General features: G+C 70.7%; 90 protein-coding genes and 4 pseudogenes. 53 read left to right on the top strand and 41 right to left on the bottom strand.

Translation table 11 applies throughout. The annotated features are described in order from the left end of the window. Window positions 1-100, top strand: a pseudogene (locus BM362_RS46670) (IS481 family transposase); the annotation flags it as partial. A 26-nt stretch (window positions 101-126) separates the two neighbouring features. After that, window positions 127-441, top strand: a complete 315-nt coding sequence (locus BM362_RS42985) for a hypothetical protein (RefSeq protein WP_093577053.1) — start codon at window positions 127-129, stop codon at window positions 439-441. A gap of 246 nt (window positions 442-687) precedes the next feature. Here the strand turns inward: BM362_RS42985 and BM362_RS42990 are convergent, their stop codons facing one another. The 6 genes from BM362_RS42990 to BM362_RS43010 form a co-directional block, all read right to left on the bottom strand. Then, window positions 688-3,036, bottom strand: coding sequence for an FtsK/SpoIIIE domain-containing protein (locus tag BM362_RS42990; protein WP_093577054.1), 2,349 nt, complete (start codon window positions 3,034-3,036; stop codon window positions 688-690). After that, on the bottom strand, window positions 3,033-3,833 hold the full coding sequence (locus tag BM362_RS42995; RefSeq protein WP_244287472.1) for a hypothetical protein: 801 nt from the start codon (window positions 3,831-3,833) through the stop codon (window positions 3,033-3,035). The genes BM362_RS42990 and BM362_RS42995 overlap by 4 nt, the downstream gene beginning before the upstream one ends. Then, window positions 3,830-4,162, bottom strand: coding sequence for a hypothetical protein (locus tag BM362_RS43000; protein ID WP_093577055.1), 333 nt, complete (start codon window positions 4,160-4,162; stop codon window positions 3,830-3,832). The genes BM362_RS42995 and BM362_RS43000 overlap by 4 nt, the downstream gene beginning before the upstream one ends. Next, window positions 4,159-4,503: a WhiB family transcriptional regulator gene (locus tag BM362_RS43005; RefSeq protein ID WP_093577056.1), complete on the bottom strand. Its 345-nt coding sequence runs from the start codon at window positions 4,501-4,503 to the stop codon at window positions 4,159-4,161. Before BM362_RS43005 ends, BM362_RS43000 begins: the two co-directional genes overlap by 4 nt. Continuing rightward, window positions 4,500-4,706 (bottom strand): helix-turn-helix domain-containing protein, encoded by a 207-nt coding sequence (locus tag BM362_RS46675; RefSeq protein WP_107309596.1) that lies wholly within the window; start codon window positions 4,704-4,706, stop codon window positions 4,500-4,502. Before BM362_RS46675 ends, BM362_RS43005 begins: the two co-directional genes overlap by 4 nt. A gap of 276 nt (window positions 4,707-4,982) precedes the next feature. Then, window positions 4,983-5,756, bottom strand: coding sequence for a hypothetical protein (locus BM362_RS43010; RefSeq protein ID WP_143132634.1), 774 nt, complete (start codon window positions 5,754-5,756; stop codon window positions 4,983-4,985). Between the two features lie 410 nt (window positions 5,757-6,166). On the opposite strand from BM362_RS43010, the gene BM362_RS43015 reads away from it, so the two are divergent. The 6 genes from BM362_RS43015 (at window position 6,167) to BM362_RS43030 (ending at window position 9,509) form a co-directional block, all read left to right on the top strand. Further along, window positions 6,167-6,607 (top strand): Imm1 family immunity protein, encoded by a 441-nt coding sequence (locus BM362_RS43015; RefSeq protein WP_167545662.1) that lies wholly within the window; start codon window positions 6,167-6,169, stop codon window positions 6,605-6,607. Window positions 6,608-6,693: 86 nt separating this feature from the next. Continuing rightward, complete coding sequence (locus BM362_RS43020) at window positions 6,694-7,017, top strand: recombinase family protein (protein ID WP_208865513.1); 324 nt, start codon at window positions 6,694-6,696, stop codon at window positions 7,015-7,017. Beyond that, complete coding sequence (locus BM362_RS47150) at window positions 7,010-7,231, top strand: hypothetical protein (protein WP_143132636.1); 222 nt, start codon at window positions 7,010-7,012, stop codon at window positions 7,229-7,231. Before BM362_RS43020 ends, BM362_RS47150 begins: the two co-directional genes overlap by 8 nt. A gap of 10 nt (window positions 7,232-7,241) precedes the next feature. Further along, complete coding sequence (locus tag BM362_RS47155) at window positions 7,242-7,478, top strand: hypothetical protein (RefSeq protein WP_143132637.1); 237 nt, start codon at window positions 7,242-7,244, stop codon at window positions 7,476-7,478. A 361-nt stretch (window positions 7,479-7,839) separates the two neighbouring features. After that, window positions 7,840-8,511 carry a LytTR family DNA-binding domain-containing protein gene (locus BM362_RS43025; RefSeq protein ID WP_093577059.1) on the top strand — a complete coding sequence of 224 codons (672 nt, stop codon included), beginning with the start codon at window positions 7,840-7,842 and terminating at the stop codon, window positions 8,509-8,511. Window positions 8,512-8,558: 47 nt separating this feature from the next. Next, the gene (locus BM362_RS43030) at window positions 8,559-9,509 is read left to right on the top strand and encodes a phosphotransferase enzyme family protein (protein ID WP_093577060.1); all 951 of its coding nucleotides are present in this window, start codon (window positions 8,559-8,561) and stop codon (window positions 9,507-9,509) included. Here the strand turns inward: BM362_RS43030 and BM362_RS47160 are convergent. The 6 genes from BM362_RS47160 to bla all read right to left on the bottom strand — a co-directional run bounded on the left by BM362_RS47160 (window position 9,506) and on the right by bla (window position 14,379). After that, window positions 9,506-10,744 (bottom strand): helix-turn-helix domain-containing protein, encoded by a 1,239-nt coding sequence (locus tag BM362_RS47160; protein WP_143132638.1) that lies wholly within the window; start codon window positions 10,742-10,744, stop codon window positions 9,506-9,508. The two genes, BM362_RS43030 and BM362_RS47160, sit on opposite strands and share 4 nt — an antisense overlap. Before the next feature lie 340 nt (window positions 10,745-11,084). Then, complete coding sequence (locus BM362_RS43040; protein WP_167545663.1) at window positions 11,085-11,330, bottom strand: VOC family protein; 246 nt, start codon at window positions 11,328-11,330, stop codon at window positions 11,085-11,087. A 64-nt stretch (window positions 11,331-11,394) separates the two neighbouring features. Continuing rightward, window positions 11,395-12,120: a maleate cis-trans isomerase family protein gene (locus BM362_RS43045; RefSeq protein ID WP_093577062.1), complete on the bottom strand. Its 726-nt coding sequence runs from the start codon at window positions 12,118-12,120 to the stop codon at window positions 11,395-11,397. Further along, window positions 12,117-12,617 carry a hypothetical protein gene (locus BM362_RS43050; protein WP_208865514.1) on the bottom strand — a complete coding sequence of 167 codons (501 nt, stop codon included), beginning with the start codon at window positions 12,615-12,617 and terminating at the stop codon, window positions 12,117-12,119. Before BM362_RS43050 ends, BM362_RS43045 begins: the two co-directional genes overlap by 4 nt. 347 nt (window positions 12,618-12,964) lie before the next feature. Next, on the bottom strand, window positions 12,965-13,486 hold the full coding sequence (locus tag BM362_RS43055; RefSeq protein ID WP_067576371.1) for a D-alanyl-D-alanine carboxypeptidase family protein: 522 nt from the start codon (window positions 13,484-13,486) through the stop codon (window positions 12,965-12,967). Continuing rightward, complete coding sequence (gene bla / locus BM362_RS43060) at window positions 13,483-14,379, bottom strand: class A beta-lactamase (RefSeq protein WP_093577063.1); 897 nt, start codon at window positions 14,377-14,379, stop codon at window positions 13,483-13,485. Before bla ends, BM362_RS43055 begins: the two co-directional genes overlap by 4 nt. Window positions 14,380-14,484: 105 nt before the next feature. Between bla and BM362_RS43065 the strand changes: the two genes are divergently transcribed. Together BM362_RS43065 and BM362_RS43070 are read left to right on the top strand one after the other, a co-directional pair. After that, the gene (locus tag BM362_RS43065; protein WP_067576373.1) at window positions 14,485-15,369 is read left to right on the top strand and encodes a LysR family transcriptional regulator; all 885 of its coding nucleotides are present in this window, start codon (window positions 14,485-14,487) and stop codon (window positions 15,367-15,369) included. Between the two features lie 4 nt (window positions 15,370-15,373). Further along, complete coding sequence (locus BM362_RS43070; protein WP_093577107.1) at window positions 15,374-16,279, top strand: serine hydrolase; 906 nt, start codon at window positions 15,374-15,376, stop codon at window positions 16,277-16,279. A 363-nt stretch (window positions 16,280-16,642) separates the two neighbouring features. Here the strand turns inward: BM362_RS43070 and BM362_RS43075 are convergent, their stop codons facing one another. Then, window positions 16,643-17,596: an SEFIR domain-containing protein gene (locus BM362_RS43075; RefSeq protein ID WP_067576374.1), complete on the bottom strand. Its 954-nt coding sequence runs from the start codon at window positions 17,594-17,596 to the stop codon at window positions 16,643-16,645. Window positions 17,597-17,775: 179 nt separating this feature from the next. Here BM362_RS43075 and BM362_RS43080 point away from each other — a divergent pair, with 179 nt between their 5' ends. The 4 genes from BM362_RS43080 to BM362_RS43095 all read left to right on the top strand — a co-directional run bounded on the left by BM362_RS43080 (window position 17,776) and on the right by BM362_RS43095 (window position 23,859). Beyond that, window positions 17,776-18,351, top strand: coding sequence for a TIR domain-containing protein (locus BM362_RS43080; protein WP_093577065.1), 576 nt, complete (start codon window positions 17,776-17,778; stop codon window positions 18,349-18,351). Between the two features lie 3 nt (window positions 18,352-18,354). Next, window positions 18,355-19,962, top strand: a complete 1,608-nt coding sequence (locus tag BM362_RS43085) for a KGGVGR-motif variant AAA ATPase (RefSeq protein ID WP_067576376.1) — start codon at window positions 18,355-18,357, stop codon at window positions 19,960-19,962. A gap of 76 nt (window positions 19,963-20,038) precedes the next feature. Further along, window positions 20,039-20,665: a hypothetical protein gene (locus BM362_RS43090; RefSeq protein WP_067576377.1), complete on the top strand. Its 627-nt coding sequence runs from the start codon at window positions 20,039-20,041 to the stop codon at window positions 20,663-20,665. Further along, window positions 20,662-23,859, top strand: coding sequence for an ATP-binding protein (locus BM362_RS43095; RefSeq protein ID WP_093577066.1), 3,198 nt, complete (start codon window positions 20,662-20,664; stop codon window positions 23,857-23,859). The genes BM362_RS43090 and BM362_RS43095 overlap by 4 nt, the downstream gene beginning before the upstream one ends. A 47-nt stretch (window positions 23,860-23,906) precedes the next feature. Here BM362_RS43095 and BM362_RS43100 read toward each other — a convergent pair whose 3' ends face one another. Continuing rightward, window positions 23,907-24,614, bottom strand: a complete 708-nt coding sequence (locus BM362_RS43100) for a S1 family peptidase (protein WP_067576378.1) — start codon at window positions 24,612-24,614, stop codon at window positions 23,907-23,909. Between the two features lie 259 nt (window positions 24,615-24,873). Between BM362_RS43100 and BM362_RS43105 the strand changes: the two genes are divergently transcribed. Further along, window positions 24,874-25,290 (top strand): STAS domain-containing protein, encoded by a 417-nt coding sequence (locus tag BM362_RS43105; RefSeq protein ID WP_067576379.1) that lies wholly within the window; start codon window positions 24,874-24,876, stop codon window positions 25,288-25,290. Window positions 25,291-25,396: 106 nt separating this feature from the next. On the opposite strand, the gene shbA is transcribed toward BM362_RS43105, so the two are convergent. Together shbA and BM362_RS43115 are read right to left on the bottom strand one after the other, a co-directional pair. Continuing rightward, window positions 25,397-26,047, bottom strand: coding sequence for an RNA polymerase sigma factor ShbA (gene shbA / locus BM362_RS43110; RefSeq protein ID WP_067576380.1), 651 nt, complete (start codon window positions 26,045-26,047; stop codon window positions 25,397-25,399). Between the two features lie 283 nt (window positions 26,048-26,330). Further along, window positions 26,331-27,290, bottom strand: coding sequence for a hypothetical protein (locus tag BM362_RS43115; protein WP_093577067.1), 960 nt, complete (start codon window positions 27,288-27,290; stop codon window positions 26,331-26,333). Window positions 27,291-27,756: 466 nt separating this feature from the next. Here BM362_RS43115 and BM362_RS48605 point away from each other — a divergent pair, with 466 nt between their 5' ends. The 4 genes from BM362_RS48605 (at window position 27,757) to BM362_RS43130 (ending at window position 32,475) form a co-directional block, all read left to right on the top strand. Continuing rightward, window positions 27,757-27,900, top strand: a complete 144-nt coding sequence (locus tag BM362_RS48605) for a hypothetical protein (RefSeq protein ID WP_198545147.1) — start codon at window positions 27,757-27,759, stop codon at window positions 27,898-27,900. 62 nt (window positions 27,901-27,962) lie between these two features. Further along, window positions 27,963-30,125, top strand: coding sequence for a helix-turn-helix domain-containing protein (locus tag BM362_RS43120; protein ID WP_208865516.1), 2,163 nt, complete (start codon window positions 27,963-27,965; stop codon window positions 30,123-30,125). Between the two features lie 203 nt (window positions 30,126-30,328). Then, window positions 30,329-30,568, top strand: a complete 240-nt coding sequence (locus BM362_RS43125) for a hypothetical protein (RefSeq protein ID WP_093577069.1) — start codon at window positions 30,329-30,331, stop codon at window positions 30,566-30,568. A 311-nt stretch (window positions 30,569-30,879) separates the two neighbouring features. Then, window positions 30,880-32,475: an FUSC family protein gene (locus BM362_RS43130; RefSeq protein WP_093577070.1), complete on the top strand. Its 1,596-nt coding sequence runs from the start codon at window positions 30,880-30,882 to the stop codon at window positions 32,473-32,475. A 539-nt stretch (window positions 32,476-33,014) separates the two neighbouring features. On the opposite strand, the gene BM362_RS43135 is transcribed toward BM362_RS43130, so the two are convergent. The 3 genes from BM362_RS43135 to BM362_RS43145 all read right to left on the bottom strand — a co-directional run bounded on the left by BM362_RS43135 (window position 33,015) and on the right by BM362_RS43145 (window position 36,472). After that, on the bottom strand, window positions 33,015-33,419 hold the full coding sequence (locus BM362_RS43135; RefSeq protein WP_067576383.1) for a hypothetical protein: 405 nt from the start codon (window positions 33,417-33,419) through the stop codon (window positions 33,015-33,017). A gap of 5 nt (window positions 33,420-33,424) precedes the next feature. After that, window positions 33,425-34,867 carry an MDR family MFS transporter gene (locus tag BM362_RS43140; RefSeq protein WP_067576384.1) on the bottom strand — a complete coding sequence of 481 codons (1,443 nt, stop codon included), beginning with the start codon at window positions 34,865-34,867 and terminating at the stop codon, window positions 33,425-33,427. A gap of 510 nt (window positions 34,868-35,377) precedes the next feature. Then, the gene (locus tag BM362_RS43145) at window positions 35,378-36,472 is read right to left on the bottom strand and encodes a calcium:cation antiporter (protein ID WP_093577071.1); all 1,095 of its coding nucleotides are present in this window, start codon (window positions 36,470-36,472) and stop codon (window positions 35,378-35,380) included. A 344-nt stretch (window positions 36,473-36,816) separates the two neighbouring features. Here BM362_RS43145 and BM362_RS49740 point away from each other — a divergent pair. The 5 genes and pseudogenes from BM362_RS49740 to ctaD form a co-directional block, all read left to right on the top strand. After that, window positions 36,817-36,873 (top strand): annotated as a pseudogene (locus BM362_RS49740) (hypothetical protein); the annotation flags it as partial. A gap of 53 nt (window positions 36,874-36,926) precedes the next feature. Then, complete coding sequence (locus BM362_RS49745) at window positions 36,927-37,397, top strand: acetate uptake transporter family protein (RefSeq protein WP_244287475.1); 471 nt, start codon at window positions 36,927-36,929, stop codon at window positions 37,395-37,397. Beyond that, on the top strand, window positions 37,394-37,819 hold the full coding sequence (locus tag BM362_RS43155) for an SPW repeat domain-containing protein (protein ID WP_093577072.1): 426 nt from the start codon (window positions 37,394-37,396) through the stop codon (window positions 37,817-37,819). Before BM362_RS49745 ends, BM362_RS43155 begins: the two co-directional genes overlap by 4 nt. Window positions 37,820-37,824: 5 nt before the next feature. Next, window positions 37,825-38,076, top strand: coding sequence for a hypothetical protein (locus tag BM362_RS43160; RefSeq protein ID WP_067576388.1), 252 nt, complete (start codon window positions 37,825-37,827; stop codon window positions 38,074-38,076). A gap of 102 nt (window positions 38,077-38,178) precedes the next feature. Continuing rightward, window positions 38,179-39,882 (top strand): aa3-type cytochrome oxidase subunit I, encoded by a 1,704-nt coding sequence (ctaD, locus tag BM362_RS43165; RefSeq protein ID WP_093577073.1) that lies wholly within the window; start codon window positions 38,179-38,181, stop codon window positions 39,880-39,882. Window positions 39,883-39,900: 18 nt separating this feature from the next. Here the strand turns inward: ctaD and BM362_RS43170 are convergent, their stop codons facing one another. Further along, entirely contained in the window at window positions 39,901-40,266 is a 366-nt protein-coding gene (locus BM362_RS43170; RefSeq protein ID WP_009076800.1) for an RNA-binding S4 domain-containing protein, read from the bottom strand. Window positions 40,267-40,273: 7 nt separating this feature from the next. Beyond that, the gene (locus BM362_RS43175; protein WP_093577074.1) at window positions 40,274-41,203 is read right to left on the bottom strand and encodes a hypothetical protein; all 930 of its coding nucleotides are present in this window, start codon (window positions 41,201-41,203) and stop codon (window positions 40,274-40,276) included. 571 nt (window positions 41,204-41,774) lie between these two features. Here BM362_RS43175 and BM362_RS49750 point away from each other — a divergent pair. Further along, window positions 41,775-42,065: pseudogene (locus BM362_RS49750) on the top strand (WYL domain-containing protein); the annotation flags it as partial. Between the two features lie 481 nt (window positions 42,066-42,546). Then, complete coding sequence (locus tag BM362_RS43190) at window positions 42,547-43,299, top strand: alpha/beta fold hydrolase (protein ID WP_093577075.1); 753 nt, start codon at window positions 42,547-42,549, stop codon at window positions 43,297-43,299. Between the two features lie 9 nt (window positions 43,300-43,308). Here the strand turns inward: BM362_RS43190 and mftD are convergent, their stop codons facing one another. The 7 genes from mftD to mftA are packed head-to-tail and all read right to left on the bottom strand — an operon-like array spanning window position 43,309 to window position 48,952. Further along, window positions 43,309-44,481, bottom strand: coding sequence for a pre-mycofactocin synthase MftD (gene mftD, locus BM362_RS43195; RefSeq protein ID WP_067576393.1), 1,173 nt, complete (start codon window positions 44,479-44,481; stop codon window positions 43,309-43,311). Then, window positions 44,478-45,905 (bottom strand): mycofactocin biosynthesis glycosyltransferase MftF, encoded by a 1,428-nt coding sequence (mftF, locus tag BM362_RS43200; protein WP_093577076.1) that lies wholly within the window; start codon window positions 45,903-45,905, stop codon window positions 44,478-44,480. The genes mftD and mftF overlap by 4 nt, the downstream gene beginning before the upstream one ends. After that, window positions 45,902-46,690, bottom strand: coding sequence for a mycofactocin-coupled SDR family oxidoreductase (locus BM362_RS43205; protein ID WP_093577077.1), 789 nt, complete (start codon window positions 46,688-46,690; stop codon window positions 45,902-45,904). Before BM362_RS43205 ends, mftF begins: the two co-directional genes overlap by 4 nt. Next, on the bottom strand, window positions 46,687-47,376 hold the full coding sequence (gene mftE / locus BM362_RS43210; RefSeq protein ID WP_093577078.1) for a mycofactocin biosynthesis peptidyl-dipeptidase MftE: 690 nt from the start codon (window positions 47,374-47,376) through the stop codon (window positions 46,687-46,689). The genes BM362_RS43205 and mftE overlap by 4 nt, the downstream gene beginning before the upstream one ends. A 1-nt stretch (window position 47,377) precedes the next feature. Further along, window positions 47,378-48,565, bottom strand: a complete 1,188-nt coding sequence (gene mftC, locus BM362_RS43215) for a mycofactocin radical SAM maturase (RefSeq protein ID WP_093577079.1) — start codon at window positions 48,563-48,565, stop codon at window positions 47,378-47,380. Next, complete coding sequence (gene mftB / locus BM362_RS43220) at window positions 48,565-48,858, bottom strand: mycofactocin biosynthesis chaperone MftB (protein WP_067576398.1); 294 nt, start codon at window positions 48,856-48,858, stop codon at window positions 48,565-48,567. The genes mftC and mftB overlap by 1 nt, the downstream gene beginning before the upstream one ends. Next, window positions 48,848-48,952, bottom strand: coding sequence for a mycofactocin precursor MftA (gene mftA, locus BM362_RS43225; RefSeq protein WP_067576399.1), 105 nt, complete (start codon window positions 48,950-48,952; stop codon window positions 48,848-48,850). Before mftA ends, mftB begins: the two co-directional genes overlap by 11 nt. Before the next feature lie 191 nt (window positions 48,953-49,143). On the opposite strand from mftA, the gene BM362_RS43230 reads away from it, so the two are divergent. Both BM362_RS43230 and BM362_RS43235 read left to right on the top strand, forming a co-directional pair. After that, window positions 49,144-50,457 carry a PepSY-associated TM helix domain-containing protein gene (locus BM362_RS43230; RefSeq protein ID WP_093577080.1) on the top strand — a complete coding sequence of 438 codons (1,314 nt, stop codon included), beginning with the start codon at window positions 49,144-49,146 and terminating at the stop codon, window positions 50,455-50,457. Next, on the top strand, window positions 50,454-51,062 hold the full coding sequence (locus BM362_RS43235) for a DUF5134 domain-containing protein (protein ID WP_093577081.1): 609 nt from the start codon (window positions 50,454-50,456) through the stop codon (window positions 51,060-51,062). Before BM362_RS43230 ends, BM362_RS43235 begins: the two co-directional genes overlap by 4 nt. A gap of 726 nt (window positions 51,063-51,788) precedes the next feature. On the opposite strand, the gene BM362_RS43245 is transcribed toward BM362_RS43235, so the two are convergent. Beyond that, a complete protein-coding gene (locus tag BM362_RS43245; RefSeq protein ID WP_093577083.1) occupies window positions 51,789-52,529 on the bottom strand; it encodes a zf-HC2 domain-containing protein in 741 nt (246 codons plus the stop codon). Window positions 52,530-52,629: 100 nt separating this feature from the next. Between BM362_RS43245 and sigC the strand changes: the two genes are divergently transcribed. Both sigC and BM362_RS43260 read left to right on the top strand, forming a co-directional pair. Further along, on the top strand, window positions 52,630-53,199 hold the full coding sequence (gene sigC / locus BM362_RS43250; protein WP_093577110.1) for an RNA polymerase sigma factor SigC: 570 nt from the start codon (window positions 52,630-52,632) through the stop codon (window positions 53,197-53,199). 207 nt (window positions 53,200-53,406) lie between these two features. Then, complete coding sequence (locus BM362_RS43260) at window positions 53,407-55,617, top strand: bifunctional copper resistance protein CopD/cytochrome c oxidase assembly protein (RefSeq protein WP_342029842.1); 2,211 nt, start codon at window positions 53,407-53,409, stop codon at window positions 55,615-55,617. Window positions 55,618-55,775: 158 nt separating this feature from the next. Here BM362_RS43260 and BM362_RS43265 read toward each other — a convergent pair whose 3' ends face one another. Further along, complete coding sequence (locus BM362_RS43265) at window positions 55,776-55,970, bottom strand: hypothetical protein (protein ID WP_342029843.1); 195 nt, start codon at window positions 55,968-55,970, stop codon at window positions 55,776-55,778. A 229-nt stretch (window positions 55,971-56,199) separates the two neighbouring features. Here BM362_RS43265 and BM362_RS43270 point away from each other — a divergent pair, with 229 nt between their 5' ends. The 15 genes and pseudogenes from BM362_RS43270 to BM362_RS43340 all read left to right on the top strand — a co-directional run bounded on the left by BM362_RS43270 (window position 56,200) and on the right by BM362_RS43340 (window position 80,633). After that, window positions 56,200-58,434 carry a heavy metal translocating P-type ATPase gene (locus BM362_RS43270; protein WP_093577085.1) on the top strand — a complete coding sequence of 745 codons (2,235 nt, stop codon included), beginning with the start codon at window positions 56,200-56,202 and terminating at the stop codon, window positions 58,432-58,434. Between the two features lie 134 nt (window positions 58,435-58,568). Next, a pseudogene (locus BM362_RS43275) lies at window positions 58,569-58,670 on the top strand (2,3-dihydro-2,3-dihydroxybenzoate dehydrogenase); the annotation flags it as partial. Between the two features lie 198 nt (window positions 58,671-58,868). After that, on the top strand, window positions 58,869-59,708 hold the full coding sequence (locus BM362_RS43280) for a 2,3-dihydro-2,3-dihydroxybenzoate dehydrogenase (RefSeq protein WP_093577112.1): 840 nt from the start codon (window positions 58,869-58,871) through the stop codon (window positions 59,706-59,708). Window positions 59,709-59,860: 152 nt separating this feature from the next. Next, complete coding sequence (locus tag BM362_RS43285; RefSeq protein WP_093577086.1) at window positions 59,861-61,105, top strand: isochorismate synthase; 1,245 nt, start codon at window positions 59,861-59,863, stop codon at window positions 61,103-61,105. Window positions 61,106-61,196: 91 nt separating this feature from the next. Then, the gene (locus BM362_RS43290) at window positions 61,197-62,798 is read left to right on the top strand and encodes a (2,3-dihydroxybenzoyl)adenylate synthase (protein WP_093577087.1); all 1,602 of its coding nucleotides are present in this window, start codon (window positions 61,197-61,199) and stop codon (window positions 62,796-62,798) included. A gap of 3 nt (window positions 62,799-62,801) precedes the next feature. Further along, window positions 62,802-63,464 carry an isochorismatase family protein gene (locus tag BM362_RS43295; RefSeq protein WP_093577088.1) on the top strand — a complete coding sequence of 221 codons (663 nt, stop codon included), beginning with the start codon at window positions 62,802-62,804 and terminating at the stop codon, window positions 63,462-63,464. Further along, window positions 63,461-63,703 carry a phosphopantetheine-binding protein gene (locus BM362_RS43300; RefSeq protein ID WP_067576409.1) on the top strand — a complete coding sequence of 81 codons (243 nt, stop codon included), beginning with the start codon at window positions 63,461-63,463 and terminating at the stop codon, window positions 63,701-63,703. The genes BM362_RS43295 and BM362_RS43300 overlap by 4 nt, the downstream gene beginning before the upstream one ends. Further along, on the top strand, window positions 63,700-64,554 hold the full coding sequence (locus BM362_RS43305; RefSeq protein ID WP_067576410.1) for a siderophore-interacting protein: 855 nt from the start codon (window positions 63,700-63,702) through the stop codon (window positions 64,552-64,554). The genes BM362_RS43300 and BM362_RS43305 overlap by 4 nt, the downstream gene beginning before the upstream one ends. Before the next feature lie 92 nt (window positions 64,555-64,646). After that, entirely contained in the window at window positions 64,647-65,645 is a 999-nt protein-coding gene (locus BM362_RS43310; RefSeq protein WP_067576411.1) for an ABC transporter substrate-binding protein, read from the top strand. Next, complete coding sequence (locus BM362_RS43315) at window positions 65,642-66,625, top strand: FecCD family ABC transporter permease (protein WP_067576412.1); 984 nt, start codon at window positions 65,642-65,644, stop codon at window positions 66,623-66,625. The genes BM362_RS43310 and BM362_RS43315 overlap by 4 nt, the downstream gene beginning before the upstream one ends. Next, window positions 66,622-67,644 (top strand): FecCD family ABC transporter permease, encoded by a 1,023-nt coding sequence (locus BM362_RS43320; RefSeq protein WP_093577089.1) that lies wholly within the window; start codon window positions 66,622-66,624, stop codon window positions 67,642-67,644. Before BM362_RS43315 ends, BM362_RS43320 begins: the two co-directional genes overlap by 4 nt. Continuing rightward, on the top strand, window positions 67,641-68,417 hold the full coding sequence (locus tag BM362_RS43325) for an ABC transporter ATP-binding protein (RefSeq protein WP_067576414.1): 777 nt from the start codon (window positions 67,641-67,643) through the stop codon (window positions 68,415-68,417). The genes BM362_RS43320 and BM362_RS43325 overlap by 4 nt, the downstream gene beginning before the upstream one ends. Window positions 68,418-68,433: 16 nt before the next feature. Then, a complete protein-coding gene (locus BM362_RS43330; protein WP_093577090.1) occupies window positions 68,434-78,279 on the top strand; it encodes a non-ribosomal peptide synthetase in 9,846 nt (3,281 codons plus the stop codon). A 41-nt stretch (window positions 78,280-78,320) separates the two neighbouring features. Continuing rightward, on the top strand, window positions 78,321-79,631 hold the full coding sequence (locus tag BM362_RS43335; RefSeq protein WP_093577113.1) for a DHA2 family efflux MFS transporter permease subunit: 1,311 nt from the start codon (window positions 78,321-78,323) through the stop codon (window positions 79,629-79,631). Next, window positions 79,632-80,633 (top strand): 3-deoxy-7-phosphoheptulonate synthase, encoded by a 1,002-nt coding sequence (locus BM362_RS43340; protein WP_067576417.1) that lies wholly within the window; start codon window positions 79,632-79,634, stop codon window positions 80,631-80,633. Between the two features lie 74 nt (window positions 80,634-80,707). On the opposite strand, the gene BM362_RS43345 is transcribed toward BM362_RS43340, so the two are convergent. Further along, a complete protein-coding gene (locus tag BM362_RS43345; protein ID WP_067576418.1) occupies window positions 80,708-81,538 on the bottom strand; it encodes a helix-turn-helix transcriptional regulator in 831 nt (276 codons plus the stop codon). Window positions 81,539-81,589: 51 nt separating this feature from the next. Further along, window positions 81,590-82,678: an Lrp/AsnC family transcriptional regulator gene (locus BM362_RS43350; protein ID WP_093577092.1), complete on the bottom strand. Its 1,089-nt coding sequence runs from the start codon at window positions 82,676-82,678 to the stop codon at window positions 81,590-81,592. 101 nt (window positions 82,679-82,779) lie between these two features. On the opposite strand from BM362_RS43350, the gene BM362_RS43355 reads away from it, so the two are divergent. From BM362_RS43355 to BM362_RS43365, 3 genes are all read left to right on the top strand, one after another. Beyond that, window positions 82,780-83,982 carry a M20 metallopeptidase family protein gene (locus BM362_RS43355; protein WP_067576631.1) on the top strand — a complete coding sequence of 401 codons (1,203 nt, stop codon included), beginning with the start codon at window positions 82,780-82,782 and terminating at the stop codon, window positions 83,980-83,982. After that, entirely contained in the window at window positions 83,979-85,292 is a 1,314-nt protein-coding gene (locus BM362_RS43360) for an MFS transporter (RefSeq protein ID WP_067576633.1), read from the top strand. The genes BM362_RS43355 and BM362_RS43360 overlap by 4 nt, the downstream gene beginning before the upstream one ends. Before the next feature lie 96 nt (window positions 85,293-85,388). Beyond that, the gene (locus BM362_RS43365; protein ID WP_208865517.1) at window positions 85,389-87,020 is read left to right on the top strand and encodes an AMP-binding protein; all 1,632 of its coding nucleotides are present in this window, start codon (window positions 85,389-85,391) and stop codon (window positions 87,018-87,020) included. A 64-nt stretch (window positions 87,021-87,084) separates the two neighbouring features. On the opposite strand, the gene BM362_RS43370 is transcribed toward BM362_RS43365, so the two are convergent. After that, window positions 87,085-87,663, bottom strand: a complete 579-nt coding sequence (locus BM362_RS43370; protein ID WP_093577094.1) for a PadR family transcriptional regulator — start codon at window positions 87,661-87,663, stop codon at window positions 87,085-87,087. A gap of 47 nt (window positions 87,664-87,710) precedes the next feature. Between BM362_RS43370 and BM362_RS43375 the strand changes: the two genes are divergently transcribed. After that, the gene (locus tag BM362_RS43375; RefSeq protein WP_093577095.1) at window positions 87,711-88,367 is read left to right on the top strand and encodes a VC0807 family protein; all 657 of its coding nucleotides are present in this window, start codon (window positions 87,711-87,713) and stop codon (window positions 88,365-88,367) included. A gap of 15 nt (window positions 88,368-88,382) precedes the next feature. On the opposite strand, the gene BM362_RS48035 is transcribed toward BM362_RS43375, so the two are convergent. After that, complete coding sequence (locus BM362_RS48035) at window positions 88,383-88,544, bottom strand: DUF3060 domain-containing protein (RefSeq protein ID WP_244287473.1); 162 nt, start codon at window positions 88,542-88,544, stop codon at window positions 88,383-88,385. On the opposite strand from BM362_RS48035, the gene BM362_RS48040 reads away from it, so the two are divergent. Continuing rightward, window positions 88,528-88,806, top strand: coding sequence for a hypothetical protein (locus tag BM362_RS48040; protein WP_167545661.1), 279 nt, complete (start codon window positions 88,528-88,530; stop codon window positions 88,804-88,806). The genes BM362_RS48035 and BM362_RS48040 overlap by 17 nt on opposite strands. A 154-nt stretch (window positions 88,807-88,960) precedes the next feature. Here the strand turns inward: BM362_RS48040 and BM362_RS43385 are convergent, their stop codons facing one another. The 7 genes from BM362_RS43385 to BM362_RS43415 all read right to left on the bottom strand — a co-directional run bounded on the left by BM362_RS43385 (window position 88,961) and on the right by BM362_RS43415 (window position 95,623). Next, window positions 88,961-89,926, bottom strand: a complete 966-nt coding sequence (locus BM362_RS43385) for an NAD(P)H-dependent flavin oxidoreductase (protein ID WP_093577097.1) — start codon at window positions 89,924-89,926, stop codon at window positions 88,961-88,963. Next, window positions 89,923-91,494 carry an AMP-binding protein gene (locus BM362_RS43390; RefSeq protein ID WP_093577098.1) on the bottom strand — a complete coding sequence of 524 codons (1,572 nt, stop codon included), beginning with the start codon at window positions 91,492-91,494 and terminating at the stop codon, window positions 89,923-89,925. The genes BM362_RS43385 and BM362_RS43390 overlap by 4 nt, the downstream gene beginning before the upstream one ends. After that, window positions 91,491-92,231 carry an enoyl-CoA hydratase/isomerase family protein gene (locus BM362_RS43395; protein ID WP_093577099.1) on the bottom strand — a complete coding sequence of 247 codons (741 nt, stop codon included), beginning with the start codon at window positions 92,229-92,231 and terminating at the stop codon, window positions 91,491-91,493. Before BM362_RS43395 ends, BM362_RS43390 begins: the two co-directional genes overlap by 4 nt. A 3-nt stretch (window positions 92,232-92,234) precedes the next feature. After that, window positions 92,235-93,425, bottom strand: coding sequence for a CaiB/BaiF CoA transferase family protein (locus tag BM362_RS43400; RefSeq protein WP_093577100.1), 1,191 nt, complete (start codon window positions 93,423-93,425; stop codon window positions 92,235-92,237). Next, window positions 93,422-94,138 (bottom strand): enoyl-CoA hydratase/isomerase family protein, encoded by a 717-nt coding sequence (locus BM362_RS43405; protein WP_244287474.1) that lies wholly within the window; start codon window positions 94,136-94,138, stop codon window positions 93,422-93,424. Before BM362_RS43405 ends, BM362_RS43400 begins: the two co-directional genes overlap by 4 nt. Window positions 94,139-94,155: 17 nt before the next feature. Continuing rightward, on the bottom strand, window positions 94,156-95,076 hold the full coding sequence (locus BM362_RS43410; RefSeq protein ID WP_093577101.1) for a hydroxymethylglutaryl-CoA lyase: 921 nt from the start codon (window positions 95,074-95,076) through the stop codon (window positions 94,156-94,158). 61 nt (window positions 95,077-95,137) lie between these two features. After that, window positions 95,138-95,623 carry a MarR family winged helix-turn-helix transcriptional regulator gene (locus BM362_RS43415; RefSeq protein ID WP_093577102.1) on the bottom strand — a complete coding sequence of 162 codons (486 nt, stop codon included), beginning with the start codon at window positions 95,621-95,623 and terminating at the stop codon, window positions 95,138-95,140. A 97-nt stretch (window positions 95,624-95,720) separates the two neighbouring features. On the opposite strand from BM362_RS43415, the gene BM362_RS43420 reads away from it, so the two are divergent. From BM362_RS43420 to BM362_RS43430, 3 genes are all read left to right on the top strand, one after another. Beyond that, window positions 95,721-97,058 (top strand): MFS transporter, encoded by a 1,338-nt coding sequence (locus BM362_RS43420; RefSeq protein ID WP_067576427.1) that lies wholly within the window; start codon window positions 95,721-95,723, stop codon window positions 97,056-97,058. 182 nt (window positions 97,059-97,240) lie between these two features. Next, window positions 97,241-98,674, top strand: a complete 1,434-nt coding sequence (locus BM362_RS43425; RefSeq protein WP_093577103.1) for an LCP family protein — start codon at window positions 97,241-97,243, stop codon at window positions 98,672-98,674. A gap of 271 nt (window positions 98,675-98,945) precedes the next feature. Next, complete coding sequence (locus BM362_RS43430; protein ID WP_093577104.1) at window positions 98,946-102,860, top strand: Pls/PosA family non-ribosomal peptide synthetase; 3,915 nt, start codon at window positions 98,946-98,948, stop codon at window positions 102,858-102,860. Window positions 102,861-102,956: the final 96 nt, after the last annotated feature.

Raw genomic sequence — 102,956 nt, forward strand, 5'->3', positions numbered from 1 at the left:
CCACTACAACTACCATCGACCACACACTGCCGCCGGAAACCAACCACCAGTCACCCGGCTCCATGCCGGCGTCACCAACGTCATGGCCTCATACACCTAGAGCGTCAACGCCGCGAGTTGGCAGCGATGTGGGGCACGCCGGGCACGTTGACGTCGGGTGAGTGGCAGGAAGCGCGGGACGCGATCGCGGCGAATGAGCAGCGTTTGCGCACGGAGCATGCGACGTTGCCGCCCAAAGCGGTGGACGTGGACATTGAGGCTGTGCGCCGGGCGTGGCCGGACATGACGTTGGACGAACAGCGGGAGTTTCTGCGGATGTTCATCGAGAAGGTGACGGTGGTTCCTGCGCTCCCTGGTCGGCCTCGCGTCTATGACTCGGACCGGGTGAAAATCAAGTGGCGGAACTTGCGGCAGACCACGGCGGCGGAAGACTCCGATTGAGCCGCCAGCGGTGCAGACCAGACGACAGAGCCCCGGCAACCCATGGGTTGCCGGGGCTCTGCTGTGTTCAGGGTTGCTTGTCGGGCGTGGGGGTAGCTGCCTTGCCTGTCTGGTCATGGGGCCGTCCGGTCTGACGTGCTAGGGCTAGCCGCACGATGCGCGCAGCTCGCCCGAGCGTGATGGGATCGTCAAGGGCGCGGGTCGAGGGGGTCTGTCCGGGGGCGACCGTGCGGGCTGGCTTGTCCGTCATCGGCGCTTTGCCTCCGTCCTCCCGTCATCGGGGAGGGAGTACGAGCGCGCGGTCTCTCCGCTCTGTTTCTCGGGTTTTTGGGGGGTGTTCCGGCGGGTGCTCTCGCGCCTCCCTGGACTGGGTTTGCGCTGGTCAGCCCGGGGAGTTTTACTCAGGGAGGGGTCAGGGAGAACTCCCTGACTCCCTGATGGCTCCCTGCCTGCCTCCCTGTCCCCGGCAGCGAGCGCGGCGGCGGCGGCGACGTCGGCGGCCCGGATGACCATCACTCCGTCGGACTTGCCTGGCGCGATGCCGTGTCCAGCCAACGCGGCGGTAAGGTCAGACAGGGTCCATCCGTCGTACTCGTCCGGGTCGCGGGCGATGAGCCGCGCCAGCACGGTTTGTGTCCGGACTCGTTTCTCTCCGCCGATCACGTCGGCGATGTCGGCGATGTGATTGGCCGGTTCCGGCGGTTCGTTCTCCTGTGCTGCGGTGAGGGCGACCGGCCGCCCGTGTTCGGCGAGCAAAGCCATGGCGCGGGCGATGACCGGGGTCACCAGGTCGGTTCCGTCCTCAAAGGTGATGTAGAAGGTGCGGACCAGTTCCCATGCCGCGTCGGTGATGCCGACCGCGACGCAGGTTCCCCGGTCGGTTTTCATCCGCAGTTCGGTTGCGCGGATGCCCGCGCGGTACCGGCCCGCGCCCAAGAGCCCGTCATTGGCGATGTGGTCGGCCACGGCGAACGCGACTCCGCAGGAGACGTTGCGGGTGATCTCCTTGGGAATGCTGTCTTTCGTCGGCGATTGGGTGGCCAGCAGGAGAATGATTCCGTACTTTCGGCCGCGTTTGATCAACCGCACGGCTAGTTCTTCGGCTTGCTTCCCGTGTTTCTTGTGCTGGAACAGTTCGTGACACTCGTCGATGGCGAGGATGAGCGGATGCAGGCCCAACGCGGCGCGGTCGGCGAGTTTGCGGGAGACCTTCGGCGGCTGCCCCGGCTGGGCGCCGAGTGTCCGGCCGCGCCGTTCCATCTCCTCTGTGAGGTCTCTCAGCGCCGCCACGGCGTCGGCGGCCACTGAGTCGTCCATTCCCATCCGGTAGCGGCTCAGGCGCGGTTTCAGGGGCTCGAAATCGGGACTCTCGCCCATCACGAACACCCACAGTTCGGCGGTGGGGTCCAGCGCGGCGCCGAGCAGCAGTGTCCGCATCGCCGAGGTCTTGCCCTGACCGGGCCGTCCGCCGATGAGCCAGTTGGCTTCCAGCAAGGGCGCGTTCACGATCAGGCCGCGCTGAGTGAGCCCGAACGGCACACCCTCGAACACGTCCACGCTGCCCTCGTGCAACAGCGGCCAGTCGCCCGCGCCGCCTTGCAACGTGCCCTTGTCGGCGACCCACAGGTCAAGCACTCCGTCTTCGTCGCCTTTGGTGGGCCAGGTTTCCAGCGACGCACGGCCGAGGTTCGCCGCCAGCGTGGGGCGGCGGTCGGCGACCATGTCGGCGGTCACCCCGAGCGGCAGGCGGATGCGGGCGGCGGTGCCGTCCCCGTCCTTGCGCGCCGGGGTGAGGTAGACTAGTTCCCCGCCGTTCTTGAAGAACGCGTTCATCGGGGCGATACCGAGATGCGCCAGCGCCCGGGAGATCATCCGTTCGTCCACCCAGGAATCCGCGTCGTCCCGGTCCGGCTGGGTAAGCCAGCCCGCGCCGGGGGCGCGGTCGCGTCCTTCCCACACCGCCGCCACGGCCCAGCCGAGTGGGCCGAGCACCGCCAACCATCGCGCGGCAGTCACGAGGACCGTGCCGCACACGTCGCGCACGTCGTACACCGTGGCCAGCCATCGGGGCATGGCCGCCCGGTCGAACAACATGTTCGTCAGGGCCAGCAGGACCAGGACCACGGTGAGCGCGGCCGAACCGATCAGGACCCGGCGCAGGCCGATGCCGAGTTTCGTCCATCGTGCTTTGGCGTCGGCGCGGATGGTTTCCTGCGCTTCCCGCCGCGCTTGCGCGTCTCCGGACATCCGGGCTTGGCGCGCGTCGCTGCGGAGATCGGCGTAGGTCGCCCATGTCCAGACTTTGGCGATCCATCGGCCGTGGCCGCGCAGCAGGAACCACAACAGCCGCGCCAGATCACGCGGGAGCTTCCGCGCCCGGTAGGCCAGCAGGCCCCGCCAGCGCGCCACCCGGCCGGACTGCCGGACCCGGCCGATGAGGCGCCCGGTGCACTCGATGAACACCCGCCGCACCACCGCAACCGGCCGCCGGTCCGCCGTCGCTCCGTTCTGATCGGCACCGGTCACGATCTCGCCGTCGTACACCTTCGGCACCAGCTCGCCCCCGCGCTTGCGCGGATCCTCGGGCGTGCTCATCGCGCACCCCCGTCCTCGTCGGCAGTGAGGGCGGCGGCCAGCCGGGAGGACAGGCCGCGCGAACACCCGGTGACCTCCCGCACCCACGCGGGGGTGACGGGCGTCTCCGGCGACCCGGCCGCGCGTGCCTCGCGGGCTACGGCGAGGTATTCGGCGAACGAGGTCCGGCGCCGACGGCCGGACGCGGCGCCCGCCGAAACGCCCTGGTCAGAGGCGGGTTTTTCCGGCCCGTCCGCGGCCGGCGACCGCACCGCGGAACTCGCCGGCATTGGTCCGATCGTGGCCGGTTCCGGCTGGCCAGCGGCCCCGGCGAACGCCGCCGGTTCCGGTGCCGACAAGCGCCCCGCCGACACCGCCGACATGGCCGCCGCCGACTGGGCCGCGCCGAGCTTGTCGCGGAGGTCGGTCACCGCTTCGGCGGCGACAAACACCACCAGCGGCGGCACCGAGTGCAGCACCACCCCGGCCGGACTCCCGGCCGTGAACGCCTCCCAGGTGTTCATGACGTAGGTGGCGGTGAGCGTGAACCACTTCGCCGCCCGCACCCACCGGCCCGTCCGGACTCCGTGCCGTGCGGTCACCTGTTCCGCCCGCAGGATCGACAGCAGCACCACCGACACCATCGGATCGAGCAGCCACGCCGTGCACCACGGCAGCGACCACACCGCCGCACCGTTCGCGGCGAACTGCTGAACGTTGGTCATCGTGAACGCCAACCCCAGCAGCACCCCCGCCCAGCACAACCGATCCACCTGCACGGCAACCCGTTCGACCGATTCAGCACCGTGGACAGTCATCGGCGACCACCCCGCCGTGCCTCCCGCCGGAAGTCCACAGTGGTCACCGTGAGCGCCCGGACCAGCGTGTAGGAGCTGAAAAGCGCGGGCAGGCCCAGCGCCGCGACCCGCAGCAGCCACGGCGCCCCGGGATAGGTGAACGCCAGCCACTGCACACCGGTCAGCACCACCGCACCGGCCACGACACGGCCCGTCAAGGACAGCAGCCGGGCACTGGCCCGCGCCGCGTCCGCCGCCCGGCGGGCACGCCGCGCCGAAGCACGCCACACCCACAACACCAGCAGCGCCACCCCGAGCGCCGCGAACAACACGTTCGGCGAGACGTTCATGAACGGCCCCCGTCCCGCCGTTCACACCACGCGAGGCAGGCCGCGCGCCGGTCGTCTTCGGCCAGCCCGCCCCACACCCCGAGCGTTGCGAATCCGGCCGTACGGAATTCCAGTTCCAGGCAGGCATCCTGAACTGGGCAGCCCACGCAGATCTGCGCGGCGGCTGAGCGGTCAGGCGAATCCGTGCCGATGACTTCCGGTTCCGCCGGATCACCGGAGGGCCACATGCACGCCCCGTCACGAGTGACCAGAGTGGACAGAACTTCGGTCGGCACAGCCTCCAAGTAGTCGAGCCGAGCGGCAATGACCGCATAAAAATCGTTGACAGGATTGGCGTTCATCGCTGCCCCCCGTCGCCAGGGGCGGGCAGCAGCAGAGCAACGGCATGAGCGGGCACGACCAGCCGACCGCGACGGCGAACCGCAGGCAGCACGCCCACCCGGATCAACCGGCACACCTCGGCCTCGCCGACACCCAGAACCCAGCCGACCTCGCGGATAGAGAAGAAGCCCGTAGAAACCGGGCGGGAAACATGTTCAGACATAGTTTTGGTTCCTTTGACTTGGGTTTCCGGCCCGCTTCTGCGAGCCGTGAAACCAGTAAGCCGCCGAACCAAAAAAACAACTATGCGCGCACCGGAATACGGCTATGCGGATTCCGGAATAACCCCAGTTCCAGCCGCATATCCGCGCAGTTCCATATTCCCAGAAAGAATATTTTCCGCGCGATATTCCCCGCCGGAATGTTGATCTTCTCCGAGGTCGCCGCGGACAGGCCGCGGTGGCCCCGGATCATGACCTTGACATGCTGATATGCGGTGTCACGGGCACTTGCTGAACGCGACCACCTGACTGCCCTGCCCGCCGATCTGCTGCATGGTGAACACCCCGAACCGCGACGGCCCGGCGGTCGGCGGGTCGACGTTCACGCGGCACGCGTCGACGACCTTTCGCCCGCCCCCGATATCCGTCGTCGCCGACGCGTCGAGCACATATGCGCCGGTCGCATTCTGATACGCGATACCGCCGCGCACCCCGCCCGGCACCTGCCGCGAGAGAACGTCGATCGCGTGTTCGCACGTGTCCGCGCCGACCGACGCCGCGAAATCCCTGCCCGCCTGAGGCGCGAAGAAAAAGCACCCCCGTTCCGGGTGCGCGGTCGCGATCGCGCCCACCAGCGCGTGCACCAGATCCGCCCCGCTGCGCGGCAAGATCCCCGGATACGCGGCATCGTGCGCCGCGTCGAGGTCGCGCTGCTGCTGCTCCGCCCGCTGCGCCGCGTCCACGCGCCAGCCGACCACCCCGGCCGCGACCAACCCCAGCCCGGCCGCCAGCGCCGCCGCCGCCTGCCAGCCGCGCATCGGCCGCCCCAGCCCCGGCACAGGCAGCCTCCCTGCCCGGACCCGGCGAATAGGCGCGGTCACCTCCGCCGGACCTTCCGGCGGCACCACCGCCGCCTGAGAAGCCCTCAGCGCGGGCGAGCGCCACGCCGGGCCGGTCGGTGCCGCCCGATGCGTCCGCAGCGTCCATAGCCACCACACGCCCACCGCGAGAACGATCCCGCCGACCGCCAGCGCCCACCCCCACAACGGCACCGCCGACAACCACCACACATCCGCCGCCGCCAGTCCGGCCGCCAGCGCCCCCGGGACGCCGCGCCCCGATCATCGCGGCCACCACCAGCACCCCCGCCGCCAGCAGCCACGGCCACCAATCGCCGCTCGCACGCCACAGAACGAGCGCCGCCGCACCCGCGACCGCCAGCGCGGCCCACTCGCCCCTGCTGGGTTTCCGACCCTGCCCCCGCCGTGTGATCGTCATGAAACCCACGGTAACCCTTACCGGCCTTGACCTGCCGTTATGCGGGGCCGCGCATGCTCCATGCGAGATCCGACATAGACGCCTCGCGTCCTCGCGCCCGACTGTTGCCACTGACCCCGCACTGGCAACCAGGAAAGGCAGGATCTCCGATGACCTACCGCGCCCGCCGCACGGTGATTCCCGCGTGATCCTCACCGCAGCGTTGGCCACTGGAATAGCGGTTGCCGCAGAAGGAAAGAACGCCGCCGCCGCATTGGTGGACCAAATCCTCGACATCGACCACACCGAGCAGGAAAGCGTGTTGTGCGTCGGTGAACAGGAATTCTACACCTCGAAGAAGAACGGACCCTTTCCCAATCACCAATTCCTGGTCAGCGTCTCCACCGTGTACGCACTTGCCGCGCTGACCTACCGGGACCACGACGACCCGGTGATGCCCATCGCCAATTCCTACAATTCAGAGCGACCACTCCCCGAGTTGGACCTTATCTGCGACGGCGAAACCGGCGCGGTGTTTCCCCGGACCGCGCTGATCCCTGTGTCGCTCGCACGGATGGGACTTCTCGAATGGCTTGACACCTGGAAGCGTCCCGCGTGCATCGAATGGAGACCTTGCAAGGTTTAGCGACGGGAAACAGAAGCGAGCGGAGCGGAATCATGAACGAGACTGGATCGGCGGCGGTTCTCGACAGTCCACGGACTGTGCGGACTGTGCCGCACGCCTACGGCTACATGCGAGTACCGCGCGACGTGGAGGACGAGAAAGTCAAGCTGCTCGAAGACCAGACAGTCGCATACGCCGAACGATCCGGACTGCACTTCGTCCGATTCTTTTTCGAATTCCATTGCGGCTCCCACGAAGCTTTCGAGGAACTGATCGCCGAACTGATCCGCGCCGACGCGCACCACGTGGTAGTGCCGAGCCTTCGCCACCTCGCCCAAAACGGCCTCCTGCAAGACCAGATGCTGGAACGCCTGGAATTTTCCGCCCGCGCACAAGTTCTCGCAATGCGGCTAAGGACAGCAATTGAGTGACAAGAACCAGCCCAAGCCCGACCCGGAATCAGCCAAACCCGCACCGCCCAAAGCGGCCAAAGCACCCGCACGACCGCCGACCAAAGCGGAATCGCAAGCGGCCGCAGCGGCCATGCACGCCCTCCACGAAGGAAATATCCAGCAAGCGAAGCTTCTCGGAAAAATCCTGAAGATGACGCAAGAAGACAACGACAACGACGCGCAGAAAGAATAGACGAGCGGCCATGGACAACGAAACCAAGGCGCTCATCGAATCGCTTCGCGCGGTGAGCGCCCACGCGGAACCTGTAGCCAATGATTTGATGCTCGGCACAATGACGCCCGAGAGGCAACGCGATTACGCAGGCATGCTCGGGGAGCTTTCCCAACTTCTCCAAGACCATGCCGAATTTCGGGAAAGGTCCGAGAGTGCGGTTCAGGCTCGCCCGCCGTCCCGGCGACATCCGCCCGAAATCCAATGAATGGCTGGGGGTTGTTCTCGCTGGCAGTGATAGCGGTGCCCCTGGTCGCTTTCGGCACCTGGATGCTCAGCGAACATGCAAGCGGCCGCAGGCGACGCAAATTCCTCCGGCGCTACAGCTCTCGTTCCGTAGCAGGAATCCACAATCGAATCGACCAGGAAACCGCCAGCGAGACAACCCGGCCCATCCCCAAAATCCGACCCGGGACATTAACACCCGACCCGCTTCAGAACGGCACTCTCTCCGGCCGACTTCCTCTCCCGATTACCACGCGACGCTTCGCGCGTCGACACACACCTGGAGCACCGTTGCGCTAAAGCTTGCGCACATGACGGTCCCGTGAACCTGAAAATAAAGCCGAATGCATGAACTGGACTCCGACCTCAATCCACTTTTGCTCGTGCGGCCGCGCCTCCTGATGCTCTGCGGTTTGAGTGACGGCGAATGGCGCGGCGCAACCGAGTTGGCACGACTTGCCGACGTGCCCATCTCCACCATTGCGATGCATGCCCGCACATTAAAGGACGTGGGATTCCTCTCCACAAATGTCAAATACATCCGCGCACATAATCTGACCGATCTCTATGTCCGCATCACAGCACCCGGTAACGAGGCTATGTGCGAACATATCGCGGCGCTCGAACGCCTACTGGGGGCGGCGACGTCTCTGACAATAGATATACGACAGGCGAAATCTTATTACGTCTTCAAGGTGCACAAAAGCGACGGGTCGGCGATCTTCATCGGACGCAAGCAGATAATTTATGCCGAAGCGTTCGAAAATACCACCCGAGTAGTGACACCTGACGGTACGCATGTCATGCCGGGGCGAGTGTCCTTGGCGACGCTTCAGGCACTGTACCCCGACTTAATCCGCGTGCACCGTCGCTACATTGTCGCCGTGGATGCAATTCGCGGGCTCTATCAAAACTCTGACAAGACCCATCGATTAGAGACGGATATGGGACCGGTTCCCGTAAGCCGACGGGGTGTAGCCGTGGCCCGTGAAGCCCTGGCGCGCGACCGCTCATAGCATGCGTGTGGCCGCTCATAGCGTCGGCCGAGTGCTAGCCTTAGAGCGTGGCTGATTCGACAGGTGACAATACTGCGGCAGCGGGCGAGAGCGAGTTCTCGCCCGCTGCAAGTCGTGCAACGCTGACCGCCGCTTGCCGTGAAGTTGGGTTCAATCCAGCCGACGCGGAACTTATCCGACTGGGTGAGAATGCCATATATCGTCTCTCAGATACCCCAGTAGTGGTTCGGATTGCTCGTACGATGGATTACTGGAGCCAAGTTCAGAACGAAGTACTTGTCTCGAAGTGGCTTAGCGATTTTGAATTTCCGGCTGCTCGCGTTATCGCTAATTTGCCGCAGCCGATCGAGGCTCAGGGGCATCCGGTGACGTTCTGGGAGTTCATACCCGGTCGCGTCGCGAACCCGAACGAGGTAGCGACACTTGGAACGCTCTTGCGTCGATTTCATGATTTGCCCGAGCCGCGGAATTTGCCAGATCCGTCCAATTTTGAGCTTCCTTCCGCTGGCATTGAAAGTCGACTTGAGCGCAGGCTGGAAACATCACCGGCACCCGAGGCTGACAAGTCTTACATCCTCGCCAAGTTCCGGGATTTGCGGGATGCGTTCAATGGTCTCGATTGGAAGTTTGACAAGGCGCCGGTTCACGGTGATGGCCACATCCAAAACCTTATGATCTCCACTGACGGCTCTCCGGTCTTAATTGACTTTGAGCGGACGGGATGGGGGCATCCGGAGCTTGACCTAGCAGTGACGGCGACCGAGTACACCACAGCGAAATGGTGGACCGACGAGCAGTACGCCGACTTTGCCGATGCATATGGATATGACATCACCAGGTGGAGTGGATTCGACGTCGTTAGGCAGCTTCAAGAAATCAAAATGACGACTTGGATCATGCAGAATATAGACCACTCCGAGGACATAAAGAGGGAGTTCGATGTCAGGATGCACACTATTCGCACCGGCGAAGTTGGGGATGCGTGGAGTCCGCGCTAGCCGAGTAGCTTCATGGCCGGATAGTGGCGGTTTAGCGCCTCGGATATCTGAGCACCCAGTTTCGCATCCGCCGCAGTCAATGCGCCGTAGAAGTCTGTGATGTACTTGACATAGCGGGCGGACTGCAAAGATACCCCGAGCGATATCGCTTCGGAGGCTAATGAGGCGGCCTGCTCCGCATCGCCGCCCGCCAGCACGCCAGACGCGGCCACGAGTCGCATAAAGCCGAGAGTCCTCGGAGGCGTGTACTCCGGGTCGAGGGCAATATTAGCGAATTCGCGGGCTTTCTCAGCATTCCCTAGGTCTCTAAAACCGTGCGCGGCCTCGCTGGCTATCTCCTGTTCGTTGAAGTATGAAGACCACGCTGGATCACTCTCGATGTTGCGGGATTCATGAAGCTGTTCCGCCCGATGCATTGCCTTGGCAAATCCCGGGGCATCGCCCTTGCTGGCTAGTGCACGAGCTTCCATGGAGACCAGCATTGCCATAACCGTGTTGCTTGCAGTGCCCGATGCGACGTTCTGAGCATCTCTGGCAAGCTTTAAAGCCGTGTCGAACTGTTCTAGGAAGTTCGCTTGATGGGAGAGGTTAGAAAGTAGCCGTCCCTGCATCGCAATATCTCCGGACTGTTTGGAAAGCTGCAAAGCCTTGATGAAGTAACGCTTCGCTTCTTCCTGTAGTCCAGCGTCGTATGCACTCCATCCAAGGAGTTGCAAGGTTTCTGCGGCAGCACCGAACACCTCACATTGCAGAGTTGAATCCGGATAGCTCCAACTCAGCAGCGGGGCAACTTCGTCCCTAAAGTAGTTCCGCAAGAGTCGCCGGACATGCCCGCCGCCGTGCTTGAAATCCATAGTCATGAGGTCGGACGTCATCTCGCGAATGGTGCCAGCCAGGGCGGAGAGTGGAACAGGCTCACGATCCTCGTAGAGGAATTCCTCGGCAAGGAGGTAGCTGTCAACCGTATCTAGCGCACTGAGGCCGGTTCCAATGAAATTCGCCGGTGCCGCTACAAGAAGATTATCTATCGTGCGCTGTGGTGATGTTCGGCGACTCTGGCCCGGAAAGTCCCACCAAAGCATGTGCTGCGGCAGGTGAAGCACCTGCGCATAGTGGGTCAGCGTCGTGATGTTCACCTCGCGCGGGCCGTTTTCAAGCCTGCTCACCTGGGCTTGGTTGATCCCGAGCCATTGGCCGATTATTTCTTGGTTGAGTGCCTTGCCGTAGAGCTTCAAGTGCTGCGGATGATGCCTATACGCCTTGAAGACTCTGCCGATGTGATGGCTATCAAATGCGGCACGAAGTTCTGGCGTTTCGAAAAAACTGTCATCAAGGTGAGGCGGCGTCCGCAGTCGGTCCCGCTGATCCCTGAGGCACCGCCCACATGTTTGAGCGGTGTTGTCCGCTGCCAGCGCAGAGCCACACCCCTGACAGCGTCGAACTGCGGAGTGCCCCCGTCGTGAACCCTGTGCACCCATCCTCTGCCCCTGAGTAGTGATCACCCTGCTGACCAGCGTACCTCTGTTAGCTGGGACATGTACGAGCCTTTACCGCGAGCCGCGTGCACAGTTGCGATCACGGCATGTGTGTGCGTCGCCTCTGGCTTCCTGTCGAGTCGGCTACGTCTTCATAACATCTGCCCTCGGGCACCGGCTGGAACAGCAGCGACGGCCGGTCCGGCGCTTTCAGCTCGACGTAGGTGAGTCCATGGCTGTCCCGCCACCGCTCGGCCCGCGGGTAGCCCAGCGCTTCCCGCCAGAATTCGGCGAGCGCGCCGGCGTCCCGGCAGTCGACGGTGACGGCGATCAGACGGCTGCTCATGCTCGGGGAGTTACCCGCGATCGGCCGCGGTTATGCCGGGACCTTGGCTGTCCAGAGCGGACAGTCAATGCGGATGGGCGAGCAGGGTGCCCAGACCCGGTCCGGCGGCCGGTCGGCCGAGAAGGGTGAGGCAGTGCCAGAGCGTCACCTGCGTCGCGGTCAGCACGGGTTTGCCCGCCCGGTTTTCGAGCTCGGCGAGCAGCGGCGCGGTGTGCAGCGCGGTCTCCGGGAGCAGCACGGCTTGGGCGTCCGAGGAGGCCGCGGAATCGACCAGGTCGCGGATGCGGGCGCTGTCCCACGTCGCCAGATCGCGGTCCGAACCGGCGTCGGCCGAGACGGCGTGCACGGTGGCGATGTCTTCCTCGGCAAGGAACGCCGAGAACGCGTCGGTGAGGTCGGGCGCGTACACCGAGGCGAGCGCGATCCGCTTGAGGCCGAGCCGGTGCGCGGCCGCGAGGAAGGCCAGCGACGTGCTGCTCGCCGGGACGTCCAGCGCGTCCGTCAGAGCGTCGGTCTGCGTCTTGGCCACGGCGACGCCGTCGATGAAACTGCAGCTCGTGCAGGCCCAGCTGACCACGCGCGGGGACGTCGTGAACTTCGCCGCCGTCCGGACCAGCCGGTCCGGCTCGCTCAGCTCGCGCACGGCGGTGTGGACGTTTTCCCGCTCGACCACGCGCCGGGCCCAGGGCACGTAGGCGAACTCCACGCCGGGCCGGGCGTCCAGGCATCCGGCCAGCGCGGTGAAGTCGTCTTCGGCGCAATCGCGAGTGGGATACAGCAGACCGATCATCTCGGGCAGTGTCGCATTCGTTCGCCCGGGCGGCAGAACTTCAGGAGCCGGGGCCGGAGCAGCTCTCGCCTGCGGGCGGGGCCTTGGCCGGGCGGGGCTCGCCCAAGTCGAGGTCCATCGCGCCGTCCTTCGGGGGACTCGTACCGCATCAGGGAGCAGGTCGTGCCGAAGCGCCCGAGGCAGATCGCCTTGCTGCCGTTCCGGTACCGCCCCGCCGGAGTGCCCGCCAGGTCGACGGGTTCGCCCGCATCGGCGGCGGTGCCCAGGAAGGCGTCGCAGTCCAGGAGGCTCTTCAACCTTGCGCCGCGACCGTGGAGCAGCGGAGCGTCCACCGACAGCCACCTGCCGTCCGTCGTCGACAGGGCTCCGGCGATCTTGGTCAGCGCGCGGGTGACGTTGATCCACATCCTGTCGCCGACGCGCACGAGCGACAGCGCCGCGCCGTCCTTCTCGATCGAGCCGCCTGCACTGTCGTGGTTGAGCCGCAGGTCGACCACGAGGCCGTCGGTGCTCGTGCCCTTGACGTGGACCGCCCTGGCCAGGCCCAGCTCGTTCGCGACGGTGTCGCCGACCGTCGCGGCGTCGGGCGGCGCGTCGAACTCGCGGCGGCGCTGACCGGCGGCAGGGCGGGACTGTCCCGGGGCCGGAACAGGCGGCGCACACGAGCGCGGCCGTGATGGCGCCGCAGCGCAGGAGGGGGCGGATCATGCGATTCCCGTTCGGACAGGCCCAGGACGCCCCCGGGCGCATCCGCTTATCGCCCGGCTCAGGGGTGCGTTACGGCTTGTCCGGTTTCGTCGCGTATCCGTGACTCGCGGCCTGGTCCACAGTGGACGAACCGGCCTCAGCTGGCCGCGCGCGTGGCGGCGAAACCGGGGTGCGGCAGCCGCTGCGGGCGGCCGTCCGGGTGATACTCGAAATGCCACCATTCGTTGTCGTACACGCGATACAGGCCGAACCGTCCACCGTGGACTTCGAGCCACTGCGCGCCTTCGCAGGGCCGCACGTCGAGCGCGACGCCTCGCACGTGCTGCGATTGCGCGGGCGGGAGCGTGAGGTGCAGGGCGAGTTCGTGCGACCCGGCGCGCTGGACCTCGGCGTGGAACAGGCCGGCCTGCGTCGCGGCGTCCCGGTGGCCGGACGTCAGGCCGAGCAGGATTCCGTGCCGCCACAAGGCTTCGGTGCGTGCCGCGGTGAACGCGGCGTACGTGCCGGGCGTGAGCCCGGCGAGGTTTTCGGCCGGATAGCGGGCCCCCAGCGCCCACTGGCACGCGACGTGCCGTGCCCGGCCCCGCGCGACCACCCACGCGACCGGCACGAAAAGCACCGCGAGCACGTGGGTGGCCACTCGGTAGATTCCGGTCACTGCAACGCCTTCACGACCGCGGCGGCGGCCCGCGCGATCAGCTTGTCGTCGGTCTTCGCGTCCTTCTGCCGGCGGTCGGACAGCACGGCGAGCACGATCGGCGCGCGGTGCGGCGGCCACAGCACGGCGATGTCGTTGCGCGTGGCGTAATCGGCGGATCCGGTCTTGTCCGCGACCTGCCAGTCCGCGGGCACGCCCGCGCGGATCACGTGCGCGCCGGTGGTGTTGGCGCGCATGATCTTGGTGAGCACGGCCTGCTTGTCCGCCGGGAGTCCCGAGTCGAGCGCGACGGCGCGCAGGTCCTTGGACCAGGCTCGCGGGGTGGTCGTGTCCCGGACGTCACCAGGGCTCGTCTCGTTGAGAGCGGGCTCGATGCGGTCCACGCGGGTGACCGTATCCCCCAGCCTGCGCAGCTCCGCGGCCAGCCCGGCGGGACCGCCGATCTCGCGGAACATGAGGTTATCCGCCGTGTTGTCGCTGTAACGCAGCGCAGCGTCGAGGACGCTCTGTAACGACATTTGCTCCCCGATGTGCTTCTCCGTAATCGGGGAATTGGGCACGAGATCGCTTTGCCGAATCGTGACCGTGCGGGTCAGATCATCCCCGCGGTGCAGGATCGCTGCCGCGTTGAACACCTTGTGCGTGGAGGCGTAGGCAAAGCGGTCGTCGGCGTGATAAGCGACCTCGCGGCCGTCGCCGGTGTCGATCGCGTAGACGCCGAGCCGGGCGTCGAAAGCCTTCTCCAGTGCGGCGAAATCCGGCTGCGCGACCGTCTTGGCCGCGACTGGCGCGGCGGACTGCGCGGAACTCGCCGGGGCGTCCGGTGGTGCTGGTGCGGCACACGAGGCCAGCGCGACCAATGCGAACGAGGCCAGGGTCAGCCTGCGGAACACGGGGTTCTCCCTCCGAAGTCGATCAACTCCCCAGCAGCGTGCCCCCGGCGGGTTCATGCGGTCCAAGACACTTCTGTGCGAGTTGATGCGGATCTGGCATAAGCTCTGGTCGTGGACTTGGTCGGCTGCTGCAAGGCGTTCGTGAGCGTGACCGAAGCGGGGAGCTTCACCGGCGGCGCGGCGGTCGCGCAGATCCCGCAGCCGGTGGCGAGCCGCCGGATCGCCGCGCTGGAGCGGCACCTGGGGGAGCGGCTGTTCGACCGGTCGACCCGGCGCGCGCGGCTCACGCCGTTCGGCCGGGACCTGCTGCCGTCCGCGCAACGCCTGGTGCGGCTCGCCGAGGCGATGGAATCGGACGCGCAGCGCGCGCGCCGGCGGCCGTTGCGGCTGGCGGTCCCGGACACGTCGACCACCCGCGATCTCGCCGAACTCGAAGCGCAGGCGCGGACGGTGGAGGTCTTTCTGGAGTTCCGCGTCGCCGGGCCTGCGGAGCGGGCCGAGCTGGTGCGGACGCAGGAGGTGCGGGCCGCGCTGGTCGCGGTGCCGCCGGAGGACGGGGTGTGGACAGTGCCGCTCGGGCTGGCCAGCGAGGCCGAGCCGGAGGAAGCCGTGGTGCACCTGGAGACCCTGCGCGCGGGCCGGTCGCCCGGTGCGCGGCGCCGGGTGTGGGTCCAGCCGGAGGACGACGTGCCGCACGTCCGCGACCGGGTGTTCCGCGCCCGCGACGCGGCCGGGTTGCTTCCCGCGCAGGTCGAGGTCGCCGGGACGTTGACGACGGCCGCGGCGAGCGTGATCGGGTCGGCGGATCTGCTGTTGTGCTCGGCGGATCAGGCGCGCGAACTGGGGCTGGCGTGGCGTCCGGTGGGCGGCGTCCGGCTCGCGCGGGGGTACGACGTGGCCGCGGGGCTCGGCGACGACGTCGGCCGGGTGCGGACGCCGTTGCGCGCGGCGATAGCGCGGTGTCTCGGCGCGGATGTTGCGGCAGACTGACGCCGTGAACACTGAGGCGCTGCTGGCGCGGTTGCGGGACGAACTCGACGAGGGCGGGCTGCGCGGCTCGTTCCTCGTGCGCGATCTCGGCTCCGGCCGCGAGCTCGGGATCGAGCCCGACCTGGAGTTCGCGACCGCGTCGCTGGTCAAGGTCCCGCTCGTGGCGGTCACCGAGGACCGGATCCGGCGCGGCGAACTGGACGGCGCGCAGCAGGTGGAGGTCGAACCCGGCCGGGCCGAGAGCGCGGGGCCGACCGGGCTGGCGCGGTTCCGGCATCCGGCGCGGGTTTCGGTGGCGGACCTGATGTACCTGGCTTCCGCGATCAGCGACAGCGCGGCGGCCGACGAACTGTTCGCCCTCACCTCGCCCGCGGAGGTCACGCGGACGGTGCGGGATTGGGGCATCACCGGCATCTCGGTGCGGCATTCGCTGAGCGAGCTGAGCGACACGCCGGTGGAGCGGTTCGCCGCGGCCGACGTGCACCTCGCGCATTCGCTGGCGATCGGCGCGGTGACCGAGGGGCAGGGGCATCCGGTGCGGCAGCTGGATGTTTCGCGCGCGAGTTCGGGTTCGGCGCGCGCGTTCGCCGACTTGCTGACCGCGTTGTGGACCCCGTCGAAGATCGACCCGGACGTGTCCGCGCGGGTGCGGCAGCTGATGGGCGAAAACCTGCTGCGCCAACGGCTGGCGCCGGATTTCGCGTCCGATTCCGCGAAGTGGTCCTCGAAAACCGGGACGCTGGTGAACCTGCGGCACGAGATCGGGGTGGTGGAGCACTCGGACGGGCAGGCGTTCGCGGTCGCCGCGCTCACCGAGTCCCGGGTGCCCGCGGCGATTCAGCCGGAAGCGGAGATCCTGATGGCGCGGGTCGCGCGGTCGCTGCGGGACCGCTTGCGCGCTCGCGGATAGCGGGCCGGCCGGATCCGCCCTCGCGGCGAATCCGGCCGGTTCCCTCCCCTCAGGCCAGGCCCAGCAGCGTGAGGATGAGAACGATTCCGTGCGTCTGCATTTTCCCGCACCTCCCTCCCGGATCCAGGCACGGAAAACCCCGTCGCGAAATAGCGGTATTTCGCGGCTGATCGGGTTTCCGTGCTTCTCGGCGAACCGCCCGGAACGAGCGGCGTGCACCCAGAATGCGATCCGGGAAGGAGGGCGGAAAGGGGTTTCCTGTTTCCTCGGCGAGGAGGAAACACCTGCGGAGAGGTTCGGGAGGGGAACCCTGAAAGACTCTGATTCCCTCCAGGGTTCCCCTCGCAGACGTGGCCGGGGCGGCTAGCGGAGGGTGGGGTTTCCCCAGGCCAGCGCCGCCGGACGGGTCGTGCGGGCGGCCGGGCCCGCCGCGGGGCGGCGGATCTCCAGCCGCAGCCGCCGGACGCCGGTGACGTCGAGTTCGGTGTGCCGCGGGCTGCCGGCCGCGGAATGGTCGAGGTGGCGGATCTCCCCGTCGAGCCGGACGCAGAACTGCCCGATCTGGAAATCCGCGTCCTCGGCGTCGTCGAGCACTCCGGCGACCGCGGTGAAATGCGCGTAGGAGCCGCCGAGGTCGATCTCCGCGAATGCCCACGCCCCGGAAGTGGGCCCGGCGGTGCGCAAAACGACGCTGTGCTCGTAGCTGATCCCGTCGATCCGCGCTGAGCCGGCGGTGACGTCCGCGCTCTTCTCGCGCCACGGCAGTTCGGTCGCCGGCACCGGACCCGGTGCGGAATCCGTCGCCCCGCGCCAGATCCCGCGCACCGGACGCTCGTTCCGGCTGCGCCCGGTGATCGCGGAGACCAGACCGGCGACGCCGTCTTCGGTGAAATCCGGAATCCGGAAATGCGTGGTGGAATACGGGGTGAGAAACGCCGGGACGTCTTCGACGGAGGCGCCGGGCAGCACCACCGGCAGGATGCGGGTGGTCTCGCGCTCCAGGTCGCGGGTGAGCGCGTCACGCATGATCCGCGCCTCGAACTGGGAGCCGCGGCCCTCGTCGAAGGGCGCCTCGCCGTCCGCGCGCCGCCGGTAGTTCGGCGAGGCGATCACCAGCACGAAATCGGCGGCGCGGATGTTCCGGATCGCCCAGGCCGACCAGTCGAGCCGGGAGGCGTCGTCCCATTGGTCCAGCCGGACGTCGAGCCCGATCCGGGCGCGCAGGAAGGTGGCGAAGGTCCCGACCTGCCGGTAGTGCTCGGCGGCGGTGTCGTGGGCGTAGCTGATGAAGATCCGGGGCGGGGCGGGGGCGGACATCGGGCTCCTCGAATTCCGGCGGCGGCGACCGGTCCAGTCTCGGGTCCGGCCGGCGGCAACGGGTTTTCGGCCACAAAGTGTCCAGAATCTGTCCCTTGCCGGGGTCTTTCCCAAAGGTATCGTCGTGGTCCGAGTCCCGGATCGCCAGGACGCGGAAATCGACGGGGAGCGCTGTCCAGGTGTATCACTACGACGTTTTCATCAGTTACCTGCGCACCGCCGACCCGATCGCCCGGTGGGTGCGTAACCATTTCCATCCGCGGCTGTGCGAACTGCTGGACGGCAACCTCGACCGGGAGGTCCGAGTGTTCTTCGACGGGTCGGTGCGAGTCGGCGACCGCTGGCCGGACGAACTGCGCAATGCGCTGCAGCGCACAAGGATTCTCGTCCCGGTGGCATCCGGCCAGTACTTCTACAATGAGTGGTGCCTCGCCGAATGGGCATCGATGGCGCACCGCGAGAACCTCGTCGGCGGCGCACGCCCGGCAACGCTGATATACCCGGTTATCTACGCTGATTCGAAGAATTTCCCGCCGTTCGCGCATCAGCGCCGTTGGCAGAACCTGACCGATTGGAACCACCCGTACGAACATTTCCAGATTTCGCCCAAGTACATCGGTTTCCACGACAAGATGAACGAGGTCGCGCAGGAGCTGGAGGAATTGATCAGCGCGGCTCCTCCGTGGCAGCCGGGCTGGCCTGTGCTCACCCCGGTGCCGGACGACCCGCCGACCTCCCGCGTTCCGAAGTTCTGACCGATGACCGGCACCGTGATCACGTTCTACTCGTTCAAGGGCGGCGTCGGTCGCAGTTTCGCGCTGGCCAACATCGCTGTGCTGCTGGCGCGCTGGGGCCATCGCGTGCTGTGCGTCGACTGGGACCTCGAAGCGCCCGGCCTGAGCGACTATTTCCGGCCGATGCTGGACCGCGAGCCCGACGGCGGCGTAGTAGACCTCGTGACCGACTTCCGTGCCGGAACCGTGCGGCCGGACCGGCACATCCTCCGGCTGGCCCCGGGCGGCAATTCGCCCGGCACGCTCGATTTCCTCGCCGCCGGCCGCGACAGTACCGATTATCCCGCGCAGGTGCAGGGAATCGACTGGGAAAGCCTGTACGACGACCGGTTCGGCGCGTATCTCGAAAAGTGCCGGGACCACTGGACCGCGAACTACGATTACGTTCTCCTCGACAGCCGCACCGGGATCTCCGATGTCGGCGGCATCTGCGCGGCGCACCTGCCGGACCGGCTGGTCGTCCTCTACACCGCGAACCGGCAAAGTGTTCGCGGCGCCGTCGACATCGCGAAACGGGCCAACGTCGCCCGGAACGCCCTGCCCTACGACCGTCCGCAGCTGCCGGTGCTCCCGGTGCTCTCGCGGTTCGACACGCGCGAAGAGTACGACCGCTCGGAGAAATGGCGGAAGTTCTGCGTCGAGGAGACCAAAAGCCTGTTCGAATCCTGGCTGGACCAGGACGTCCTGCCGGAAGTGATGGCCCGGCACCTCACCCTGCCGTACGTGTCGTACTGGACCTTCGGCGAGCAGCTTCCAGTGCTGCACGAGGAAAGTCCCGGCGCGGACCAGGTCGGCTTCGCACTCGAAACGGTCGCCGCGGTGATCGCGCACTCCTTCGACCGCACCGAGCTGCTGGAAGAAAACCGCGACGCTTACGTGGCCGCGGTGCGCCCGCAGAAGAAGGATTTCGCCTACGACATCCAGGTGAGCATGCCGCGCTCGAACCTGACGGCTTCCCGCGCGGTGGCCGACGAACTCGAAAGACTCGGGATCCGGGTGGGGAAGTCGCTGTCGGGCGACCGATCCCGGCTCGGCCGCGCGGAAGCCGAGGCCCGGCACCTGTGCCTGGTGATCGACGGCAAGGCGAGCCGATGGCAATCGGCGGAGGCGGAGCTGTTCCTGCACCGCACGCTGGGACACGACCGCAAGCTGATCCTGGTGCTCACCGAGGGCACCGACCCCCGGGACCTCTCCGGCTATCTCGGCAGCGTGCGGTATCTGCAACTCGGCCCGATGAACGGAGCGCTGAAGGTCGCCCGCAGCCTCGCCGACGAGATCGGTGCCGGGCGGGCCCTGGTCGACACCGGTCAGGCCGATCTGGTTTCCCTGCTGCGGCAAGCTGAACACGCCCGGCTGCGCCCGGAGCTGTGGGACCTCGTTGGCGAATTCGCCAGCGAGATGCCGGGCGCGGTCGGAGCCGGGGACAGCGTGCGCGCACAGGAGCTCGGCGCGGACCTTGCCGTGCTGCTGCGCCCGCGCCGCGACGACGGCGCGATGCCGCCGCCGCTCACCGTCCGCGAAGCCCTGGCCTGGGCTCAGCAAGTGCTTGATGTGCGGGTGAACGGCGGCTAGCCGCGTTTCGCCCGGCTCGACCCCCAGTACGCCCCGTCCGCGCCCGCGGCCGGGGTACCCCGAGGAAGGACGGCGGATGCACGAACGACTGAGCCACAAGCAGTCCGCGGCGATGATCGCGCTGATGGTGCACGGCCGGGAGATGTCGAACCCGGAGCTGCGCAAAGTCGCGGGCTTCTCGCTCGACGGGAGGGACCGGCTGAAGCTCAACGAAAAGTACGTCAGCAGCGAGAAATCCGGGCGTGCGTTCGTGCACCGGCTCACCGACCCCGGCTGGGACTGGTGCGAGGAGGAACTGGCGGCGCTGACCCCGCCGGAGCCGGTGCGGAGCACGCTGACCGTGGTGGCTTACTTGGCGTTGCACGGGTTCTTCGAGTATCTGCGGTTGCACAACGTTTCGCTGAGGGCGGTGTTCGCGGGGAGTGATGCTCCGCAGGCGGTGGACCTGGAAGAGCTGATCAGGACTGCGTACCGGAAGCTCGCGCACGAGCCGCGCGATTGGGTAGGGCTGGCCGACCTCCGGCCTTTGCTCGGCGGCGTCGCGACGGCTGAGGTCGACGCGGTGCTCAAACAGCTGAGTCGTACCGGGCAAGCGCACTTGGTGCCCGAGTCGAACCGGAAGGCGCTCACCCCGGCGGACCGGGAGGCGGCCGTGCGCATCGGCGGTGAGGACAATCATCTGCTCTCGATCGAGGCGTCATGATCGAACACCTGGCTGTCCTGGCGACGCTGCGGTTCGACTGGGCGGACACGCCCGACCACGTGTGGCGTGATTCGCCGTACCACGTCGACGGCTTGCACCCAGAGGTGATGGCCGCGATCGACGTGGGCATTCGCGATGCGGCGGCGAGCGACGCACCGAGCCCGATCGGTCTGGTGATGCAGGGGCACAAGGGCGTCGGCAAGACCCATCTGCTCGGGATGGTCCGGCGGGCGGTCCATCGCGCCGGAGGGTACTTCTTCCTCAACGACCTCACTTCGGGCGACGCGTTCTGGGAAGACACCGCCGACGCCCTGCGCCGCGGCCTCCTGCGCGCGGACGCTTCCGGAGAACCGCAGGTGCGAGGTTTCCTGCGGCGTGTGTGCGAGCGCGGCGATGTGCCATGGGAAAGTGCCTCGGCCTTGCTGAGCGGACGCGGGCTGAGCCGAGCACACCTCGACGCGTTCGTGCTGGGGCTGCGCAAGCTCGATCGGCAGGTCGGGGTCGAATGCGCGGACACAGCCCGCGCGCTCGCTTTGTACGCTGCGGAGGACCTGACTCAGAACGATATCGGCGACGAGTATCTCGGCCGCTTCGAGGAAGCAAGGTCTGGTACTCGGCGCAAGTGGGGCATCCGGGCGAAGCCGAAGGCGTCGTTGGAGCAGGTTCACGACATCACGCGTCTGCTTGCGCTTACCGGCCCGCTCGTGATCGGCGTCGACCAGCTCGACACACTAGTGGCCCGGTCCGCTTTGCTCGCGAGGGAAATGCGGCAAAGACGAGAGGACGACTTGCTCGTCGCCCAGATCGCTGACGGGTTGATGGAGCTCCGCGAGGTCACCCGGCGGACCGTGACCGTTCTCGCCTGCCTGCCCGCGACGTGGACGCAGATCAAAGTCAAGGCCGCCGACACCGTCGGCGACAGGTTTCGGGAAACGACCACCCTCGGCCGGGTTCTGGACGCCAGGGTCGGCAAGCAGCTGGTCGAGCGCCGACTCGGGTTCGCTTACGCCGCAATGGATTTCATTCCGCCGCATGCCACCTGGCCGGTGGCGCCCGCTGCGTTCGACGAACCGTGGGAGGAATGCACCCCGCGTGAGATGCTGAAGCGGATCGGAGCGCACATCGAGGCGTGCGTACGCGCCGAACAGGTGCAGGAAATGACTTCCTTCGATCCGGACGTCCGCGCGGTGCTGCCGGCGCGTCCGGAACCGAAACCCGATCGCTTCACCGAACTGGACGAGTGGTTCGACCAGCTCCGGGCGGAGGCGGACCCGTCGGCGCTGCTCGACCACAAGGTTGAGGACGAGGTGATGCCCCGGCTGCTCTCGGCCGCCTTGCGCGGCTGGATCACCGAGGTCGGCGACGACGAGATGGAGTGGGACACCCGCGTCAGCGAGGACGAACTGCACGCCTGGCTCACCCATACCCTCGACGAGGCCAAGGATCTGGAAGAACACTGGGCGTTCCGCGCGATCTCGGCGAAGAACCCGATCGCCGTGCTCAGCCGGTTCCGGAAGGCCCGGTCCGCGGCGGGGCTGCGGGCGGGCGCGGGGAACCGGCATCTGGTGCTGATCCGGAACTCCTCGTGGTCCAAAGGGGAAAAGACCCAGGCCGAGCTCCAGGCGTTCGAAGCGGCCGGAGGGAGGCGGCTCAAGATGTCCGAAGCGGACGTCCGCACGTTCTGGGCGCTGGACGAGATGTTCGTCAAGGGCGGCCCGGACGTCCACGAGTGGCTCATCGACCGCAGGCCGGCCCGGCGCTCCCAGCTGCTGTCCGGAGTCCTGCCCGACGCCGCCGTGCGTTCCGGAGGCCCTGCGAAGCCCGCACCGCCGAGCCCGCTGCCCGCAAACGCGACGCCCGCTGCCCAGCCCTCCCTCTTCACCCCCTCGCCGACCCCGCGCCCGCACCGCACCGGAACCGCTCAAGCCCCTCGTTCCGACGGAACCCACCCGCCGCCCGAGGACTCCCTCACCCTCGGCGCCGAAGCCGGATCCGGCGAACCGATCCGCATCGAACTGTCCGCCCTGCGCAAGCACGCCGCCGTCTTCGCCGGTTCCGGGTCGGGGAAAACCGTGCTCCTGCGCCGGATCATCGAGGAATGCGCGCTGCTCGGCGTGTCGTCCATCGTGCTCGACCCGAACAACGACCTCGCCCGCCTCGGCGACCCGTGGCCGAGTCCGCCGAACGGCTGGGGGCCCGAAGACGCCGAACTCGCCGAGCGCTACTTCGAGGGCACCGACGTCGTCGTCTGGACACCGGGCCGGGCCGCCGGGCGGCCGCTCGGGTTCGAGCCGTTGCCGGACTTCGCGGGGGTGCTCGACGAAGAGGACGAGTTCTCCGCGGCAGTCGAGGTGGCGGTCGCCGCTCTCGCGCCGCAGGCCCGGCTCACCGGCAGCACCGCGAAGGCGGACATCGGCCTGGCCGTGCTGCGGCAGACGATCGTGCACCACGCCCGCACCGGGTCGCGGAGTCTGCCGGAGCTGATCGACGTCCTCGAAGATCTGCCCGAGGGCGTCACGAATCTCAACGGCGGCCGGAAGATCGCCGCCGAGGTCGCGGAGCTGCTCAAGGCCGCGATGGTCAACGACCCGCTGTTCGCCGGAGCCGGAACCCCGGTCGACCCGGCGTTGCTGCTCGCTCCGGCGGACGGCAAGCGGGCGCGGGTTTCGGTGATCAGTTTCGCCGGGCTGCCGGCCGAGGCGCAGCGGCGGAGTTTCGTGAACCAGCTGCAGATGGAGCTGTTCGCGTGGATCAAGCGGAATCCGGCGGGGGACCGGCCGCTGGGCGCGCTGTTCGTGATGGACGAGGCGCAGACGCTCGCGGCGTCCGGTTCGCTCACCGCGAGCACGCGCAGCACGATCGTGCTCGCGGCGCAGGCCCGGAAGTACGGGCTGGGGCTGCTGTTCGCGACGCAGGCGCCGAAGGGCCTGCACAACCAGATCGCCGGCAACGCGATGACGCAGTTCTTCGGGCGGCTCAACAGCCCGGCGCAGATCGCCGCGGCGAACGAGATGGCGCGGGCGAAGGGGAGTCCGGTGGCCGACATCTCGCGGCTGGAGCGGGCCCAGTTCTACGTGTCCGGCGAGGCGTTCGGGTTCCGGCGGGTGTCGACGCCGCTGTGCCTGAGCCACCACCCGGCGAGCCCGCTGCGCCTCGAAGAGGTGCTCGCGCGGGCCAGGGGCGGGCAGGGGTGAAACAGCGGCCCGGGCCCGGGATCCGTCCGGACCCGGGCCGCTGCGGATCAGACGCCCGCGACCGACTGGATCCAGTCGCGGTACTGGGTGACGTTGATGTAGGCGGTGTAGGACTGGCGGTCGCTGGTGGAGGCGACGCCGACCTGCTTGCCTCCCGCGTACATCGGGCCGCCGGAGTCGCCGCCCGCGGTGATGCCGTCGCCGCGGTTGGCGCACACCGAGACACCGGCCGCGCCGTCCGGGCAGTCGACCGAGGTGACCTGGACGTTCGCCACCTTCAGCACCTGGGACTGGCAGTTGATCTCCGGCTGGTCGGTGCAGGTCGCGCCCCAGCCGTAGACCTGCGCGGTGTCGCCGACGTTGACGTCGCTCGCGGTGCCCAGCGGCGCGTACTCGGTCTGGACCTTCTGGTCGATCTGGACCAGCGAGATGTCGGCGTCGGGGGAGTCGTGCACCGACGTCGCCGAAACCTCGGTGCCCTGGGTCTGGTCGAGGCTGCCGACGTGGAAGGTGATCTGCTTGCCGCCCGCGCCCTGCGTGCAGTGCCGGGCGGTGAGGATCCAGTCGGGGGCGATGATCGTGGCCGAGCAGAGTTCCTCGCCGCCGGCGAACATCCGGGCGGCCGCGTGCAGGGAGTCGGCGGTGCCGCCGTCGATGATGGCGGGCTGAGCGGGGGCGGCGGTGGCCGGGGCCGCCGCGGCGACGGCGGCGAAGGCCAGGCCGGACAGGACTGCGGCGGTACGCGCGATTCGCACTGGTGATCATCTCCGGTGGGTACGGGGAGGTTCGGTCAGGTACTGACCCACCGTCGTGAATGTCGGTAAATGACGGAACCCGCCGAAGGTCGGGCCGAGTCAGTTCCCGACTTTCGTCGTAGGGCAAGCGGACCAGCCCGCGGTGACGAGGCGCCGACACCGACTGTGAGCGCGGTCACCATGCCGCGAGGTCCAGAATGGTGTCGGGTGAACGAGCGGGCGCGACGGGCCCCGCCTGGACAGGGAGCGCTGCACGCGGATGGAAGCCGGCTCACAGGGATCGGCACGGCTGAAGTCGTCGTACCGCTACGACGACCTCGACGTGCTCACGCTGCTGCTGGCGGGGGAACTCGACGCCGGCACCGCGCTGGTGGTGGTGCGGGCGGTGACGTTCGCGCTGGCCAAACGCCCGATGGCGCTGGTGCTGGACCTGACCGGGCTGAGCGAGCTGAGCGACGCGGGCGTCCACGTCCTGCGGGCCGCGCAGGACCGCGCGGCCGCCGAGGGCGTGGTGCTGCGGCTGCTCGCGCACCCCTCGGGCGCGGCGGGCCGCAGGCTGGCCGAAACCGGGATGACCGGGGTGTTCGACATCTACCCGGACCGCACGGCGGTCCGCGTGGAGACCGACCGGATCGCGTTCCTGCGCCGGATGAAACGGCGGCTCGACGCGGGCTGAGCCGGTCCGGATCCGGGCCCGCCCGCGCCGTCGAGGTGGCCCGAGCGGGTGAACTTCGGAGATTTTTCCGCCAGTGGCCCGGACCAGCTCCGGCGATGGTGCGAGTTCACGCCAGCAGCGCTTCGGCCAGTCCCTGCTGCTGGATCGAGTCGCGCAGTTTCGCCAGCGCGCGGCATTGCGTCACCCGGACGTTGCCCGGCGAGATCCCCAGCGCCTTCGCCGTTTCGGCCGACGTCAGGCCGACGACGACGCGCAGCGTCAGGATTTCCTGTTGCAGCTTCGGCATCCCGGCCAGCAGCCTGCCCAGCGAGGCGCCGAGGTCGGCGGTCAGCGTGTGCGATTCGGGACCGTCGCCGAGATCCGGGTTCTCCGGGACGTCGGACACCGGCCGCGAGCGGTCGCGCGCCACCGCGCGGAACGCGTCGGCCACCTTGTTCGCCGCGATCGCGCGCACCAGATGCAGGAACGACCCGCCGCGGTCCTCGTAGCCGCGCACGGCCTGAAGGACCGCGATGCACACCTCCTGCGCGACGTCGTCGGCCGACAGGTACGACAGGTCGCGTCCGCCGATGCGGGCGCGGCAGTAGCGCGCGATCACCGGTTTCAGCAGCGCCAGCAGTTCCGGAGCCGCGCCGGGGACGCCGTCGCGGGCCGCGCGGACCACGGTTTCCAGACGCTGCGCCAGCCCGGACGGGCGCGGCAGCGCGGCGAGCGGGACGTAGCCTTCGACGGGTTCGGGCACGGTGGCGGTGGGCATAGGGGGTCGGTCCTTTCCTACGGGCGGCCGCGGTGGTCTCGCCCGCTCGATCCGGGAGTCGCCCGCCCGGGCGCGGACGTTGCGCCCGCGCAGGTGTTGTCCAGCTTCTGTCCGTTGCGCGGCAACGGAATTCGCCCGGACTTGGACAGATCTTGGACAGGTTCTGCCCGCCGGTAGCGCGGCGCGGCGCGGCGGCGATCCCGGTGCGGTCGGAGGACTCCCGAGCGGGAAGGGGAATCGCGATGATCACGCACTGACCGGCTCCGGGCCCGGCCGGCGGGGTTCAGCCGGCCGGGCTCCACCGGATGCCGTAGGCGAAACCGGGCGCGAGACGGTCGAACCGCAGGTGCACCTCGCCCGAGCCGTCCGGGCTCACCACGTCGCCGCGTGCGCCCAGATCCCGTGCGTCGTCCTGGAACACGCGGTCCAGCCGCACGATTTCGGTCGGCGGCGCGGCCGGGAAGCGCACGTGCAGGTCGAACCGGTCCACCGGATGGCGCGGCACGCACACGTAGTGCGGATGCCGGAATTCCGCGCGGAACCGCAGCGCGAGGTCGTGCGTTTTCCCGCGCGGCAACGGTTCGGCCAGCTGCAGTGCCAGCCCGACCCGGTCGCTCGACTCCATCGCCCGGCGGACCAGCGTGCCGCCGTGGAAGACGTCGACGTCCAGATCGCTTTCCCGCACCGGGCCGGAGGTCGCGGACGTGGTGGTGAGGGTGAGCGCGAGGTCCAGTTCGGCGATCTCGTCGGCGTCGGCGACGATCCGCCGGAACTCGAACACCTCGGGCCGCTCCTGGTCCAGCGCAAGGGACACGCGCAGCAGTTCGGTGTGCCAGCTGCCCTCGGGCGCGGGCCGCCCGCCGCCCTCGCGCGGGCCGGCGAGCGCGAGGTGCGCGACGTGCTCGATGCCCTCGTCGATGCGCCGCCGGATCGTGCGGTCGTCGCGGTCGAGCTCGCGCGCGGCCCAGTGCACCCGCTCCTGGTAGAACGGCTTGCGCGCCGGCTCGAGCATCGCGAACGCCGCGAGCACGGCGATCCGGAGGTCGTCCGGGAGCGTCTTGGCCAGCGGCTCCAGCACGTGCGCGAGCCGATCGCGGATCTCGACGTTCTCCGCGTTGCCGGGAATCCCGCACACCTCGCGCAGGACCGGGCCGACCCGAATCCCGAGCGGAGTGGTGAATACGCCGCGCCCCTTCCGGAGAACTTTCAATTCCGCGACCAAGTCCGCCGCGTTCGGTTCCACCCGTTCCTCCCTCGCGTCTCCCCGCCCGCAGCCACTGTTGCGCAATGCGGGCGCCGATGTCCAGCCTCGTCCGCACCCGGCGCACCGACTGTGACCGGAATGATTTCCCATTCCGCATCCGGCTGGTGCGACCGGGTTTATCCGCGGCGGAAATTCGCTCGGATGGCGCCTTCCCGAAACGGCGGGTGACTGTTCTCGCCCATGCTGCCTGCGAACGGTCAGCTGCCCGGATCGCGATCTCGCAACCTGCGCCCGAGCCGGACCGGTGCGCGGGCTGGTCCCCGGCTTGCCGCGGCCGGACGTCTTTCGCCGCGGCGCGGGCGATCCCGCTCCGGCGTTGCCTCCGGTACGCCGTTCACGCGATTAAGGCGGAAACAGGAAACTCCTTCCCCGAATGCCGCGAGCTCCCGCATTCTCGGGACAAGCCGCTGATCAGGCAGGCGGAAATCCTCGGAAGGAGCTTGTCGTGAAGGTCGTCTGTTCGTTTTCCCTGCTGGTCCGCGCCGCGTTGTGGCTCGCCGGGGTCGCGCTCGTGTCCGGACTCGCCCTCGGCCAGCCGGGCGGACCGGCTCCGGCCGCGGTGCCGGTGCCGGTGCGGACCGCGCCGTGAGAAAACCGCGGCCCGGCGTCTGCCGGATCGTCATACTGGGAGCGAGAAGAAGGTGGGGGCGGATGACAGCGCGCGCGACGTTCGGAGCGGAACTGCGGCGGCAGCGCACCTCGGCTGGGCTGTCGCTCACCGAACTGGCCGGACGGGTGCATTACAGCAAGGGGTACCTGAGCAAGGTCGAAACCGGCCTCGCTGCCCCGAATTCCACACTTGCGGCATTGTGTGAATCCGAATTCGGTACTCCAGGTGCGCTTATCGCACTGGTTCCCGCGGAAACCGGAAAACGCCGGACCCGGCCGGACGTCCGCCCGTCCGGCCTTCCCCCGGTGACCGCCGAGTTCACCGGCCGCGATGCGGAATCCCGGGCGGTGCGCGAGATTCTCGAGTCCGACGGCGGAGTCTGCGTCATTTCGGGGATGGGCGGGGCAGGCAAGACGGCACTGGCGGTGCGGTGCGCGTACCGGCTCGAAGCCTCCTTCGCCGACGGCAGCCTCTTTCTCGATCTCCGCGGCACCTCCGGCGAACCGGTGACGCCGGCCGACGCGCACGACCGTCTGCTGCGGATCCTGGAGGTGCCCGCGGACCGGATCCCGGCCGATCCCGACGACCGCGCGGCGCTGTTCCGGACTTGCCTGCGCGGCCGGAGTTTCCTGCTGGTGCTGGACAACGCGGGCAGCACCGGGCAAGTGCGCCCGCTGCTGCCCGCGGAACCGAAATGCCGGGTCGTGATCACCAGCCGCAGCCGGCTGCCCGCATTGGACGAAGCCGAGCACGTCTCGCTGGGCGTCCTCCCTTCCGCCGCGGCCGCCGCCTTGGTCGCGGTGCTGACCGGCGCGACCTCCGACGCCGCTCGGCGGATCGCCGACCGCTGCGGCCGCCTCCCGCTGGCGATCCGGATCGCCGCGGCTCGCCTGCGCGCCCACCCGGCGTGGGACGTCGCGGAACTGGAACGCCGCCTGGCCGACGAGACCCGCCGCCTGGGCGAACTCGACGACGGCGAACGAAGCCTGGCTGCCGCCTTCCGGTTGTCAGTCCGCCAATTGGAGCAGCCGGAAGCACGGCTGTTCAGCTTGCTCGCCCTGCACCCCGGCCCGGACTTCGACGTCACCGCCGCGCAAGCGCTGGGCTGCCTGGACGCGGTGGAGGCCGAACGCCTGCTGGACCGCCTGCACCAGGCGTACCTGCTGACGCAGCCGGAACTGGGCCGGTTCGGTTTCCACGACCTGGTCAAGGTTTTCGCCGGCTCCGGCGTCGCAGGCGAGGACGCTTTCCGCCGCCTGGCCGATTTCTCGGTGGCGACCGCGGAACGCGCCGACCGGGCGATGAGCGGCCCGCGGTACCGCCCGGAAGTGACTTACCCGCCTGGGCTGCCGAAGGTGGAATTCCCGGACCAGGACAGCGCGATCGCCTGGTTCCGTGCGGAATGGCCGAACCTGGTCGCGCTCTGCCGCCGGACCGGGGAGACCGAGCGCTGCTGGCAGCTGGCGTTCTTCCTGCGCGGATTCTTCTACCTGACCAAACTGTGGGACCCGTGGATCGCGACGCACCGCTGGGCACGCGCCGCCGCCGAGGCCGTCGGCAACCGCTGGGCCGCCGCGACGACCGCCGCGAACCTGGGAATCGCCTACGTCGATCGCGGCGATCTGGACGAGGCGTCCCAGTGCTACCGTCAGGCCCTGCGGGAGTACCGGGAAATCGGCGACCGCCACGGCGAAGCGACCGCGCTGGCGCATGCCGCGTGGGCCGAGCACTACCGGGGCAACCACGAACAAGCCCTGCGCGATCTGCGCTCCGCGGCCGATTTCTACGAACTGACCGGCAACCGACGCAGCGGCGCCATCACGACGCGGGGTGTCGCCCTGGTCCTGACAGCGTTGGGACGGCCTGCCGAAGCCGCCCGTCTGGTCGAGGAAACGCTGTCGGTGTTCGAGGAGCTGGGGCTGGAACTGGACGTCGTGATGGGGTTGAACTGCCTTGGCTGGGCGAGGTTCCGTGCGGGGGATCATCCGGACGCGCAGTCGGCCTACCGAGAAGCGGCGGCCCGCGCGGAGGCCTGCGGCAGCACGCACGAGGCGGCACGGGCTTACCTGGGTTCGGGGAATGTCGCTGCGGCGCAAGGGATGGCGGAGGAGGCCGCTGCGCAATGGGAACGGGCCGACGCGGCCCATCCGGACCTGGACCCGGTGACAGTGGGGGAGGCGGCTGCGCGGGCTGAGTTTCGGTGAGGCCACTCGCCTTTCCTGTCCTGCTCTTCTGCGTGCGACCTGCTCGTCTGCGTGCGACGGACGGGCGCTGCCTTCCGCGGAGGGGCGCTGCCTTCTGCGGAGGCGACTGGGCCGAGGTCGGCGCGCCGGGTCTGTCGAGTTCGGACCCACCCAGGCGGGCGGGTGAACCGCCGGTCTGGCTCGTGAGATCCGCGGTTCCGGGCGTGCCGGTAGAAGCGACTGCCGCGCTGCGGACAGCGGGCGAGTACGGCGCCTCCATCGTCGACAGCCGAGTGCTCGCTGCGGCGATGCGCGAGGGCTGGGTGTTGCGGGGGGTTGGCGTGGCTGTGGTGTTCGGCGGGGTTGAGCGGCGGGCTGGCGTGGCTGCGGTGTTCGGCTGGGTGGGCGGTTCTCTGTCCGCAGGGTTAGCGAGCGGGCAGGAGGGCTGGGTGTTGCGGGGGTGAGCGGTTGTTCTCTGTCCACGAGGGTTAGTGGGCGGGGCACGGGGGGTTGGGTGTCGTGGGGATGGGCGGTGGTTGGCGTGGTCGGCGAGCTTGGCGGTTGTTCCCCGTCCGGAGGGGTGGTGATCGGGGCACGAGGGCTGGCCGTTGCGGGTATGAGCGGCGAGGCCGCGTCCGGCGGGCCTGGCAGCGCCTCTCCGTCCACCGGCCAGGCGTTTCGACTGCGGAGCGAACCCGCGCCGGGAGTGTGCTCGCGGTCTCTGCCTGGCGTGGCCGGGCTTTCGGGGCAGGTGGCGGCGTGTTGGGATGGGCGGATGGGATCGTCGCCCGAGCCGGTTGAGCAGTTGCCTCGCGTGGCGGGTTTCCGGGCGCTGATGTTCGCTTTGCCGCCGGTCGGGCGGAGGTGGTCGGCGGGGTTGCGGGCCGCGGCCGCGGTGGCCGTGCCGGGGATCGCGCTGGTGCTGGCGGGGGCCTCGGCCTCGGCGTTGTTCGTGACGCTGGGGACGTTCGCGGTCTTGTACGGCGAAGGGCGGCCGTACCGGGTCCGGGCGGGCGTCGTGGCTGCTGCTGGCGCCGGGTTGCTCGCAGCGGCCGCGTTGGGTGCTTCGGTGGGGACCGTGGTGCCGCCGGGGCCGGTGTCGGTGCTGGTGGTCTCCGTGGTCGCGGTGCTGGCGGCCTACGTCGTCGACGCGTTGCGGCTGGGACCGCCGGGGCCGTTGTTCTTCGCGCTCGTGTGCGCGGGTGCGCAGGCGGCGGTCGAGGCTGGAGCCCGGCCGTGGGTGGTGCTGGCGTGCGCTGCGGCGGGGGCCGGATCGTCGGTTGTGGTGTCGATGGCCGGGGTGCTGGCCGACCGGGCCAAACCGGAGCGGACGGCCGTCGAACGTGCGGTGCGGGCCGTCGACGCGTTCATCTCCGCCGAACGGAAGACGGCGGAGGCCCGGCACGCCGCCGGTGCCGCGGTGTCCGCGGCATGGACTGCGCTGCATGACGCGGGACATCCGCGCCGGGGCACGCGACCGGATCTGGTGGCGACCTTGCTTGCCGCCCACCGGCGGTTCGCGGACGCTTCTCCGGGCGAGTCCGTCGAGCTGCCGCCGGGGAAGCTCCCGTTGCCGCGACCGAACCTCGGGTACCGGCTGCGGCGGGCGGCTCCGTTGCGTTCGCATGCCGCGTTGACGGCGTTGCGCGTTGGCGTTGGTTGCGTGGTCGCAGGGGAACTGGCGGTGGCAGTCGGGTTTGGACGGCCGCATTGGGCGGTGCTGAGCGCGCTGGTGGTGCTGCAGCAGGGATTGGACCGGCGGCGGGCGAATGTCCGTGCGCTGCACCGGTTTGTCGGGACTGCGGCCGGGCTCGTGCTGTTCGGATTGGTGATGATGGTCGCGCCTTCCGGGGTCGTGCTGATCGCGATCCTGGCGGTGCTGCAGTTCTGCGTGGAGCTGGTGGTGCCGCGGAATTACGCGGTGGCGACAGTCGTCATCACGCCGCTCGCCCTGCTGGCCGCCGGGGTCGCCAGCCTGCCGGGCCCGGTGTGGCCCGCGGTGGCGGACCGTTTCGCGCAGACGGCGATCGGGGTCGCGGTGGCGGTGGTCGTGCAGTACGCGGTGGTGCCGCGTGCGCATCGGAAGACGTTGGACTGGACTGGATCTCGGGTTCGCGCCGCTGCCCGCGCGGTGCTGGCCGGCGCGCCGGTTCCGCGTGCGGCTGCGCGCCGGGACCTCCAGTTCGAGCTGGAAGGCGCGACCCGGGCAGGGGTGGATTCGGCGCACAACGAGCCCGGCTGGGCCGCCGAACGCTGGCCCGCCCACGCGGCCCTGGTCCACGACGGCTACGACCTGCTCCAGGCCTGCTGGTCCGCGCCGGACGGCGGATTGCGGGACGTCGAACGGTGGGAGCGTGCGTTCGGCCGGTGAGACCGGGACGCCTGCCCGCCGGATGGCGGCGCGGTAGGGCGAGATGGATTCTCCGGCGAGGGTGTCTGGTGTTGTGCGGGTGGTGGGCGGGATTGCCTGGTGGGTGTGGGGGTGTTCGCGAGGGTGTCTGGTGTTGTGCGGGTGGTGGGCGGGACTGCCTGGTAGGCGCGCGGGTGCTCGGCGGGATTGGCCGGTGGATGGGCTGATGCTTGCGAGGGCGCTCGGCGATCGCGCTGGTGCTCGGCGAGACTGCCGGTCGGCTCGTGGCCCGCGCGAGGCGGAGTGCTGGCCGGGGCGGCACAGATGCTCGGCGGACTCCTCCGGGGGAGGCCTGCGGTCATCGCCGCGGTTCGGCGGGCCCGTTCGCGGCTGTCTCGCGAACGGCGGGCGCTGGCCCGGCCTGGCGCACCGGGCGGAGTTTCTCCGTCGCTCGGTGGCAGATCGTCCGCCTCGGGCGGCTCGAAGCCGGCCGCGACCGGGCACCGGTCATCAGCGCAGGCTCCGAGCCGCTGGCTTCGTCCTGAATACCCCGCAGCCGGTCATCGAAGACGCAGGGCCGCCTCGATCTCCTCCTGCTCCGCCTCGCCGGGGACGATCGTCAGCGGGCCCGCGACGTCCAGCAATCCCGGATGCCGGACGGTCCAGCTCAGCACCGGCAGCGAGTCCTTCGTGAGGTCGTGTGCGGACGTCACGGTGACCCCGGGCGTCGGGCCGCAGGCGACGAGGTCTGCGGACGGGCCGCGGCCGTCGCTGTGGCAGAGGGCGGCTCGGCCGTCGGCGGACAGGGCGAGCAGCGCCGGGGCGCCGGCGGCGGTCCCGGCTGGCAGGACGTGGTCGTAGCCTGCCAGCCGGCGCATGATCAGCCGGTGGACGCGCCGGCCGCGGATGCTGGTCATGGACGCGGTGTAGGTGCGGGCGACGGCATCGAGCCGTTCTGGGTCCACCGGGGTCAGGCCTCCTCCTCCGTTCGTTCCGGGCGGGGCGACCGGACGAACCAGGCTCCGACCACCGCGGCCACGCCGATGCAGCCGGCGACGACGAACGCCGTCTGCAGGCCGTCGGAGTCGGGGCTCGCCGCGGCGTGTCCGGCGCTGCTCAGGGTCGCGACGCTGATGAACACCGCGGTGCCCAGCGCGCCGGCGACCTGTTGGAGCGTCGAGAGGATCGCGCTGCCGTGCGAGTAGAGGTGGTCGGGCAGCGCCGCCAGCGATTCGGTCATCAGCGGCGTCATCATCAGGCCCAGTCCGGCCATCAGGACGACGTGGATGCCGATCACCGCGATCAGCGGAGAACCCGGGCCCAGCAACGAGAACAGCCACAGCGAGACCGCCATCGCGAGCGCGCCGGGCAGCACCAGCGGACGCGCGCCGACCCGGTCGAACAGGGCACCGACCGGACGGCCGAGCAGGCCGAGCACCAAACCTCCGGGCAGGACGGCCAGGCCGCTGACGAACGTGGACTTGTGCAGGACGGTCTGCAGGTACAGCGGCAGCAGGATCGCGCCCGCGCCGATCAGGCACATGAACAGCAACGCGCTGAGCCCCAGCGCGACGACGAAACTGCGGTGGGTGAACGGCCGCAGATCGAGCAGGGCGCGGTCGCGCTGCTGCAGGCGAAGCTGCCGCCAGCCGAACACCGCCAGCGAAACCACTCCGACGACGATCGGCAGCCACGGCGGCACCAGCGCGGTCTCGGCGGATTCGCCCGCGGACGACAGGCCGTACAGGACTCCGCCGAAACCGACGGCGGACAGGACGACCGAGAGGACGTCGAGCGGAACCGCGCGGGTTTCGCTCTCGATCCGCAGTTGCAGCATCCCGGTGAGCAGCGCGGCCAGCGACAGCGGCAGCACGATGAAGAACATCCACCGCCAGCCGAGCGACGACAGCACCGCGCCGCCGATCGTCGGGCCGATCGCGGGCGCGACCGCGATGACGATGCTGATCGTGCCCATCGTCGCGCCGCGGCGCTGGGCGGGCACGAGCCGCATGACGGTGGTCATCAGCAGCGGGATCATCACCGCGGTGCCGCACGCCTGCACGACGCGGCCCGCCATCAGCAGGCCGAAGCCGGGCGCGACGCCGCACAGCAGCGTGCCGAGGCTGAACGAAGCGAGCGAGAAGGCGAACACCTGCCGCGGCGTGAACCGTTCGAGCAGGAATCCCGTCGTCGGGATCACCACCGCCATGGTGAGCAGGAAGCCGCTGGTGAGCCACTGGATCGTGGTGGTCGGGACGGAGAGGTCGACGGTGAGGTCGCGCAGCGCGACGCTCAGGATGGTCTCGTTGAGGATCATCACGAACGCCGACAGCACGAGCACGCTGATCAGCAGCCCGGGCTTGGCGGGCGGCCGTGCCGGAGCCTCGGTGACGGGGGAGGAGACGCCGGTCATGCGCGCACCTCGCGGCCGGAGGCACCGGCGAACTCAGGGGTCACGAGCCGGGCGGCGGCGCCTCGGACGCTCGCGAAAGCGACGGGCGCGCCGCCTGCGGCACGGACGAAACGGGTGCCGGCCGGGGCTGCCGGCCGGACGCCGGGGAAAGCTCTGCGCGCGGCTTCACCGGCCGCAGCGGACGGGTTCGGGGACTGCTGGATCTTCACCTGGCCAGGATACGGATGAGCACCGACAAAACCGGCGTCCTTTTCCTCCCGCGGCCCGCGCCGGCGGCCCGCCCAAAGCCTCGGGAAGCGGCGGAAAAAGCCGCTCGACCAGCGATCGGGCAGTGATCGCGGTAACGACAAGCGAATCAGGAATCTCGTTCGCGGGCTCGGGGCGATCAGCTGGGAGCACGGAGCACGACCGAGCTGTCCGTGAGGGGGACCCTGCGGGAATCAGATTCCCGCAGGGTTCCCCCCACGGACCTCCGCGGCACCGGCGGAGGCCGCCAGCACCACGGCGAACTCACGGATTCATCGCCAGCACCAGGAATCCCGCGAGCAACACCAGATGCACCCCGCCCTGAAGCCGCGTGGCCCGTCCCGGTACCACCGTCAGCACACTGACGACCACCGTGAGCGCGAGCAGCACGATGTGCGTCGGCCCGAGACCGAGCAGCAGCGGGCCCTTCAGCCACACCGAGGCGAGTGCGATGACCGGAATCGTCAGGCCGATGCTGGCGATCGCGGAGCCGTACGCGAGGTTGAGGCTGATCTGCATCCGGTCGCGCCGTGCCGCGCGGACCGCGGCGAGGGTTTCCGGGGCCAGGATCAGCAGGGCGATCACCACCCCCACGAAAGACTGCGGCAGCCCGGCCGCGCGCACGCCGGCTTCGATCGCCGGAGATTCGACCTTCGCCAGGCCGACGACGGTGACCAGGGCGATCAGCAGCAGAGCGAGGCTCACCAAGGTCTTCTGGGCGCTCGGCGGCTCCGCGTGCTCCTCCTCGCGAGTCTCGCCGTCGTGGTCGACGGGAAGGAAGAAATCGCGGTGGCGGACGGTCTGCGTCATCACGAAAGTGGCGTAGAGCACCAAGGACGCACCGGCCGCGAAAGCCAGCTGCGGCCCGGAAAACGCCGGTCCGGGCGTGCTGGCGGTGAAGGTCGGCAGCACGAGGCTCAGCGTCGCCAGCGTGCCGACCGTCGCCAGGGCCGCGCCGCTGCCTTCGGGGTGGAAGCGCGTTTCCCCGTACCGGCGCGCGCCCACGAGAAGCGACAGCCCGACGATGCCGTTGGTGGTGATCATCACCGCGGCGAACACCGTGTCGCGCGCCAGGGTTTCGGCCTTTTCGCCGCCGGAAACCATCATCGTGACGATCAGCGCGACTTCGATCACGGTCACCGCGACCGCGAGCACCAGCGAGCCGTAGGGTTCGCCGACCCGGTGCGCGACGACCTCGGCGTGGTGGACCGCGGCGAGAACCGTGCCCGCCAGCGCGATCGCCACCAGCGCGACCGGCACCGGGCCGAGGGTGCGGCCCCAGGTGAGCGCCAGCAGGACCAGGGCGACCAACGGCAGCAAAGTGGTCCAGGACAACAGATAACCGCGGACGCTCGCCATGCGCCCACCCTGGCATACCGGACCCCCGTCGCCGGGCATCCCGTCCGCGCGGGGGAGTGTCGCGTCCGAAGTGGACACTGCCCGTCGCCCGGCCAGCCATGAAATTCACTCGTTCGGCGTAGTGAATGCAGGGTTCCGCAGATCGGTGCCGGGGTACGCGCGGCGGGCAGGGGCCCTCGGCTGGGAAGGAGCCGGAGATGACCCGTGAGACGCGGATTCCCGGCCGCGCGGCCGGCGGCGACGGCGCGGAATATTCGTTCGGGCGCGAGCACCCGCACCTCAATCTGAGTCCGGTGGCGGCACCGTCGATCCTGGGGCTCGCCGGGTTCGCGGTGCCGACGTTCATGGTGGCGGCTGACCTGGCAGGCTGGTTCGGCGGCAGCACGACGACGCCCCTGTTGCTCGCCCCGTTCGCGTTCGCCTTCGGCGGCGTCGCGCAGTTTCTCGCCGGGATGTGGGTGACGCGCTCGCCACCGTGGTTCACGGGGCGTGGGGCGCGTTCTGGATCGGCTTCGGCGTCTACCAGTTGTTCGTCGGCCTCGGCAGGCCGCCTTCGACGACGACGGCGAGCCCGGCCGCGATCGGCTTCTGGTTCGTCGGGCTCGGGGCGATCACCAGGACCGGCGCGCTCGCCGCGCTGGCGGAAAGCCTCGTGCTCTGCATGCTCCTGGCGATCGGCCTGAGCGGCGACGTAGACGTCGTGCGCACCATCGCCGCCTGCTTCCTGCTCGCGTCCGCGGTACTGGCTCGGTACGCGTGCAGCGCGATGGTCCTCGAAGCGGCGCACCACCGCGTGGTCCTGCCGATCGGTCCGCGCCCGCCCGGACCACGACAGTGCCGTTGCGCCAGGCGATCCAGTTCGATCACGGCGAATCGGGAATCAAGGCCGGGCAGTGACCCCGGCGAGGAGGTGACCACGGAATGAAGATAAGCATGGCGCTCACCGCGTTCACGCCGCGGGACCGGAAGCTGCGGGAAAGCAGACTGCCGCTCACCGCCGAGTTCCTGGCCGGGGCGTGGCTGGTGTTCGCGGCTTTCGCGTACAGCTACTCGTTCACGTTGTCCGCGACGGCCGGGTTCTGGAACAGCCTGGCGTGCGGGATCGCCGTGGCGGCGGTCGCGCTGGTCCGGTTCGGCCTGCCGGAACGCGCGCGGTGGCTGGGACTGGTCAATGTCGCGATCGGCTTCTGGCTCATCGCCGCGCCTTTCGCGTTCGGCTACCCGGTCGACGGCCACCGCGACGCGATCCGCACGAATTCGCTGATCGTCGGCGTGCTGCTGGCGATTTTCTCAGTGATCTCGGTGACCGTCGCCTACCGCAGGCACAGCGGCGACTTCCGGGAGTAAGGAGAATGTACTGGCCGGTGCTGGCGGTGCTCGCGATCGGCGTGCTCGCTTTGGGCAGCGCGGGACTGCGTGCGCGCAAGGCGAGCACACCCGCCCGGAAGGAGGCGCTCGTCGGGGCCTGGCTGGTGGCCGCGTCGGGCGTGGTGTGGTGGGCGTCCGCGCCCGCCGCCGGGGCGGTGTTCCTGGTGATCGGCGCGGCCGTGGTGTTCGGTGCGGCGTTGACGAACGGTCAGCTGCCGTATCGCCGGGACAGCTGACAGAGCCTGGGTTTGCCGCGCGCAGCGGCCGGTTACCCGCCGTGCGTGAGGCCGGGCCGCCGTGGGCTGCCCGGCGATCGTCGGGTGCGCGGGAGGTCGGTCATGACGCAACTGGAGCCCCGGCCGGCGGTGATCGCCGCGGCACCGCACCGGGGCAAGAAAGGCTCGGTGCTGCTGGGCGTCCTGCGCACCACCGACCACAAGCGGATCGGGCTGCTCTACCTCGGCACGTCGTTCGCGTTTTTCCTGGTCGGCGGCGCGATGGCGCTGCTGATGCGCGGCGAACTGGCCCAGCCGGGGCTGCAATTCCTGTCGCAGGAGCAGTACAACCAGCTGTTCACCATGCACGGCACGATCATGTTGCTGCTGTACGCGACGCCGAACGTGTTCGGATTCGCCAATTTCGTGCTGCCGCTGCAGATCGGCTCGCCGGATGTCGCGTTTCCGCGCCTGAATGCGTTTTCCTACTGGCTGTACCTTTTCGGCGGGTTGATCGTGCTGAGCGCGTTCCTCACGCCCGCCGGGGCGCCGGATTTCGGCTGGACCGCCTACACGCCGCTGTCGGACGCCGTCCACAGTCCCGGAGCCGGCGGCGACCTGTGGATCATGGGTCTCATCGTGTCCGGCCTGGGAACCATTCTCGGCGCGGTCAACATGACCACGACGATCCTCTGCCTGCGGGCGCCGGGAATGACGATGTTCCGGATGCCGCTGTTCACCTGGAACATCTTTTTCACCGCGATTCTCGTGCTGATCGCGTTCCCGATCCTCACCGCCGCGCTGTTCGCGCTGGAGGCGGACCGAAGGCTCGGCGCGCACGTTTTCGATCCCGCGAACGGCGGGGCGATCCTCTGGCAGCACCTGTTCTGGTTCTTCGGCCATCCCGAGGTGTACATCGTCGCGCTGCCGTATTTCGGGATAGTCACCGAAATCATTCCGGTGTTCAGCCGGAAACCGCTCTACGGCTACCGGATGATGGTGTTCGCGACGGTCGGCATCACCGGATTGTCGGCGACCGTGTGGGCGCACCACATGTTCGCGACCGGCGCGGTGCTGCTGCCGTTCTTTTCGATCATGACGTTCCTCATCGCGGTGCCGACCGGGCTGAAGTTCTTCAACTGGATCGGCACGATGTGGAGGGGGACGCTGTCGTTCGAATCGCCGATGCTGTGGTCGGCCGGATTCCTCGTCACATTCCTGCTCGGCGGGCTGACCGGGGTGCTGCTGGCCGCGCCCGCGCTGGACTTCCACATCACCGACACCTATTTCGTGGTCGCGCACTTCCACTACGTGCTGTTCGGCACGATCGTGTTCGCGACGTTCGCCGGGATCTACTTCTGGTTCCCGAAGATGACCGGCCGGATGCTCGACGAATCGCTCGCCAAATGGCACTTCTGGACCACGTTCATCGGCTTCCACACGACGTTTCTGGTGCAGCACTGGCTCGGCGCGGAAGGAATGCCGCGGCGGTACGCGGACTACCTGGCCAGCGACGGGTTCACCGTGCTGAACACGATTTCGACCATCGGCGCATTCGTTCTCGGCGCTTCGGTGCTGCCGTTCATCTGGAACGTGGTGAAGAGCTACCGCTACGGCGAGAAGGTCAACGTGGACGATCCGTGGGGCTTCGGCAATTCCCTGGAATGGGCCACGTCGAGCCCGCCGCCGCGGCACAATTTCACCGAGCTGCCGCGGATCCGCTCCGAACGGCCCGCCTTCGAACTGCACTATCCGGACATGGTGGAGCGGATGCGGGAGGAACAGCACGTACGTCGGCGGCGGGACAAGGCGAAATCGGGCGCCTGACCAGGGCACCCGAGCGGGTCACCCCTGTTGGCGGCGGAATTCGTCCAGCACCCGGCGTTCCCGCTTCGTCGGACGGCCCGCGCCGCGCTCGCGGCGGGCGACCGGGATCGCCGCTTCCGGCGGCGGCTTCGGGGTGCGGTCGATGAGGCAGGTGGCCGCGACGGCCGCGCCGACCCGTTTCTGGATCACCTGCACGACCTCGACCACGCGGGTCGTCGTCCCGATCCGGGCCCGGACCTCGTCGCCGGGCACGACCGAGGTCGCGGGTTTCGCCGGGCGGTCGTTGACGCGCACGTGCCCGCCGCGGCAGGCGGCCGCGGCGTCGGCGCGCGTCTTGGTCAGCCGGACCGCCCAGAGCCAGCGGTCGATCCGCGTCGATTCCATGGGTCCATCATGGCGGGTCCCACTGCCAGCGCAGGCCGAGGATCCCCGGAGTGACCGCCGCCGACACGACGTGCGTGGGAAGGCCCTCGGTGATCGGCAGCTCGGCGACGGTCGTTTCCGGCCCGGCGGGGGAGTCGAGGCGGTAGGCGTGGCAGGCCCGCGGTTCGAAGCCGGGCGCGAAGTGCAGTTCGAGCAGGTGTTCGTGCACGGCGTTGCGGAACCGGCGCTCGTAGGACCAGTCCGGGCGGTCGTCGGTGAACTCGAATTCGTACTGCGCGATCGCGGTTTCGCCCCGGTCCAGTCCGCGGCCGAGGACGAGTTCGCACACCGTGAACCCTTCTTCGGCGAGGGTTTCCGTGCGCCCGGGCGAGCAGTAGCGGGTGCGCACCAGCCGCGGCGGGCAGCCGGGGCCGACGCCGTGCGCGGTGACCAGCCGGATGTGCGTGTCGTCCTCGGTCGCGCGGACGACCTCGCGCACTTCCAGCCGGTGCAGCCGCCGGTCCGGGCCCACGTGCACGGCCTCGTGAAGACTGACGACCACCAGCGAAGTCCGGTACGCCGTCTCGAACGAGTTCAGCACCCGCAGCACGGCGTTCCGGCGTCCCCACAGCCGCTCCCAGCGCACGACCGGGACCGGCGGCGGTTCCGGATCGCGCTCGATCAGCCCGGTCAGCGAGCCCGGCGGCAGGTCGAGCACACCCTCGAGGATCCGCACGGCGACGCGCGAACGGGCACGGGCGGGCACCGTGCGGCCGGTCCGCCAGTAGCTGAGAGTCGTGGTGCTGACCGCCGCGCCCGCCGCGGCGAGCCGGTCGCGGAGCCGGTCGAGGCCGAGCCCGCTGCGGTCGATGGCCAGGGTCAGGGCACGGCTGAACGGCCCGTCCGCCAGCGCGTCGGCGAGCCGGTCCGGCTGGGTGCCGGGACCTGTCGAGAACACCTGCGTCCTCCTCGGGTCGTCCCCACCCATTCGCCTCCGGAACGGACGGCGGCGCAACCCGTCGAAGGTCGGGTCTCGGCCGGTCAGCACGGTTGCCCGGGGCTGGAGGCCGCGGCGTCCCCGCCGGACCGGGAACGGGCCGGCCCCCTGCGCCGACCCGCCCCGGCGGTCCCCTCGTCCCCCGACGAACGAGGGGACCTCGCCGGTCCGCCGCCCTCACCCGGACGGACCGGCGCCGGTCGCGGCTCCCGCGAACGGAACAGCGCAGCTCCGCCTTCGTGACGGCGGTCGCCCGCAAAGCCACCCGATCGGGTGATGGTCCGCAGGTTCGTGGGCTGGCCGGGTGAATCGCGCGGACCGGCTGTACGCGCTTGTCGAGGAGCTTCGGCCGGTCACACCGCGCACCCGGACCGCGGCGTGGCTCGCGTCCCGGTTCGAGGGCGACCTCGGCGGTTTGTGCGAGGCCAGGCGTCCCGATCTGGACCGAACCCGGCCGGACTGGCGGCTAGGGGCTCAACCGCGAACGGACCCGCCACCGCTCGCGCCGGAGGAAGCCATCGCGATCACCGTCGTGCTGCGTTCGGCCGCCGGTTCGCCCTTCGCGGGCGCGGCGGAGCCGACAGCGGCGCGAGGTGCTCGCGCGGCTGCCGTCCGACGTCCGCGACGGGCGAACAGCACCTCGCCGCGGCTGCACCGGGTCGGCGAGCCCGAACCGCCCGCTGTCCACAGCGGACTGATCCTGACTGCTCTCGCCGCACGGCGCGTCCTCCGATTGTCGTATGCGGACGCGAAAGGCCAGAAGACAGAACGCGACGTCGAGCCGCTGGGCCTGTTTTGGGGCCCGGCGGGCTGGTACGTGCTCGGCTGGTGGCGCTTGCGCGACGCGGTGCGCGGCTTTCTGCTGGACCGGATCCGCGCCCTCGCGCTGACCGGCGGCCGCGTCGAGCGCCGCGAGGTCGAACTCGTGCGGATCCCCGCCCGCTCGGCGAGTGACCTGCGCCACACGGCGGGAAACGCCGACAGGTTCTCTCGACGGAACCGAACGGCTCGTCTCGCGGGACTGGACGATCGCTTCGCCGGACGGCCGGACGGCCCGCGCGAATGCGGCTTGGACCGCGAGGAATTGCGCGTGCTGGCCAAGGACCCGCATCCGTGGCACGGCGAGCCGGCGCTCGACCCGGAGCGGCAGCCCATCGCCGGAACCTGGTCGAACGGCTCGCGCGGCGGGATCGCGGTCGACGGCCGGGCGGACCGGGAGCGGGTGGTGCCGGGGACGCGTCCGCTTCCCCGATCCCGGGTGCCCGCGCGTGCGATCATAGGGTCCGGCCGGCCGGAAGGAGCCCATGATCGCCCTGCCCGTCCATCGGTTCCGCGCCCGCGACGGACTCGAACTGGCCTACCGCGAACTAGGCGAGGGCACACCGGTCGTGCTGCTGCACGGGTTCACCTCGTCCGGCCAAGCGTGGCTGCGCAGCGGCCTGGCCGAGCAGCTCGCCGAACGCGGATTCCGCGTGCTGCTGCCGGATTTCCGCGGGCACGGCGCGAGCCCGCGGCCCGGCGATCCGGCCGGGTACCCGCCGGACGTGCTCGTCGACGACGGGCTCGCGTTCGCCGAGCAGCTCGGCCTGACCGAATACGCGCTGGGCGGGTACTCCCTCGGCGCGCGAGTCGCGTTCCGCATGGTCGTGCGGGGCGCGCGACCGTCGCGGATTCTCCTTGGCGGGCAAGGACTCGCCGCCATGCGGCGAGGCGGCGGGGGCGGTCCGCTGCACCGGGTGCTCGCGGCGCTGACCGAAGGCAGGGCAGTGGAACCGGCCGGCGCCGGGACCGCGCACCGGATCGCCCGCCTCGGTGCCGACCCGCACGCGTTGATGCACGTCCTTCGTTCGGTCGTGCCTACGGACGACCTCACCGCGCTGACGATCCCGGCGCTCGTCGCGGTCGGCGGCGAGGACGCGGGGCACGCCGACGCCGAGCCGCTCGCCCGGCTGGTGAACGCGGAGTTCGCCCCGGTGCCCGGCGATCATCACGGTGCGCCGGCCTCGCCGGAGTTCACTGCCGCGGCGGTGCGGTTCTTCGGCGGCGGACGGCGCTAGCTGCGGAATTCAAGCCCCGATCCGGCGCTCGAACCCCTCCGGAACGATGAGATCCTCGCGGCTCAGGTCGTGCACGCTGCGGTGTCCCAGCGCGAGTAGCGTCGAGTCGATGCCGTTGCGCAGGACGTCCAGCACGTTCTCCACCCCGGCCTGTCCGCCCGCGGCGAGGCCCCACAGGTACGCGCGCCCGATCAGCACCGCACGCGCCCCGAGCGCGAGCGCCTTCACGACATCGCTGCCCCGCCGGATTCCGCCGTCCAGCAACACTTCCACCTCGTTCCCGACTGCGTCCGCGACCGCGGGCAGCGCGCGGATCGTGGCGGGGGTGCCGTCGAGGTTGTTTCCGCCGTGGTTGGACACCGAGATCGCGCTGACCCCGGCGTCGACCGCGCGGCGCGCCTCGTCGACGCGGTACACCCCCTTCAGCAGGAACGGCCCGTCCCACTGCTTCCGCAGCCAGCTCACGTCCTCCCAGGTCGGCGGCGCGGTCTGCATCCACTGGCCGTACGCGCCGAAGAACGTGGGAATCGGCGTGCCGGGCTCGGCCATGTTCGGGACGCTGAGGTCGGGCAGTTTCTTGGTGCGGGCGTAGGTCAGCAGCCAGCGCGGATGCATCATGCCCTCGGGCGCGAAGCGGATCAGCTCGCGCAGCGTCATCTTCTCCGGGATGTGCGGGCTGCCCCAGTCGCGGCTGTGCGAGAACGACCAGTCGAGCGTGAGGACGATCCCGGCCGCGCCCGCCGACCTGGCCCGGTCGAGCCGGCGCAGGATGTCGTCGCGACTGCCGGTCCAGTACACCTGGAAGTACGTGTTCGGGTTGGCGGCCACCACTTCCTCGACGGGTTTGCTTGCGAACGACGACAGCCCCATCGACGTCCCGCGTGCCGCGGCCGCGCGAGCCACCGCGACCTCGCCGTCGGGGTGCACGGCCTGCACGCCGGTCGGCGAGATCAGCACCGGCAGCGCGACGTCGCGGCCGAGCACGTTCGTGCTCAGATCGCGTTCGCCGGGCAGTCCGGCGGTGCGCGGGGCGAACCGCAGTTCGTCGTAGGCGACGAGATTGTCTTGCAGCGTCAGCCCTTTTTCCGAACCGGCGATCAGCGCCGAATAGACGGACGCGGGCAGGCGCTTCTTCGCCCGCCGCTGTGCTTCGGCGACGGATTCGAACCAGGTGGTGCTCATCGTTTTCCCTTCGGGTCGACGCGCAGAGGGCGCCAGGTGACGCGCGGCCGCAGCGGGACCGCGGTCCGGTGATTGAGGCAGCCCGCCCACACCCCGGCGCCGTACGCGAGGTCGTCGGCGACCGCGCCGGCGGTGTAGCGGAAGAGATCGAGATCGGGGCGTTGCCGCAGCCAGGCGGCCAGCGGCGGTCCGGCGAGCAGCGACGCGATCGCGGCCCGCCGCCCCCAGCGTTTCCGCCCGCCGGGCAGCAGGAGCGCGGCGAGCAGGGGAGCGGCGAATTGCGTGCTGTAACGGCCGGATCCGAGCCAGGTTTGGCCGACGGCGGTGGCCGTCGCGCGCTGGACGCCGTGGGTCGGCACTTCGCTTTGGCGCAGCACGCGGGCCATGCTCAGCACTGCGCCCGCGAACGCGGCGGCGGCCGGAAGCGGACGGCGGGCCAGGAGAGCGGCGACGGTCAGCGTCGGCCACGGGTGCAGGACGAGCGGAGCCATCGCGGCCGGGCGGCGGAGGGCGAGCGGCGCGGCGGAAGTGCCGTAGCTGGCGCGACGGCCGAGCAACGCGCGCCAGGTCGCCGGTTCGTGGTGGCCGACGTGCGCGGACGGGTCGTAGCGGATCCGGAAGCCGGCGTCGTGGAGCCGCCAGCCGAGGTCGACGTCCTCGCCGACGCGCATTGCCGGGTCGAAGACCGCACCGTCGCGGGCGACGGAGTCCAGCGCGGTCCGCCGGACCAGGAGTGCGGCAGTGGGCACATAGGACAGTCGCGTGCCGGGCGCGACGCGGGCGGCGGCGGCGCCGAGGTCGAGGCTGCTGGCGGCGCGGGTGTAGCGACCGGCCCAGGTGCCTGAGGCGAGGGGACGGACGCGCGGGGCGACGGCGGCGGCGAGCGGGTCGGCGAAATGCCCGGCCAGCCGGTCGATCCAGTCCGGCGACGGGACGCAATCGCTGTCCAGGAAGGCGATCAGATCGGTGGAAACGTGCTCCAGCGCGGTGTTTCGGGCTGCGCCTGGTCCGCCGTTGACGTCGCGGCGGACGAGTTTCGCGCCGTGCGCGGAGGCGACGGCGGCGATGGCAGCGGGGTCGGCGGATCCGTCGTCGACGACCAGCGCGGGGTAGCGGCCGTCGAGCCCGGCGAGGCAGCGGCCGAGCAGCTCGGCGCGGTCGCGGACCGGGATCACGACGGTTGCGTCGGCGGTTTTGGCCGGTGGCAACGGGTGTGCGAATCCGGCGTCGGTGAGCAGCCGGGCGAGGACGCCTTCGGCCGAGGTCTCGACCGGATTGTCCGCCAGGCGTGTCCACGCCGTCCGCCCGGCTTTCCTGAGCCGCAGGACACGAGCGGGGGAGCCGCCGAAGAGGAGGCCGTCGGAGAGTTGTTTGACGCTCGGGTCGATGGCGAGGCGGAATCCGGCGGGCAGCGGGGTGGTCACAACGCCAGCCCTCCGTCCACCGGGATGACCGCGCCGGTCGTCGCGCTGCTTTCCGGACCGGCGAGGAACGCCAGGACGGCGGCGACCTCGGCGGGGTCGAGCAATCGCTGCACAGGTTGTTGTGCGGCGAAGCTTTGTGCTGAAGGAAGGTCGTACAGCCGGGCGCTCTCGGCGAGGATGGGCGTGTCGGTCGACCCGGGGCTGACCGCGTTCGCGGTGACGCCGGAGTCTCCCAATTCCGTGCCCAGCGCGCGAATCAGCCCGGCGACACCGGCTTTCGCCGCGCAGTACGCGGCGAGCGTCGGCAACCCGCGCGCGGCGGCTGCGGACGCGACGGCCAGGAACCGGCCGGAGCGGGGTTTCGGACGGCGCAGCAACGCGGGAATCGCGACGTGGACGAGGTTGAGGACGCCGCGAAGGTTGACTTCGAGGACAGCGTCTTCTTGCTCGGGCGGCATTTCCCACAGCGGCACTCCGCCCGCGATCACCCCGGCCGCCGCGATGGCCGCGTCGAGGCCGCCCCAGCGTTGTTCCGCTTCTGCTGCCGCTGTGGCCAGTTGGGTGCGGTCGCGGACGTCTGCACGGAATTCCTCGGCGACGCCGCCGGTTTCCCGGATCTTGGAGACCACTGTGGACAGTTCTTCGCCGCTGCCCATGGGGTAGGGGAGTGCTGGGTCGTCTTCGGCGACGTCCACCGCGAGCACGGCCCAGCCTTGTGCGGCCAGCTTCATCGCGGTGGCTGCGCCGATGCCGCGCGCCGCGCCGGTTACGAGGGCGGCTTTCATCGCGTCCCCACGGAAGTCCAGTCGTGCACGTGCGCTCGCAACCGCGCCGTGAGGTCGTCGAGGAGATCCCGCCCTTCGTCCGCCGTCGCGCCGGTGGGGTCGCCGAGGATCCCGGTGCCGGTCACTGCTTTCAGGCCGCCCTTGCGCAGCGCGGGAAGCAGTTCGCTCAGCGGACGGCCGTCTCCCGGGACGGCTTTTCCCATCTGCACCGCGTCCGGCCGAAGAGCCAGCTGGAGAGCGGTTTCCGGCCGTCCGGCGTGCGGATCTCCTTGCCAGCGCGGCTCGAACATCGAGACGTCCCGCGATTCGGTCCGCAACGTCGCGACCGCGCGGGTCACCGAAGCCGCGTTTCCGCCGTGCGCGGACACGAAAAGCAGTCGCCGGAACGTTTCGCAGGCCGAGCGGCCCAGCTCCACGAGCAGGAGTTCCGTGGCCGCCTGCCCGATCGACAACGTCCCGGCGAAGCCCGCGTGTTCGCCGCTCGATCCGTACGGCACGGCTGGCGCGACCAGCACGTCCGGCCGCTCCGCGGCAAGCCGTTCGCACAACGCCGTCGCGATGTCGGTGTCCGTGCTCAACGGCAGATGCGGGCCGTGCTGCTCGGTGGCCCCGAGCGGCACGGCGAGGATCGCGCCGGACGCCGCGTGTTCGGCGACGTCCGGCGACGACAGATCGGCCAGGCGCATTTCAGCGGCCCGGAGTGAAGCCGGCGAGCGGGTTCTCGTCGCAGGCCCGGTCCGGCGGGCGGCGCATGCCGATGGTCACCGGCACCGGTTCGCGCTTGCGTGTGCGGTGCGAGTGGTCCAGCGACGGTTTCGGCGCGCTGCCCGCGGCGACCCCGGCCAGCGCGCGTTCGCCGTGGCCGCGCACGCATTCCGGGTCCGGACCGTCGAGCGGCAGCCCGGTGAAGAACTTCGCCGCCATGCACCCGCCGCGGCAGGCGTCGAACGCCGAACACGACGTGCAGGCCCCGCCGCTCTGCGGGCTGCGCAGTTCGGCGAACAGCTCGGATTCGCGCCACACGCGGGTGAATCCGCCTTCGCCGCGCGTGTTTCCGGCGAGGAAGGTGTCGTGGATGGCGAACGGGCACGCGTAGACGTCGCCGACCGGGTCGATCAGGCACACCACCCGGCCCGCGCCGCACAGGTTGAGCCCGGGCAGGCCGCCGTCGCCGTAGCCCGCGAGGTGGAAGAACGAGTCGCCGGTCAGCACGTTTTCGCCGCGGGCGACCAGCCAGTCGTACAGTTCCCGCTGCTGGGCGGCGGTGGGGTGCAGCTCGTCCCAGACGTCCGCGCCGCGGCCGGACGGGCGGAGCCGGGTGAGCCGCAGCTGGGCGCCGTAGCGGTCGGCGATGGCTTTGAAGTCGTCGAGCTGCCCCGCATTCTGCCGGGTCACCACGACAGAAATCTTGAAGTTCCCGAACCCTGCCGCGGCGAGGTTCTCCATCGCCCGGATCGCGGTGCGGTAGGAGCCGGGGCCGCGGACGTGGTCGTTGACCTCCTCGGTGGCGCCGTCGAGGGAGATCTGGACGTCGACGTAATCGCTGCCGGCGAGCCGTTGCGCGACGTCCTCGGTGATCTTGATGCCGTTGGTCGAGAACTTGACGCCGACGTGGTGCTCGGTCGCGTAGTCGACCAGCTCCCAGAAGTCGGGCCGGACGGTCGGTTCGCCGCCGCCGATGTTCACGTAGAACACCTGCATGCGCTCGAACTCGTCGATCAGCGCCTTGCACTCCTCGGTGCTCAGCTCGCGCGGATCGCGGCGGCCGGACGAGGAAAGGCAGTGCACGCAGGAGAGGTTGCAGGCGTAGGTGAGTTCCCAGGTGAGGCAGATCGGCGCGTCGAGCCCGAACTGGAATTCGTCGACAAGCGGCATCACACGCTCCTCGGTTGGATCATGTCCGACGCCGCGAGGGCGGCGAGGGCGGCGCGGTAGCGGGGCAGTTCCGCCTGCGCGACCCCGGCCTGCGCGCACGCGGCGCGGGCGGAGGGGTGGTCGGTCAGCGCCTGCACCGCGGCGAGCATGGTGCGGCTCTTGAGAAAGGACAGCCGGCGGGTGCCGAAGTGGTACAGCAGCGCGCCGAACCGCTCCGGCCGGATGGAGACCCGGCTGTCCAGTTCCCAAGCACCGTCCAGATCGAACGCCGCGGCGCCGCGATCAGTAGACACCGCACATTCCGTCGATGGAGACCTCCTCGACGAGCAACTCGTCGGCTACGACCTCTTCGGCCTTCGTCTCGGCGGCGGTTGTCGACTCGCTCATCGTGACTCCCTTGTCTCGTGACGGCGATATTTGACACTTGGTGTCGAATGTGAGGGCGACAATACTGTCACCGAGTGCCAGAAGCAATGCTTCGCCGGCGCGGGGCACCCGAACGGGCGTTCGCCGCCGCCGGGAACCGACTGGCCCGCCGGTCCGACTCCTCAGGAGGCGGACCACGCGAAGGGAGCAGGATGGCCATCGGCATCGACGACGCGCCACGCACGGAACCGGCACGAGCTGCGGGGTGGGCGGCAGTCCGGCCGTTAGTGCTGCGGCTGCACTTCTACGCCGGGGTGTTCGTCGGCCCGTTCCTTCTGGTCGCTGCGCTGACCGGGATCGCGTACGCGTGGACGCCGCAGCTGGAACAGGCCGTCTACGCGCACGAGTTGCACGTCCCGGCCGCGGCTGACGCCGTACCGCTCGACCAGCAGGTTCTCGTCGCTCGCAGTCAGGTGCCGGACGGGAAGGTCATCGGCGTCCGCCCGGCTCCGTCCGCGACCGACACCACCCAGGTGATCTTCGACCGTCCGGGGCTGGCGCCGAGCTACCGGTACACAGTGTTCGTCAACCCGCATGACGGCGAGGTCCGCGGCGCACTGGAGACCTACGGTTCCGGGCAGGCGCTGCCGGTCCGGGGCTGGATCGACACCCTCCACCGCAACCTCCATCTCGGCGACTTCGGCCGGCTCTACAGCGAGCTCGCGGCAAGCTGGCTGTGGGTGATCACCCTCGCCGGAGTGGCTTTGTGGCTGGGCCGCCGTCGACGGTTGCGTGCGGTGCTGCTGCCGTCGGCAGGCAAACCCGGACGGCGACGGCTGCGTTCCTGGCACGGCTCGACGGGCCTGTGGATCGCCGCGGGTTTGCTGTTTCTTTCCGCCACCGGGCTGACGTGGTCGCTGCACGCCGGTGCGAACATCACCGGCCTCCGGTCCTCTTTGGACTGGACGACGCCGTCGGTCTCGTCCGCCTCTCCGTCTCCCGGCGACGTCGGCTGGCAGGCCGTCCGCGACGCGACCGCGAGGGCCGGACTGTCCGACCCGGTGGAGATCCAGCCGCCTTCCGGCGGCGGTTACGTGGTGCAGCAGGTCGGCCGGAGCTGGCCGTCCAAACAGGACTCGATGTCGGTTGACCCCGGCACCGGGAAGATCACCGGGACGCTGAAGTTCGCCGATTACCCGCTGGCCGCGAAGCTGAGCCGGTGGGGGATCGACGCGCATATGGGGTTGTTGTTCGGAGTGGCGAACCAGGTGGCGCTGACGGTGCTCGGGGCGGCGTTGGCGTGCGTTGTGGGGTGGGGGTATCGGATGTGGTGGCTGCGGGGCCGGAGTCGTTTCGGCAGGCTGCCGGTGCGGGGCGCGTGGCGGCGGATCCCCGGGCGAGTGCTGGCCCCGGTGCTCGTCGGACTGGCGGTGGCAGGCTGGTTCCTGCCGGTGTTCGGGGTGTCGTTGCTGGGATTCCTGGCGGTGGACTGCCTGCTGGGCCTGCGCCGGGAGACCGCCCGATGATCGCCGAACCGGGTCTGCGCTGGATCCTCACGCTGCTGTTCGCGGCCGCGGGGATGTTCTGCCTGTACCGATGCGCGCGGCGTCCCGGCTTGAGCGGGCGAGTGGCCGACGCGCTCCACACGGCGATGTGCGTCGGGATGGTCACGATGGCTTGGCCTGCGACGATGAGTTTCGCGCGAATGCCGCAGGTCGTGCTGTTCGCAGTGGCCGCCGGATGGTTCGCGGTGAGCACGGCACTGGGATCCGGGCACGGACGTCTGCCCGGAGCACACCACGCGCTGATGATGGCCGGGATGGCGTGGATGGCGTTCGTGATGCCGTCGGCGATGGCGGGAATGACGATGTCCGCGACCGCGATGGGCGGCGAGCACGCCGGGATGGACATGGGCGACGCTGGCATGACGATGACCGGGCACGCGCCTGCGCGGGTAGTGGTGGTCGCGGTGGTGCTGGCGGTGGTCTTTCTCGCGGCGGGGATCGCGTGGCTGGCCAGGGCGATCGATCACGCCCGGACAGTCGCCCGCCCCGGACGGCGGGAGGCCGGGCTGGTGATGGAAGGCGTGATGAGCTTGGGGATGGCGGTGATGGCGGTAGCGATGATCTGAGCGTGTCCGGCGCGTGGTTCGGTGCGCCGCTTCTCAGTACTGAAGGGGGTTTGGCTGGCTGGTGTCGTGGCCGGGCATGCTGCGGCGGGCCTCTTGTTTTGGGCCGCGTGCCAGAGGTTGCGGGCCCGTCGTTGGGCGGGTCCCGTTGGCGAGGCCGACGGGTTCGAGCTGGCGGGTTTGGCTTGGGCGGCGGGCATCTTGGAGCGTGCGGGCAAGAGTCCGCAGTTCCCGCTCTTGGGCGGGCGGATCGGTTTCGCGGGATTTGCTCGCGCGGGGGCTGTCGGGGTCGCGTGGCCAGGCTCTGCGAAGCACTCGGAGCGTGCTTCGCAGAGCCTGGTGTTCGGGCGGGCTTGGCTGGGTTGAGCAGGCGCTTGCTCGTGCCGTCAGTGCCAGGATCCGCGGTTCCTGTTGTCTGGGCTGAGCGGATCAGTCTTCGCCGATTGGTTATCTCGGAGAGCGCGGTTGTCTCGCGGTCAGGCCAGGCCCGCGAGTAAGAGAGCTTCGCGGGTTGACTCGGGTTGCGTCTTAGATTGTCCGCCTAAGAAGACTTTCGGGCAGTTCAAGGCTGACCCTCGCGCTCGGGCAGCGGCGGCTCCGGACGGCGCGGCCGCCTCTCCGGGTTGCGGTTCAGGTCGTTCGCAGGCCCTGCGATGGCGGCGCGGATTCCGTGCTCGCGGGTTTCCGGCTGGGCGAGCTTTCCCGGCCGGGCTCCCGCGCGAGCGCGCGTCAGGCGGCGCGGTGCCGTCCGGTCGGGCGTTGGGAGTCGCGGCCGCGCTTCGGGTGCGGGCGGACCAGGGCGAGCGCACCGTGGGCCGGCACGGTGGCGTGGTCCGGGTCGTCGGCGGTGCCGGCGAGGTCGGGGCCGGGCTGGTGCCGGAGCCGGTGCTGCCGGTGGACGGCGTAGAGCAGTGCCAGTCCGACGACGAGGAAGACGTGCGACAGCACCCGCGCGACGGTCACCCGGTCGCCGATCAGGTCGCTGGTCGTGAGCACCGCGAGGACGATCACGAACCCGGTGATCATCGGCAGCTGCCCGGCTGCCGCGCGGGTGCGCAGTGCCGCCCACAGCAGTCCGACGCCGACCGCGAGGTTCCAGGCCGCGCTTTCGTTGATCAGGTGGCCTTCCATGAAACCGCCGCCGCCGTGGGCGTTGTCCATGCCGAGCAGTTGCGCGAACGCCAGCCCGCACTGGACCAGCCCGACCAGTCCCAGCGCGACCCGCAGCCCCCATTTCTCCCGCGGCGGGGCCGGGGTTTCGGCGAGGATCCGGCCGGTGAGGTCGGGCACCTCGGGCGCGCTGCGGACGAGCAGGGCACGGCGCAGCGTCGCACTCCGCTCGTACCAGCTCCGGCACGCCCCGCAGGTCTCGAGATGCCGGTCGACCTGCGGTTCGGGCAACGGGCCCGCTTCGCCGTCGAGTCGCGCGGACAGCGCTTCGCGGAAGATTTCACAGCTCACGTCTGTCATAGTCGCTCGGACGCGCGCCCCGGTTCCCGGCGGGTTCGGCGATTTTTCTCCGGCCTGGTCAGGCGACTGTCCCGGACGGGCATGGACTACCGTGATGTCCGTGTCCACCGGCCGCGACAACGACGACGAGCGGATCACCGCGCTGGCCCTCGCCGCCGGCCGCGGCGACCGGACCGCATTGGAAGCCTGGGTCCGCGCGACGCAAGCCGACGCGTGGCGGTTCCTGGCCCACCGCGCGAGCCCGGCCGAAGCGGACGACCTGACCCAGGAAACGTACCTGCGCGCGTTCGGCTCGCTGCCGAGGTTCGCGGGCCGGTCGTCCTCGCGGACCTGGCTGCTGTCCATCGCCCGCCGGGTCGTCGTGGACCGCATCCGCGCGCGTTCGGTCCGCCCCCGCGAATCCACGACGGCCGACTGGCAGCGTGCGGCCGAAGAACAGTCCGCCCGGACACACACGGCGGGCTTCGAGGACCTGATCGAACTGGGCCTGCTGCTGGACACCCTCGACGAGGATCGCCGCGAAGCCCTGGTGCTGACCCAGTTCCTGGGCCTGTCGTACGCGGAGGCGGCCGAGGTGTGCGGCTGCCCGGTCGGCACGGTGCGGTCCCGGGTGTCCCGCGCCCGGGACGATCTGCTGCGCGCCCAAGAGGAGAACGACACCGCGATGTGACGCGGGGAGTTCTGGTCTTCGTCGGATCGCGCGGTTGCCGGCTGGGGAGCGGGTCGTTCGGCGAGCATGCGGTTCGCTTGGTGCCTGGGCAGGATGCTGCTCGCGCCAGGGAGCCGGCGGGCGGGTGGGTTTCGCCGGACGGTGGCCGCTGGCCGCTCGCTCGACGGCGATCGTCTGGCGCGGGCGGTGACCTGATCGCGGGGCTGGGTGCTTCGCTCGCGTCTGGAGCTGGAGCTGGAGCTGGAGCTGGAGCTGGAGCTGGAGCTGGAGCTGGAGCTGGAGCTGGAGCTGGAGCTGGAGCTGGAGCTGGAGCTGGAGCCGGAGCCGGAGCCGGAGCCGGAGCCGGAACCGGAACCGGAACCGGAACCAGAACCAGAGCCGTCAACCGGTCCGGCAGGGTCGTTCGTGCCGCGAGAACTGGATCATGACCGTGATCCGCGTCGCGGGAACTCGCCGCCATCTCCGCCCGACCACTCTGCTGTGCGCACTATTCCAGCCCCGCACCGGCGGGGTTTGCTTGCCGCGGCAGGGGTTGCCGCGGTGGTCGTGGTGGCGGTGGTCGCCGCGGCGGGCGATGTCTATGCCGCTCTCGGCAACCCGGTCCCTGGTCCGCTGACGTCCTTGGGCTCCTCCTTGCTCCGGTTGGTCGCCGACGCGGCCGGGGTGGTCTGCGTCGGCGGGCTGGTGTTCGCGGCGTTTCTGAGCCCGCCGGGCGAAGCGGGCCGGCTCTCCCCGGACGGTTACGCGGCGACTCGCACCGCCGCGGGTGCTGCGGGCGTTTGGGCGCTCGCCGCCGCCGTGCTGGTGCCGTTCGACGCCGCTGACGCATCAGGGCGGCCGGTTTCCGAGGCGTTGCATCTGGCGAAGCTCGCCGTCCTCGTCGACGCCATGGAGGAACCCAAGGCGTGGCTCTGCGTCCTGGCGGTGGCCGCGGTGGTGGCGATCGGCGTTTGGCGCACGTTGACCTGGCGCACCACGGTGCTGTGGCTCGGCCTCGCTCTCGTCGGGTTGCCGCCGAGGGCGATCGCCGGGCACGTCTCCATCGGCGCGTGGCACGACCTGGCCACGAATGCGTTGGTGTGGCACGTGATCGCGGCGGCATTGTGGACCGGGGCGCTGGTCGCGCTGCTGGTCCACCGCGGTTCAGGCGCGGCAGGAGAGGTCGCGCTCCGCCGGTATCGACGGGTGGCGACGTGGTGTCTCGTCGTGCTCGCCGCATCCGGGATCGTCGACGGTCTGGCGCTTGCCCGTCCGGCTGGATTGGTTACTGGCTATGGCTTGCTCCTCGGGGTGAAGGTCGTGATCACGATGGTGTTGGCGGCGTTGATCGCCGTAACGCGCCGTCGTTCGAGTGGCGGCACGGCGGCTCTCGTGGCGGAGGTCGTGGTGCTGGCCGGGGCGATGGGCGTCTCGGCCGGGCTGGCGCATCTGGTGCCGCCGGCGTTCGTGGACGATCCGGCGACCGTCGGCGAGACCGTGCTCGGGTACGACCTGCCGGACCCTCCCGCGTTCGCGCGTCTCTTCCTCGATTGGCGTCCGGACTTGCTCCTCGGTGTTGTCGCGGTGCTCGCGGTCGCGGGCTACGCAGCCGGAGCACGTCGCCTCCGCAATCGCGGCGACGACTGGCCTCGCGGCCGGTTCTGGGCGTGGACCTGCGGCTGGGCGACGGTGCTGATCGCGACGTCGTCCGGCCTGGGCACGTACTCGTCCGGAACCTTCAGCCTGCACATGGTCATCCACATGACGCTGGCCATGCTCGCCCCGGTGCTGCTCGTGCTCGGTGGACCGGTGACCCTCGCGCTGCGCGCGTTGCCGGTGGCGGGCAAGGGGCCGGACGGTCCGCGCGAGTGGCTCGTGGCGCTCCTGCACTCGCGGTTCACGCGCCTGGTCGCGCACCCGCTGGTGGCGTCGGTGGTGTTCGTCGGCTCGTACTACGCGCTGTACTTTTCGGGTCTCTTCGGCGAGGCGATGCGCTACCACTGGGCGCACCAGCTGATGAACCTCCATTTCCTCGTGTCCGGCTACGTTTTCTTCTGGCTGGTGATCGGCGTCGACCGTCCGCCGCGTTCGATGCCGCATCTCGCACGGCTCGGCATGATGTTCGCGGTGATGCCGTTCCACGCGTTCTTCGGCGTGATCCTGATGAACAAGCAGGCGGTGATCGCCGAGACGTTCTACCGCTACCTCTCTCTGCCGTGGATGCCTGACCTCCTTTCCGATCAACGCCTCGGCGGCGGCATCGCCTGGGCCACCGGGGAAATCCCGATGATCGTGGTCGTCGTGGCGCTGCTGGTGCAGTGGGGCCGCCACGACGACCGCGAGGCCGCCCGGCTGGACCGCCGCTTCGACCAAGGCGAGGACGACGATTTCGCCGCCTACAACGCGATGCTCGCCAACCTGGCGGCCAGAAGGCAGTAGCCGCGGCCCGATGCCCGCCGGCGCGGATCGGGTTCGGTCACCCCCGAGTTCCGCACGACCGGCATCGGCCCGTCGCCTGCCGAATCCGGCTGCCCGCAGATCGCGTTCCCGCGCGCCACCCGCGGCGGCGATCTCGGTGCACCGAGCCAATTCTGTGCCTAGACCACGGCGGTCACCACCTTGTCCAAGGCTCCGTCTTTGACGTCGTCGACGAGAACTTTCAGCTGTGCCAAGATCATCCGCACTCGCTGCCCGAAGTCGTCGGTCAGCACGACTCGCCGCTCCGGCGGGGCGGCGTCGTCGAGGAACAGCTCCGGGCAGCCGCAGTCGCAGGTGCCGCAGAACGTGATCACGTGTCGAAGGTTTCCTGCTGAGGCAAGGGTTTTGGACATTGTCGCTCCGGTCTGGTCGGGGTCGGGTCGGGCACTGCCACCATCCGGATAGTCGTCGGGGAGAGCCGAAAGGTTCCCAAGTCACCCGAAGGAGTGGCGACGGAAAAGCAGGCGTACGATGGAAATCGGTCCGCCTTCCCGGCGCCGGCACTGCCACCGACTTTGTGCCCGTCCTGGAATCCGGAGAATCATGTCCACGCAGACCGCCGCCCCCGCGGCGACCCCGACCCGTCAACTCGATCTCGCCGTCGGCGGAATGACCTGTGCCGCCTGCGCGGCGCGCGTCGAGCGTTCCCTCGGCAAGCTCGACGGCGTCCGCGCCACGGTGAACTACGCGACCGAACGCGCGACTGTCCACTGTCCGCCTGAGCTCGACCCGGCCTTGCTGGTCGCGACGATCGAGCGCGCGGGCTACACCGCGACTGTCCGCGGCGAATCGAGTCCGGAGAACCGCGACGCGCGGGTTCGCGACTTGCGCCGCCGGTTGATCGTGGCCGCGGTGCTGGCCGTCCCGCTCGGCAATCTGTCGATCACGCTCGCGCTCGTGCCGTCGCTGCGATTCCCGTTGTGGGAGCTGGTGTGCCTGCTGCTCGCGACCCCGGTCGTGTTCTGGTCGGCGGCGCCGTTCCACCGTGCCGCGCTGCGCAATCTGCGGCACCGATCGTCCAGTATGGACACGCTCGTTTCCTTGGGCGTGCTGGCGTCCTACCTGTGGTCGGCGGCTTCGGTGCTGATCGGATCGGGCGGCGAGGCGGGTTACTGGATCGGGTTCGGTGCGACCGCACCGGGTGCGGATTCGGTGTACCTCGACGTCGCGGCCGGAGTGACGACGTTCTTGCTCGCCGGCCGGTATTTCGAGGCGCGGTCCCGGCGCGGTGCGGCGGATCTGCTCGGCGCGCTGGACGCGCTGGCGGCGAAGGACGTGCGGATTCTGCGTGCGGACGGCGAAGTGCTGGTCGGGATCGGCGAACTGGCGGCAGGCGACCGGTTCGTGGTGCGACCGGGGGAGAAGATCGCCGCCGACGGAAGCGTCGACAGTGGTCTGTCCACAGTGGATGTCAGCGCTATCACGGGCGAACCCGTTCCGGCGGAGGTCGGGCCGGAAAACCGGGTGATCGGCGGGAGCATCAACCTGAACGGCCGGCTGGTGGTGCGCGCGGAGGCGGTCGGAGCGCGGTCGCAGCTGGCGCAGATGAGTGCGCTGGCCGAGCGGGCGCAGGAGCGGAAGGCGGCGGTGCAGCGGCTGGCCGACCGGGTGTGCGCGGTGTTCGTCCCGGTGGTTTCGGCGTTGGCGCTGCTCACCCTGGCGGGGTGGTCGCTCACCGGGAATCCGGTGCGGGACGCGTTCGGCGCGGCGGTGTCCGTGCTGATCATCGCGTGCCCGTGCGCGCTGGGGCTCGCGACGCCGACCGCGTTGATGGTCGGCGTCGGGCGAGGTGCGCAGCTCGGGATTCTCGTGAAGGGGCCGGATGCGCTCGAGGCGAGTCGTAATGTCGACACCGTGGTGCTGGACAAGACCGGCACCGTGACACAGGGGCGGATGACCCTCGCCGAGACCCGGGCGTTCGGGGCGTTCTCGTCGACCGAGGTGCTTCGTCTCGCAGCCGCGGTGGAAGCGTCGTCAGAACACCCGATTGCCGCAGCGATTGTCGCTGGTGGGCCGGAGGTGGTTCCGGCTGCTGAGTTCGAGGCACTGCCCGGGCTGGGCGCCCGCGGTGTGGTCGAGGGAACGGCTGTGGCCGTCGGGCGGCCGAGGTTGCTGGTGGACGCAGGGATTTCGGTCGGCCCGGAGGTCGAGGCCGTGGTGGCGTCGGCGGAGGCTGGCGGGGCGACGGTGGTGCTCGTGTCGGCGGCTGGCGAGGTCGCGGGCATGCTCGCCGTGCGGGACGAGGTGAAGCCTTCCGCTCGGGAGGCGGTCGCGCGGCTGCATCGGCTGGGATTGAAAACGGTGCTGCTGACCGGAGACAACGAGGTGACGGCCCATGCGGTCGCCGCGGAGGTCGGGATTCCCGAGGTGCTCGCCGGGGTTTTGCCGAGCGAGAAGGCGGCCGCGGTGTCGGCGTTGCAGGGCAAAGGGCATCGGGTGGCGATGGTCGGCGATGGAGTGAACGACGCTCCGGCGCTGGCGACCGCTGACCTCGGGTTGGCAGTCGCCGAGGGGACCGATCTCGCCTTACGGTCGGCCGACATCATCCTCGTCCGCGACGACCTGTCGGTGCTGCCGGACGCGATCCGCCTCGCGCAACGGACCTTGCGCACCATTCGGGGGAATCTCGGCTGGGCGTTCGGGTACAACGTGGCCGCGCTGCCGCTCGCCGCGTGCGGGCTGCTGAACCCGCTGATCGCGGGGGCGGCGATGTCGCTGTCGTCGGTGCTGGTGGTGGCCAACAGCCTGCGGTTGCGGAACTTCGCGCCGGGCCGCTGAACCCGGGGTGGGCGGGATCACCCTGGCCGACGCTCACTCGATTAGGTTAGGTTTGCCTAATCAGTCGGCGACGGAGGGTGAGGTGCGCGGTGACGCGGGACGCGGGAGCCGGGATCGAGGGGCGGATCGCGCTGGTGACCGGCGGTGCGCGCGGCATCGGGGCGGCCGTCGTGGAGGCGCTCGCCCGGGCCGGTGCCGTGGTGGCCGCGGTGGACATCGACGAGGAGGGGTTGCGGGAGGTCGCAGCGCGGGACTATGGCGCGGGGCTGGCGCGGGCCGAGCCGGCGGGGGCGCTCGCGAGCCGTGGTGTCGCGCTGGCAGGTGGCGGTGCTGGCGCGGCTCGGGTTGGCGCGGCTGACGGTGCCGACGTGGCGGGAGCCAGCACGGTCGGCAGCGCTGGCGCGACGGGGGCTCGCACGGTTGACGGTGCCGACGTGGCGGGAGCCAGCACGGTTGATAGCGCTGGCGCGACGGGGGCTCGCACGGTTGACGGTGCTGATGCGACGCGGGTTGGCGGTGCTGCTGGGGCGCGGGCTCGCACGGTTGACGGCACCGGCGCGGCGCGGGTTGGCGCGGCTGACGGTGTTGCCGCGGCGCAGGCTCGCACTGTGGGCGACGCTGGTGTGCCGGTCGATGCGCAGCGTCCGGCCGGTGCCGGGCGGGTGGTGCCGTTTGTGGCGGATGTCGGGGATCCGGGGGCGGTCGCGCGGGTCGTGGCGGATGTCGAGCGGGAATTGGGGCCGATCGGGATCGGGGTGTCGGTCGCGGGGGTGCTGCGGCCCGGGTCGGTGGTGGAGACCAGCGACGAGGACTGGGCGGCGACCTTCGCGGTCAACGCGACCGGGGTTTTCGCCGTCCTGCGCGAGATCTCTCGGCGGATGCAGCCGCGGGGGAGCGGGGTGCTGGTCACCGTCGGGTCGAACGCGGCCGGTGTCCCGCGGGCTGGGATGGCTGCCTACGCGGCTTCGAAGGCGGCGGCGACCATGCTCACCCGCTGTCTCGGGCTCGAACTCGCCGGTGCGGGGATCCGGTGCAACATCGTCTCGCCGGGGTCGACGGACACCGAGATGCAACGTCTGTTGTGGACGGACGACTCCGGCGAAGCCCGGGTGGTCGCGGGGAATCCGGAGCAGTTCCGGGTCGGGATTCCGCTCGGGCGGATCGCCGACCCGGCGGACATCGCGGACGCGGTGCTGTTCCTCGCGTCCGACCGGGCGAGGCACATCACCATGCAGAACCTCTACGTCGACGGCGGCGCCACGCTTCGGGCGTGACCGGGTCGACCCGCCGGGCGGCTTTTTCTTTTCGTCCGGGTACGTTAGTGTCCATTAGGTTAGGCTAACCGAACGGTCAAGGTCCGGGCCTCGCACGAGGAACGGACAGGGCGGCTCGGCCGCCTGCGCGTGTGCGAAAGGGAATTCAGCTCGTGTCCTCACCTGCTCCGGCCCGTCCGCGGCCGGTCCACCGGGCGGCGGATCTCCTGGCCGCGTACCTGCCGGGGTCGTTCTACTACTCGTCGGCCCGCGGAGTGCTGCTCGCCGACGGAGTGCACTCGCATGTCCGCGGCACGAGCGGGAACCGGGCCGCGGCGGCGGCCGAGGCGTTGGAAGCCGCGGTGCTGGCGGGGGTCGCGAATCCGGTCGTGGTGGGAGCGATCGGGTTCCGGCCGGACTCCGGGAGCAGCTTGATCGTGCCCGCGGTGGTGCGGCGGGCCGGGATGCCGGGCGAGGGGGGCCCGCAGAGCGCGGCCCTCGCCGGATCCCCCGGCGGTTCAGGCTTCGAAGACCCCGAAGCGCCACGGCGAAACGACCCGGCCTCCTGGACCGTAGTCCCGCGGCCGGCACCCGAGGTTTACGCCGAAAGCGTCCGGCGGGCGGTCGACCTCATCGGTGCCGGGGAACTCCGCAAGGTCGTCCTCGCCCGGGCGCTGGATCTCGTGGGCGAGCACGGTGTTTCCGTGCGAAAACTCCTCCGCAACCTCGTCGTGGCGGACCCCGCGGCGCATGCTTTCGCCGTCGACGTCAGTGCGCCCGGGGATCCGGCGCCGCGGACGCTCGTGGGGGCGAGCCCGGAGTTGCTGGTGTCTCGCGAGGGAAACGTCGTGACCGCGAATCCGCTCGCCGGGTCGCGGCGGCGGACGGGGGATCCGGCGCAGGACGCGCAAGCGATTGCCGAACTGCGAGTGTCCGAAAAGGACCTCAACGAGCACGCTCTCGTCGCCGCGCAGGTCGCGGAGGTGCTGGGGCGCTACTGCACCGAGCTGGAAGTTCCGCGAGAGCCGGAAGTGATGGGCACGCCGACGATGTGGCACCTCTCGACCCGGATCACCGGGCGGGTGGGGCCGGGCGGGCCGTCGTCGCTGGAGTTGGCCGAGGCGTTGCATCCGACGCCTGCGGTGTGCGGGGTGCCGGTCGAGCTGGCGCGCGACACGATCGCGCGGCTCGAGCCGGAGGATCGCGGGTATTACGCGGGGCTGGTCGGCTGGACCGACCTCGCGGGCGACGGCGAATGGGTCGTCACGATCCGGTGCGCCGAGGTGTCCGACAAGACCGCGCGGCTGTTCGCGGGGGCGGGGGTCGTCGCCGGTTCTGATCCGGCTGCGGAACTGGCGGAGACCAGCGCGAAGTTCGGGACGCTGCTGCGTGCGCTGGGCGCGGAGGGCGCCGCATGAGCGTGGACTTGTGGCCGGCGGAGACCGCGGCTGGGCGCCGGGCGAGCGCGTGGTGGCGGGGGCCGATGGTGTCGGGTGCGGAGGGGGTCGCGTGAACCTGTGGCCGGAGGAGACCGCGGCGAGGTATCGGGCCAGCGGGTATTGGCGGGGGCAGACGTTCGGAGCGCTGCTGACCTCGCTCAAGGAGGCGTATGCGGACCGGACGGCGGTTGTCGGCGAGGGGCAGCGCTGGACGTTTGCCGAGGTGGACGAGCGGGCGCATCGGCTGGCGGCGGGGTTTTCCGCGGACGGGATCGGGCAGGGCGACCGGGTTGTCGTGCAGTTGCCGAACATTCCGGAGTTCGTGCCGGTCGTCTTCGGGCTGTGGCGGGCCGGTGCGGTGCCGGTGTTCGCGTTGCCTGCGCATCGCGACAGCGAGTTGCGGCACTTCGCGGAGCAGAGTGGCGCGAAAGCGATCCTCACCGTCGGCGGGCACGCTGGGCATGATCACGCGAAGATGGCGCGGGAAGTCGCGCAGCAGCACCGGAAAGTCTTCGTCGTGGGGGAGCCGGAGTTCGCGGAGCTGGCCGCGAGCGCGCCGCGCGAACTGCCGGAGCCGGATTCGGAGGGGATAGCGTTTCTGCAGCTGTCCGGCGGCAGTACGGGGCTGCCGAAGCTGATTCCGCGTACGCACGACGATTATCTGTACAGCGTGCGGGAGAGTGCGCGGATTTGCGGGCTCAAGAAAGAAAGCGTGTATCTCGCGGCTTTGCCGGTCGCGCACAACTTTCCGCTCAGCTCGCCTGGGTTGCTCGGCGCGTTGCACGCGGGGGCGGCCACGGTGATGGCGCCGCGGCCGGACGCGGACACCGCGTTCCGGCTGATCGAGGCTGAGGGGGTCACGATCAGCGGGGTCGTTCCGCCGCTGGCGGCGGCTTGGGTGCAGGCGGCGGCGCGGACCGGACGGGACCTGTCCTCTTTGGACGTTCTGCTGGTCGGCGGGGCCAAGTGCGGACGGGAGCTCGCCGAACGCGTCGGCCCGGCGCTGGGGTGCCGGCTGCAGCAGGTGTTCGGCATGGCGGAGGGGCTGGTCTGCTACACCCGGCTGGACGACCCGGAGGACCTCGTCCTCAGCACCCAGGGGCGGCCGATCTCGCCGGACGACGAGGTGCGCGTGGTGAATCCGGACGATCCGCTGGCGACGTCGGACGATCTTGTCGAGCCGGGCGGAATCGGTGCGCTGCTTACCCGCGGGCCGTACACGATCCGCGGGTACTACAACGCGGCCGAGCACAACAAGACCGCGTTCACCGAGGACGGGTTTTACCGCACTGGCGATTTGGTGCGGCAACGCGAATCCGGGCATCTCGAGGTCGTCGGGCGGGCGAAGGAGCAAATCAACCGCGGCGGCGAAAAGGTCGCGGCGGAAGAGGTCGAGAACCACCTGATGGCGCATCCGGGCGTGCTCGACGCCGCCGTCGTCGCGGTGCCGGACGAGTACCTCGGCGAGCGGACCTGCGCGTACGTCGTTCCGGCGGACGGGGAGCAGCCGAGTGCGGCGGAACTGCGCCGGTTCGTGCGCGGGCGCGGGGTGGCCGCGTTCAAGGTGCCGGATCTGGTGGAGGTGGTCGGGGAGTTCCCGGTCACCGGCGTGGGCAAGACCAGCAAACGCGAACTGCGGGCGGCGCTGGCCGCCCTGGCGAAGGAGAGGTGAGGCGTGTCCCTGCCGAAGATCCGGGCGTATCCGCTGCCGACGGCGGCGGATACGCCCCCGGGGCGGGTCGACTGGCGGCCCGACCCGGCGCGGGCGGCTCTGCTCGTGCACGACGTCCAGCGGTATTTCCTTGCCCCCTATGAGGGTTCGCCGATTCCGGAGATGCTCGCGAACATCGCGGAGCTGGCGGAAAAGGCGCGCGGCAGCGGCATGCCGGTGTTCTACACCGCGCAGCCGGGCAAGCAGCCCGCCGCCGATCGCGGGCTGCTCACCGAGTTCTGGGGCGACGGCATCGGCGCGGTGATCGACGACGATCCGCGCGCGGCGGACATCGTCGACGAGCTGGCCCCGCGGCCGGGCGACACCGTGCTGGACAAATGGCGCTACAGCGCCTTCCAGCGCAGCACTTTCCGCGAGCAGCTCGGCGATCGCGACCAGCTGCTGATCACCGGCGTCTACGCGCACATCGGCTGCCAGACCACGGCGGTCGAGGCGTTCATGCGCGATGTCCGGCCGTTCCTGATCAGCGACGCGGTCGCGGACTTCGACCGTTCCCGGCACGACCAGGCGTGCGAGTATGTCGCCCAACGCTGCGGCGTCGTCACCACCACTGCCGACGCGCTCGCCGCGCTGTCGGCGCCGATTCCCGCAGGAGCACCTCGATGAGCACCCCCGAACTGACTGCTGAGCAGGTCAACGCGGACGTCGCCGAACTGCTCGGCTGCGGACTCGACGAGCTGACCCCGGACACCGACCTCGCCGACCTCGGCCTCGATTCGATGCGGATCATGAGCCTGGTCGAGAAGTGGCGCGGCGCGGGCGCGGCGCAGCTGGAATTCGCCGACCTCGCCGAAGACCCGCGGCTCGGGCATTGGACGAAGCTGCTCACCGGCGGCGCGCAGTGAGCCGGGATACGCACCGGCACCGGCATACCGCCCGCATCGCGGAGGTCCGCGCGGGACGTCAGGCCGAGAAAGTGCCGTACCCCATCCGGATCCGGCGGGCGGAGGTCGTGCGGACCAGCGCGGTCGGCGCCGGGCTGCTGCGGGTCACCCTCGGCGGGCCGGGCACGAACGGGTTCGAGGCGCATTCGCCGGACGAGCACGTGAAGATCCTGTTCCCGGACGCCGACGGCCAGCTGCGGCTGCCCGAGGCGAACGGCGACATGCTCCGCTGGCCGAAGCCGTCGCCGATCTCGCGCGAGTACACCGTCCGCCGCTACGACCCGGCCTCCGGCGAGCTGGATCTCGACGTCGCCCTGCACGACGGCGGGCTCGGTTCGGACTGGGCGCGCGCGGTGCGGCCGGGCGAGACCGTGCACGTCGCCGGTCCGCCGGGCGGGCTGATCGTGCCGCACACCTACGACCGCTACCTGCTCGCCGGCGACATCACGGCGTTGCCCGCGCTCGCGCGCTGGCTGGAGGAACTGCCGCGGACCGCGGTGGGCTGGGCGTTCGCCGAGGTGGCCGACGCGAGCGAGGAGATCGACCTCGACGCGCCGGACGGTGTCGAAGTCCATTGGCTGCACCGCGGTGCGGCCGCGCCGGGCAGCGTCGAGCTTCTCGCCGGCGCCGTGCGTGAAGTCAAGGTGCCCGAAGGCGAACGGCTTTACGCGTGGATCGCCGGTGAAGCGGGCGCGATCAAGCCGCTGCGCCGCTGGCTGCGCGACGACCTCGGGCTCGCCCGCGAGGACTGCGACGTGACCGGCTACTGGAAACGCGGCGTCGCGGACTTCGACGACGAGCACGACCACTGACGCCTCGTGAGTGGTCATGCCGGTTAGAACCGGCACGACCACTCACGACACCCCCGCCCCCCGCACCGCTCTCCCTACCTGAGGACCCTCGCATGACCGTCACCAGAACGACCCGTCTCGCCGCCGCCGCGCTCGCGGTCGCCCTCACCGTCGTCGCCGGCTGCGGTTCCGGCGACGCGCAGAGCGGCGGGGGCGACGCCCCGACCCGCGTGTTCGCCGCCGACAACGGCGAGATCAAGATCCCGGTCAAGCCCAAGCGCGTGATCGCGACCGGCTACGCCGTCCCGGCGCTGCTTGAGGCGAAGGCTCCGCTCGTCGGGATCTCGACGTGGAAGCGCGGTCTTCCGATGATGACGACCGAGGACCGCAAGAAGTACGACGAGCTGCCGAAGGTCGCGGGCGAGCAGGCCGCCGAGACGAATTACGAGGCCATCGCGCAGGCCGATCCGGACCTGATCGTGATCGGCGTGCCGAAGCCGGTGCTCGCCGACATCGACGTCAAGCGGCTGCAGGAGATCGCGCCGGTCGTGGCGATCGGCCCGTCGGTGCCCTCGGCGTGGCGGGAGCTTTCGCGCAAGCAGTCCGACGCCGCCGGCGCGCTGGCCGGGTTCGACGCCGCGCGCCAGGAGTACGAGGCGAAGGCGAAGCAGCTCGCGGACAAGTACAAAGCCGTGCTGCCGCAGCTGAAACTCGGCCACGTCGGCGCGTACGGCGAGGTCGCGAAGGGCAACTTCCAGCGCGAGTTCGACAATTCCTGGGGCACCAACATCGCCCAGGACCTCGGCGCGAAGTACTACGGTCAGGTGAAGGTCAAGGGCGGCGGTTCGAAGGACGTCAGCGAGTACCCGTCGATCGAGGAGCTGCCGACCGCGTTCGCGCAGGCCGACGCGATCACCTATTCGGTGAAGCCGGACGGCTCGGTCCCGCCCGCGGTGAAGTACGTGCTCGATTCGCCGCTGTGGAAGAACCTTCCCGCGGTGAAGGCGGGCAAGACGTTCGCCTTCCGCTACACCGAAGCGGCCACCTACCGGGCGGCGATGAAGACGCTGGACGCGGTGGACCAGGCGTTCGCGCCGCTGCTGAAGAAGTGACCGCGCGCAGCCGGACCGCGCTGCTGGCCGCCGCCGTCGTCCTGCTGGCGGCGGTGGCCGTGGTCAGCGTGGGCATCGGCGCGCACGGCATCGCGCCGGCGGAGGTGCTCCGCGCCATTTTCGGGCACGGTGATCCGGCTGATCAGGCGGTAGTACGCGACGTCCGCGCGCCGCGCGCGCTGCTGGCGGTCGGCGTCGGCGCGGCGCTGGCGGTGGCCGGGGTGCTCGTCCAGGTGCTGTCGCGCAACCCGTTGGCCGAACCCGGCGTGCTCGGCGTGACGGCCGGGGCCGGGTTCGCCATCACGATCGGTTCCGCGCTCGGCATCGCGGTTTCCGCGTCGGGGGAGTTGCTGTTCGCGGTGCTCGGCGCGGTGCTGGCGACCCTGCTGGTGTACGCGGTCGGCCGGCGGTCGCCGTTGCGGATGGTCCTGACCGGCACCGCGCTGACGTTCGTGCTCAGCGGCGTTTCGCTCGGGCTGCGGTTGTTGCTGCCGGACACCTTCGACCGGTACCGGTTCTGGGCGGTCGGTTCGCTGGCCGGACGGGAACAGGCGCCGCTGACGGTTCCGTTGATCGTGATCGCGGTGAGCGTGGTCGCGGCGTTTCTGTTGAGCCGTCAGCTGAACGCGCTCGCGCTGGGCGACACCGTCGCGCACACTCTCGGCGCGCGCGTGGCGCGAATCCGTGCGGTGACGCTGTTGCTGATCACCCTGCTGGCCGGGGCGGCGACAGCGGTGGCCGGGCCGATTCTGTTCGTCGGATTGATCGTGCCGCATCTCGCGCGGCGCGCGGCGGGCGCGTCGGTGCCGTGGCTGACCGCGTTCGCGGTGGTGCTGGGCCCGATTCTGCTGCTGATCTCGGACATCGGCTCGCGCGTGCTGCTGCCGACCGGCGAGGTGCCGGTCGCGATCGTGACGGCGTTCGTCGGCGGCCCGGTGCTGATCTGGGCGGTCCGCAAGTACGGGACGGCCGCGCTGTGACCGCGTTCGTGTTCCGCCGCGGGCGGATTTCGCTGCGGGTCGAGCGCCGCACGGTCATTCTCGTCGCCGTGCTCGGCGTGGTTCTCGCCGGTCTCGCGTTGCTGGGGCTTTGCTACGGCGCGGCCTGGGCGAGTCCGGCGCGGGTGTTCGCCGCGCTCGGCGGGTCCGGCGGCGGCCCGGGCGTGGTGATCCGCGAATGGCGGCTGCCGCGGGTGGCGGCCGGGCTGGTGTTCGGCGCCGCGCTCGGGCTGGCCGGGGCGATTTTCCAGAATGTCACGCGGAATCCGCTCGGCAGCCCGGATGTGATCGGGCTCGACTCCGGCGCCTACACCGGCGCGCTGATCGCGATGACGGTGCTGTCCGGATCGCCCGCGCAGCTGACGTTCGCGTCGGTGGCCGGCGGGCTGCTCACCGCGGCCGCGGTCTATCTGCTTTCGATGGGCGGCAGCCGGTCCGGGTTGCGGCTGATCGTCATCGGGATCGCGATCAACGCGATGCTGACCGCGCTGAACTCGTGGATCGTGCTGCGGGCCGACCTGGAGGTCGCGATCGCCGCGGTCGGCTGGAGCGCCGGTTCGCTCAACGGCATCGGCTGGAGCGACGTCGCGGTGCCGTTCGGGGTGCTGGCCGTGCTGTTCGCGGTGCTGCTGACCCGGGCGCCCGCGCTGCACCAGTCGGCGCTCGGCACGGAACTCGCGGTGACGACCGGGGTCCGGCACGAATCCCTGCGGCTGCAGCTGGTGGTGATCGGCGTCGCCTGCACGGCGACGGTCACCGCGGTGGCCGGGCCGATCTCGTTCGTCGCGCTGGCCGCCCCGCAGATCGGCCGCAGGCTCGCCCGCGCGCCGGGCATCCCGTTGCTGCCCGCCGCGCTGACCGGCGCGCTGCTGCTCGCCGGAGCCGACCTCGTCGCGCAAATGCTGCTCGCCCCGGTCTCGCTGCCGGTCGGCGTGGTCAGCACGGCGATCGGCGGCTGCTACCTGATCTGGCTGCTCACCAAGGAGGTGCGGCGGAAGTGACTGCCCGCTTGACCGCGCGGGACCTCACCCTGCGCTACGGAGACCGCGTCGTGTCGACGCAGTTGCGGCTCGACGTGCCCGACCGTGCGTTCACCGCGGTGGTCGGCCCGAACGCGTGCGGCAAATCGACATTGCTGCGCGCGTTCGTCCGGCTGCTCCGCCCGTCCGAGGGCGGCGTGACCTTCGACGGCCGCGAGGTCGGGGCGTATCCGGCCAAGGCGCTGGCGCGGGAGCTCGGCTTCCTGCCGCAGGATCCGTCCGCGCCGGAGGACGTCCGCGTGCGGCAGCTGGTCGCTCGCGGGCGGTTCCCGCACCAGTCGCTGCTGTCGTCGTGGTCGGAGGAAGACGAGACCGCGGTGGTCAGTGCGATGACCGCGGCCGGGGTCGCCGGGCTGGCCGACCGTCCGGTGCAGGAGCTGTCCGGCGGGCAGCGGCAGCGGGTGTGGATCGCGGTCGTGCTCGCGCAGCGCACGCCGTACCTGCTGCTCGACGAGCCGACGTCGTTCCTGGACATCGCGCACCAGTACCAGGTGCTGGAGCTGCTGAAGCGGCTGCGCGACGAGGGCCGCACGGTGATCGCGGTGCTGCACGACATCAACCAGGCCTGCCGCTACGCCGACCATGTCGTCGCCATGCGCGAGGGCCGGGTCGTGGCCGAGGGCGAGCCCGGCGACGTCGTGGACGCCGCGCTGATCAAGGAAGTCTTCGACCTGCCGAGCGTCGTGGTGCCCGATCCGGTCACTGGCACGCCGATGGTCGTGCCGTCGCTCTGAACCCGGGAGTCACCAGTTGAGCACCGCACTCGCCACCCTGGAGCTGACCAGCGCCCAGCTGGGCATCTGGAACGCGCAGCGGCTGGAACCGGATTCGCCGTACTACCTGGTCGGCGACGTCATCGAGATCTCCGGGAGCTCCGGCGGCGCACCGGTCGACCTCGCGGCGCTGGCCGAGGCGGTCCGGGCGACCGCCGAGGAGGCCGAAAGCCTGCGGCTGCGGGTGTTCGACACTCCGGACGGGCCGCGGCAAGCCGTGTCCGCCGAGCCGGTGCCGTTGCCGGAAGTCGTTGATTTGCGAGGGGAACCGGATCCGCTGGCCGCGGCGCACGCGCGGGTCGCGGCGGAGCGGCGGCGGGTGGCCGAGGCGTGCCGCGGGATGCTGGACCGGGCGTTGTTCTCGCACCTGATCCTCCGGCTTTCCGATACCGAGGTGTGGTTCACGCAGCTCGGCCATCACCTGGTGTTCGACGGCTACACCGCGGCGATGCTCGCCCGGCGCACCGCCGCCCGGTACACCGCGGCGGTGCGAGGCGAACAGGTGCCGCCCTCGACGTTCGGCCGGTTCGCGGATCTCGTGGAAGCCGATCGCTCGTACCGGATGAGCGAACGGTTCACGCAGGACCGCGCGTACTGGTGTGATCGGTTCACGCCGATGCCGGAGCTGGCCGAGGACGCGAGCGCGGCCGGGCTGCCGGAAGCGACGTTCACCGCGCGCGCCGAACTCACCGCGGACGAGGTCGCCGGGCTTGGCGAACTGGGGAAGCGCGCGGGGACGACCTGGGGTGACGCGCTGATCGCGTGCTACGCGGCGTTCCTGCACCGCGTGCTCGGGACAGCGGACGTCGTGTTCGCGGTGCCGTTGATGTGCCGGGTGGGCGCGGCGTTGCGGACTCCCGCGATGGCGGTCAACGTGCTGCCGTTGCGGGTGCGCGTGCGGCCGGGCGATCGTCCGGAGGAGCTGACCGCGCGGGTCGCCCAGGCGTTGCGGGAGATGCGCGCGCACCAGCGGTACCGGGGCGAGAATCTGCCGCAGGACTTGGCGGTGCCCGGCGCGGGGGCGTTGCTGCACGGACGCGGGATCAACCTGAAGGCGTTCGACCTGGAGCTGGCGTTCGGCGAGGCGCGCGGGACGATGCGGAACGTCGCGGGCGGGCCGCCGGAGGACATGGGGCTCAGCGTGCTGCCGACGGCTGGCGGCGGGCTGCTGCTGGGTTTCGAGGTCGACGCGCGTTCGCAGGACCAGGATGGCGTTCATGCGCAGCTCACCGCGTTGAAGGCGGTGATCTCCGCGTTCACCGGTGCGGCCGCGCCGTCGGTCGGCGGGGTGGACCTGGTGCCGGACGTCGATGCCTTGCTCGCCGAATGGTCGGCTCCCGCGGTTTCTGCGACCGGAGAAGGGTTCCTGGACGGGCTCGGCGGGCAAACCGCGCTGGTCCGCGGGGACGAGCGGCTCACCGGCGACGAGGTGCGGGACCGGGTGCACCGGCTGGCGCGCGCGTTGCGGGCGCGGGGCGTGGGCGCGGACGACGTGGTGGCGCTGGCGTTGCCGCGGTCGGTCGATCTGGTCGTCGCGTTGCTGGCGGTTCTCGACGCCGGGGCCGCGTTCCTGCCGCTGGATCTGGCGCATCCGGCGGAACGGTTGCGCTCGCTGGTCGCCGAGGTGACCCCGAAGCTCGCCGTGACGGTCTCGGATCTGCTGCCGGGAGTGTCGCAGCTTCGGCTGGACGATCCGGCAGTACGGGAGGAGATCGCCGGGTATTCGGCGGTGCGGGAGCAGGGAGACCGGCACCCGGAAAGCCTCGCGTACGTCATCTTCACCTCGGGCTCCACCGGGCAGCCGAAGGGAGTGCTGGTCCGGTCCGGCGGACTGGAGACGTTGCTGCGGAACCACCGCGCGACCACGGTCGCCGAGACCGCGCAGGGGCGGCGGCTTCGCGTGGCGCACACCTACTCCTTCGCCTTCGACTCGGCGATCGAACAACTGCTGTGGATGCTGTGCGGGCACGAACTGCACGTCTACGACACGGAAACCGCGCGCGACGTCGACGCACTGCACGCCGCGTTCGTGCGGGACCGGATCGACGTCATCGACACGACCCCGTCGATGGCAGCTCCGTTGCTGGACGCGGGGTCGCTCGACCCGGCGTTGCTGGTGCTCGGCGGCGAGGCGACGGCACCGGCGTTGTGGCAGCGGGTCGCTTCGTCCGGCATCCGGGCGCGCAACATCTACGGCCCGACTGAGGCCACTGTGGACGGTGCCAGTGCGCCGATCACCGGGGACGAGCCGGTGATCGGGTTCGCGGTGCCGGGGACCCGGGTGTACGTGCTCGACGCCGCGCTGCGGCCGGTGCTGCCGGGCAGTCGCGGCGAGTTGTACCTCGCCGGACCGCATCTGGCACGTGGTTATCTCGGCCGGCCGGGCGGGACGGCCGAGCGGTTCGTCGCGGATCCGTTCGGGCCGCCGGGGGAGCGGATGTACCGCACCGGCGACATCGTGCGCTGGGTGCCGGGCCGGGGGCTGGAGTATCTGGGGCGGCGCGACGGCCAGGTCAAGATTCGCGGCCACCGCGTGGAATTGGGCGAGGTCGAGGGCGCGCTCGGTGCGGTGCCCGGCGTGCGGGCTGCCGCGGCGACGGTGCGCGGGCCCCGGCTGATCGGGTACGTCGTCGGCACTGGGCTGACGGCGGACGACGTTCGGGCGGCGCTCGCGGAGCGGTTGCCGGAGGCGATGGTCCCGGCCGCGGTCGTGGTGCTGGACGAACTTCCGGTGACCAGCAACGGAAAACTCGATCGTGCCGCGCTGCCCGCGCCCGCGGCGGCCGAGGGCGGACGGGAGCCGCGGACCGAGCGGGAGCGGTTGCTGTGCGCCGCGATCGCCGAGGTGATCGGCGTGGAGCGGGTCGCGGTCGACGACGATTTCTTCGCTCTCGGCGGCGACAGCATCACCGCGATCGGGGTGAGCAGCCGGTTGCGGGCGCACGGGCTGGACCTGCGGCCGCGGGATTTGCTGGCGCGGCGCAGTTTCGCGGCGTTGGCGGCGGCGAGCCGGGATCTGTCCGAACCGGACAGCGAACCGGACGAGCCGATCGGCGAGGTTCCGGCGCCGCCGATCGTGCGGACGTTGTTCGACCTGAATCCGGACCTGGACGCGATTACCGGCTATGCGCAGTGGACAGCGCTCCGGGTGGACGGCCCGGTGCCGGGGCTGCGCGAAGGCGTGCAGGCGGTTCTCGATCACCACGACGTGTTGCGGCTTCGGGTCGAATCCGATGGCTCGCTGGTGATCCGGCCGCGGGGAGCGGTCGCGGCGTCGGTCAGCGAGGCGACGGGGGATCCGGCCGAGGTGGCGGAACGGCTCGCGTCCGAATTGGACCCACGCGCCGGGGAGATGCTGCGCGTCGCGCTGGTGGGCGACCAGCTGGTGATTGTCGTGCACCACTTGGCGATCGACGGGGTTTCCTGGCGCATCTTGCTGCCTGATCTGCAGACGGCCTGCGAGGGTGGGGTGCTCGAACCCGTGCGCAATTCGTGGCGACGCCATGCCTTGGCGCTCGCCGAACAGGGGGCGAGCGGTGCGCGGCGCGGAGAGCTGGCGCACTGGCGGTCGGCGCGGAAAAGCAAGCTCGACCCGAAGCTGGATACCGTTGCCACCGCACACCGTTCGGTCACGCTCGCGGCTGAAGAAGAGAGCGCGGCGATCCTGACGACACTGCCCGCTGCCTATCGCGCAGGTGTCGATGAGGTGCTGCTCGCCGCGCTCGTGCTGACGCTGCGCGGCGACGAAGACGCTCTCACCGTCACGATGGAGGGCCACGGCCGCGAAGGGCTGGATCTCGCCCGGACCGTCGGCTGGTTCACCGCCGAATACCCCGTCCACATTGAACTGTCCGGTGTGGACACCCTCGACCGGTTGCTGCGCGCGGTCAAGGAAGCACGGCGCGCGGTGCCGGAGGGCGGGATCGGGTTCGGCGTCCTCCGGTACCTGGACCCGGGTGCCGAGTTCGCGCCGGAAATGCCGGACGTCCTGCTCAACTACCTCGGCCGGTTCACTCCGCTGTCGGGCGGCTGGCAGCTGCCGGACGAGGATCCGTTCGCCGTGATCGAGCCGCCCGCGAAGGCGTTGGAGCAGGTTCTGGCGCTGAACTGCTTCGTCCGCGAGGACGGCGTGCCGCGGATCGCGGTCGAATGGACCGCCGCGAGCCGGGTTCTGCCGCCGGAAGAGGTCGAACGCCTCCAGCAAGCGTGGGCCGCCGCGCTGGCCGCGTTGGCCGCGCATGCGCGGGAGAACACCGGCGGGCTCACTCCGTCGGACCTTCCGCTGGTCACGCTCACCCAGGACGACATCGACGCCCTCGAACAGCAGAGCCCGGTCGCCGACGTCCTGCCCGCAACGCCGTTGCAGGCCGGGCTGTCGTTCCACACGCTGACGCGGGGCGGACCGGACGTCTACACCGTGCAGGCGGTCACCCGGCTCGAAGGACAGCTCGATCCGGACCGGATGCGAGCCGCCGCCGAGGAGCTGCTGCGGCGGCATCCGGCGCTGCGCGTCCACCTGCACACGACAGCGGCGGGTGAGGTCGTGCAGGTCGTGCCTGCCGACGTGCGCCTGGACTGGCGGCACGTCGAGCACCCGGCGAGCGCCGACGGCGAATGCGCGGCCGAACTGGCCCGGCCGTTCGACCCGGCGGTACCGCCGTTGATCCGGTTCCTGCTGCTCACCCTCGGCCCGGCCGAACACCGGCTGGTGCTGACGATCCATCACGCGCTGCTCGACGGCTGGTCGATGCCGCTCGTCGGCCGCGCCCTGCTGGCCACTTACGCCGAGCTGGACGGCGGAGCGGCCGCTCCGGTGGCACCGCCGCTGGCCGAGTACCACCGGGTGCTGGCCGCCCGGGATCACGACGCGGCAGCCGAGGCCTGGCAGACCGCGTTGGCCGGGCTGGAAGAAGGAACCCGGCTCGCCCCGTCGACCACGGAGTCCGCTTCGGACCGTCCACAGCGGATCTGGGTGGGACTCGGCACGGAGTTCAGCGAGCAGTTGCGCGGCTTCGCCCGAGAACGCGGAGTGACGTCGACAGCGGTGTTCCAGACCGCGTGGGGCGTTCTGCTGGCACGGCTCACCGGACGCCAGGACGTCGTTTTCGGCTGCCCGGTGTCGGGCCGTCCGTCCGATGTTCCCGGCGTGGAGGCGATGATCGGCCAGCTCGGCACGACGATCCCGGTGCGCGTGGCGTTCGCGCCGTCCGATCCGGCCGAGCAGGTGCTGGCACGAGTGCAGGACGAGAACGCGCGGCTCACCGACCACCATCACCTCGGCCTGCCCGGCATCCAGCGCGCGGCGGGCGTCGGCGATCTGTTCGACACGATGCTGGTGATGGAGAACTTCCCGCTCTCCAGCCGGGAACGCGAACCGCTCGCGCCCGGGCTCGACCTCGCCGGCGTCGACATCACCGACGCGACGCACTACCCGCTGACCGTGATCGTGCTGCCCGGCGACGAGATCTCGATCGGCTTCGGCTACCAGCCGCAGGCCTTCGACGAGCCGACCGTGCGGGCTTACGCCCGGTGGCTGACGACGCTGCTGCGCGAACTCGTGGCCGGCCCGCGGCAACCGGTCGCCCGGCTGCGTTCTCTCCCCGAGGACGAGGAAGAAGCCCTGCTGCGTCAGGGAACCGGGCCCGAGCCGAAGCGGGAAGCCGGTACCTGCCTGGAGGAATTCGCCCGCTGGGTGCGGGAAACTCCGGACGCCGAAGCCGTCGTGTGCCGGAATCGCCGCCTGACCTACGCGGAACTAAACCGGAAGGCGAACCAGCTCGCGCACGCGTTGCGCGCGGCCGGGGTGCGGGAGCAGGACCCGGTCGCGGTGCTGCTGGAACGCGACATCGACCTGGTCGTCGCGCTGTTCGGCGTGCTCAAGGCCGGTGCGGTGCACGTGCCGATGGACCCGGCCTACCCAGCGGAACGCCTGGCGCATCTGGTGAAAGACAGCGCGCCCGCCGCGGTGGTGTCCACTTCGGATCCCGGCTTCGGCATCCCGGCCATCGACCCGGCGGTCCTGAGCGGACCGGCTGCCTGGGACGACGTCGTTCCGTCGCCGGACTCGCTGGCGTACGTGATCTACACCTCCGGCACCACCGGAAAGCCCAAGGGCGTCGCGATCACCCATCGCGGCATTCCGAGCCTGGTCGCGTTGCAGGAGGACATCGTCGGCATCCGCCGCGGCGAGCGGTACCTGCACTTCGCGTCCACGAGTTTCGACGTCTCCTACTGGCAGTTCTTCCTGCCGCTGCTGTCCGGCGGCACCTCGGTGATCGCGCCGGAGGAGGTCCGCGGCTCCGGCGACGACCTGCTCGCCTACGCCGCCGCGCACCACGTCACCGGGCTGAACCTGCTGCCGTCGTTTCTGTCCGCGATGCCGGACGACGCGACGGTGGACCCGGAGGTGTTCTTCGTGGTCGGCGCCGAACGGCTCGACCCGGAGCTGGCGCACCGCTGGGGCGAGCGGCGGGCGCTGTTCAACGCCTACGGCCCGACCGAGGTCACGATCAACTCCGTCACCTGGGTGTACTCCGCCGACGACCCCGGGCCGCTGCCGATCGGACGGCCGGACCCGCGGGTGCGGGCGTACGTGCTGGACGCGGGCCTGCGGCCGGTCGGGACCGGCGTCACCGGCGAGCTGTACCTCGCCGGGCCGAAGCTCGCGCGCGGCTACGTGAACCGGCCGGGGCAGACCGCGGAGCGGTTCGTGGCCGATCCGTTCGGCGCGCCCGGCGACCGGATGTACCGCACCGGAGACCTCGTGCGCTGGCGGCCGGACGGGCAGCTGGTGTTCCTCGGCCGCGCCGACCACCAGGTGAAGCTGCGCGGGTTCCGGATCGAGCCGGGCGAGATCGAGTCGGCGCTGGCGCGGCATCCGGACGTGCGGGCCGCGGTCGTGCTCGTGCGCGAGGACCGGCCGGGGGACCGGCGGCTGGTCGGTTACGTCGTGCCGGTCGACGGCGCGGACCCGGATCCCGCCGCGCTGCGCGAGTATCTGGCCGCCGAACTGCCTGCGCACATGGTGCCGTCGGCGGTGCTCTCGCTGGAACGGCTGCCGCTCGGGCCCAGCGGCAAGCTCGACCGGGCGGCGCTGCCCGCGCCCGGCCCGCGCACCGTCGCCGCGGCTCGGCAACCGGCGACGGAAGCGGAAACCGTGTTGCTGCAAGTGGTTCGGGAGCTGCTCGGCCCGGACGTCACGATCGACGACGGGTTCCTGGACGCCGGCGGCGACAGCATCGCTTCGCTCCGGCTGGTCGCGCGTGCTCGTCGCGAGGGCCTGCACCTGACCGCGCGGGATGTCTTCGAGGGCGGCACGATCGCGGGGATCGCGGCGCGGTGCAGCGACCGGACCGTAGTGGTCTCGCCGGACCTGACGCCTGCGGTCGGGGACGCGCCGCTGACGCCCGTCATGCGTGAACTGCTGGAACGCGCTGGTTCGGACGCCGACAGCTTCTGTCAGTGGGTAGAGGTGTGCGTGCCGTCCGGCGGTGACGTGCCGAAGTGGCGGGCGGTGTTCGACGTGCTCCTCGAACGGCACGATGTGCTGCGGTCGCGCCTGGCCGGTGACGTGCTGCGCGTCCCGGAACCGGGCACCGTGACCGGGGCGGACGTGCTGATGGTCGTCCCGGCGGGCGAGGACGCGGATCTGCGGGCGCTGCTGGACGACCAGATCGCGGCTGTCCGGGCCGCGATGGACCCGCGGACCGGCCCGATGCTGCGGGCGGTGTGGGTGGACGCCGGGCCCGCGCGACCGGGGCGGCTCGCGCTGGTCGCGCACCATCTCGTGGTGGACGCGGTGTCGTGGCGGATCCTCCTCGACGACCTTGAGCAGGCTTGTCTCGGCCACCAGCTGCCGGAGCGCGGGCCGTCGTTCCTCGGCTGGGCGCGCGCGTTGGCCGCGGCCAAGCCTGCGCGGCAAGTGGAAGGCCCGCACTGGCAACGGATGGCGGCAACGGCGCGTCCGGTCAGCGGGACCGCGCGGCACCACGAGATCGAGGTCTCGGAAGCAACCACGCAGGCGGTGCTGACGACGTTGCCGGGCGCGTACCGGACCGGCCCGGACGCCGTGCTGCTCACCGCGTTCGCGCGGGCTTACCGTGCCTGGTGCGGCTCGGAGCTGCTGGTCGCGTTGGAGAGCCACGGCCGGCCGGACCACACGCCGGACTTCGCCGGAACCGTCGATCTGTCCCGCACGGTCGGCTGGTTCACCGCGATGTACCCGGCACGGATCGCGCCGCCTTCTGACGAGACGGCTGTCGCCGCGGTCCGCGACCAGCTCCGTGCCGCGGGCGACGGGCTCGGGTTCGGCATCCTCGGCGGAACCTCGACCGGTGCGGACGTCAGCTGGAACTACCTCGGCCGGTTCGAGGCGGCGCCGCGGGCGGAGACGCCGTGGCAGCGCCCGCCGGACGCCGATCCGCTCGGCTCCGCCGGAGGACCGCTCGGGCACGCGCTGATGGTGAACGCGATGGTGCGCGACGACCGGCTGGCGGCGCGGTTCACCTGGCCGTCCTCGGAGTTCAGCGCGGACGAGATCGCGGCGCTGGGAGCGGCGTTCCAGGAAGAACTCGCCGCGCTGGCCGCCGAGGTGCCGGCCGGAGAGCTGCTGCCGTTGACTCCGCTGCAGGAGCTGATCCTGCGCGAATCGCGGGCCGCCGACGAGGATCCCTACCCGGTGCAGGCAGCGTTTTCGCTGGCCGGAGCACTGGATCTGGCGGCGCTGGCGGCTGCGGCGAACGCGCTGGTGCGGCGGCATCCGAACCTGGGCGCGGTCTTCCCCGCCGGGCACGAGGTGCAGGTGCTGCCGACGGAGCCGCAGATCGGCTTCCGGGTGCGCGAGGTGTCCGGGAACGTCGAGCAGGTGCTCGCGGAAGACCTCGCCGAGCGGTTCGATCTCGGTGCGGGGCCGTTGCTGCGGGTCACCGTGCTCCGGCACGGCCCGGATCGGCACGAACTCGTCCTCACCAGCCATCATGTGCTGTCGGACGGCTGGTCGGCGCCGCGAATCCTGGCCGAGTTGTTCGCCGGGTACTCGGGGGAGCCGCTGCCCGAAGCGGTGCCGGTGTCGCGGTACACGCGGTGGCTCGCGGCGCGTGACCACGCGGTCAGCGGGCATGCGTGGCGGAGGGAACTGGCTGGTCTGCCGTCTCGGAAACTCCTGGCCGGGCAGCCCGCGGCGGTCGAGCCGGAACTGTTCGCTGTGGACGCTCCGCTCGTCGCTTCGCTGACGCGGGCCGGTGCCGAACACGGGGTCACGGCGGGAACGTTGCTGCAGGGTGCGTGGGCCGCGGTGCTCGCGGCTCGGGCCGGGGTCGCCGATGTCGCTTTCGGCGCGATGGTTTCCGGCCGGACGTCCGAAGTGGACGGTGTCGAGGAGATCCTCGGGCTGCTCGCCACCACGGTTCCGGTGCGGGTGCGGTTCGCCGGAACCGTGGCGGAGACCCTGAGGCAAACCCAATCCCGGCACCAGGAACTGCTCGCGCACCAGCACGCCGGCCTGGCGGAACTGGCTGCCCTGACCGGGCGGGACCGGTTGTTCGACAGCCTCGTCGTGTTCGAGAACTACCCGGTGGACCCGGCGAAACTGCGGGAACCGGCTCCCGGGCTGGCGATCACCGGGACCCGGTTCCGCGAGCGCACGCACTATCCGATGACGGTCACCGTGGTGCCCGAACTCGCGGGCGGCTGGTCCGGCATTTTCGGTTATCAGGCGGGGATTCTCTCGGCTGCGGAGGCCCGGTCGCTGGTCGCGGACCTGCTGCGGTTCCTGGCCGAGCTTCCCTCGCGGCTGGACGAGGACGCGGGCGAGTGGTTGCGGTGAACCTGTGGCGGACCGCGTTCGTGCTCGTGCTGGGCACGTTCATGGCGACGCTGGACAGCACGATCGTCTCGGTCGGCGTGGAGACGCTGGCGGAGCGGTTCGACGCGTCCGTCACGGAGGTCCAGTGGGTCACCACGGCGTATCTGCTCGCGGTGGTGACCGCCGTGCCCGCGTCCGGCTGGCTGGCCGCGCGGTTCGGCGGGCGGCGGACGTGGCTGACGGCTGTGGTCGTGTTCGTGGCGGCGTCGCTGTTGTGCGGGCTGGCGAACTCGCTGCCGACGCTGGTCGCGTTCCGGGTGCTGCAAGGGCTGGCGGGCGGTTTGCTGCCGCCGACCGGGCAGGCGTTGCTGGCGCGCGCGGCGGGGCCGGAGCGGATCGGGCGGCTGATCAGCGTCGTCGGCGTGGTGCCGTTGCTGTCGCCGGTGCTGGGTCCGCTGGCCAGCGGGGCGATCCTCGCCGTCGCGGACTGGCCGTGGCTGTTTTACGTCAACCTTCCGGTCGGCGTCGTCGCGGTCCTGCTGGGGCTGCGGTATGTCGCGGCGGACCAGCCGGCAGCTCCGCGCGAGCCGTTCGATTTCCGTGGCGCGGCTTTGCTCTCGCCCGGGCTGGCCGCGGTGGTGTTCGGGCTCACCGGGTTCTCCGACGGGTATCCGAAATGGCTTTCCGGCACTGCGGTCGTGGCGGGTTTGCTGATGCTGGCCGCATTCGTCCGGCACGGATTGCGGGTGCGGGCGCCGTTGCTGGATCCGCGATTGTTCACCCGGCCGCCGTTCGGGGCCGCCGCGTTGGCGCTGGTCGTGCTGGGCGCTTCGGTGTTCGGCACGATGTTCTTGCTGCCGCTGTATCTGCGGCGCGGTGCCGGACTGGGCGCGTGGGACACCGGATTGCTGCTGGTGCCGCAGGGGATCGGGGCGGCCGCCGGGTCGGTGCTGGTGCATCGCCTGGTGGATCGGGCAGCGCCGCGGACGCTGGTGGTGTCCGGAATCGGCCTGGTGGCGCTCGGAACCGCGGCGTTCACTCAGCTGGGTCCGGAACTTCCGGATGTCGTGCTGGTCATTTCGCTGGTGCTGCGGGGGTTCGGGGCGGCGATGATCAGTGCGCCGGTGCTGGCGCTGGTGTATCGCAGCCTGGAGAAAACCCAGCTGCCGAAAGCGGCCGGTGCGTTGAATTTGCTGAACACTCTCGGCGGTTCGGTCGGGACCGCCGTGCTCGCGCTGGTGTTGCAGAACCGGCTGGCCGCACGGGGCGCGGACGTCGCGGCGGCCTTCGCGGACACGTTCTGGTGGGTGCTCGGACTGGTCGTGGTGGCGGCTGCCGGGGCGGCGAAGCTGCCTAAGGAAAGGAGCCGGTAGATGCAGGACACGTTGCCCAGCCCGGTGGAGGTGACGGCGGGAGCCGCGCCGGACATCGCCCGGCACCGCGAAACGGTCTCGGCGGTGCTGGCCCGGCGCGATCCGCGGTTGCTGGTGATCGTGGGTCCGTGCTCGGTGCACGATCCCTCGGCCGCGCTGGAGTACGCGGAGCTGCTGGCCGGTGCGGCGGCTCGGTACGCCGACGACCTCGTGGTGGTTTTGCGGGCATACCTGGAGAAACCGCGGTCGGTGACCGGGTGGACCGGCTTCCTGCCGGACCCGACGCTGGACGGCAAAGGCGATCTCGCCACCGGAGTACGGCTGGGCAGGCAGTTCTTGCTCGACGCGGCCGCGACCGGGCTGCCGCTGGCGTACGAGTTCGTGGATCCGGTGCTGGCGCCGTATGTCGCGGACACGGTGAGCTGGGGCGCGATCGGGGCGCGGACGGTGGCCAGCCAGCCGCACCGGCAGCTGGCGTCGTGGCTGCCGATGCCGATCGGGATGAAGAACTGCGTGTCCGGACGGCTGGGGCCGGCGGTGGACGCGATCCGCGCGGCCGGGGCGGCGCACGCGTTTCCGGGGCTCGGCGTGGACGGGCGGATGAAAACCTTGCGCAGCAGCGGGAATCCGGATGCGCACCTGGTCCTGCGCGGAGGTCCGGTGCCGAACTACGACGCGGCGTCGGTCGCGGAGGCGACGAAGGTGCTCGGGGAGGCGGGCCTGCCGCGAAGAGCGGTGGTCGACGCCTCGCACGGCAACAGCGGAAAGGACCACAACCGGCAGCCCGGGGTGGTCGCCGACGTGGCGGAGCAGGTGCGCGACGGGGCAGCGGTGGCCGGGGTGATGATCGAGTCGTATCTGCGGGACGGGGCACAGGATCCGGACCGGGTGCCCGCTGATCGGGCGGTGAGCCGGACGGATCCTTGCCTCGGGTGGGAGCGGACGGTTCCGCTGCTGGAAACGCTGGCGGTGGCCAGCCGGGCGCGGACGGCGGGTGTTTGACCGTGCTGCGGCCAGGCGGTCGGTGAAGGACTCCTCGCGGGAATCAGCTTCCCTCAGGGCATCCTTCATTGGCCTCAAGGCAGCAGATTGGCCCGGCGGGCGGCGTTGACGGCCTGGAGGCGGGTCTTCGCGTCCAGCTTCCGCATCGCGTTGCGCAGGTAGCTTTTTACCGTCTCCGGGCCCAGGCCGAGCGCCTCCGCGATGCCCGCGTTGGTCTGCCCGGCCGCGGCTCCTTCGAGGACGTCCAGTTCCCGCGCCGACAAAGACGGCCCGCGCGCCGGGTCGCCGGTCAGGGACTGGCACACCGCGTCGATGCGGGCGCGCAGTTCCGGGTCGTCGACAGCGGCGGCGATCCGGCGAAGCTCCGCGTGGCTCTCCCGGAGCGCTTCCAGCTCGGCCGGTTTCCCGGGCGGCGCGCGTTCCGGCTCCGGGGCCAGCAGGTCCAGCCGCCGGTGCGCTTCGGCGCGCACCGCCAGCTCTTGTTCCAGGTCACGAGCCACTTCGACCATCGCGGTGACCGACCGGTCGCCGAAGCGGACGTGTTCGCGGACCGCGCCGTACAGCACCGCCCGGACGGTCCGCTGCACGATCACCGGCACCGCCATCACCGAGCGCACGCCCTCGGCCTTGACCGCCCGGTCGAAGTGGTGGCTGATCGCGTCGCTGGTGTAGTAGTCCGGCAGCACCACCGGTTTCCGCACGCCGATCGCGCGGCCGCCGAGGCCCTTGCCCTCCGCGACGACGAGGCCGAGCAGCGACGTGGTGGCGGTGCCGAGCAGTTCGGTCATCCGCAGCCGCTTGCCGTCCACGACCTCGCCGCCGAACGACAGCGGCACGCCCGCCGCGCCGCGGAGCCGGGCCAGGGCGCGGCGCACTTCGGCGGTGGTCTCGGCGGCACTCGTCACGGCAGGCACCCCACTTCGGCGGCACGGGAGGCTCCGGCAGGAGGTGCGATTCTACCCAGCCGCGCCTCCGCTGTCGCCGCGTACGGGTCGAAACACCTGGTCAGGCAGCGGACCGGGCAGCGGGATCACCTCGCCGGTGCAGCGGCCGTCCGGGTGCATCAGCCAGCCGACGCGCTTGCGGGTGCGGAGGATGACCGAGCCGGTGAGGATCCCGCCGCCGGGCAGCAGCTGTTCGAGGCTGTCCTGCATGGCCAGCAGCTCGGCCATGTCGGCGGTCCAGGCGTTGACGACGAGGTTCGCCGCGCCGGTGACCGACATGCACAGGCGCACGCGCGGGTTCTCCCGCAGCCGTGCCACGGCCGCGGGAAGATCGCGGCCGGGCAGGCGGCACCACCAGATCACGTGCATCGGCCACCGGGTGTGCAGCTGCGCGACCTCGCAGCGGATCCGCAGCGTCCGGGACCGCGCCAGCGCCGAGAGCTGCCTGCGCACCGACGAGGTGGGCCGGTCCAGCTGTTTGGCCAGCTCGGCGGCGGTGGCGCGGCCGTCGAACGCGAGCGCGGACACCAGGGGCGCGAAGACCGGTGAACGCAGGTAGATCGGTTCGTTCGGCCGGTCGTGTTCCTCGTGCCCGGCTTGCAGAATGGCCGCGCGCTGTCCCGCGTCGAGCGAATCCAGCTGCCATTGGCTGCCTTCGATGTGCATCCGGCCGCCGATGTGCGAACGCAGCGAGGCGACTCCGGGCAACCGCGGCAGCTCGTCGAGCAGCAGCGCCGACAGCGCCTCCATCGACGCCGCGGACACCGTCAGCAGCAAATCCCGGCCTTGTGCGGCGTACTCGATGTTGTGCACGCGGGGCAGTTGCTCCAGCCGGCGCACCACATCGTCGACAGTGCCGGGCAGGCAGTCCATCTCGACCAGGGCGACCATCGCACCTCCGGCCAGCACGCCGTGCACCGGATACGCCGTGATCCAGGCGAGCCCCGCCTCGCGCAGCCGGGTCCAGCGCTGGGCCAGCGCGGTCGGCGAAGCACCCAGCACCCCGGCCAGCGCGGACCAGGGCGCGCGGGGCCGCAGTTGCAGCGCGTGGATGAGCGCGAGGTCCTCCTCGGAGAAGTCCAGTTGCACGTTTCTTCCCATAACTTCCGGTGGCGGTGATCGGATCGAGCGATTTCCGGGCCACTTTGGCGTGGCCGTGAACACTCTAGATCCGAGGTGACGAGCGGAGAAAGGTGCACGGCGTGGATCTGCTGGACGACGCGAGAGCGTTGCTGCCGGACTTGGCGCGGTTGCGGGAGGAGCTGCACCGCGAACCGGAGGTCGGGTTGAACCTGCCTCGGACGCAGGAACGGGTGCTCGAAGAGCTGTCCGGATTGCCGTTGGAGATCAGTACCGGCGTGCGGACGACCTCGGTGACCGCGGTGTTGCGCGGCACGGCGAGGAAGCGCCCGGCCGAGCCGTCGACCGTACTGCTGCGCGGGGACATGGACGCGTTGCCGGTGCGGGAGCGCTCTGGCGAGGACTTCGCGTCGGCCAACGGCTCGATGCACGCGTGCGGGCACGACCTGCACACGGCCGGGCTGGTCGGCGCGGCCCGGCTGCTGAGCGCGCATCGCGACCGGCTGTCCGGGGACGTCGTGTTCATGTTCCAGCCGGGCGAGGAAGGTCACGACGGCGCGCGGGTGATGATCGAGGAGGGCGTGCTCACCGCGGCCGGGCGCCGTCCGGACCACGCCTACGCGCTGCACGTCGTGCCGCATCGGCTGCCGTCCGGACTGGTTTCGGCCCGAGCGGGGACCACGTTGTTCGCGTCGTACACGCTGGAGGTGGTCGTCCGCGGCACCGGCGGGCACGGCGCGACCCCGCACGAGGCGAAGGACCCGGTGGTCGCCGCCGCCGAAATGGTGAGCGTGCTGCAAACCGCGGTGACCCGGTCGTTCGACGTGTCGTCGCCGGTCATCGTCACGGTCGGGGTCCTGCGCGCGGGCACGGCCGCCAACATCATCCCGGACCACGCGTCGTTCGACGCCACGGTCCGCGCTGTCGATCCGGATGCGGAGCCACGGCTGCGCGAGGTGTTCACGCGCTACCTGACCGGCATCGCGGCGGCGCACGGCGTCGTGGCGGACGTCCGGCTCGTCCCCGGCTATCCGGCGACGGTCAACGACGCCGGGGAAGCGGAGCATGTCGGCGCTGTCGCGCAAGAGCTGTTCGGCGCCGAGTGCTTCGACGCGCCAAGCCATCCGACCCAGGGATCGGAAGATTTCTCCCGCGTACTGCAGGAAGTGCCTGGCGCGCTGATGTTCCTCGGCGCCCACGCGCCGGGCGCGGACCCGGCGGCCGCGGCGGCGAACCACTCGCCGCTCGCCCGATTCGACAGTGCGGTGCTCGGCCGGTCGGCGGCGTTGCTGGCCGGTCTCGCCGCGGAAAGGCTGTGCGCATGAACGCCGCCCCTTCGCGCGTGCGGGTCCTCGTCGGACTCGGTCTCGGCAACGCCATCGAGTGGTACGACTGGGGCGTCTACGCCGCCTATTCGGTGTTCTTCGCGGGCCAGTTCTTCACCGGCGGCAGCGCCGGTTCCGAACTGCTGAAAGCACTCGCGGTGTTCGCGATCGGCTTCGTCGCCCGTCCCGTCGGCGGGATGTTCTTCGGCTGGATGGCCGACCGCGTCGGCCGGAAACCCGTGATGACGCTCAGCATCGCGATGTCGGCCGGAGCGAGTTTCGTGATGGCGCTGACCCCGACCGCGCACCAGGTCGGGCTGCTCGCTCCGGCGCTGCTGGTGATCGCCCGGCTCGCGCAGGGCCTCGCGCACGGCGGCGAACTGCCGTCGGTGCAGACCTACCTGGCCGAGATCGCCCCGCCCGGACGCCGCGGCGCCTGGTCCAGCCTGATCTACGTTTCCGGCGGGATCGGGACGCTGTTCTCGATGGGGCTCGGCGCGGTGCTGTCGGCGGTGCTCGGGGCGCAGCAGATGGCCGACTTCGGCTGGCGGATCCCGTTCCTGCTCGGCGGGTTCTTCGGGCTGTACGCGTTCGTGCTGCGCCGGAAATTCACCGAGACGGAGATCTTCTCCGACGCCGCGAAGAGCGCGCCGAAACGCGCGCCGAAACAACCGGTCCGGCGGCTGCTGCGGGCCAACATCCGGCCGATGCTGCAGGTGGTCGGCATCAACGTGGGCGGAACCATCGTCTACTACGTGTGGGCGATCAACGCGCCGACATTCGCCATCTCGCAGCGGCACACCGGCCAGACCGGCGCGATGATCGCCGGCGCGATCGCCACCGCGCTCTACATCGTCGCGATGCCGTTGTGGGGCATGCTGTCCGACCGGATCGGACGCCGGAAACTGCTGCTGATCGTGTGGCCGGTTTTCCTGGTGCTTTTCTATCCGCTGACCCTGCTGATCCAGGGGGAGGCCTGGCAGCTGCTGATCGCGATGTCGATCGGCGTCGTGCTCAACGGGGTGCTCAACGCGACCGGCCCGGCGATCACCGCCGAGCTGTTCCCGACCGGCATCCGGGCGCTCGGCCTGGCGGTCCCGTATGCGCTGACGGTCGGCCTGTTCGGCGGCACCGCGCCGTATCTGCAGACCTATCTGTCGCAGATCGGGAAGTCGGCGGTGTTCAACATCTACGCCATCGCGTGCGGTCTGGTCACCCTCGTCACCTTCTGGCTGCTGCCGGAGACGAAGGGCATCGAACTCCAGGACGCGGGCCGGGACGCGGACGTCCCGGCGCGGACCACGGCGTGACGGGAGGGCCGGCCACCCCTGTTCGGGGGTGGCCGGCCGGCCTGCCTGCGGTGACGATGTGCCGACACCGGCCGACGATGACCGTGGAGCAGCCCCGTGAGCCCTGAACGCACCATGTTCGACCTGTTGCAGACCTATGCCGCGCCGGACGCGGACGCGACCCAGTTGCTGTGCGGACGGCATCCGGCCGACGCCGTCGCGTTCACCCTCGTCGAGGCCGACCTCAGCAGCCGCGACCTCACCTACGGCCAGCTCGAGGCGGCTTCCGCCCGGTTCGCCGCCGCGCTGGCCGCGCACGGCGTGCGGCCCGGCGACCGGGTCGCGACGCTGATGGGCAAGTCCGCCGAACTGGTCACCGCGCTGCTCGCGATCTGGCGGCTCGGCGCGGTCCACGTGCCGCTGTTCACCGCGTTCGCGCCGCCCGCGATCGCACAGCGGATCGTCGGCAACGGAACCCGGGTGGTCGTTGCCGACGCAGGTCAGCGTGCGAAGCTCGACCCCAGCGATGACCTGCCCGCCGACCCGTCGCGGATCATCGTGACCACCGGCGAAGCGTCCGGCGGCGACCTGTCGTTCGAGGCGCTGCTGGACGAACCGCACCCGCTGCCCGGCCCGGTCGCGGTCGGCGGCGACGGCACGCTGGTCGAGATCTTCACCTCCGGCACGACCGGCACCCCGAAGGCCGTGCCGGTGCCGCTGCGCGGACTCGCCGGGATCCACTCCTACCAGGAGTTCGGCCTCGACCAGACCGACGAGGACGTCTTCTGGAACGCCGCCGACCCGGGCTGGGCGTACGGGCTGTACTTCGCGTTGCTCGGCCCGCTCGCGACCGGACGGCGCAGCATCCTGCTGCACGCCGGGTTCAGTCCCGAACTGACCTGGCAGGTGCTCGAACGCTTCGGCGTCACCAACTTCACCGCCGGCCCCACGGTGTACCGCGCGCTGCGCAGCTCGGGCCTGCCGGTGCCGGCCGGTCTGCGGCTGCGGCACTGCTCGTCGGCGGGGGAGCCGCTGACGCCGGACGTCGTGACCTGGGCCGAGGAGGTCCTCGGCTGCCCGGTGCGCGACCACTACGGCCAGACCGAAACCGGCATGGTCGTCGGCAACGCCTGGCATCCGCACCTGATCGCGCCGGTCAAGACCGGTTCGATGGGACGGCCGCTGCCCGGGTTCGCCGTCGAGGTCCTGAAGGCGGGCAGCGACGAGATCGCCGACGCCGGCGAGACCGGCCGCGTCGCGATCGACGTGTCCGCCAGCCCGCTGATGCCGTTCTCCGGCTACCGCGACGCCCCCGAGCGGACCGCGGAACGCTTCAGCGCCGACGGCCGCTGGTACTACACCGGCGACATCGCCGCCCGGGACCGCGACGGCTACCTGACCTTCGGCTCCCGCGACGACGACGTGATCCTGATGGCGGGCTACCGGATCGGCCCGTTCGAGGTGGAAAGCGCGCTGACGCACCACGAGGCCGTCGCGGAAGCCGCGGTGATCGGCGCGCCGGACGAACTGCGCGGGGAACTGGTGGTGGCCTACGTCGTGCTGAACCCGGGAGTGTCCGGTTCGGACGAACTGGTCGCGGAACTGCAGCAGACGGTGAAATCCCGGCTGGCGGCGCACGTGTACCCGCGGCGCATCCACTTCGTGCCGGAACTGCCGAAGACGCCGAGCGGGAAAATCCAGCGATTCGCGCTGCGGGGGCGGGAGTTGAGCACTGCCGCGTCCAGCTGAACCGGCCGGGTCGCCCTCGTCACGGGGGCGGCCCGCGCCGCCGGATCGGCAGCCGGGCGTGAGTTCAGCAGTACGGCTCCCAGCCGAGTTCTCCGGTCTCCAGGTCTTCGCACACCCCGTGCAGCCAAGCCAGCTCCGCCGTGACGACAGCCGTGCGGTGCTCGTGTTCCAACAGATGCAGCCGGGGGACGTAGGCCTTGTGTGAGGCTTGGAGTACGGCTTCGGTGGTATCGAGCTGTTGCCGCAAAGCCTCGATCCGCTGTCGCAAGTGGACGAGGGTGTCTTCCGGCGTGAGCAGGTGCAGGAACGACACCGCCGCCGGGAAGAGCGGGAACTCGGCGGCCGGTGCCGAGATGCCGGACCGAACCGCGGCTAGCAGCGCTTCCCGTCCGGTTTCGGTGATCGCGTAGAGCGTGCGCTCGGGGCGCCGTTCGGCGCGTTCGACGGCGTGCACGCGCACCAGGCCGTCGCGCACAAGGCGGTCCAGCGCGGTGTGCAGACCCGACCGGGTGCGGACGTTCACGACCAGGTCGACGCCGCGTTCCTTGATCAGCTGCTGCATCCCGTACGCGTGCCGCGGCCCCTCGGCCAGCAGCGCGAGAACCGCGAGGACGACGGGGGACAGGTTTCCGCGAGATGTCATAGTCTGTATCGTACTAGTCTGTAACGGACTATGAGGAGGGGGCTGTGATGGCGAACCGGGGACCGGGCATCGGCGCGGCGCTGGTCGAGGTCGTCGTCTCGATCGGGGGCTACTACCTGTTGCGCGCCTGCGGGATAGGTGTCTTCTGGGCGTTGACGGCACCGGCGCTAGTAGTCGCGGTGTTCGCCGCGGGCACGACGATCCGGCGTCGGCGGCTCGACTTCATCGGGCTGCTTGTCCTCGCCGAGCTGGTCACGACGCTGACGCTGACCTTGGTGACGCGGAACCCGCGGGTGGCCGCGCTGCGCGAGGTCGCCTACGTGCTGGTCGCCGGGGTGTACTGCCTGGTCACCGTGCTGCGCAAGGCACCGCTGACGCACGTGTTCGCCGCCTCGGCGGCCACTTTCGGCGATCCGGCGCGCGAGCGGGCGTTCGCGTACGCCTGGAGTTCGGTGCCGCGGTATCGGCGCTGGCAATGTGCGCTCACCGGGTTGACGGGGGTGATCCTGCTGGCCGCGGCGGCCGCACGGGCGACGATTCTGCTGAGCGCCTCCGACGCCGGGCTCGCGCATGCGGTCGACGTGTCGAACACCCTCACGCTGTACATGCTCGCCGCGCTGGGGGTGGCGAACGGAGTGCTGATCCAGGTGCCTCGGCGGATCATCGAGACACTGGCGGCGGACGGATCGCCGGTGCCTCGATGACCCGCGGGCGTCCGGTCAGGGAGTGGCGCTGCCGCCCTGGGTGATGACGCCCCCGCCGCCCTTGTTGAGCACGCGCGGCTGACCCGAGGCGTAGCGCACGATGCTGCCCGCGCCGGTGGTGACGATCTTCTGCGCCGAGCCGACCTCGATGATGGAGGCGTTGCCCTCGACCTTCACCAGCGCGCACGACCCGTTGAGCGTCGCGTGGACGCTGTTGGCCGAAATCACGACGGTGCGGCCCCGGCAGCTGTCGGTGACCTTCGCGCCGTCGTCGGTGATGGTCAGCGGTTCGCCCTGGCCCTGGATCTCCTGGGTGTCGGCGTCGTCGGGGTCGGCGGCGGGGGAGCTGCTGCCCGGCCCGGCCCGGCCGGGGCGGCGGGAGCGGCGGGCGCGGGGGCCGGATCCGCCGAGCCGCAGCCCGTGGCGACCAGGGCGGTGAGGCCCGCCGTCGCCAGGATCGTGCCGAAGCGGAGGGCGAAGCCCGTCCCGCGGAGCCGGGAATGCACGGGGGACCTGGTTGCATATTCAACAAACTATCAACGGCAAGCAAAACGTTTTGCACGAGGTCCCGGCATCCGCGCGGAGCGGCCGGGTCAGCGATCCGGACCGGGCTCCAGCGCGGGCAGATTGCGCACGGCGGCGTACTCGGCCGTGATCCGCGAGACGATTTCCGCTGCGGGCAGGACCTCCGTGATCAGCCCGGCCGACTGACCGGCCTCGACCTTTCCTCTAGCGACATCCCCCTGCAGTGCGGCGTCTTTCAGCGAAGACTCCTGGAACACCTTGCGCCGCAAGGCTTCCTCCGCGCCAGCCGTCTCCAGCTCCTGCATCCGTGCGGTGAAGTCGTTGGCCAGCGCCCGGATCACGCCCAACCCGTGCCCGACAGTCCGCGTGCTGTCAACGCCTGCCGCGAGCACGGCCTCCTGATACGCGGGATGCACAGTCGCCTCCGTGCTCGCCAGAAATCGCGTGCCGAACTGTGCTCCACCGGCGCCCAACGCCAGCATCGCCGCCAGCCCGGCGCCGTCGGCGACCCCGCCGGAAGCGAGCACCGGGACCTCCGGCACCGCCGAAACCACCGCCCGCACCAAAACCTGTGTCGTCACCATCCCCGGCGGCGGATGCCCGCCCGCCTCGGCTCCGACGACCACCAGCCCGTCGACCCCGGCGGCCGCGGCCTTGAGCGCGTGCTCGACCCCGGCGACGACGTGCAGGCATCGGGTGCCGACGGCGTGGAACCGGTCCAGGTACCGCCGCGGGCCGCCCTGCGAGGCGATCAGCACCGGCGGCCGCCGGGCGAGCAGCAGGTCGATCACCTCGTCGGCGCTCGCCCGGTACAGCGGCAGGTTCACCGCCCACGGCCGGTCGGTGCCGTCGGCCATCTCGTCCAGCGTCCTGGCGAGGTCCGGCAGCCGCATCGGACCGGCGGCGACCACGCCGAGGCCGCCCGCGTTGCTGACCGCCAGCGGCAGCGCCGAGCAGGACGACGCCCACGACATCCCGGCTTGGACGATCGGCAGGTCCAGGCCCAGCAGGGAGGTGACGGAAGTCCGGATCACTGGTCCTCCAGCAGTGCTCGGGCGTGCGCGGCCAGCCGGTTCTTCTGCACCTTGGCGCTCGCGGTCATGCCGATGGTTTCGAAGCCGTCCACGATGCGCAGGTGGCGGGGGACCTTGAACCCGGCCAGCCGCTCTTTCGCCCACGCCAGCAGATCGGACTCGGAGGGCCCGGGTCCGGTCAGCACGACGAACGCGAACGGCACCTCGATCAGCCGCTCGTCCGGGACGCCGACCACCGCGGCCTGCCGGACGGCGGGATGGCGGTGCAGCACGTCCTCGACGTCCGCGGGCGCGACGTTCTCGCCGCCGACCCGGATGATGTCCTTGGTGCGCCCGGTGAAGTGCAACCGGCCCGAGTCGTCCAGAAGGCCGACGTCGCCGGTGGACAGCCAGCCCTCGGCGTCGACGGTTTCCGCGGTGCGGACCGGATCGTCCAGATAGCCCCGCATGACGTTCCAGCCGCGGACCAGGATCGAGCCCGGTTCGCCGGGCGGGCAGTCCCGGCTGTCGTCGAGGGCGCGGATGCGGATCTCCACGCCCGGTTCGGGAGCCATCGCGCCGGACGCGCGCAGGTCTTCCGGCTCCCACCACGCCGACTGCGCGACGTTCGGCGAAGCCTCGGAAAGCCCGTATCCGGCAACGCATTCGCGTGCGCCCAGCTCGTCGATCACCCGGCGCACGACGGTGGGGGACGCGGCGACCCACGCTCCCCGCAGCGAGAGGTTCCGCTGTGCGCGGTCGGGGTGGTTGAGCAGGAGCAGCGCGATGGTGTCGTTGCCGGAGAAGTGCGTGCAGCGTTCGGTTTCCAGCAGCCGCAACGCTTCCGCTGGCTCGAACTTCGGCATCGTCACCAGCGTCGTCGCGTGCTGCAAGGAAGACAGCACCGACAGGGTGCTCCCGGCGACGTGGAAGAACGGCCGCGCGGAGTGGAACCGGTCGCCGGGGCGCAGGCCCATCCTGGCTCCGGAGAAGAACGCGTCGGCGCACATGCTGCGGTGGGTCAGCAGGACGCCTTTGGGTCGCGAGGTCGTCCCGGAGGTGTACTGCACGAGCAGGAGGTCGTCGGCGGCCGCAGTCGGTTCGGCCGGGGTGCTGGCGGCGAGGAAGTCCGTCCAGCTGTCGTCGCCGAGGAAGACGATCCGTTGCAGGGCAGGGAGATCCGGGTTGCCGGGTTCGATGCCCGCTTCGGCGAACAGGCGCGGGAAGTCGACGTTCAACACGCGCGAAGCGGAGAAGAGCGTGCTGACCTTCGCGTGTTCGAGGGTGTAGCGGACTTCCTCGGCGGTGAAGCGGGTGTTCACCGGAACGACGAGCGCGCCGAGCGAACCGAGCGCGAGGAACAGCGTGACCCACTCCGGCATATTGCCGAGGCAGAGGCCGATCCGGTCGCCGCGGCCGATGCCGGAGGCGGCCAGCGCACCGCGCACCCTGGCGACCTCGGCGGCGAGTTCGCGGTAGGTGATCCGGGATTCGGCGGTGACGACGGCTTCGACGTCGGGGGCCAGCAGCGCGGCACGGGCGAGGGCGTCCTGGACGGTGAGCGGGCAGGCGGTGCGCAGGTCGGTCATGAGGCTTCTCCGGCGAATCGGGCGACGCCGTCGCGCCAGGTGCCCTCGGCGAGGTTCTGTTCGATCGCGGCCATTTCGATCCGGATGCCGCGGTCGAGGTCGGTTTCGGCGCCGAGGTCGAGCGCGCGTTTGGTCAACGCGATCGCCGACGGCGGCGCGACGGCGATCGCGGCGGCGGTTTCCGCGCCCGCGGCGGCGAGATCCGGCACGACCCGGTTGACCAGGCCCAGCGACGCGGCTTCGGCGGCGGTCAGCGAGGTGTTGGTGTACAGCAGTTCCTTCGCCCGGCGCTTGCCGATCGCGCGTTGCAGCCGTTGCGTCGCGCCGACTGTGCCCCAATGCGGTTCGGGGAACCGGAAAACCGCGTTCTCCGCGGCGAGCGCGAAGTCGGCGGCCAGGGTGATTTCGCCGCCGGAACCGACGACCGTGCCGTGCACCAGCGCGACCACCGGGCAGCGGCAGGCCTCGATCGCCGCGTAGGCCGCGAACGACGCGACCCGGCGCCGCCGCACCCACGCGGCGTCCTTGCCGGTCCGTTCCTTCAGGTCGGCGCCCGCGCAGAACACCGGTCCCGCGCCGCTGAGCAGCACCACCCGGACGTCCTCGGCGTCAATGGTGTCGAAGGCTTCCCGAAGCTCGTGGCACATCGGCAGGTCGAGGGCGTTGCGCGCCTCCGGCCGGGACAGTTCGACCCGGGCGATCCCGTCGGTCACGTCGAGAGTCACACGTGAGGTCATTGCTCAGATCACTCCCGCGGCCCGCAGGCCCTCGATCTCGCTGTCCGGCAGCCCGGCCAGGTCGCGCAGCACGGCGTCGGTGTCCGCGCCGAGCACCGGCGGCACGCCCGTCGCCGGTGCCTCCCCGGCAGTCTCGCGCAACGGCGTGCGCAGCGCGGGGAACCTGCCTTCCACCGGATGTTCGAACTCGCCGACCATCCCGCGCGCGAGGGCATGCGGATCGGCCAGCGCTTCGCGCACCGAACGCACTGCACCGGCCGGAACGTCGGCGGCTCGCAGTTGCGCGACCAGTTCGTCACGGTCGTGCTGGGCGATCGCGCCGCGCAGCGCCTTCATCACCCGGGCCCGGTGCTCGACCCGGCCGGAGTTCCGCTGCAACGCCGGGTCGGTGCCCAAAGCGGACAGCCCCAGCACCGAACAGAGCGGCGTCCAGTGCTGGTCGCTGCCGCTGATGTGCAGCCATTCGCCGTCCCCGGCCTGGAACGCCGCCGACGGCACCCGCCCCGGATGCTCGGTTCCGGTGCGGACGGGATCCTCGCCGAGCGCGAACAACCGGGCGGCGTTCAGCGCGTGCAGGCTGAGCTGGACATCCATCATCGCCACGTCGAGGTGCCGGCCGCGGCCCTCCGACGATCGCCCGGCGAGCCCGGTCAGCACGGCGATCACCACCCACAGCCCGGACGTCAGGTCCGCCACCGGCACCCCGGTCTTCGCGGGCGGGCCGGCGGGATCGCCGGTCATCGCCATCACGCCGGACAGCGCCTGGAACACCGTGTCGTAGCCCTTGCGGCGCGCGTCCGGCCCGGTCTGGCCGAAACCGGTCGCGGACACCAGCACGAGGCCGGGATTCTCCGCGGACAGTTCGGCGTAGCCGAGGCCGAGCCGGTCGAGCGTGCCGGGCAGGAAGTTCTCCACGACGACGTCGGCGCGCGCGGCCAGCTTCCGGACGACATCCCGGCCGCGCGGGTCCTTCAAGTCCACAGTGACCGATTGCTTGCCACGGTTGAAGGCGAAGAAGTACGCGCTCTCGCCGTGCGGCAGCCGGGGCTCGAAACCGCGGGTTTCGTCGCCGGTGCCGGGGCGTTCGACCTTGATCACGGTCGCGCCGAGTTCGGCGAGGATCTGGGTGGCCAGCGGCGCGGCGAGGACCCGGGAGAGATCCAGCACCGTGACTCCGGCGAGCGGGCCGGTCATGAGCGGAACCCGCGCATCAGGGCGTTGACGTCCTGGCCCGCGCGCATCGCGGCGTCCGTCGGCAGGTCCGCGACGCGGTAGAAGAGGTCCTTGGCCGCGGCGAGCGCGCGAGGCTCGACCGAGGCCCAGCGCTGCGCGATGGCGAGCGCCGCGGGCACGATCTCGGAAGGTTCGGCCACCTGGTTCACCAGCCCGTAGGACAGGGCTTCCGCGGCGGTGAGCAGCCGGCCGGTGCTGACCAGCTCGAAGGCGAGCTTCCGGCCCAGCTGCCGGACCAGTCCGGTCATCACCAGCGCGGGCACGATCGAATGCTTCAGCTCGGGATAGCCGAACTTCAGGTCCGACCCGGCGACCACCATGTCCGCGCCGATCGCGAGCCCGGCCCCGCCGCCGACCGCCGCGCCGCGCACCGCGGCGACCACCGGCACCGGCAGCTGCTGCATGCGCGTCTGGAGCCGGGCGGTGAGCGCGGCGCGTTCGAGGACCGCGTCCGGCTGGTCCGGGGTGAGCGACGAGAACTCGTTGAGGTCGGCACCGGCGCAGAACCCGCGTCCGGCCCCGGTCAGCACGACAGCGCGGACTCCGGGATCGCGGCCCGCTTCGTCGAGCGCGGTGTCCAGCGCGCGGGTGAGCGCGGTGTCGAGGGCGTTGAGCTTGTCCGGCCGGTTGAGCGTGAGGACGCGGACGGCATCGTGGTCTTCGGTCAGCAGCACAGGTTCTCCAGTGAAAGTCAGGCGGTGGCGAATCCGGCTCGGGCGACCATGCTGTGCAGCGGGCGGCCGAGCGCTTCTTCGCAGGCCGCGGACGCCGCGGCGAGCTGGTCGGGATCGAGGCCGGTTTCGACGCCCATCGCGGCGAACAGGCTGGCCAGGTCCTCGGTGCACACGTTGCCGGTGAGCCCGGCCCCGTAGCCGATCTTCGCCGGATGCCCGCCGACGCCGCCCATCGCGGAATCGAAGTGGCGGCACCCGGCCTCCAACGCGGCGACAGCGTTCGCGATCCCGGTTCCGCGTGTGTTGTGCAGGTGCGCGACCAGCGGCAGGTCCGGGTTCTCGCGCGAAAGCCGGGTGTAGAGCGCGCGCACCGAGCCCGGGGTCGCGACGCCGGTGGTGTCGCCGAGGGTCACCAGGCTCGCGCCGAGGTCGGCGAACCGCGCGACGTCTTCGGCCACCCGGCCCGGGTCGACCTTGCCCTCGAACGGGCAGCCGAACGCCACCGAAACCACTCCGACCAGGCGAAACCGGCTGTCGGCGAGCTTGACCATCTCGGTCACGCGCTCCCATTGACCGGCCCGCGTGGTGCGGAGATTCCGCTTGGTGTGCGCTTCGGTGGCGGACACCAGCAAGCTCAGTTCCTCGGCGCCGTGCCCGGCTTCGAGGTCCGCGAGCGCGCGTTCGACGGCGCGCGGGTTCGGGCAGGTCGCCTTGAACGCGACGCCCGGGCGCCGGTCGATCCCGGCGAGCACCTCGGAGGCGTCGGAGAATCCGGGCACCCGCGCGGGGTGGCTGTAGCTGGTCGCCTCGATCCGGCGGAAACCGGTGCGCGCGAACGAGTTCAGCAGCGCGATCTTCGTCGCGGTCGGCACGGGCTCCGGCTCGTGCTGCAGCCCGTCGCGGGCGAAGCACTCGCAGATCGTGACGGCGTCGGACATCCTGGGCCCACCTCCTCGTCGGTGGATCCAGAAGTACGCGAGGGTGTTGATAAAGTCAACACTACTCGGCGGCCGGGTGAGCCCGCTCACTCTCCTCGACGGCCAGCGCGTGCTCGGCCAGCTTGTCCAGCGCGCGGTCCAGCACTCTCGCCTCCTCGCCGGTGAGGGTGGCGAGGAAGTCCGCGTCGCGTTCGTTGGCGGCGGTGATCAGGCCGCGGTACACCCGGGTGCCTTCGGCGGTCAGCGCCAGCTGCGACGTGCGCCCGGACCCGGCCGTGCGGTTCACCAGTCCGCGGTCGGTCAGCCGGCTGACCACTCGGCTCATCTGGGCTTTGTCCAGTCCGGCGCGGCGCGCGAGCCGGTTGAGCGTGAGCGTCGGGTCGGCCGCGATGAGCGCGATCGCGCGCCATTCGCCGAGGCTCACGCCGAAGTCCCGCCGGTAGCGCACCGCGGCGCTGCGCGACATCGCCGACGACGTGCGCGAGAGCCGGTAGGACAGCAGTCCGGAGATGGGGACCAGGTCGTGTCCGTCCGCGCGTTCGGCCATGGCCGTGCATCGTAGCCGTTACCGGCTGGGTGTTGACAAACTCAACACTTGATGCGGAGACTGCCACTCGCCCGATCCGGACGAAGGAGTCTCAGCCGTGGCCGAACCATCCGCTGTCACCGGCGCTCCGGCAACCGCCGCTGGTGACCGCAAAGCGACCTATCGCACGATCGCCCGGCGCGTCATGCCGCTGCTGGTGCTGTGTTACGTCGTCAGCTACATCGACCGCACCAACATCGGGATCGCGCAGCAGGGTCTCAAACGGGATCTCGGCTTCGGTCCCGCCGTGTACGGGCTCGGCGTCACGCTGTTCTTCGTCGGCTTCATCCTCTTCGAGGTCCCGAGCAACGCGCTGCTGGCCCGCATCGGCGCGCGCAAGACACTCGCCCGCATCATGGCCACCTGGGGCGTGATGACCGTGGTGACCCTGTTCGTGCAGAACGAGATCATGTTCTACGCCGCGCGCTTCCTGCTCGGCGTCGCGGAAGCCGGGTTCTTCCCCGGCGCGCTGTACCTGCTGTCGCTGTGGTTCCCGTCGTCGCGGCGGACCCGGATGACGGCCGTGTTCTTCATCGGCATCCCGGTGTCCGGCGCGCTCGGCTCGGTGATGTCGGGCTGGATCATGCACTCGCTCGGCGGCGTCGGCGGGCTCGCGGACTGGCAGTGGCTGTTCCTGATCGAGGGGATCCCGCCGATCCTGCTGGCCGGGCTCGTGCTGCTCTTCGTCACCGACGGCCCGGAGCAGGCGAAGTGGCTCACCGCGGAGCAGAAGGCGGCCGTGCGCGAGGACCTCGACGCGGACCTGCGGGACAAGGGCGCGGAGACGCAAAAGCACAGCGGCTTGCTGCTCGCCCTGCGCGACCCGAAGGTCTGGATCCTCGGGCTCTGCGCGTGCGGCGCGTACACGCTGGCGAACGCCGTCTCGTACTGGACGCCGCGGATCATCGCCAACGCCGGCGTCGGCAACGTCCTGAACCTCGGGTTCTTTTCGGCGATCCCGCCGCTGCTCGGCATCGTGGTGATGCTGCTGGTCGGCAGGCATTCCGACCGGACCCTGGAACGGCGCTGGCACGCGGCGACGAGCTGGATCGTGGCGGTGTTCGCGATGCTCGCGATCTCGGTGTCCGGCGGCAACGTCGTGGTGGTCATCCTGTTGCTCGCGGTGATGGCGGCGGCGCACTACTCGGGGCTTACGGTGTTCTACTCGATCCCGTCGATCTATTTGACCGACCGGGCCGCGGCCACCGGAATCGCGGTGGTGACGTCGATGGGTTCGTTCGCGGCCGCCGCTTCGCCGTCGCTGCTCGGGTTCATCGAGTCCTCGACCGGAAGCCTGTCGCTGGGACTGCAGATCAGCGCGGGCATCATCCTGCTCGCCGTCGTGGTGCTGCTCGTCGGCGTCCGGCCCGGCGATCTTCGCGAACGCCGCCGCTGACCCTCCCTGCCGGCGTCCGGTGCCGGGTCCGCCGAACCAGGCGGTGCCGACCCGCCAAAGTGTGAGCTTCGCCGGCGGGCGCCCGGTTGACCTTGGCGGGCCGCCCGGCGGGCCTTTCCTCTCATCGCTCTCACAGGAACTCCGGAGTAGACCGGGTGCGCCGGAGGGAGGAGCGGTGCACGATGGAGCGCGCGAACGGGCATTGGGCCGAGCGGATCGGCGTGGTCGCGCTGGTCTCGGTTCTGCTGGGCGGAGCCGCCTACGGGTGGGCCGAGCTGCGCGCGCTGCTGTCCGGGGTGACCGCGTCGACCGCGCTCGACGGGCAGGCCCGGCCGGGCGGGGACACGAACATCCTCGTCATGGGACTCGATTCGCGGCTCGACGAGCGGGGCGAACCGCTGCCCGCCGAGCTGTACGAGCAGCTGCACGCGGGAGACCAGCACGTCGGCGGCTACAACACCGATGTGCTGATGCTGCTGCACGTTCCGGCCGACGGCGGACATCCGACGGTCATCTCCGTCCCGCGCGACGATTACACCGATCTCGCCGGCTGTCCGGACGGGGTGTGCCAGGGCAGGATCAAGGAGGCTTACGGGTACGCGTTCGCCGCGGCGGCCAAACGTCTTGCCGCGCAAGGCGTCACCGAGAAGGCGGATCGAGAACAGCGGTCCCGCGACGCCGGTCGCGCGGCGGAAGTCGCGACGGTGCGCCAGTTCCTCGGCGGAGTCGCGGTGGACCATTTCGTCGAAGTCACCCTGGTCGCGTTCTATCAGCTGGCTCAGGTCGTGCAACCGGTCACGGTGTGTTTGACCGAGGCCGCGCACGACAGCTACTCGGACGCGGATTTCCCGAGCGGGCAGCAGCGGATTTCCGCGGCACAGGCGCTCGCGTTCGTGCGGCAGCGCCGGGATTCCCGGCACGAGTTCACCGACCTGGACCGGGAACGGCGTCAGCAGGCGTTTCTCGTTTCGCTGGCGCATCAGCTGAAAGAAAGCCGGGTGTTCGGCGACCCGGAGAAACTCGGGCAGCTGGTTTCGGTCGCGCGGGAGAATGTCGCGACCGATTCCGGACTCGACCTCAACGCGCTGGCGCGGCAGGCGGAATCGTTCGCAGGCGGGGATCTGACGTTGGCGTCGCTTCCGGTCGAACGGTTCGAAAAAGACGCGCGCGGCGAAGACGTCAACATCGTCGATCCGGTGGAGATCCGCGCCGCCGCGGCCCGGCTGCTCGGCCGGACGGTCCCGCCGCCGCCCGCCGCGACGGCCGGGCCCGCGGTGGACGTGGTGAACGCGAGCGGCCGTGCGGGCGCGGCTGCCCGGGTGCTCAGGACGCTCCCGTCGCGGGGATACCGCGTCGGGCGCACGTCCAACGCACGGCACACCCATCGCACCGTCGTCCATTACGGGCGCGGGGATTCCGCGGCGGCGGCGAAACTCGTGGCCGCGCTCGGCGGCGGATACGGCGTGGGCTACGACGGCGCGCTGGCCGCGGGGGAGCTGAAACTGGTGCTCGGCACCGATTTCCGGGAAAAGGACGGCCAGGTGGACCCGGTGCCGGTCGCCCCGGTTTCGCCCGCCGACGAACTGTCCGGAGGCGGGGTGCCCTGCGTGCGGTGAACGGGAGAGGCACAAAGATCCGGTGAACCCGATGAGAACGAATTCCGAAATTAACTCTGCCGAGTGACGCCGGCAGCACTCCGTCCGCTCATGTCCGGATCCGCGTGACGAGCCGCACAGCAGCGGCCGGGGGATTGCCCGATATCTGTTTTTGTTCCGATCTCAGCGTCCGGGAACGGCGCTGCTGCTTCAGCCCGGCCTCACGTCGCCCGTTGTTGAGTGGCGTCCGGCCGGTTTCGTCACTCCTGTTCTCCTGGAAAGAGGTTTTCCTGTGACGCTGGACGCGGATCGGGCGCGCACAGGCGCGCCCGAGAGGCTCGCCGAAAAGGCGACGGCGGTTTACCGGGCGGGCCCCGCGCCCGTCATGCGCACGCTTTGCGACATTTTCGCCGAAACGGTGCGCGAACACCCCGACGCGCTCGCGCTGGACGACGGAACCGAGCGCGCGACGTACCGCGATTTCGCCGCGCAGGTCGAAGAACTCGCCGGACGCCTCCGCGCCGCCGGGGTCCGGCCGGGCGACCGCGTCGGCATCCGGATGACCTCCGGCACCGCGGCGCTGTACCGCGGCATTCTCGCCGTTCTTTCCGCTGGTGCGGCTTATGTTCCGGTCGACGCCGACGATCCGGCCGACCGCGCCGGGACGGTGTGGACGGAAGCTCGGGTAAGCCTGGTCCTGAGCGATGCGGGGTTGCCGCCCGCGCGCGGACCGCAGTGGCCGCGAGTCCGTCCGCAGCCGCAGGACGACGCGTGGATCATTTTCACCTCCGGTTCCACCGGCAAGCCCAAGGGCGTCGCGGTCACGCATCGCGCGGCCGCGGCCTTCGCCGACGCTGAAGCGCGGCTGTTCTGCACCGCGCGGCCGCTCGGCCCGGGCGATCGCGTGCTGGCCGGGCTGAGCGTCGCGTTTGACGCCTCGTGCGAGGAAATGTGGCTGGCGTGGCGACATGGCGCGTGCCTGGTCCCGGCACCGCGCTCGCTCGTCCGCGCGGGCGCCGACCTCGGGCCGTGGCTCGTCGAGCGCGGCGTCACTGTCGTGTCCACGGTGCCGACGCTCGCCGCACTGTGGCCAGTGGACACTCTGGCCGGCGTCCGGCTGCTCATCCTCGGCGGCGAAGCGTGCCCGCCGGAGGTCGTGACGCGCTTCGACGACGGCAAAAGGGAAATCTGGAACACTTACGGCCCAACGGAAACCACCGTCGTCGCGTGTGCGCAACGGCTGCACGCGGGCGAACCGGTGCGGATCGGGCTGCCGCTAGCGGGCTGGGACCTCGCGGTCGTCGACCCGGAAGACCCGGCGGGCATTCCGGTGCCGTGGGGCCGCAGCGGAGAACTGGTGATCGGCGGCGTCGGCCTCGCCCGGTACCTCGACGCGGCGAAGGACGCGCAGAAGTTCGTGCCGCTGCCGGGCCTCGGCTGGAGCCGGGCGTACCGCAGCGGAGACTTGGTGCGGGCGGTGCCGGAGGGCCTGGAGTTCGTCGGCCGCGCGGACGGTCAGGTCAAGATCGGCGGACGACGTGTCGAGCTGGGCGAGATCGACGCCGCGCTGCGTGCGTTGCCCGGAGTCGCCGCGGCCGCGACGGTCGTGCGGCGCACGCACAGCGGCGCGCAGGTGCTGGTCGGATACGTGGTGCCGGAAGGCGAGAGCCTTGATCGCACCGCCGCGCGCGGTCTTCTGCGGGACCGGTTGCCCGCGGCTCTGGTGCCCCGGCTCGCGTTGGTGCCGGAGCTGCCGGTGCGCGCGTCGGGCAAGCTCGACCGCGACGCGTTGCCGTGGCCGCTGGAGGAACCGGCCGCCGCGCCGGTGGTGCCGTCCGATCCGAAGCTGGCATGGCTGTTGCGGGTGTGGAGCGAACACCTCGCGGCCGCGGCCGGGCCGGACGACGACTTCTTCGACCTCGGCGGTTCGAGCGTGACCGCCGCGCGGCTGGTTTCCGCGCTGCGCGAACGGTATCCGAGCGCGGCAGTGTCCGATGTGTACTCCTGCCCGACGCCGCGGGAACTGTACGAACGTCTCGCCGGAGCACCGGCCGAAACCGTCGAGGTGGAACAGCCGCAGGTCGCTCCGGTGCGCGGCAGCGGCTGGTGGCAGGCCGGGGTGCAGCTGGTTTTGCTGGCTCTGTCCGGAATGCGGTGGTTGCTCTCGGTCTCGCTGCTCGGCTCGCTGGTTTCGCTGGTGCTGCCGTTGCAGTGGCTGCCGCGGATGTCGTGGTGGATCCTCGTGCCCGCGTGGCTGGTGCTGCTGAGCCCGCCCGGCCGGATGCTGCTGGCCGCGGGCGGCGTGCGGATGCTGCGCGGAAAGCCCGCGCCGGGGGAGTACCGCCGCGGCGGCATTGTCCACATGCGACTGTGGACGGCGGAACGGTTCGCTGCCGTGGCCGGTCCGCCCGGAGTCGCCGGAACCCCGCTCGCCGCGCCGTACGCCCGGTTGCTCGGCAATCGGGTCGGCCGAGGCGTGGACCTGCATGCTCCGCCGCCGGTGAGCGGGCTCGCCGACTTCGGCGACGGCTGCGCGATCGAACCCGAAGCGGACCTGGCCGGATGGTGGCTGGACGGCGCGGTGCTGCGGATCGGCCGCGTCCGCGTGGGAGCCGGTGCGCGGGCCGGCGGCCGCAGCACGCTGCTTCCGGGCACCGACCTCGGTGCCGGATCGGTGCTCCTGCCCGGCTCGACGCTCGACACCCGCGTACCGGACGGCGCGGTCTGGGGCGGCTCCCCGGCCGGGCCCGCGGGCGAACGCCCGTCGCGGCCGACCGCGGCGGCACCGCGAGCGAAGCGGTACTTGCTGGCTTTCGCGCTGGGCGGGACGCTGCGGTCGATGGTCCTGTTCGTGTCCGCGATTCCGCTGGGCGCGGTCGCGCTGCTGCTGATCCCGGCGGCGGACGACCCGCGCGGCGCCGCGCTGGCGATCCTGCCGTGGACGCCGCTGCTCGTCCTCGCCGGAATCGTGGTGCACGCCTTGACGATCGTGCTGCTCGTGCGGCTGGCCGGCCTGGCCGTGCGACCGGGGGTCTATCCGGTGCTGAGCCGCGCGGGCTGGGCGGCCTGGTTCGTGCACGAACTGCTGGAAATCGCCCGGCGGCAGCTGTTCCCGCTCTACGCCGCACTGGCGACTCCGGTCTGGATGCGACTGCTTGGCGCCCGAATCGGCCGTGGCGTCGAACTGTCCACTGTGCTCAGTCTGCCGTCGCTGCTGCGAGTGCGGGACGGCGCGTTCCTCGCCGACGACGTCCTCGCCGCGCCGTACGAACTCGACCGGGGCTGGGTCCGGCTGGGCGTCTCCGAGGTCGGGGAACGCGCGTTCGTGGGCAACTCCGCAGTCGTGGGCCCCGGCCGGACGCTCGGCTCGGCCTCGCTCGTCGGCGTCCTGTCCGACACCCCGGCAGACGTCCCCGACGGCACGTCCTGGCTCGGCCGCCCCGCTTTGCAGCTTCGCCGGAGCGCCGACACCGTCGATCCCGCCCGCACTTTCGCGCCGCCGCGCCGGGTGAAGCTGGCCCGCGCGCTGGTCGAGTCCTGCCGGATCGCGCCGCTGCTGATCGCGGGCCTGCTCGCACTCGCCGTGAGCGCGGTACTGACCGGAGCGGACATCGCGGACGGCTTCTGGACCGCCGCCGCCCTCGCGCCCGCGGTGTTCGTCTCGGCCGGTCTCTTCGCCGCGCTGCTGACGACGCTGATGAAATGGACGCTGGTCGGCCGATTCCGGCCGGGACGGCATCCACTGTGGAGCGCGTTCGTGTGGCGGAACGAGCTGTACGACACGTTCGTCGAGACGCTCGCGGTCCCGTGGTTCGCCGGTTCCTTCCTTGGCACGCCGGTGCTGAACTGGTGGCTGCGAACCCTCGGCGCCCGCATCGGCCGCGGCGTCTGGTGCGAGAGCTACTGGCTGCCGGAAACGGACCTCGTCCACCTCGGCGACGGCGCCGTGGTGAATCGTGGCTGCGTGCTGCAGACGCACCTGTTCCACGACCGCGTCATGCGGCTGGATCCGGTCCGCCTCGGCTCCGGCGCGACGCTGGGGCCACGGGCGTTCCAGCTGCCGGGCAGCGCGATTTCCGAGGGGGCGACGGTGGGATCGGGGTCGCTGGTGATGGCGGGGGAGACGGTTCCGCCGCGGACCCGGTGGCGGGGGACGCCGGTTCGGCCTTGGAAGCGAGGGGGTCGTGAGTGGTTATGCCGGTTCTAATACTCCAGCTGTAGTTCGTGATTGGGCGCTGGTTGCTGGTGTCGTCGCTGGTAGTGGCTTTGGCGGGCTTGGTGCTGGTGTCGTCGGCGCCAGGCG

The organism is Amycolatopsis rubida, assembly GCF_900115345.1.
GTDB classification, from domain to species: Bacteria; Actinomycetota; Actinomycetes; order Mycobacteriales; family Pseudonocardiaceae; genus Amycolatopsis; species Amycolatopsis rubida.

Coding starts and splice junctions, on each gene's coding strand:
- BM362_RS43000 (WP_093577055.1), bottom strand. CDS start 4,162: ATGAACGTCTCGCCGAACGTGTTGTTCGCGGCGCTCGGGGTGGCGCTG.
- BM362_RS43310 (WP_067576411.1), top strand. CDS start 64,647: ATGACCGTCACCAGAACGACCCGTCTCGCCGCCGCCGCGCTCGCGGTC.
- BM362_RS43145 (WP_093577071.1), bottom strand. CDS start 36,472: ATGGCGAGCGTCCGCGGTTATCTGTTGTCCTGGACCACTTTGCTGCCG.
- BM362_RS43350 (WP_093577092.1), bottom strand. CDS start 82,678: ATGGGAAGAAACGTGCAACTGGACTTCTCCGAGGAGGACCTCGCGCTC.
- BM362_RS43300 (WP_067576409.1), top strand. CDS start 63,461: ATGAGCACCCCCGAACTGACTGCTGAGCAGGTCAACGCGGACGTCGCC.
- BM362_RS43370 (WP_093577094.1), bottom strand. CDS start 87,663: ATGACATCTCGCGGAAACCTGTCCCCCGTCGTCCTCGCGGTTCTCGCG.
- BM362_RS43090 (WP_067576377.1), top strand. CDS start 20,039: ATGCACGAACGACTGAGCCACAAGCAGTCCGCGGCGATGATCGCGCTG.
- BM362_RS43410 (WP_093577101.1), bottom strand. CDS start 95,076: ATGTCCGACGCCGTCACGATCTGCGAGTGCTTCGCCCGCGACGGGCTG.
- BM362_RS43140 (WP_067576384.1), bottom strand. CDS start 34,867: ATGACCGGCGTCTCCTCCCCCGTCACCGAGGCTCCGGCACGGCCGCCC.
- BM362_RS43235 (WP_093577081.1), top strand. CDS start 50,454: ATGATCGCCGAACCGGGTCTGCGCTGGATCCTCACGCTGCTGTTCGCG.
- BM362_RS43075 (WP_067576374.1), bottom strand. CDS start 17,596: ATGTCCGCCCCCGCCCCGCCCCGGATCTTCATCAGCTACGCCCACGAC.
- mftE (WP_093577078.1), bottom strand. CDS start 47,376: ATGCGCCTGGCCGATCTGTCGTCGCCGGACGTCGCCGAACACGCGGCG.
- BM362_RS43005 (WP_093577056.1), bottom strand. CDS start 4,503: ATGAACGCCAATCCTGTCAACGATTTTTATGCGGTCATTGCCGCTCGG.
- BM362_RS43415 (WP_093577102.1), bottom strand. CDS start 95,623: ATGGCCGAACGCGCGGACGGACACGACCTGGTCCCCATCTCCGGACTG.
- BM362_RS43230 (WP_093577080.1), top strand. CDS start 49,144: ATGGCCATCGGCATCGACGACGCGCCACGCACGGAACCGGCACGAGCT.
- BM362_RS43340 (WP_067576417.1), top strand. CDS start 79,632: ATGCAGGACACGTTGCCCAGCCCGGTGGAGGTGACGGCGGGAGCCGCG.
- BM362_RS43170 (WP_009076800.1), bottom strand. CDS start 40,266: ATGGAATCGACGCGGATCGACCGCTGGCTCTGGGCGGTCCGGCTGACC.
- mftD (WP_067576393.1), bottom strand. CDS start 44,481: ATGAGCACCACCTGGTTCGAATCCGTCGCCGAAGCACAGCGGCGGGCG.
- shbA (WP_067576380.1), bottom strand. CDS start 26,047: ATGCCCACCGCCACCGTGCCCGAACCCGTCGAAGGCTACGTCCCGCTC.
- BM362_RS43395 (WP_093577099.1), bottom strand. CDS start 92,231: ATGACCTCACGTGTGACTCTCGACGTGACCGACGGGATCGCCCGGGTC.
- BM362_RS43095 (WP_093577066.1), top strand. CDS start 20,662: ATGATCGAACACCTGGCTGTCCTGGCGACGCTGCGGTTCGACTGGGCG.
- BM362_RS43375 (WP_093577095.1), top strand. CDS start 87,711: ATGGCGAACCGGGGACCGGGCATCGGCGCGGCGCTGGTCGAGGTCGTC.
- BM362_RS43270 (WP_093577085.1), top strand. CDS start 56,200: ATGTCCACGCAGACCGCCGCCCCCGCGGCGACCCCGACCCGTCAACTC.
- BM362_RS43360 (WP_067576633.1), top strand. CDS start 83,979: ATGAACGCCGCCCCTTCGCGCGTGCGGGTCCTCGTCGGACTCGGTCTC.
- BM362_RS43120 (WP_208865516.1), top strand. CDS start 27,963: ATGACAGCGCGCGCGACGTTCGGAGCGGAACTGCGGCGGCAGCGCACC.
- BM362_RS43155 (WP_093577072.1), top strand. CDS start 37,394: ATGAAGATAAGCATGGCGCTCACCGCGTTCACGCCGCGGGACCGGAAG.
- BM362_RS47155 (WP_143132637.1), top strand. CDS start 7,242: ATGGACAACGAAACCAAGGCGCTCATCGAATCGCTTCGCGCGGTGAGC.
- BM362_RS42995 (WP_244287472.1), bottom strand. CDS start 3,833: ATGACTGTCCACGGTGCTGAATCGGTCGAACGGGTTGCCGTGCAGGTG.
- BM362_RS43400 (WP_093577100.1), bottom strand. CDS start 93,425: ATGACCGGCCCGCTCGCCGGAGTCACGGTGCTGGATCTCTCCCGGGTC.
- BM362_RS43085 (WP_067576376.1), top strand. CDS start 18,355: ATGACCGGCACCGTGATCACGTTCTACTCGTTCAAGGGCGGCGTCGGT.
- BM362_RS43105 (WP_067576379.1), top strand. CDS start 24,874: ATGGAAGCCGGCTCACAGGGATCGGCACGGCTGAAGTCGTCGTACCGC.
- mftA (WP_067576399.1), bottom strand. CDS start 48,952: ATGAGCGAGTCGACAACCGCCGCCGAGACGAAGGCCGAAGAGGTCGTA.
- BM362_RS43205 (WP_093577077.1), bottom strand. CDS start 46,690: ATGAAAGCCGCCCTCGTAACCGGCGCGGCGCGCGGCATCGGCGCAGCC.
- BM362_RS43045 (WP_093577062.1), bottom strand. CDS start 12,120: ATGATCGGTCTGCTGTATCCCACTCGCGATTGCGCCGAAGACGACTTC.
- BM362_RS42990 (WP_093577054.1), bottom strand. CDS start 3,036: ATGAGCACGCCCGAGGATCCGCGCAAGCGCGGGGGCGAGCTGGTGCCG.
- BM362_RS43425 (WP_093577103.1), top strand. CDS start 97,241: ATGGAGCGCGCGAACGGGCATTGGGCCGAGCGGATCGGCGTGGTCGCG.
- ctaD (WP_093577073.1), top strand. CDS start 38,179: ATGACGCAACTGGAGCCCCGGCCGGCGGTGATCGCCGCGGCACCGCAC.
- BM362_RS43245 (WP_093577083.1), bottom strand. CDS start 52,529: ATGACAGACGTGAGCTGTGAAATCTTCCGCGAAGCGCTGTCCGCGCGA.
- BM362_RS43160 (WP_067576388.1), top strand. CDS start 37,825: ATGTACTGGCCGGTGCTGGCGGTGCTCGCGATCGGCGTGCTCGCTTTG.
- BM362_RS42985 (WP_093577053.1), top strand. CDS start 127: ATGTGGGGCACGCCGGGCACGTTGACGTCGGGTGAGTGGCAGGAAGCG.
- BM362_RS43040 (WP_167545663.1), bottom strand. CDS start 11,330: ATGAGCAGCCGTCTGATCGCCGTCACCGTCGACTGCCGGGACGCCGGC.
- BM362_RS43130 (WP_093577070.1), top strand. CDS start 30,880: ATGGGATCGTCGCCCGAGCCGGTTGAGCAGTTGCCTCGCGTGGCGGGT.
- BM362_RS46675 (WP_107309596.1), bottom strand. CDS start 4,706: ATGTCTGAACATGTTTCCCGCCCGGTTTCTACGGGCTTCTTCTCTATC.
- BM362_RS43390 (WP_093577098.1), bottom strand. CDS start 91,494: ATGACCGACCTGCGCACCGCCTGCCCGCTCACCGTCCAGGACGCCCTC.
- BM362_RS43025 (WP_093577059.1), top strand. CDS start 7,840: ATGCATGAACTGGACTCCGACCTCAATCCACTTTTGCTCGTGCGGCCG.
- BM362_RS43335 (WP_093577113.1), top strand. CDS start 78,321: ATGGCGACGCTGGACAGCACGATCGTCTCGGTCGGCGTGGAGACGCTG.
- mftC (WP_093577079.1), bottom strand. CDS start 48,565: ATGCCGCTTGTCGACGAATTCCAGTTCGGGCTCGACGCGCCGATCTGC.
- BM362_RS43190 (WP_093577075.1), top strand. CDS start 42,547: ATGATCGCCCTGCCCGTCCATCGGTTCCGCGCCCGCGACGGACTCGAA.